Origin of the sequence: Microbispora sp. H13382 (genome assembly GCF_014161445.1) — a bacterium.
Classification (GTDB): domain Bacteria; phylum Actinomycetota; class Actinomycetes; order Streptosporangiales; family Streptosporangiaceae; genus Microbispora.
On record NZ_JABBXA010000005.1, the window covers coordinates 342,690 to 457,002 of the forward strand.

The 114,313-nt window shown below is 70.9% G+C and carries 101 protein-coding genes, 1 tRNA gene and 2 pseudogenes (1 of these 104 running past the window's edge); 61 read left to right on the forward strand and 43 right to left on the reverse strand.

All coding sequences use genetic code 11. The features are described from left to right. Positions 1-23, reverse strand: partial view of a type I methionyl aminopeptidase gene (gene map / locus HHX41_RS13435; RefSeq protein ID WP_182906210.1) — the 5' end (the start) only. 745 nt of this gene lie to the left of the window's left edge; 23 of the gene's 768 nt are visible here — the first part of the coding sequence; it begins with the start codon at positions 21-23; the stop codon falls past the left edge of the window. A 54-nt stretch (positions 24-77) separates the two neighbouring features. Between map and HHX41_RS13440 the strand changes: the two genes are divergently transcribed. Together HHX41_RS13440 and HHX41_RS13445 are read left to right on the forward strand one after the other, a co-directional pair. After that, the gene (locus HHX41_RS13440; RefSeq protein ID WP_182906211.1) at positions 78-353 is read left to right on the forward strand and encodes a helix-turn-helix domain-containing protein; all 276 of its coding nucleotides are present in this window, start codon (positions 78-80) and stop codon (positions 351-353) included. A 316-nt stretch (positions 354-669) separates the two neighbouring features. Further along, positions 670-1,494: a cellulose binding domain-containing protein gene (locus HHX41_RS13445; protein WP_182906212.1), complete on the forward strand. Its 825-nt coding sequence runs from the start codon at positions 670-672 to the stop codon at positions 1,492-1,494. Positions 1,495-1,576: 82 nt separating this feature from the next. Here the strand turns inward: HHX41_RS13445 and HHX41_RS13450 are convergent, their stop codons facing one another. After that, complete coding sequence (locus tag HHX41_RS13450; protein ID WP_182906213.1) at positions 1,577-2,683, reverse strand: ABC transporter substrate-binding protein; 1,107 nt, start codon at positions 2,681-2,683, stop codon at positions 1,577-1,579. A gap of 87 nt (positions 2,684-2,770) precedes the next feature. Beyond that, positions 2,771-3,649: a LysR family transcriptional regulator gene (locus HHX41_RS13455; protein WP_182906214.1), complete on the reverse strand. Its 879-nt coding sequence runs from the start codon at positions 3,647-3,649 to the stop codon at positions 2,771-2,773. 75 nt (positions 3,650-3,724) lie between these two features. Between HHX41_RS13455 and HHX41_RS13460 the strand changes: the two genes are divergently transcribed. From HHX41_RS13460 to HHX41_RS13475, 4 genes are read left to right on the forward strand one after another with little or no spacing between them, the layout of a single operon-like run. Continuing rightward, the gene (locus HHX41_RS13460; RefSeq protein ID WP_182906215.1) at positions 3,725-4,675 is read left to right on the forward strand and encodes a threonine/serine dehydratase; all 951 of its coding nucleotides are present in this window, start codon (positions 3,725-3,727) and stop codon (positions 4,673-4,675) included. Between the two features lie 33 nt (positions 4,676-4,708). Then, on the forward strand, positions 4,709-5,341 hold the full coding sequence (locus HHX41_RS13465) for a TetR/AcrR family transcriptional regulator (protein WP_169982947.1): 633 nt from the start codon (positions 4,709-4,711) through the stop codon (positions 5,339-5,341). Position 5,342: 1 nt separating this feature from the next. Further along, positions 5,343-5,885, forward strand: a complete 543-nt coding sequence (locus HHX41_RS13470; protein ID WP_182906216.1) for a thioesterase family protein — start codon at positions 5,343-5,345, stop codon at positions 5,883-5,885. Beyond that, complete coding sequence (locus HHX41_RS13475; protein WP_182906217.1) at positions 5,879-6,256, forward strand: hypothetical protein; 378 nt, start codon at positions 5,879-5,881, stop codon at positions 6,254-6,256. The genes HHX41_RS13470 and HHX41_RS13475 overlap by 7 nt, the downstream gene beginning before the upstream one ends. A 9-nt stretch (positions 6,257-6,265) precedes the next feature. Here HHX41_RS13475 and HHX41_RS13480 read toward each other — a convergent pair whose 3' ends face one another. After that, positions 6,266-7,018, reverse strand: coding sequence for a hypothetical protein (locus HHX41_RS13480; RefSeq protein ID WP_182906218.1), 753 nt, complete (start codon positions 7,016-7,018; stop codon positions 6,266-6,268). Positions 7,019-7,034: 16 nt separating this feature from the next. Then, on the reverse strand, positions 7,035-8,861 hold the full coding sequence (locus HHX41_RS13485; protein ID WP_310741970.1) for a substrate-binding and VWA domain-containing protein: 1,827 nt from the start codon (positions 8,859-8,861) through the stop codon (positions 7,035-7,037). 166 nt (positions 8,862-9,027) lie between these two features. On the opposite strand from HHX41_RS13485, the gene HHX41_RS13490 reads away from it, so the two are divergent. Then, positions 9,028-9,381: a hypothetical protein gene (locus HHX41_RS13490; protein WP_259400912.1), complete on the forward strand. Its 354-nt coding sequence runs from the start codon at positions 9,028-9,030 to the stop codon at positions 9,379-9,381. 125 nt (positions 9,382-9,506) lie between these two features. Here the strand turns inward: HHX41_RS13490 and HHX41_RS13495 are convergent, their stop codons facing one another. The 3 genes from HHX41_RS13495 to HHX41_RS13505 are packed head-to-tail and all read right to left on the reverse strand — an operon-like array spanning position 9,507 to position 13,278. Continuing rightward, the gene (locus HHX41_RS13495) at positions 9,507-10,121 is read right to left on the reverse strand and encodes a TetR/AcrR family transcriptional regulator (RefSeq protein WP_182906220.1); all 615 of its coding nucleotides are present in this window, start codon (positions 10,119-10,121) and stop codon (positions 9,507-9,509) included. Beyond that, entirely contained in the window at positions 10,118-12,466 is a 2,349-nt protein-coding gene (locus HHX41_RS13500) for a YhgE/Pip domain-containing protein (protein ID WP_182906221.1), read from the reverse strand. The genes HHX41_RS13495 and HHX41_RS13500 overlap by 4 nt, the downstream gene beginning before the upstream one ends. Then, the gene (locus HHX41_RS13505; protein ID WP_182906222.1) at positions 12,463-13,278 is read right to left on the reverse strand and encodes an ATP-binding cassette domain-containing protein; all 816 of its coding nucleotides are present in this window, start codon (positions 13,276-13,278) and stop codon (positions 12,463-12,465) included. The genes HHX41_RS13500 and HHX41_RS13505 overlap by 4 nt, the downstream gene beginning before the upstream one ends. A gap of 452 nt (positions 13,279-13,730) precedes the next feature. On the opposite strand from HHX41_RS13505, the gene HHX41_RS13510 reads away from it, so the two are divergent. Next, on the forward strand, positions 13,731-14,978 hold the full coding sequence (locus HHX41_RS13510; protein WP_310741971.1) for a pectate lyase: 1,248 nt from the start codon (positions 13,731-13,733) through the stop codon (positions 14,976-14,978). Between the two features lie 116 nt (positions 14,979-15,094). Here the strand turns inward: HHX41_RS13510 and HHX41_RS13515 are convergent, their stop codons facing one another. Beyond that, entirely contained in the window at positions 15,095-16,447 is a 1,353-nt protein-coding gene (locus HHX41_RS13515) for a M20/M25/M40 family metallo-hydrolase (protein WP_169982956.1), read from the reverse strand. 246 nt (positions 16,448-16,693) lie between these two features. Between HHX41_RS13515 and HHX41_RS13520 the strand changes: the two genes are divergently transcribed. Further along, positions 16,694-18,076 carry an aspartate aminotransferase family protein gene (locus HHX41_RS13520; protein ID WP_169982957.1) on the forward strand — a complete coding sequence of 461 codons (1,383 nt, stop codon included), beginning with the start codon at positions 16,694-16,696 and terminating at the stop codon, positions 18,074-18,076. 67 nt (positions 18,077-18,143) lie between these two features. Further along, positions 18,144-19,259, forward strand: coding sequence for an alanine dehydrogenase (gene ald / locus HHX41_RS13525; RefSeq protein WP_182906224.1), 1,116 nt, complete (start codon positions 18,144-18,146; stop codon positions 19,257-19,259). 67 nt (positions 19,260-19,326) lie between these two features. Here ald and HHX41_RS13530 read toward each other — a convergent pair whose 3' ends face one another. The 3 genes from HHX41_RS13530 to HHX41_RS41730 are packed head-to-tail and all read right to left on the reverse strand — an operon-like array spanning position 19,327 to position 22,198. Then, entirely contained in the window at positions 19,327-20,799 is a 1,473-nt protein-coding gene (locus HHX41_RS13530; RefSeq protein ID WP_182906225.1) for an SEL1-like repeat protein, read from the reverse strand. A 59-nt stretch (positions 20,800-20,858) separates the two neighbouring features. After that, positions 20,859-21,995 carry a sulfite exporter TauE/SafE family protein gene (locus HHX41_RS13535; protein ID WP_182906226.1) on the reverse strand — a complete coding sequence of 379 codons (1,137 nt, stop codon included), beginning with the start codon at positions 21,993-21,995 and terminating at the stop codon, positions 20,859-20,861. A 2-nt stretch (positions 21,996-21,997) separates the two neighbouring features. After that, entirely contained in the window at positions 21,998-22,198 is a 201-nt protein-coding gene (locus HHX41_RS41730) for a hypothetical protein (protein ID WP_143737724.1), read from the reverse strand. Between the two features lie 256 nt (positions 22,199-22,454). Here HHX41_RS41730 and HHX41_RS13545 point away from each other — a divergent pair, with 256 nt between their 5' ends. From HHX41_RS13545 to murQ, 6 genes are all read left to right on the forward strand, one after another. After that, positions 22,455-24,269 (forward strand): ABC transporter substrate-binding protein, encoded by a 1,815-nt coding sequence (locus HHX41_RS13545; protein ID WP_182906227.1) that lies wholly within the window; start codon positions 22,455-22,457, stop codon positions 24,267-24,269. Between the two features lie 3 nt (positions 24,270-24,272). Next, on the forward strand, positions 24,273-25,280 hold the full coding sequence (locus HHX41_RS13550; protein ID WP_310741972.1) for an ABC transporter permease: 1,008 nt from the start codon (positions 24,273-24,275) through the stop codon (positions 25,278-25,280). A gap of 103 nt (positions 25,281-25,383) precedes the next feature. Then, positions 25,384-26,286 carry an ABC transporter permease gene (locus HHX41_RS13555; protein WP_182906228.1) on the forward strand — a complete coding sequence of 301 codons (903 nt, stop codon included), beginning with the start codon at positions 25,384-25,386 and terminating at the stop codon, positions 26,284-26,286. A 2-nt stretch (positions 26,287-26,288) separates the two neighbouring features. Beyond that, positions 26,289-27,320, forward strand: a complete 1,032-nt coding sequence (locus HHX41_RS13560) for an ABC transporter ATP-binding protein (protein WP_310741973.1) — start codon at positions 26,289-26,291, stop codon at positions 27,318-27,320. Then, positions 27,317-28,369, forward strand: a complete 1,053-nt coding sequence (locus tag HHX41_RS13565) for an ABC transporter ATP-binding protein (RefSeq protein WP_182906230.1) — start codon at positions 27,317-27,319, stop codon at positions 28,367-28,369. Before HHX41_RS13560 ends, HHX41_RS13565 begins: the two co-directional genes overlap by 4 nt. A gap of 44 nt (positions 28,370-28,413) precedes the next feature. Further along, entirely contained in the window at positions 28,414-29,412 is a 999-nt protein-coding gene (murQ, locus tag HHX41_RS13570; protein WP_259400914.1) for an N-acetylmuramic acid 6-phosphate etherase, read from the forward strand. A 99-nt stretch (positions 29,413-29,511) separates the two neighbouring features. Here murQ and HHX41_RS13575 read toward each other — a convergent pair whose 3' ends face one another. Beyond that, positions 29,512-30,411, reverse strand: a complete 900-nt coding sequence (locus tag HHX41_RS13575) for a MurR/RpiR family transcriptional regulator (RefSeq protein WP_169982965.1) — start codon at positions 30,409-30,411, stop codon at positions 29,512-29,514. A gap of 244 nt (positions 30,412-30,655) precedes the next feature. On the opposite strand from HHX41_RS13575, the gene HHX41_RS13580 reads away from it, so the two are divergent. Further along, a complete protein-coding gene (locus tag HHX41_RS13580) occupies positions 30,656-32,212 on the forward strand; it encodes a glycoside hydrolase family 10 protein (RefSeq protein WP_220504012.1) in 1,557 nt (518 codons plus the stop codon). A gap of 174 nt (positions 32,213-32,386) precedes the next feature. On the opposite strand, the gene HHX41_RS13585 is transcribed toward HHX41_RS13580, so the two are convergent. Then, positions 32,387-32,830 (reverse strand): helix-turn-helix domain-containing protein, encoded by a 444-nt coding sequence (locus HHX41_RS13585; protein WP_169982966.1) that lies wholly within the window; start codon positions 32,828-32,830, stop codon positions 32,387-32,389. 132 nt (positions 32,831-32,962) lie between these two features. Between HHX41_RS13585 and HHX41_RS13590 the strand changes: the two genes are divergently transcribed. Continuing rightward, entirely contained in the window at positions 32,963-33,835 is an 873-nt protein-coding gene (locus tag HHX41_RS13590) for an aldo/keto reductase family oxidoreductase (protein WP_182906231.1), read from the forward strand. 72 nt (positions 33,836-33,907) lie between these two features. On the opposite strand, the gene HHX41_RS13595 is transcribed toward HHX41_RS13590, so the two are convergent. After that, entirely contained in the window at positions 33,908-34,621 is a 714-nt protein-coding gene (locus HHX41_RS13595; protein ID WP_310741974.1) for a carboxymuconolactone decarboxylase family protein, read from the reverse strand. A gap of 82 nt (positions 34,622-34,703) precedes the next feature. On the opposite strand from HHX41_RS13595, the gene HHX41_RS13600 reads away from it, so the two are divergent. The 3 genes from HHX41_RS13600 to HHX41_RS13610 are packed head-to-tail and all read left to right on the forward strand — an operon-like array spanning position 34,704 to position 37,497. Next, complete coding sequence (locus HHX41_RS13600) at positions 34,704-35,348, forward strand: TetR/AcrR family transcriptional regulator (RefSeq protein WP_182906233.1); 645 nt, start codon at positions 34,704-34,706, stop codon at positions 35,346-35,348. Between the two features lie 19 nt (positions 35,349-35,367). Further along, positions 35,368-36,657, forward strand: a complete 1,290-nt coding sequence (locus HHX41_RS13605; RefSeq protein WP_182906234.1) for an anhydro-N-acetylmuramic acid kinase — start codon at positions 35,368-35,370, stop codon at positions 36,655-36,657. Positions 36,658-36,678: 21 nt separating this feature from the next. Then, positions 36,679-37,497 (forward strand): MerR family transcriptional regulator, encoded by an 819-nt coding sequence (locus HHX41_RS13610; RefSeq protein ID WP_182906235.1) that lies wholly within the window; start codon positions 36,679-36,681, stop codon positions 37,495-37,497. A gap of 147 nt (positions 37,498-37,644) precedes the next feature. Here the strand turns inward: HHX41_RS13610 and HHX41_RS13615 are convergent, their stop codons facing one another. Then, a complete protein-coding gene (locus HHX41_RS13615) occupies positions 37,645-38,559 on the reverse strand; it encodes an alpha/beta hydrolase (protein ID WP_169982972.1) in 915 nt (304 codons plus the stop codon). A gap of 115 nt (positions 38,560-38,674) precedes the next feature. Here HHX41_RS13615 and HHX41_RS13620 point away from each other — a divergent pair, with 115 nt between their 5' ends. Further along, positions 38,675-39,121, forward strand: a complete 447-nt coding sequence (locus tag HHX41_RS13620; RefSeq protein ID WP_169982973.1) for a MarR family winged helix-turn-helix transcriptional regulator — start codon at positions 38,675-38,677, stop codon at positions 39,119-39,121. On the opposite strand, the gene HHX41_RS13625 is transcribed toward HHX41_RS13620, so the two are convergent. Both HHX41_RS13625 and HHX41_RS13630 read right to left on the reverse strand, forming a co-directional pair. After that, complete coding sequence (locus HHX41_RS13625) at positions 39,116-39,778, reverse strand: response regulator transcription factor (protein WP_169982974.1); 663 nt, start codon at positions 39,776-39,778, stop codon at positions 39,116-39,118. The genes HHX41_RS13620 and HHX41_RS13625 overlap by 6 nt on opposite strands. Next, positions 39,775-40,932, reverse strand: a complete 1,158-nt coding sequence (locus HHX41_RS13630) for a sensor histidine kinase (protein ID WP_310741975.1) — start codon at positions 40,930-40,932, stop codon at positions 39,775-39,777. Before HHX41_RS13630 ends, HHX41_RS13625 begins: the two co-directional genes overlap by 4 nt. A 308-nt stretch (positions 40,933-41,240) precedes the next feature. Between HHX41_RS13630 and ggt the strand changes: the two genes are divergently transcribed. Next, entirely contained in the window at positions 41,241-43,016 is a 1,776-nt protein-coding gene (gene ggt, locus HHX41_RS13635; protein ID WP_182906236.1) for a gamma-glutamyltransferase, read from the forward strand. A gap of 17 nt (positions 43,017-43,033) precedes the next feature. Here the strand turns inward: ggt and HHX41_RS13640 are convergent, their stop codons facing one another. Further along, complete coding sequence (locus HHX41_RS13640) at positions 43,034-44,497, reverse strand: NAD(P)/FAD-dependent oxidoreductase (RefSeq protein ID WP_182906237.1); 1,464 nt, start codon at positions 44,495-44,497, stop codon at positions 43,034-43,036. A gap of 332 nt (positions 44,498-44,829) precedes the next feature. Beyond that, the gene (locus HHX41_RS13645; protein ID WP_169982977.1) at positions 44,830-45,003 is read right to left on the reverse strand and encodes a hypothetical protein; all 174 of its coding nucleotides are present in this window, start codon (positions 45,001-45,003) and stop codon (positions 44,830-44,832) included. A gap of 150 nt (positions 45,004-45,153) precedes the next feature. On the opposite strand from HHX41_RS13645, the gene HHX41_RS13650 reads away from it, so the two are divergent. Beyond that, positions 45,154-45,957 carry an SURF1 family protein gene (locus HHX41_RS13650; protein WP_182906238.1) on the forward strand — a complete coding sequence of 268 codons (804 nt, stop codon included), beginning with the start codon at positions 45,154-45,156 and terminating at the stop codon, positions 45,955-45,957. Positions 45,958-46,041: 84 nt separating this feature from the next. Continuing rightward, positions 46,042-46,353 carry a DUF3817 domain-containing protein gene (locus HHX41_RS13655; RefSeq protein ID WP_169982979.1) on the forward strand — a complete coding sequence of 104 codons (312 nt, stop codon included), beginning with the start codon at positions 46,042-46,044 and terminating at the stop codon, positions 46,351-46,353. Positions 46,354-46,560: 207 nt separating this feature from the next. On the opposite strand, the gene HHX41_RS13660 is transcribed toward HHX41_RS13655, so the two are convergent. From HHX41_RS13660 to HHX41_RS13670, 3 genes are all read right to left on the reverse strand, one after another. Further along, positions 46,561-46,755 (reverse strand): hypothetical protein, encoded by a 195-nt coding sequence (locus tag HHX41_RS13660; RefSeq protein WP_169982980.1) that lies wholly within the window; start codon positions 46,753-46,755, stop codon positions 46,561-46,563. A gap of 396 nt (positions 46,756-47,151) precedes the next feature. Then, positions 47,152-47,745, reverse strand: a complete 594-nt coding sequence (locus HHX41_RS13665) for a hemerythrin domain-containing protein (RefSeq protein WP_249350140.1) — start codon at positions 47,743-47,745, stop codon at positions 47,152-47,154. A 151-nt stretch (positions 47,746-47,896) separates the two neighbouring features. Next, the gene (locus HHX41_RS13670) at positions 47,897-48,781 is read right to left on the reverse strand and encodes an arylamine N-acetyltransferase (RefSeq protein ID WP_310741976.1); all 885 of its coding nucleotides are present in this window, start codon (positions 48,779-48,781) and stop codon (positions 47,897-47,899) included. Positions 48,782-48,878: 97 nt separating this feature from the next. On the opposite strand from HHX41_RS13670, the gene HHX41_RS13675 reads away from it, so the two are divergent. The 3 genes from HHX41_RS13675 to HHX41_RS13690 are packed head-to-tail and all read left to right on the forward strand — an operon-like array spanning position 48,879 to position 55,042. Further along, on the forward strand, positions 48,879-49,568 hold the full coding sequence (locus HHX41_RS13675) for a response regulator transcription factor (RefSeq protein ID WP_169982981.1): 690 nt from the start codon (positions 48,879-48,881) through the stop codon (positions 49,566-49,568). Between the two features lie 28 nt (positions 49,569-49,596). Continuing rightward, on the forward strand, positions 49,597-53,487 hold the full coding sequence (locus tag HHX41_RS39675; protein WP_220504013.1) for a DUF4153 domain-containing protein: 3,891 nt from the start codon (positions 49,597-49,599) through the stop codon (positions 53,485-53,487). A 13-nt stretch (positions 53,488-53,500) separates the two neighbouring features. Next, on the forward strand, positions 53,501-55,042 hold the full coding sequence (locus HHX41_RS13690) for an amidohydrolase family protein (protein ID WP_182906239.1): 1,542 nt from the start codon (positions 53,501-53,503) through the stop codon (positions 55,040-55,042). Positions 55,043-55,142: 100 nt separating this feature from the next. Here the strand turns inward: HHX41_RS13690 and HHX41_RS13695 are convergent, their stop codons facing one another. Beyond that, on the reverse strand, positions 55,143-56,015 hold the full coding sequence (locus tag HHX41_RS13695; protein ID WP_182906240.1) for an alpha/beta fold hydrolase: 873 nt from the start codon (positions 56,013-56,015) through the stop codon (positions 55,143-55,145). Positions 56,016-56,252: 237 nt separating this feature from the next. After that, positions 56,253-56,894 (reverse strand): tetratricopeptide repeat protein, encoded by a 642-nt coding sequence (locus HHX41_RS13700; RefSeq protein WP_182906241.1) that lies wholly within the window; start codon positions 56,892-56,894, stop codon positions 56,253-56,255. Between the two features lie 419 nt (positions 56,895-57,313). Between HHX41_RS13700 and HHX41_RS13705 the strand changes: the two genes are divergently transcribed. Genes HHX41_RS13705 through HHX41_RS13715 form a run of 3 tightly spaced genes read left to right on the forward strand, consistent with a single transcriptional unit; the run spans position 57,314 to position 60,078 of the window. Continuing rightward, positions 57,314-58,474, forward strand: a complete 1,161-nt coding sequence (locus HHX41_RS13705; RefSeq protein WP_220504048.1) for an alanine racemase — start codon at positions 57,314-57,316, stop codon at positions 58,472-58,474. 18 nt (positions 58,475-58,492) lie between these two features. Beyond that, entirely contained in the window at positions 58,493-58,879 is a 387-nt protein-coding gene (locus tag HHX41_RS13710; protein ID WP_182906243.1) for a Rid family detoxifying hydrolase, read from the forward strand. Positions 58,880-58,881: 2 nt separating this feature from the next. Beyond that, on the forward strand, positions 58,882-60,078 hold the full coding sequence (locus tag HHX41_RS13715) for a hypothetical protein (protein WP_182906244.1): 1,197 nt from the start codon (positions 58,882-58,884) through the stop codon (positions 60,076-60,078). Positions 60,079-60,103: 25 nt separating this feature from the next. Here the strand turns inward: HHX41_RS13715 and HHX41_RS13720 are convergent, their stop codons facing one another. Further along, a complete protein-coding gene (locus HHX41_RS13720) occupies positions 60,104-60,736 on the reverse strand; it encodes a hypothetical protein (protein WP_182906245.1) in 633 nt (210 codons plus the stop codon). Between the two features lie 244 nt (positions 60,737-60,980). Beyond that, entirely contained in the window at positions 60,981-61,619 is a 639-nt protein-coding gene (locus HHX41_RS13725; RefSeq protein WP_310741977.1) for a helix-turn-helix domain-containing protein, read from the reverse strand. A 36-nt stretch (positions 61,620-61,655) separates the two neighbouring features. On the opposite strand from HHX41_RS13725, the gene HHX41_RS13730 reads away from it, so the two are divergent. Beyond that, on the forward strand, positions 61,656-61,994 hold the full coding sequence (locus tag HHX41_RS13730) for a rhodanese-like domain-containing protein (protein WP_169982991.1): 339 nt from the start codon (positions 61,656-61,658) through the stop codon (positions 61,992-61,994). Between the two features lie 27 nt (positions 61,995-62,021). On the opposite strand, the gene HHX41_RS13735 is transcribed toward HHX41_RS13730, so the two are convergent. Both HHX41_RS13735 and HHX41_RS13740 read right to left on the reverse strand, forming a co-directional pair. Then, the gene (locus HHX41_RS13735; RefSeq protein WP_182906247.1) at positions 62,022-63,017 is read right to left on the reverse strand and encodes a LacI family DNA-binding transcriptional regulator; all 996 of its coding nucleotides are present in this window, start codon (positions 63,015-63,017) and stop codon (positions 62,022-62,024) included. Positions 63,018-63,056: 39 nt separating this feature from the next. Then, the gene (locus HHX41_RS13740; protein ID WP_182906248.1) at positions 63,057-64,448 is read right to left on the reverse strand and encodes a GH1 family beta-glucosidase; all 1,392 of its coding nucleotides are present in this window, start codon (positions 64,446-64,448) and stop codon (positions 63,057-63,059) included. Between the two features lie 148 nt (positions 64,449-64,596). On the opposite strand from HHX41_RS13740, the pseudogene HHX41_RS13745 reads away from it, so the two are divergent. Then, positions 64,597-65,805, forward strand: a pseudogene (locus HHX41_RS13745) (RNA-guided endonuclease InsQ/TnpB family protein). 43 nt (positions 65,806-65,848) lie between these two features. Here HHX41_RS13745 and HHX41_RS13750 read toward each other — a convergent pair. The 3 genes from HHX41_RS13750 to HHX41_RS13760 all read right to left on the reverse strand — a co-directional run bounded on the left by HHX41_RS13750 (position 65,849) and on the right by HHX41_RS13760 (position 69,079). Further along, positions 65,849-66,673 (reverse strand): carbohydrate ABC transporter permease, encoded by an 825-nt coding sequence (locus HHX41_RS13750; protein WP_169982995.1) that lies wholly within the window; start codon positions 66,671-66,673, stop codon positions 65,849-65,851. Beyond that, positions 66,666-67,715 carry a carbohydrate ABC transporter permease gene (locus tag HHX41_RS13755; protein ID WP_169982996.1) on the reverse strand — a complete coding sequence of 350 codons (1,050 nt, stop codon included), beginning with the start codon at positions 67,713-67,715 and terminating at the stop codon, positions 66,666-66,668. The genes HHX41_RS13750 and HHX41_RS13755 overlap by 8 nt, the downstream gene beginning before the upstream one ends. A gap of 62 nt (positions 67,716-67,777) precedes the next feature. Then, positions 67,778-69,079: an ABC transporter substrate-binding protein gene (locus tag HHX41_RS13760; protein WP_169982997.1), complete on the reverse strand. Its 1,302-nt coding sequence runs from the start codon at positions 69,077-69,079 to the stop codon at positions 67,778-67,780. 1,380 nt (positions 69,080-70,459) lie between these two features. Between HHX41_RS13760 and HHX41_RS42290 the strand changes: the two are divergent. Then, positions 70,460-71,512: pseudogene (locus HHX41_RS42290) on the forward strand (glycosyl hydrolase); the annotation flags it as partial. Positions 71,513-71,550: 38 nt separating this feature from the next. On the opposite strand, the gene HHX41_RS42295 reads toward HHX41_RS42290, so the two are convergent. Further along, positions 71,551-71,871 (reverse strand): hypothetical protein, encoded by a 321-nt coding sequence (locus tag HHX41_RS42295; protein ID WP_396794510.1) that lies wholly within the window; start codon positions 71,869-71,871, stop codon positions 71,551-71,553. Here HHX41_RS42295 and HHX41_RS42300 point away from each other — a divergent pair. Further along, the gene (locus tag HHX41_RS42300) at positions 71,852-72,265 is read left to right on the forward strand and encodes a carbohydrate-binding protein (RefSeq protein ID WP_396704264.1); all 414 of its coding nucleotides are present in this window, start codon (positions 71,852-71,854) and stop codon (positions 72,263-72,265) included. The genes HHX41_RS42295 and HHX41_RS42300 overlap by 20 nt on opposite strands. An 83-nt stretch (positions 72,266-72,348) precedes the next feature. On the opposite strand, the gene HHX41_RS13770 is transcribed toward HHX41_RS42300, so the two are convergent. After that, positions 72,349-73,296 carry an AraC family transcriptional regulator gene (locus HHX41_RS13770; RefSeq protein ID WP_182906251.1) on the reverse strand — a complete coding sequence of 316 codons (948 nt, stop codon included), beginning with the start codon at positions 73,294-73,296 and terminating at the stop codon, positions 72,349-72,351. A gap of 82 nt (positions 73,297-73,378) precedes the next feature. Between HHX41_RS13770 and HHX41_RS13775 the strand changes: the two genes are divergently transcribed. From HHX41_RS13775 to HHX41_RS13785, 3 genes are all read left to right on the forward strand, one after another. Continuing rightward, a complete protein-coding gene (locus tag HHX41_RS13775; RefSeq protein WP_182906252.1) occupies positions 73,379-73,885 on the forward strand; it encodes a DUF1772 domain-containing protein in 507 nt (168 codons plus the stop codon). Positions 73,886-74,068: 183 nt separating this feature from the next. Next, positions 74,069-74,635, forward strand: a complete 567-nt coding sequence (locus tag HHX41_RS13780) for a hypothetical protein (protein WP_259400916.1) — start codon at positions 74,069-74,071, stop codon at positions 74,633-74,635. 359 nt (positions 74,636-74,994) lie between these two features. Continuing rightward, complete coding sequence (locus HHX41_RS13785; RefSeq protein ID WP_182906253.1) at positions 74,995-76,383, forward strand: glycoside hydrolase family 16 protein; 1,389 nt, start codon at positions 74,995-74,997, stop codon at positions 76,381-76,383. Between the two features lie 52 nt (positions 76,384-76,435). Here HHX41_RS13785 and HHX41_RS13790 read toward each other — a convergent pair whose 3' ends face one another. Next, on the reverse strand, positions 76,436-77,014 hold the full coding sequence (locus HHX41_RS13790) for a DUF5666 domain-containing protein (RefSeq protein ID WP_182906254.1): 579 nt from the start codon (positions 77,012-77,014) through the stop codon (positions 76,436-76,438). 250 nt (positions 77,015-77,264) lie between these two features. Beyond that, positions 77,265-77,858, reverse strand: coding sequence for a TetR/AcrR family transcriptional regulator (locus tag HHX41_RS13795; RefSeq protein ID WP_182906255.1), 594 nt, complete (start codon positions 77,856-77,858; stop codon positions 77,265-77,267). Positions 77,859-77,941: 83 nt separating this feature from the next. Here HHX41_RS13795 and HHX41_RS13800 point away from each other — a divergent pair, with 83 nt between their 5' ends. Further along, a complete protein-coding gene (locus HHX41_RS13800) occupies positions 77,942-78,649 on the forward strand; it encodes an alpha/beta fold hydrolase (RefSeq protein WP_182906256.1) in 708 nt (235 codons plus the stop codon). On the opposite strand, the gene HHX41_RS13805 is transcribed toward HHX41_RS13800, so the two are convergent. Beyond that, complete coding sequence (locus HHX41_RS13805) at positions 78,650-79,270, reverse strand: LysE family translocator (protein WP_182906257.1); 621 nt, start codon at positions 79,268-79,270, stop codon at positions 78,650-78,652. A gap of 73 nt (positions 79,271-79,343) precedes the next feature. Beyond that, positions 79,344-79,712 (reverse strand): response regulator, encoded by a 369-nt coding sequence (locus HHX41_RS13810; RefSeq protein WP_182906334.1) that lies wholly within the window; start codon positions 79,710-79,712, stop codon positions 79,344-79,346. 148 nt (positions 79,713-79,860) lie between these two features. On the opposite strand from HHX41_RS13810, the gene HHX41_RS13815 reads away from it, so the two are divergent. The 15 genes from HHX41_RS13815 (at position 79,861) to HHX41_RS13885 (ending at position 98,084) form a co-directional block, all read left to right on the forward strand. After that, positions 79,861-79,932, forward strand: a tRNA-Arg gene (locus HHX41_RS13815). Between the two features lie 423 nt (positions 79,933-80,355). Then, entirely contained in the window at positions 80,356-81,738 is a 1,383-nt protein-coding gene (locus HHX41_RS13820) for a nitronate monooxygenase (RefSeq protein ID WP_182906258.1), read from the forward strand. A gap of 415 nt (positions 81,739-82,153) precedes the next feature. Next, positions 82,154-82,312, forward strand: a complete 159-nt coding sequence (locus HHX41_RS13825; RefSeq protein WP_182906341.1) for a hypothetical protein — start codon at positions 82,154-82,156, stop codon at positions 82,310-82,312. Between the two features lie 372 nt (positions 82,313-82,684). Then, entirely contained in the window at positions 82,685-82,969 is a 285-nt protein-coding gene (locus HHX41_RS13830) for a hypothetical protein (protein ID WP_259400917.1), read from the forward strand. 808 nt (positions 82,970-83,777) lie between these two features. After that, entirely contained in the window at positions 83,778-85,721 is a 1,944-nt protein-coding gene (locus HHX41_RS13835; RefSeq protein ID WP_182906260.1) for an alpha-L-fucosidase, read from the forward strand. Between the two features lie 186 nt (positions 85,722-85,907). Further along, positions 85,908-87,983, forward strand: coding sequence for a lectin (locus HHX41_RS13840; protein WP_182906261.1), 2,076 nt, complete (start codon positions 85,908-85,910; stop codon positions 87,981-87,983). A gap of 129 nt (positions 87,984-88,112) precedes the next feature. Further along, the gene (locus tag HHX41_RS13845; protein WP_182906262.1) at positions 88,113-90,461 is read left to right on the forward strand and encodes a beta-L-arabinofuranosidase domain-containing protein; all 2,349 of its coding nucleotides are present in this window, start codon (positions 88,113-88,115) and stop codon (positions 90,459-90,461) included. 604 nt (positions 90,462-91,065) lie between these two features. Then, positions 91,066-92,229, forward strand: coding sequence for a sensor histidine kinase (locus tag HHX41_RS13850; protein WP_182906263.1), 1,164 nt, complete (start codon positions 91,066-91,068; stop codon positions 92,227-92,229). Then, positions 92,226-92,891 (forward strand): response regulator transcription factor, encoded by a 666-nt coding sequence (locus HHX41_RS13855; protein ID WP_169983014.1) that lies wholly within the window; start codon positions 92,226-92,228, stop codon positions 92,889-92,891. The genes HHX41_RS13850 and HHX41_RS13855 overlap by 4 nt, the downstream gene beginning before the upstream one ends. A 96-nt stretch (positions 92,892-92,987) precedes the next feature. Continuing rightward, positions 92,988-94,421, forward strand: coding sequence for an alpha/beta hydrolase (locus HHX41_RS13860; RefSeq protein WP_182906264.1), 1,434 nt, complete (start codon positions 92,988-92,990; stop codon positions 94,419-94,421). 52 nt (positions 94,422-94,473) lie between these two features. Next, entirely contained in the window at positions 94,474-95,298 is an 825-nt protein-coding gene (locus HHX41_RS13865; protein WP_182906265.1) for a DUF4386 family protein, read from the forward strand. A gap of 84 nt (positions 95,299-95,382) precedes the next feature. After that, complete coding sequence (locus HHX41_RS13870) at positions 95,383-96,288, forward strand: methyltransferase domain-containing protein (RefSeq protein ID WP_182906266.1); 906 nt, start codon at positions 95,383-95,385, stop codon at positions 96,286-96,288. 286 nt (positions 96,289-96,574) lie between these two features. Further along, positions 96,575-96,973: an RNA-binding S4 domain-containing protein gene (locus HHX41_RS13875; protein ID WP_310741979.1), complete on the forward strand. Its 399-nt coding sequence runs from the start codon at positions 96,575-96,577 to the stop codon at positions 96,971-96,973. Positions 96,974-97,476: 503 nt separating this feature from the next. Then, the gene (locus tag HHX41_RS13880) at positions 97,477-97,635 is read left to right on the forward strand and encodes a hypothetical protein (RefSeq protein WP_182906267.1); all 159 of its coding nucleotides are present in this window, start codon (positions 97,477-97,479) and stop codon (positions 97,633-97,635) included. Continuing rightward, on the forward strand, positions 97,632-98,084 hold the full coding sequence (locus HHX41_RS13885) for a hypothetical protein (protein ID WP_182906268.1): 453 nt from the start codon (positions 97,632-97,634) through the stop codon (positions 98,082-98,084). Before HHX41_RS13880 ends, HHX41_RS13885 begins: the two co-directional genes overlap by 4 nt. Before the next feature lie 391 nt (positions 98,085-98,475). Here HHX41_RS13885 and HHX41_RS41735 read toward each other — a convergent pair whose 3' ends face one another. The 3 genes from HHX41_RS41735 to HHX41_RS13900 all read right to left on the reverse strand — a co-directional run bounded on the left by HHX41_RS41735 (position 98,476) and on the right by HHX41_RS13900 (position 104,336). After that, positions 98,476-101,172 carry an RICIN domain-containing protein gene (locus HHX41_RS41735; RefSeq protein ID WP_182906269.1) on the reverse strand — a complete coding sequence of 899 codons (2,697 nt, stop codon included), beginning with the start codon at positions 101,170-101,172 and terminating at the stop codon, positions 98,476-98,478. 462 nt (positions 101,173-101,634) lie between these two features. Beyond that, positions 101,635-102,474 carry an IS5 family transposase gene (locus HHX41_RS13895; protein WP_182906270.1) on the reverse strand — a complete coding sequence of 280 codons (840 nt, stop codon included), beginning with the start codon at positions 102,472-102,474 and terminating at the stop codon, positions 101,635-101,637. 608 nt (positions 102,475-103,082) lie between these two features. After that, positions 103,083-104,336 (reverse strand): hypothetical protein, encoded by a 1,254-nt coding sequence (locus tag HHX41_RS13900; RefSeq protein ID WP_182906271.1) that lies wholly within the window; start codon positions 104,334-104,336, stop codon positions 103,083-103,085. 225 nt (positions 104,337-104,561) lie between these two features. Here HHX41_RS13900 and HHX41_RS13905 point away from each other — a divergent pair, with 225 nt between their 5' ends. From HHX41_RS13905 to HHX41_RS13935, 7 genes are all read left to right on the forward strand, one after another. Then, positions 104,562-105,125 (forward strand): dihydrofolate reductase family protein, encoded by a 564-nt coding sequence (locus HHX41_RS13905; protein ID WP_182906272.1) that lies wholly within the window; start codon positions 104,562-104,564, stop codon positions 105,123-105,125. A gap of 177 nt (positions 105,126-105,302) precedes the next feature. After that, positions 105,303-106,094: a metalloregulator ArsR/SmtB family transcription factor gene (locus tag HHX41_RS13910; RefSeq protein ID WP_182906273.1), complete on the forward strand. Its 792-nt coding sequence runs from the start codon at positions 105,303-105,305 to the stop codon at positions 106,092-106,094. Between the two features lie 184 nt (positions 106,095-106,278). Continuing rightward, positions 106,279-107,880 carry a serine/threonine-protein kinase gene (locus HHX41_RS13915; RefSeq protein ID WP_182906274.1) on the forward strand — a complete coding sequence of 534 codons (1,602 nt, stop codon included), beginning with the start codon at positions 106,279-106,281 and terminating at the stop codon, positions 107,878-107,880. A gap of 207 nt (positions 107,881-108,087) precedes the next feature. Next, entirely contained in the window at positions 108,088-109,269 is a 1,182-nt protein-coding gene (locus HHX41_RS13920) for a cytochrome P450 (protein WP_182906275.1), read from the forward strand. Further along, entirely contained in the window at positions 109,266-109,454 is a 189-nt protein-coding gene (locus HHX41_RS13925) for a ferredoxin (RefSeq protein ID WP_182906276.1), read from the forward strand. Before HHX41_RS13920 ends, HHX41_RS13925 begins: the two co-directional genes overlap by 4 nt. After that, positions 109,451-110,587 carry an NAD(P)/FAD-dependent oxidoreductase gene (locus tag HHX41_RS13930; RefSeq protein ID WP_182906277.1) on the forward strand — a complete coding sequence of 379 codons (1,137 nt, stop codon included), beginning with the start codon at positions 109,451-109,453 and terminating at the stop codon, positions 110,585-110,587. The genes HHX41_RS13925 and HHX41_RS13930 overlap by 4 nt, the downstream gene beginning before the upstream one ends. 47 nt (positions 110,588-110,634) lie before the next feature. Next, entirely contained in the window at positions 110,635-111,519 is an 885-nt protein-coding gene (locus HHX41_RS13935; protein WP_259400918.1) for a LysR family transcriptional regulator, read from the forward strand. Between the two features lie 42 nt (positions 111,520-111,561). On the opposite strand, the gene HHX41_RS13940 is transcribed toward HHX41_RS13935, so the two are convergent. Both HHX41_RS13940 and HHX41_RS13945 read right to left on the reverse strand, forming a co-directional pair. Then, positions 111,562-112,476 (reverse strand): alpha/beta fold hydrolase, encoded by a 915-nt coding sequence (locus HHX41_RS13940; protein WP_182906278.1) that lies wholly within the window; start codon positions 112,474-112,476, stop codon positions 111,562-111,564. A gap of 466 nt (positions 112,477-112,942) precedes the next feature. Next, positions 112,943-113,914, reverse strand: a complete 972-nt coding sequence (locus tag HHX41_RS13945) for a hypothetical protein (protein WP_182906279.1) — start codon at positions 113,912-113,914, stop codon at positions 112,943-112,945. Positions 113,915-114,313: the final 399 nt, after the last annotated feature.

A 114,313-nucleotide genomic window follows, 5' to 3' on the forward strand; every position in this document is an offset into this window, starting at 1 on the left:
GCGTCGGTTTTGATTTCCACCATGACACGGTCCTCCCGAGTGGCGCCAATAACTATACCGGTATTAGTATCACGGTCATGGTGAGAGTGCCCCTGACCCCCGAGGAACGCCTGCGGGGGGAGCGGTTCGGCGCCCTGCTCCGGCAGGCGCGCGGCGAGCGCAGCATGGTCGAGGTCGCGGCGGCGGCCGGGCTGTCGGCCGAGACGCTGCGCAAGATCGAGACCGGCCGGGCCCCGACCCCGGCCTTCTTCACCGTCGCCGCGCTCGCCGCCGCGCTTGGCCTGTCGCTGGACGAGCTGGCCGCCGCCTGCGTCGAGGGTCCTCAGGCCGCCGAGTTCCGCCAAGCCGGCTGACGCCCCGGCCCAGCGCGGCGAGTACCCCGGTACGCACCCGGAGATGACTGCATGAGGGCCGGGATCCGTCGTGGAAATCGTCTCCGCTGAATCTTTCACCGCTCGTCACGTGCGGCGGCCTCCCGGCCCCGGCCGCCGTCGCCGGTGTTCGCCGAGGTGAGCGGGGACGGGCCGCCACGCGTCCGGCCACCCAAGGAGAGGGCGGGCCGCCGGAATTCCTGTACAGCGGGCGAAGGAGACCTGACGCTGGGGGCATCGCCGGCGATCAGTCGCAGCCGGCCCGGGCGGTGTGGTCAGCTCACCATGGAGGTGCCGGATGCGATTCCCCCAGGGCCGGTTACGTCGCTCGGCCGTCCTCGTGGCCGTCATGGCCGCGGCGGCCGCCACGACCGGGCTCGTCCCGGGCACGGCCGACGCAGCGGTCTCCTGCGGGGTCACGTACGCGACCTCGCAGTGGGGAGAGGACGGGGGCGGTTTCACGGCCAGTGTGGACGTCGCCAACACCGGTGACCACATCGCGGGCTGGACGCTGACGTTCACCTTCCCCGGCTCGCAGCGGCTCACGTACGGCTGGTCCGCGCAGTGGGCCCAGACCGGCCGCCTGGTCGCCGCCTCGGTCCCGGCGGGCTCGATCTCGCCCGGCGCGTCGGCCGCCGTCGGGTTCGCCGGCACCTGGCGCGGGAGCAATCCGCCGCCGACGGACTTCGCCGTCAACGGCGTGCCGTGCGTGGTCGGCCCGCCCCCCTCCGCCGCTCCCACCCCCGTCCCGTCGCCGAGCCCGAGCGCCACGCCGAGCGTCGTCGTCTCGCCCGCGGACATCGTCGTGCCCGAAGGCGGCTCGGCGCTCATCCACGTGCGGCTCAGCCAGAAGCCGTCGTACGGCTGGGTGACCGTCGACAGCGAGCGGCTGCTCGGCGACCCGGACCTGTCCATCGGCCCCCGGCTGCTCTTCCCCGCCGACCAGTGGAACACCTGGCAGTCCCTCACCGTCTTCGCGGCGGAGGACGACGACACGACGGACGGCACCGCCACGTTCCTGTCCCGGATCAGTCAGTTGCCGGGCAGCGGCGTCGCCCTGTGGACCGCGAGGGAGCTGGACAACGACGTCGCCACGCCGTCGCCCGCACCGAGCCCGAGCTGAACCGTCGCGCAGCGCGGGAAGGGGCCGTCGGGTGGTCACCCTGCCGGCCTCCGCTCAGCGCCGGGAGCTGTCCGCGGGTTCCTCACTTCCTGATTCGCAAGCGAGCGGGCTCCGCCGGATCCCTGTCGACGACCTGGACCGGCGGCCATGCCCATTGCCATACGTCGACGCCCGGCGTACGGGAGAACCGGATCAGCCCGCGGGTGCCTTCGACCGCGACGTGTGGCCAGGACGCGGCGATGCCCGCCCGATCCGCGCCGCCGGAACGCAGCACGTCGGCGAGGACGGCGATCGTGTCGTAGCCCTCGAAGGCGACGAAGGAGGGCGCTTGGGCCAGCCGTTCGCGCAGGTCCGCCTCGACTCGCGCGCCGAGTGGGCTGAGACGTTCGGGCAGGTAGCGCAGGAACGGGACCCCGGCGCCGTCGCCGCCCAGCGACCTCGCCCATTCGGCGAACTCCGGCTGCCCGGCCGGGGCGCCGATCATGATCTCGGTCAGTCGCCGGTCGCGGCGGACCGACCTGACGATCGACACGGCCGGCTCCGGGTGGCCGGCCAGAAGAAGGAGGGCCGTCGCGCCACTGGCGGCGAGCTCGTCGCACACGGCCGCGGGGGTGAGCGCGCGCACGTCGAGTTCGATGACGGTGCCGCCCCGTGGAGCGAGGTGGTCCCGCAGGATGCGGGCCCCGGACGCCCAGTAGACACTCGAGTCGGCGGCTACGGCGATTCGGCCGTGGCCCGCGCCGAGGAGGAAGTCCGCGTACATCCGCCAGCCGTGGGACTGCGCCGGGGCCAGGCGCGCGACCCATCGCGTCGGCCGTTCGGTGAGCGCGTCGAGAACCGCCGACGAGCAGAGGAACGGCAGGCCGAGGGCGTCGGCCCTGGCGGCGGCGGCGCGGGCGACGACGCTGTGATACTCCCCCGCCAGGGCGGCCACGCCCAGGTGAGCCAGTTCGTCCACGGCCGCCGCGGCCCTGTGCGGATCGGCCGCCGTGTCCCGGACCACCAGATCGAGCGGTCTTCCGGCGATCCCACCGGCGTCGTTGACGTCGCCGGCGGCCAGCTCGAGCCCGGCGAGCAGGTGCCGCCCCGCCTCGACCCAGCCGGGCCGGGTCAGCGGGACGAGAACGCCGATCCGGACGGATGATCCGTCGGTCCGCTCCACCCTGGGCGGCGATGGGGGCGTATTCATGTGTCGGTGTCTCCTCTACGACGTGTCGGGACGATCGAAGTATCGCGGGCCACCGTCGGGTCAGGCGGTAGATCATCGGCGGGCATATCACGCGTCTCTGCGGGACAGGAGCGCGGTGACCAGGGCCGTGGTGGCGGGTGGGTCGGGCGGCTCACCGTACGTCGCGGCGTAGACCCGGCGGTCCGATCCCGGCAGCTCGGACACCCGCACGTCCGGGTGGCGGTGGGCCGCCAGCGCCAGCCGGGGGAGGAGTGCCACGCCCAGCCCTGCCGCGACCATGGCCTGCATGGCCACGTAGTCGTCCGTGGTGAACGAGACACGCGGCTCGAAGCCCGCCTCGGCGCACAGCGCGAGCAGGTGCGCGCGGCACCGCTCGCACCCCGCGATCCACGGCCCGTCCGCGTACGCCGCCAGGTCCCCGGCATCGTCGTACGCCGCGGGGGTGACGAGGAGGCTCGGGTCGTCGAGCAGGTGGATCAGGCGGACGCCGTCGTCCTCGGGAGCGGTCTCGCCGTAGCGGAAGACCACGGCGACGTCCACCCGGCCGGCCCGGAGCAGGCGCAGTGCCTCGGGCGGCTCGGCCTCCATCAGCCGCAGGTCCAGCCCCGGATGGTCCTGCGCGAGCCGCGCGGCGGCGGCCGGGACGAACGTGCCGAGGGCCGAGGGGAACGCGGCCAGCCGTACGCGCCCGGCCCGCAGCCCGACGTGCGCGGACAGTTCCGCGGACGCCGCGTCGAGCCGGCCGAGGATCTCCGCGCCGCGCTCGGCGAGCAGGCGGCCGGCCTCGGTGAGGCGGATCCCGCGGCCCACCCGCTGCACCAGCTTCGCGCCCGTCTCCGCCTCCAGCCGGGCGAGGTGGTGGCTCACGGAGGGCTGCGAGTAGTGCAGCTCCCGCGCCGCCGCGGTCACCGTGCCGGTCCGGGCCACGGCCACGAGAACCCGCAGTCGTACGACGTCGAGCGGCATTCATCGATCCCGTCTATGGATTCGCCCGAAAACTTCAGTTGGACCTATTGTCGGGCCCCGGGCCAGGCTGGGGCTATGACGAACATCCGCGACATCCTGGACGCCCGGCGGCTCATCGCCCCCCACCTGCCCGAAACTCCCATGTGGTCCTATCCCGTGCTCGACGCGGCCGTCGGCGCCGAGGTCCACGTCAAGCACGAGAACGTCCAGCCGACGGGGGCGTTCAAGGTCCGCGGCGGCATCGCGCTGCTGGCCCGCATGGCCGACCGCGCCCGCGGGGTCGTCGCGTACTCGACCGGCAACCACGCGCAGTCCATCGCGTACGCCTGCCGCCTGTACGGCGTGCCCTGCGCGGTCCTGATGCCGGAGAACCCGAACCCCGCCAAGGTCGCGGCGGTCGAGGCGCTCGGGGCGGCCGTCGAGGTCCGGGGCGCGACGATGGTGGAGACCGGGGAGCACGCGCGGGTCTTCGCCGCCGAAGCCGGGCGCAGGCTGATCAGCCCGGCCGACGAGCCGGACATCCTGGCGGGGGTGGGCACGCTCTACGTCGAGATGTTCACCGCCCGGCCGGACCTGGAGGCGGTGTTCGTGCCCGTGGGCAGCGGCAGCGGGGCCGCCGCCGCGTGCCTCGCCGCCGCCGCGCTCGCGCCGGGCTGCCGGGTGATCGCCGTCCAGTCGGCCCAGGCCCCGGCCGCGTACGACTCCTGGCGCTTGGGAGAGCTCGTGACCCGGCCCGTGAAGACCGTCGTGGAGGGGCTCGCGACCGGTTCGGCGTTCGCGACCCCGCAGGCCGTGATGCGGGACGGGCTGACCGACTTCGTCCTGGTGGACGACGACGACATCCTGCGGGCCCAGCGCCTGCTGCTCACCGAGGCCCACACCCTGGCCGAAGGCGCGGGGGCCGCCGCCCTCGCCGGGCTGCTGGCCCGGCGCGAGGAGTTCGCCGGGCGGAAGGTCGCCGTCGTCTGCACGGGCGGCAACGCGGGCCCGGCCGAACTCTCCCGTCTCCTCGCCCCGGCCGACTAGACGACCGATCGGTCGGTCTTATAGTTTGGGCGAGTGACACAAGACGGCCGACGGCTGCGCGGGTTGCGCAGCCGCGAGACGATCCTCCGGCAGGCGGTGGAGCTGGCCTCGGTCGAAGGGCTGGACGGGCTCTCCCTCGGGCGGCTGGCGACGGCGACCGGCGTCAGCAAGTCCGGGCTCTTCGCCCACTGGCGGGACAAGGAGCAACTGCAACTCGACGCCGTGGAGTGGGCCGCCCGGCAGTGGACCGAGCAGGTTGTGGGGCCCGCGCTGCGCGCTCCCGCGGGCGTGCGGCGCCTGTTCACGCTGCACGAGGCACGGCTGGCTTTCTACGGCGCCGGTGTGCTGCCCGGCGGGTGTTTCTTCTTCGCCGTGCAGGCCGAGTTCGACGATCGCCCCGGAGCCGTCCGCGACCGGCTCGCGCGGGCCATGCGCGAGTGGCAGGGGCTGATCCGCCGGCTGGTCGCGGAGGCCGTGACGCTGGGCGAAGTGGACGGCGCCGTCGATCCGGCCCAGCTGGCCTACGAGATCGACGCGCTCGGCGAGATGGTGATCATCCACTCCCGGTTGTACGACGGGGCGCAGGCCCTCGTTCACGCCCGCCGTGGCGTGCTGCAGCGCCTGCGTGCGCTCTGCTCCGACCCCGCGCTTCTCCCGGAGGACTGACATGACCGCAGGTGGCGTTTACGAGCCCGTCCAGGTGCACTTCGACGACCTCGACGCGATGGGGCTGCTGCACAACTCGCGCTACGCCGTGCTCGTCGAGCGGGCCATCGGCGCGTACTGGCACCGGCTCGGCTGGGCGCCCGACCCCGCCCGGTCGGCATTCCCCGACGTGCTCATGGCCGTACGCGAGTTCAAGGTGACCTACCACGCGCCCATCGCGGAGCCGGGCGAGCGGCTGGTGCACTTCTGGCTGGAGCGGATGGGGCGCACCAGCGGGGTGTACGGCTTCCGCGTGCTGTCCGCCGACCGCGCCCCGGACCAGGCCCCGGATCAGGCCCCGGATCAGGCCCCGGATCAGGCCCCGGATCAGGCCCCGGATCAAGCCCCGGATCAAGCCACCGTGCACGCCGAGGGCTACCGCGTCAACGTCAACCTGGATCCAGCCACTTTCCGACCGGCGCCGTTCAGTGACGAGATCCGCGTCGCCGCAGCGCCCCTGCTGAAGACGGCGCCCGCGGTGCTCGCGGAGGCGGCGCCGTGCTGAGGTCGCGCTGGATCGCCGGGCCCGACGCGGAGCAGCGGGGACCACTGGTGGCCGCGCTGACGGACTTCCGGATGGACCGGATGCTCGACCTGCCCGGCATCGCGCGGCGCGGCCTGTCGCTGGGCCGCCTGTGGCCGTCGCTGCCCGGCGCGGTCGGCATGTGGTTGTGGGCGGACCTCCCCGGCCGCCGGGTCGGTTCGCTGTCGGTGTGGCGCGGGGAGAGCGACCTCCGGGAGTTCGTACGGCTGCGTGCGCACGTCGAGATCATGCGCGACTACCGGCATCGGGGCACGCTGCGCTCCCGCACCTGGCAGGTCGGCGAACTGGACAGAGCCGGCCTGTGGCACGCCGCGACCGCATCCTCCGCCTGAGCGGGGCGATCAGGGGCCGAGGTCGTTGCGGGTGGCCTCCTCGACCTCGTGCAGGCTCTGCCGGGTGAGTTCGAGCTCCGAGGTCAGGTCGTCGAGCGCCCGGGCGCCGCCGCCCGCGCCGTCGGCGGTCGCGGTCATGGCGGAGATCTCGACGGCCCGGGCGACCAGGCCCTCCAGGCTGATGGCGCCCGACTGCAGCCGGGCCAGCACCCGCTCCCGCGCGCCCGACAACCGGTCGTACACCTCGCGCTGGGCGTCCAGGGCGGCGATCGACCGGTCGAGCTCGCCCGCGACCTCCTGCCGGGCCGTCCGCCGGGCCTGCGTGAGCCGTGCGCGCTCCTGCTCCAGGAACCGGGGGTCGAAGCGGGCCAGCGCCGACCCGGTGACGGTGGCGTGCCCGGCCAGCCGCCGCAGGGTCGCGACGGTGTCGTCCACCTGCGGGCGCATGGCGGCGATTCGGTCGAGCAGGATCTGCCCGCGCATCGAGGCGGCCAGGTCGGCGAAGGACGCGGCGGCCTGCTCCGCCCGCCGCAGCCACGCCTCCTCCACGCTGCCGCGCGCGACCGGCGGGGCCTCGGGTTCCGTACGGCTCTCGCCCCCCGCGGACTGCCAGGCGGAGGCGAACGCCTTGATGAGCCACACCCCCACCCCGGCGACGGCAACGCCCGCCGGGGGGAGGTTGACGGCCCAGGCCGCGCCGGCGGCCGTGGCGCCCAGGAGCAGCGCCCAGGGGTCGCGCAGTTCGTCGGTGAAGCGGGACACAGGCAGGGGCTCCCGGTCAGAAGTTGGAGATCACGGCGGTGAACACCTCGTCGATGCTCCCCGGCTTGCGCGAATCGTAGGCCGCCGCGTCGGTGGTCTGCGAGATCTGCCGCAGGACGCCGAGGTCGGCGTCGGCGCCGTACGCGATGGTGAACATCCGCACGGTCTCCTGCCCCGCCTCCTTGCGCAGTTCGGGCAGCAGGTTCTCGAGCGAGATGGAGTTGTTGTCCTCGTTCTTGCCGTCCGTCAGGAACACGACCGCGTTGATCGCCTCACCGCTCTGGTGCCGCATCACGTGCTTGTACGACGCGAGGGCCGTGTCGTACAGCCCCGTGCCGCCGCTGGGAATGAGGCCGTTGATGCGGTTCTTGAGCCGCGACTGGTTGTTCGTGCCCAGGGGGACGAGCTCGCGGTAGTCCTTGTCGCCGTCCTGCTTGAGGCTGAACAGCCACAGGCCGACGCGGTCGTTCGGGCCGAACTGCGGCAGCGCGTTGATCGCGGCCTGCTTGGCGAGGTCGAGCTTGGTCTTGCCGGTGCCCGCGACGTCGGCGCCCATCGAGCCGGAGACGTCCATCACCATCAGCACGTTGGCGGGCTTGCGCAGCTCGGCCCAGCTGGCGAGGATCCGGTCGAGCACCTGCGGAGTCGGCGTGCTGAGAGTGGTGGCCGGCTGCTTGGGGTCGAGGCCGTTGGCGGTCGTGACGAGGGCGCCCGGCTTGTTGTCGAAGGACCGGAAGGCGTACTTCTCGAACTCCCGCTGCCGCTCGGGCGCCTGGAGGTACTTCACGAAGTCCGCCGCCGCGGCCTTCTTCGTGGCGTCCGCCCAGGACAGCACGGCGTACGGATGGTCGGAGAAGAGCGTGCCCTCCTTGGGGTAGATCGCCACCAGCGGGACCTTCGGCTTGGCGTGGTCGCCGAGCGTCTTGGGGTCGCCCGTCGGGTTGCCCTGGTTGTAGTCCCACACCGACTTCTCCTCCACCGTCACGGCGGAGATGTACGACATGGCCGTCCCGGAGTCGTCGGCGTGCTGGAGGTTGGACAGGAAGGTCAGGGTGGTGTCGCCGTAGTGGACGATGGACCGCTCGACCCCCTTGACGAAGTCACGCGTCTTCGCCGCGGCGACGTCCCGTTCCGTCAGGTCGCCCGACAGGCCGGTGGCCGCGAAGTACGCCCCGACGGTCGCGTTCAGGCCCGAAGTGGAGAAGTTCGGGTTCGTCTTGCCGAGACGGAACTGCCCCCATTCCGGGTGGTCGTACTTCGCCCAGCCCTTCGGGTCGTTGGCCAGGTCCAGGATGTCGGACCAGCCGATCTTCTTCGACGGCCAGCCGAGCGCCTGGGCCATGGGCTTGGGCATCGCGATGACCAGTGGAGACATGGCGATCGTCGGGTTGTCCGCGGACACCGGGGACGCCTGGTCGCCGCCCTCGACGCGCTGCCGCAGGAGGGTGATCCAGCCGGTGCTCGCCGGCGTCCACACGTCCGGCTTCGGGCCGTCCTGCTGCTCGTCCCAGCCGCGCGCCAGGGCCTGCATCGCCCCGCCGGACGCCTTGGAGTTCACGACCACGTCCACGCACTGCCCGTCCACCTTGTGGCCGTTGTAGCCGTTGGCCATCGTGCGCAGCAGTTCGGCCTTCTCGCTGGAGGCGGCGACGGTCAGCGTGATCCCGTCGTCGTCGCAGGCGCGTTTGGTCGCGTTCCCGCCCTGGTCGTCACCGGCGTTCCCGCCGCCGGACACCCCGCCGAACAGCAGCTTCAACCCGACGATGAGCGCTCCCGCGAAGACGACCGCGACGATGAACGGAGCCACGCTGCGTCGGCGCTTCTGCTGCGGTGGGGGGTACACGATCTCCTCCATTGCTCCGGGATGTCTGTATTCATCCCGACGAACGGCGGTTCACGTTAGTTGCCGATCATCTCGTCTCGCTAACGCATCAGCCCCGTTCCCACGCCATCCACAGATTCCGATGATTCTCCGTAACGACTCGAACACAATAAGTAAAGTTCGCCCCGTGTCGAAGCTCATCCATCAGCAGACCGTCGACTTCTTCCACGAGTTCGGCCGGATACCCGCTGTAGCGGGCGAGCGACTGAAGGAGCTCTTGATGACAGCGTCAGCCGACTACGAGAAGGTCATCGGTGACCGTTATTTCTCCGAGTGGGTGAACAAGGGCCTGGAACAGGGTCGCCAAGAGGGCCGCGCGGAGGGCGAGATCGAGGCGATCCTCGCCGTGCTCGACGCCCGGGGCCTGGACATTCCTTCCGAAGCGCGTGAGCGGATCAGCCGATGCTCCGACCTGCATCTGCTGGAGAAGTGGATCCGCCGGGCGGCCACGGCGAAGTCCGTGGACGACCTTTTCTCCTGATGTCCCCGCCTCCGCGAATGCCGGGGGCCCTTGGGAGCGGCCGAGCGGGCTCAGCGCTGGCGCGACCGGCGTTCGGCCCACACCGACGGGGCGGATGATCCCGCGCCCTTCTCCCCGGCGCCCGTTCAGGGCGAGATGCGGCGGTGGACGAGCTCGGCGAGGGTGGCGTGGACGTCCTCGACCGGCTGGTCGGGACGCAGGGCACGGCGTTCGATGGCGACGGTGAGCACCATGCCGAAGACGGCTGTGGCGGCGGTGCCGGTGTCGAACCCCGGGCGCAGCTCGCCGGCCTCCACCGCGTCCGCGAGAACGCGCTCGTACATCGCGAGCACGCTCGTACGCAGCCGCAGGACGGCGTCCTGCCACGCCGCCCGCCACAACTCGGCCAGCAGCACCCGGGCGAAGGGCCCGTACTCGTCGAAGAAGCGGAGCTGGGCGAGCATGAGCGCGTCGAGCACGGCGACCGGCGAGGCGGCGGGACCGCGCGCGGCCTCGGCGAGGGCGTCGGCGAGCCGCTCGATCCCGTGGTCGAGCAGCCCGGCGAACAGCGCTTCCTTGCTGCCGAAGTTGTAGAAGACGGTGCCCTTGGCCACTCCGGCGCGTTCGGCGATCGCGTCGACGGTCGTGGCGGCGAAGCCCTGCTCGGCGATGAGGTCGGCCGCGGCCCGGTACAGCCGCTGCCGCGTCTCGGCACGCCTGCCGCCCTGGTCCTTCGCCGGGCCGTGCGCTGGGCGGCTCACAGCGCCAGCTCCGGCTTGAGGCGGCGCATCGACCAGGTGCGGCCGCGGTGGACGGCGAGCACGGTGAGCGCGAGACCGAGGGCGACGAACGCGGACAGCACGCCGCAAGCCTGCCACACCACGACGGTGTCGCCGCCGCTGATGAGCCGGCGCATCGCCGACACCACCCAGCTCATCGGCAGCCACGGCGAGATCACCTGGAAGAAGCCGGGGGAGGTCTCGATGGGATAGGTGCCCGCCGACGAGGTGAGCTGCAGCATGAGCAGCGCCAGCACCGCGACCCGTGCGGGCGGCCCGAGCAGCGCGTTGACCGCCTGCACGATCGCGAGGAACGCCGCGGTCACGAGCACGAGGAAGGCCGCCACGCCCGGCCAGCTGCCGGCCCGCAGCCCGAGCCCGAAGCGCAGCACGGCGAGCAGCACCGCCACCTGGAGCGTCCCCATCGCGAGGCCCGGCAGCCAGCCCGCGAGCGCCGTGCGCCAGGCCGGCGCCGACCCGGCGAGCAGCCGCGGGTTGACCGGCCGCAGCACCATGTACGTCACCATCGCGCCGACCCACAGCGCCAGCGGCACGAAGAACGGCGCGAACCCGGTCCCGTAGTTGGGCACCTCGTTGTCCACCTCGGTGGCGAGCCGGACGGGGTCGCTCATCATGTCCGTACGGCTGTCGCGTTCCCCGGCTCCGTAGTCGGGGATCTGGGACGCCCCGTCGCCGAGCTTGCCGGCCAGTTCGCCCGAGCCGTCGGTCAGCTTGACCAGTCCGGAGTCGAGCTTTCCGGCCCCACGCCGCAGCGTGCCGATGCCGTTGTCGAGCGTGCCCGCGCCGGAGGCGAGTGAGGCGAGGCCCGTGGTGAGGCTGCTCGCTCCGTTGTCGAGCCTGGCCAGGCCGGTGGACAGGCCGCGCGCGCCCGCCTTCAGCGTGCCGAGGCCGCGCGACAGTGTGGAGGCTCCGTTCAATGCCTTGCCCGCGCCGTCGCGGAGGCCGGACGCTCCGTCGGCCAGTCGCCTCAGACCCTTGTCCAGCTCGTTGAACTTGTCGCGGGCGTCGTCCAGGGCGGTGCCGAGGCCGGGTGCGGCGGCGGCCAGCTCACGGGCGTCGTCCGCCACCGTCCGCGCCGTACGGGCGAGGTCGTCGAGCTTGCCCTCCTGGGTGCCGAGGCGGTCCTGCAGCCGTCCGGCGGCCGACGCGAGGTCGTCGGCCGACCCCGCGGCCCGTTGCACCAGCGCGCGCAGCTCGGGGTCGGCGGCGGGATGGGCGTCCAGCCAGCGGTCGACGGCACGCAGGTCCTGCCGCGCCGTGCCGGCCGAGCTCCGCACCTCCCGGGGCAGGCCGTCGAGCGCGTCGGCGAAGCCGTCGGCGCCCTCCGCGAGGGTGAGCGCGGCACGCCGGATGCGGTCGCCGTTCTGCTCCAGCACGGGGACGTACGTGTCGGCCGCGCGGTTGACGGTCGGAGACAGGGCGTGCACCTGGCGGTAGGCCTCACGGTTGCCCTCTGCCAGCTTGGCCGCCCCCTTGTTTAGCGCGGACAGGCCCTCGCGCAGGTCGGCCGCGCCGGAGGCCGCCTTCGACAGGCCGGCGGACAAGGAGGCCGAGCCGGTCCTTGCCTGGTGCAGCCCGCTCGTCAGCTGCTTCGACCCGCCGTACAGGGCGTCGGCCCCGGAGGACAGCCGGCCCGTCGCGTCCTGCGCGGACCCCAGCCCCTTGGCCAGTGAGGCGGCGCCGTCGCTCGCGGCGGCGGCCCCGTCGTGGAGCCGGTCGGCGCCGTCGGCCGCCTGGGCGGTCTTGTCGTGCAGCTCGCCGAAGGACAGGAAGATCTGGTCGAGGTAGTCCTTGACCGCGCTGTGCCCGGCCGCCTCCTTGACCTCGCGGAACACGGCGTCCGAGATCGTCCCCATGATGTAGCTGCGCCCGGTGTCCACCCGTACGCCGAGCCGGGCCGGGTGCGGTGTGCCGTCACCGGAGGGCGAGGCGAGGTCGGCGCTGAAGTCGGCCGGGATCGTGAGCGACAGGTAGTAACGCCCCTCGCGGACGCCACTGTCGGCCTCGGCCGCGCCGACCCGGTGCCAGGCGAAGACCCTGCGCTCCTCCAGCTCGGCGGCGAGCTCGCGGCCGGCGTCCACCGTGCTCGGCGGGCCTCCCGTGGCGCCGGCGACGGTGGCCGGACGGTCCTCCACCACGAGGGCCACCGGTACGCGGCTCAGGTTCGCCTGCGGATCCCAGAACGACCACAGGTACAGCCCGGCGTACAGCAGGGGCAACATCACGACGGCCACCAGTGCGGCCCTGGTGAGCCGCGAGCGCATGAACCTGCGCAGTTCGAACCGGCCGGCGAGGGAGGCCCTCATCGACGGGTCCCTTCCTCGGCGTCGTGACGGGCGTCGTCGCGGCGCGCCGCCACCCGCTCGACGGGCAGCGGCAGCAGCGTGGTGGCCACGCCGGCCGCCTCCTCGGTGTCGGTGCACGCCGCGACGACCGTGAGGCCCTCGTCGGCCAGGCCGCGGAGCGTGTCCCACAACGCGTGGCGCCTGCCCGCGGGAATGCCGGTGCCGGCGTCGTCGACGAGGAGCAGGCCCGGCTGGTCGAGCAGCGCGAGCGCCACGCCCAGCCGGACCGCCTGGTCACGGGTCAGTTCTCTGGCCAGCGTCCGATCGCCGTGCGGCAGCGCGCCCGGATCGAGCCCGGCGTGGGCGAGGGCCGACCGCGCGGCGTCGGGGTGCCGCCTGCGCCACAGGAACCCGTGCGGGCGCAGCCGCTCCCGCAGGTGCTCCCGCACGGACAGGGCGTCGTCGAAGGGGTTCACCTGCGGGAAGAGCCCGAGGGTGGCCACCTGCCCGATCCTGCGGGGTGCCACCAGGCCGCCCACGGTGAGCGTCCCCTCGGTGGGCTTCATCCGCCCCGCGAGGGTGAGCAGCAGACTCGTACGGCCGCTGCCCGCCTCACCTGTGACGACGGTGAGCGTCCCGGGAGCCGCGTGCAGTGAGATGTGCCGGTAGACCCAGCCGTGACCACCCCGAACGCCCAGCTCCCGCGCCACCACTTCGACACCCGCGAAGACACCGCCGGAAGCACCGCCGGAAGCACCGCCGGAGATGCCGCCGGACGGTGTGGCGGGAGCTCCGGCAGCGGGTGTGGCATCCACGGTCCGCTGGGCATCCACGTCTGCTCCATTCTTTGCACTGACCAGTCGGTACAAAACAATAGCGCCGAGGGATCGCCGCCCTGTGCCCCGGCACGGTGTGATTTCACCTACACGAGGTGAGGCCCGGCCGGCCGTGACCGGCCCTCGCGGGTGCCGCCCACGCTCGCGAGACACTCGCCCGGCGCAGGTGTTTCATGAAAATTTCACCGAGGAGAACTCGGCGCTTCGGCTCTCACCTGGCCAAACCGGCGGGTGCCCGAATCGGGCCGTCAACTCTCCGACACGGAGCATTGACCCGAGTTCCCGTGGTCCGTAACTTAGGCCGCGTTCGGGTTCATGGATGTTGTTCACATTCATGAATTTCCCCCAGCGGGATCAGGAGTGGCCCACGCGCCACGGCCTCGGTCAGGGGTCCTGCACGATCTGCGAGGAGCTCGGTTTTGAGAAGGAATACCAGAACCGGAGTCGGGGTGATCGGCACCGTCGTCGGGGTCGCCGCCCTGGTCGGCGGCGTCTTCACCGGCGTCTCCAACGCGGCGCCCAGTGCGGGTGCCTACCGGATCGTGAACGGCGCCAGCGGCCTGTGCCTCACCGTTCCCGGCAGCAGCGGCTCCGACGGCGTGCAGCTCACCGTCTCCAGCTGCAACGGCGCGAGCAACCAGACCTGGAACCTGTCGGCCCAGGGCAGCGGCTTCCGCCTGGCCGCCGGCAACAGCGGCAAGTGCGCCGGGGTCGCCGGCGCCTCCACCTCCGCGGGCAAGGCCGTCCAGCAGGAGTCGTGCACCGGCTCCTCGTCGCAGACCTGGGAACTGGTCGCCTCGGGCTCCAACTACCGGGTCGTCAACGCCAACAGCGACAAGTGCCTGAACACCAAGGACAACTCCACGTCCTCGGGCGCGCTGGTGCAGCAGAACTCCTGCGACTCGGCGGCCACCAAGCAGTGGACCCTCCAGCCGACCGGGTCCCAGCCGTCGTCGACTCCCACCGCCACACCGACCAAGACCCCCACGACCAGCCCGACGCCGCCGTCGGGCTGGCCCAGCCCGCAGGGCTCGCAGGCGGTCACCAGCACGATCAGTGTCTCCGGCACCCTCGACGGCGGCCTGAAGCGCTACTACGCCAGCGGCAACATGGGTGACGGCGGGCAGAGCGAGAGCCAGAAGCCGATCTTCGAGCTGGCCAACGGCGCGACGCTCAGGAACGTGATCATCGGTTCGCCCGGCGCCGACGGCATCCACTGCCTGGGCAGCTGCACGCTGCAGAACGTCTGGTGGGAGGACGTCGGCGAGGACGCCGCCACCCTGCTGGGCAGTTCGTCGTCCCAGGTCATGACCATCGACGGCGGCGGGGCGAAGAGCGCATCCGACAAGGTGTTCCAGCACAACGGCCCCGGCACCATGATCATCAAGAACTTCCAGGTGCAGGACTTCGGCAAGCTCTACCGCGCCTGCGGCAACTGCACGAACTCCTACCAGCGTCACGTCCAGATGTCGAACATCGTGGCGACCACCCCCGGCAAGACGCTGGCCGGCATCAACACCAACTGGGGCGACACCGCGCGCTTCTCCAACATCACGATCGTGAACGACTCCAGCCACAAGATCGTGATCTGCGAGAAGTACAAGGGCGTGCCGAAGGGCAGCGAGCCCTCCAAGATCGGTGAGGGCCCCGACGGCACGAACTGCCTCTACAACTCCTCCGACATCACCTACAGGTAACCGCCCCGCGCACCGCGCGCAGGCGGGAACGAACGGAAGGCCCGGTGGTCCCCCCAGCCACCGGGCCTTCTGCGTTGAATTGCCGCGCCTCCGGCGCCCTGAGCCGCCGCTTCGGCTCAGGCCGCGCCGTGCCAGCCGCCGTAGTCGGCGAGGAAGAGGGCCTCGGTCGTGACGACGCGGCGCAGCTCCTCCAGCACGACCCGCTCGTTCGGGGCGTGGATCGAGGCGCCGTCGTCCTCGGCGCCGTACAGCAGGATCTCGGCCTTGGGGAACTGCCGGGCGAGGGCCGCCACCAGCGGGATCGAGCCGCCCTGGCCGACCTGGCGCGGCGCCCGGCCGAAGGCGCGCTCCAGCGCCCGCTCCGCGGCGTTCATGGCCGGGCCGCCCGGCTCGATCTGGAAGCCGGAGCCGCTGACGAAGTCGCCGAAGGAGACCTCGACCCCCCACGGCGCGACCTTCTCCAGGAAGGCCGTCACGTCGTTCAGCGCCTGCCTGGCGTTCCCGCTCGCGGGGATGCGGATCGTGACGCGGGCCCGGGCCACCGCCTGCACCGCGTTGATCGCGCCGGTCACGGTCGGCACGTCCAGCCCGGTCACCGTGATCGCGTACGACGCCCAGAGCCGGTCGGAGAGCGAGCCGTCCCCGACCAGCGAGACGCCGTCGAGCACCCCGGCGAGCGAGCGGAACTCCTCCTCGGACGGCGCCACGCCGGGGAAGGTCCCCGGTTCGAGGCCGGGCACCCGGACGTTCCCCTGGTCGTCGTGCAGGGCGGTCAGCATGCGCATGAGCGCGGCCAGCGCGTCGGGCGCGGCGCCGCCGAACGCGCCGCTGTGCACGGCCTCGGCGAGCGTGCGGACCTCCACGGTGAACGCGGCCATGCCGCGCAGCGACGTGGTGAGCGCGGGGTCGCCCACCTCGGGGTTGCCGACGTCGGCGATGACCATGGCGTCGGCGTGCAGCAGGTCGGGGTTGGCCTCGACGAACGCCTCCAGACGCTCGCCGGCGTACTCCTCCTGGCCCTCGATGATGACCTTCACGCCGACCGGGAACCGGCCGTTGAAGGCGCGCAGCGCGGCCACGTGGGTGATGACGCCGCTCTTGTCGTCGGCCGTGCCCCGGCCGTACATGATCCCGTCGACGATCGTGGGCTCGAACGGCGGGGTGCGCCACAGGGCGAGGTCGCCGGCGGGCTGGACGTCGTAGTGCGCGTAGAGCAGCACGGTCGGGGCCCCGTCCGGCGCGGGCGCCTCGGCGAACACGGCGGGGAAACTGCCCTCGATGGGAATCTGCCGGACGTGCGGGAGACCGGCGGCGCGCAGCAGTCGCTCGACGAGCGCGGCGGCCTCCAGGACCGGGGCCTCGGAGTGGCCGGGGAACGCGACGGACGGGATGGCGGCCAGGCGCTTGAGATCCTCGACCGTCTGCGGCATGCCCTCCTCGACGGCGCGCTCGATCTCCTCAGGTGTCACGGCGTTCTCCCCGGATGTGCGTGGATCTTCCCGGCGTTCGGTGGACCCCATTTGACCACACGGTCCGGCGGGCCCATCTTCCACGTCTGGTCGGCCTCAATCTACCTTGACGGATTTCGTTGCTGTTACATGTCGATGTAGCGGAATCCGAACTTCTTCCACAGTGCAGCCACGTAATCACTTGGCAAAACGCCGAAGTGGCATGCAAACTGTCCCCAGCGACGGATCACCTGAGGGAAGGTTGCGATGACGCGCCCCGACGTACTCAAGGCCGCACAAGACAATCTCTGGATGCACTTCACGCGCCACTCCTCCTACGAGGGAGGGGAGGTGCCCATGATCGTGCGCGGCGAGGGCGCCTACATCTACGACATCCACGGCAAGCGGTATCTCGACGGCCTCGCCGGACTGTTCGTGGTCCAGGTCGGCCACGGCCGCGCCGAGCTGGCCGAGGCCGCCGCCAAGCAGGCCCAGGAGCTCGCGTTCTTCCCGCTGTGGTCGTACGCGCACCCGAAGGCGGCCGAGCTGGCCGCGCGGCTCGCGGAGCTCACCCCCGGCGACCTCAACCGCGTCTTCTTCACCACCGGCGGCGGCGAGGCCGTCGAGTCGGCCTGGAAGCTGGCCAAGCAGTACTACAAGATCAAGGGCAAGCCGCTGAAGACCAAGGTCGTCAGCCGGTCCATCGCCTACCACGGCACCCCGCAGGGCGCACTGTCGATCACCGGCATCCCGGCGCTCAAGCAGGTCTTCGAGCCGCTGGTGCCCGGTGCGATCAAGGCCCCCAACACGAACCTCTACCGCGCCGACGAGATCTCCGGCTTCCCCGGCCTGGAGAAGGACCCCGAGGCGTTCGGCCGCTGGGCCGCCGACCAGGTCGGCAAGGCCATCGAGATGGAGGGCCCGGACACCGTGGCCGCCGTCTTCGTCGAGCCGGTGCAGAACGCCGGCGGCTGCTTCCCGCCGCCCCCCGGATACTTCCAGCGGCTGCGTGAGATCTGCGACGCCCACGACGTGCTGCTCGTGTCGGACGAGGTCATCTGCGCCTTCGGCCGCCTGGGCACGATGTTCGGCGGCCAGAAGTTCGACTACCTGCCGGACATCATCACCTGCGCCAAGGGTCTGACCAGCGGTTACTCGCCCATCGGTGCGATGATCGCCTCGGAGCGGCTGTTCGAGCCGTTCAAGAACGGCACCGAGACCTTCGCGCACGGCTACACCTTCGGCGGCCACCCGGTGTCGGCCGCCGTCGCCCTGGCCAACCTCGACATCTTCGAGAGGGAGGGCCTGATCGAGCACGTCACGGCCAACGAGCCGGTGTTCAAGGCCACTCTCGACCGGCTGCTGGACCTGCCGATCGTCGGCGACGTCCGCGGCTCGGGCTACTTCTACGGAATCGAGCTGGTCAAGGACAAGTCCACCAAGCAGACCTTCAACGAGGAGGAGTCGGAGCGCCTGCTGCGCGGCTTCCTCTCGAAGGCGCTGTACGACGCCGGCCTGTACTGCCGGGCGGACGACCGTGGGGACCCGGTCGTGCAGCTCGCCCCGCCGCTGATCTGCGGCCCCAAGGAGTTCGACGAGATCGAGTCGATTCTCCGTTCGGTGCTCACCGAGGCGTGGGCCCGCCTGTAGACCGTGGAGCTCGTTCGGCCGGGTAGGGGGCGACCGTGACGAGTGACCGCCTGAAAGGACACAACTCATGAAGATCGGCGTGCCCGCCGAGGTCAAGAATCACGAGTACCGCGTCGCCGCCACACCGGCCGGCGTCCACGAGCTCGTCCGTCACGGTCACGAGGTCGGCGTCCAGCGCGGCGCCGGCCTCGGCTCCTCCATCACCGACGAGGAGTACCTCGCGGCCGGTGCCAAGGTCGTCGAGGGCGCCGACGAGGTGTGGGCCGAGTCCGAGATGATCCTCAAGGTCAAGGAGCCGGTCGCGGAGGAGTACCACCGTCTCCGCGCGGACCAGATCCTGTTCACCTACCTCCACCTGGCCGCCTCCCGGCCCTGCACCGACGCGCTGCTCGCCGCCGGCACCACCGCCATCGCGTACGAGACCGTCCAGGTCGGCAACGGGCTGCCGCTGCTGGCCCCGATGTCGGAGGTCGCGGGCCGGCTCGCGCCCCAGGTCGGCGCGTACAACCTGATGCGGTTCAACGGCGGCCGCGGCGTGCTCCCCGGCGGCGTGCCCGGCGTCGCCCCCGCCAAGGTCGTCGTGATCGGCGGCGGCGTCTCCGGCCTCAACGCGGCGCAGGTCGCCGTCGGCATGGGCGCGGACGTGACGATCCTCGACGTCAACATCGACCGGCTGCGCTTCATCGACGCCATCTACCAGGGCCGGCTGAAGACGCTGGTCTCCACGTCGTACGCGATCGAGCGGGCCGTGCTGGAGGCCGACCTGGTCGTCGGCGCCGTGCTCATCCCGGGCGCCAAGGCCCCGACGCTGGTCTCCAACGACCTGGTCTCCCGCATGAAGCCGGGCTCGGTGCTCGTCGACATCGCCATCGACCAGGGCGGCTGCTTCGAGGACTCCCGCCCGACCACGCACGACGACCCGACGTTCCCGGTGCACGAGTCGGTGTTCTACTGCGTGGCCAACATGCCGGGCTCGGTGGCCAACACCTCCACCTTCGCGTTGACGAACGCCACCCTGCCCTACGCCGTCAAGATCGCCGACAGTGGCTGGAAGGACGCGCTGCGCGGCGACGAGGCGCTCGGCCTCGGCCTCAACACCCACGCCGGCGTGCTCACCAACGAGCCGGTCGCGGCGGCGCACGACCTGTCGTACACGCCGGTCGCGGAGATCCTCGCCGCCTGACCGACACGTGGGGGATCAGCGCGGGAGTGCTGGCAAGCGCTGCCCGTCGCGAACGTGGAGTGATTTGTCAGGTACGACCGAGATCGAGGCGTCTGCGCAGGTCCCTCGCGGTGCCGAGCACATGCTCGACCTCGGCCGGAGTGGGCCAGGGGGCCGTGCCCGGCCGCAGCAGCGTGGCGCGCACCAGGCCGAGATGCTCGATGGCGGCCCGGTGCAGTCCGCTCGCCCGGGCGAGCCGCCCAACGGTGTCCGCCGGACCGGTCTCGTCCGCGTCCGGCAGGCCGCCGGCGGCCGGATCGCCCATGAGCGGGTTCCCAGTGACCAGGTCTCCGGTGACCAGATCCCACGTGCCGAGGATCTCGACCAGGTCCGCGGGCTCCGCCGCCGAATCGCCGCGCCTGCGCGCCGCCGCCACGGCGAGTTCGGCGCGCGCGGCCTGCCCGGGCTCCGCGGGCCGGCTCCAGTGGGGCGGGGGCGGGTCGAGCAGGCAGTCCTCGGCGTCCGGGGACGCGCCGAGCAGGGGCAGCAGCGTCCGCAGTTCGACCATCGCGCCGTGGTGCCCGAATTCGGCCGCCCGCCTGAACCAGTGGCGCCCGCCCTTCAGGTCGTTGTGCTCCGCGACGAGCAGCAGCCCGAGGCGGAAGGCGGCCTCGGGGTCGTCGGCCGCGGCCCGCTCGTACCAGTGGGCGGCCGCCTGCCTGTCGTCCATCCGGGCGCAGACGAGGCCGGCCATCCGCCGCGCGTCGGGCCGCCCGGTCCGCGCCGCCCGCTCGAAGCAGGCACGCGCGGTGGATAAGTCACCCCGGCCCAGCGCCAGGTCGCCGAGGCGGAAGGCGGCCCCGGGGTGGTCGGCGCGGGCGGCCAGCCGGTAGAACGCCTCGGCGCCCTTCTCGTCGCGGGCCGTGTGGAGGAGCAGAGCCATGTGATAGGCGGCCTCCGCGTGGCCGCCGCGTGCCGCGTACTCCCACCAGTGCAGCGCCTCGGCCTCGTCGCCCGCGGCGTAGCCCAGGAAGCCCAGGTCGTGGGCCGAGCGCAGGTCGCCGTCCACGGCCGCCCTGAAGTGCCAGCGCCGGGCGCCCATGCCGTCGCCCTGGTCCTCGCACAGCAGGGCCAGTCGCCGGGCCGCGTGGCGGGAGCCGTCCTCGGCCGCCCGCTCGAACCACGTGCGCGCCGCGTCGGTGTCGCCGCGCCGCTCCAGCAGCAGCGAGGCCAGGTTCGTCGCCGCGTCCGCGTCGCCGGTGGCCGCGGCCAGCTCGAACCAGCCGATGGCCTCCTCGGTCGTCCCGTGCGTGCGGTGCCACAGCCCCAGGTTGTAGGCGCTGTCGACGTTGCCCGCCCGCGCCGCCCGTTCCCACCAGTGCCGGGCGCCCAGTCGGTCGTCGCGCTCCGCGCACAGCCGGCCCAGCCGGTGCGCCGCGTCACGGTCGCCGTCGCGGGCCCTGTCGAGCAGGTTCGCCTCGGCCGGGTCCAGGGGTTCAGGGGTACGCGGGACCGGTATCCCGGGCCACGCGGTCGCCTCCGTCGCTCCCACTAGTGTCATGGGAGACAGGGTGACACGTAACCGAGTCGTCACGGAGGGTTATTGGTAAGACGTTGGTGTCATGGGACGCGCTCGAACCTGACGAAGCCCACGTACATTCCCATCCCGCAGGCGTAGCGCAGCCGCCCCTCCGGACGGGCCGCGAGCCGCACCACGCGCTCGCCGGTCACGGGGAGCACGACGTCGCGGTCGTCGATCGCGAGCGTGCGCGTGCAGCCCCGGTTGTCCCTCGTCCTGAAGGCGATCTCGACGGGCCGCCCGGCGGCGGCGACGGCGATGCCGGGCCGGAAACCCTCGGCGGTCGCCCAGACCGTGAGCCGCTGGACGCCGTCGGTCCCGGTGAGGGCGCGTCCCGCGGCGGCGGCGGGGGAGCCGAACTGCGCCTGGGAGAAGTCCGGCAGCCAGCCGCCGAGCCGCAAGCCGGAGCCGACGGTGAAGAGCCCGGCGGCCAGGGCCGCGATCCCCGCCAGGGCGGCCAGCCGGGTCGAGGCAAGCGTGCGCACCAGCAGCCCGAGGGCGGCGAAGGCGGGAGCGGTGCCGAGGGCGAGCCCCGCGAGCACGGCCGCGCCCCCGGACGCGGAACCCGTGGAGACGGCCACGACCTCCATGCCGACCGTGACGCCGCAGGGAACGAAGATCGTGGCCGCGCCCAGCCCGGCCGCCCGCACGAGAGTGGGGGAGCGTGTGCCGCCTCGCGTGCTCTTCAGCGGGGCGGCCGTGCCGGGAGATGCGGTCCCGCACGCGGCGGAGGCCGTGCGGCCGGGTGCGGTGCGCGGCGCGCAGTCGTGCCCGATGCCGACGGACGCGTGGTCCGGCGGGGGCCGCCCGCCCGGGGCGCGTGCGGGCACTTCCCCGGGCGGTGCGCAGCCCGCCTCGTGACGCCGGCGGAGCATCCGTACGGCGAGGACGACCACCACGGTTCCGGCGGCGACGAGCAGCGCCGCCCGGGTGCCCGGGCCGACCTGGACCGCCGCGCCAGCCAGCCCGAGCAACGCTCCGAGGGCGGTGTGGGCGGCGAGTCTGCCGGTCAGGAACGCGGCCACCGGAGGGAGGGCACGGGACGGGCCGGCCGCGTTCCCGGAGGCGTTCCCGGAGACGAGGCCGATGAGAAGGCCGCCCTGGACGGCGGCGCACGACGCCGTGCCCGCGGCGAGGCCGGCGGCGAGGCCCCCGGCGAACAGGGCGGCCGGGTTCACGGTCAGCCGGTGAGCGCGAGGTCGTCCAGCGCGCCGGTCTTCGCCGCCTCCACGAGCGAGCCGAGCTGGTCGAGGCTCATCTCCACCTTCTGGCCGAAGTCGTCGGTGATGACGACCTGACGCTCGGCCGGGGCGGAGGCGTCCACGAACAGCTCGGGGCAGCCGCAGCTGCAGTTGCCACAAAATCGGGCGATGGACTTCACGCCAGTCCTCCTCGTACGGCGGGGCCTTTCCTCGCAACGTAATGTGATCGCATGGAGGCGACCAGTAACAGTTCGCTGACCGGCCGGAGAGAAGTCCGCCACTCCCGGCGGCCGGTCGCGGTGCTCGGTTTCGCCGTGACCCGAATGAAGGAAAGTTGCAGAACCCTCACGAGTTTTGCAGATTATTGACCCGCCTGTGGGTCCGTGCTTAAGGTCCGGACAAGATCCGCATCAGAACAACCCCCCGGAGCGGTCAATGAAACGTCTGACAGCGGTCGCGGCGTTGCTCAGCCTCGCGGCCGTCGCGGCATGCAGCGGCGGCGGCACGAACGGGAACTCCACAGGCGGCGGTGGCGGCGTCTACACCACGGTGGATATCAACAAGCCGTCGCTCGACGTCAACGCGCCGATCAACCCGTGGAACCCCAAGGGCAACGCGTTCTGGGGCTACAACGCGATGAGGATCGCCTGGGCGAAGAACACCCTCACCGACCCGAACCAGTTCTATCCGGGCATCGCGGCGAGCTGGGACATCGCGCCGGACAACTCCTCCATCACCCTGCACCTGCAGCCGGGCAACAAGTGGTCCGACGGGCAGCCCGTCACCGCCGATGACGTGAAGTTCTCCATCGCGCTGGCCTACACCCAGGGCAGCACCGCCTTCGCGGTCGATCCCGGCGCGGCCGGCGCCGCCTCGGACGTCGAAGTCGTCGACGACACGACCATCAAGATCACCCAGGACATGAAGAACCCCAGCGTCACGTTCGTGCGCGGGGTCATGGACGCCTTCGTGGTGCCCCAGCACGTGTGGCAGAGCGTCGTCCCCGCCGACTTCTGGGACATGCTCAAGGCCGCCCGCGGCGACGGCCCGGAGGCGGAGGCGGCGCGCGGGCAGATCAAGGCGCTGTCGGAGAAGGTGCTCGCGTTCGCTCCGCCCCAGGACGTGTCGGCCGGGCCGTTCGTCCTCAAGCGGATGAACCCCGGCGAGGCGCTGCTGGTGAAGAACACGAACTTCTACAACGCCGCCAACGTCGCACCCGACCAGCTCAAGCTGCTCAACACCACCGGGAACGAGCAGATCTGGAACTACCTGACCTCCGGCACGCTCGACAACGCCCCGTTCACCGCGGTGCCCGCCGACGTGATGACGCGCATCAAGGCGACGCCCGGCAACCAGGTCGTCAAGGGCTACTCCCCGGTGGCCGTCTCGCTCGCGTTCAACCAGGCGAAGAAGCCGTACGACAACGTGCACGTGCGGCGCGGGCTGGCCTCCCTGGTCAACCGTGAGGAGGTCACGCGGATCGCCTCGCCGGAGGGCGGCACGGCGGCCGTGATCACCTCGGGCATCCACCAGAAGGCCGCCAGGGAGTGGCTCGGCGCCGGACTCGACGCGCTGGACCCGTACGAACTGGACCCGGCCAAGGCCGACAAGGAGTTCACGGAGGCCGGCCTGCAGAAGAAGGACGGCAAGTGGGCGCTGCCCGACGGCAAGCCCTGGAAGGTGACGATCCACATCCCGGCGCCGTTCTCCGACTGGGTCTCCGCGGCCAAGGCCATCACCAGCCAGCTCACCGCGGCCGGCGTCGACGCCGAGGTGGTGACCACCGCCGACTATCCGCTCTACCTGTCCGAGCTCTCCGAGGGCAAGTACGACCTCGGCTTCTGGCTCATCGCGCTCGGCCCCGCGCCGTACAACATCTTCCAGCGCCTGTACGGCACCTCCAACGGCTGGAACATCCTCGGCGGCAAGGTCAAGCACTCGGCGCCCGGCAAGGACGGCAACTGGATGGGCGGCCCGGAGACGATCGACGTCGACGGCGTCGGCACGGTCAACCCCGGCGAGCTGACCGCCCAGCTCAACAGCGTCAGCGGCGACGAGCAGAAGGCGGTCATCGCCAAGCTCGCCAAGGCGGCCAACCAGGACCTCCCGGTCATCCAGCTGTGGGACTACGTGAACACCCAGTTCGTCAACACCAACCGCTTCACCGGCTTCCCCGAGGACGAGAGCGACCTGCTGCGCCAGCCCTCCGGCGTCTGGATCCAGCTCGGCCTGATCAAGAAGAAGCAGTAGTCCGTGACGGTTCTCCTCCGGCGGCTCGCGGGCCATGTGGCCCGCGGGCTCGTCATGATCCTGGTCGTCACGACGATCAGTTTTCTGATCATCAGGAGCGTCCCCGGCGATCCGCTCGCGGCGCGCTACCAGAAGCTCGTCGAGCAGGGCATGGCCCCCGACGCCGCCCAGCGCGCGGTCGAGGCGTTGTACGGCTTCACGCCGAAGGGCGGCCTGTGGGAGCAGTACCTCGGCTACATGGGCGGCCTGGCCCACCTCGACCTCGGGCAGTCGCTGTCCGTGCCCGGCGCCGGGGTGTCGACCGTGCTGTTCTCGGCGGCCAAGTGGACCGTGATCCCGGTGCTCGCCGGGACGCTGCTGAGCTTCCTCGCCGGCGTCGTCATGGGCGTCTACGCCGCGATCAAGCGGACCGGCGTGCTCGGCGACCTCCTCGCGATCTCCGGATCGCTGCTGCACGGCGTCCCGCAGTACGTGCTGGCGCTGCTGCTGGGAGCGATCTTCACCACGCTGATCCCGATCCTTCCGGCAGGGGGCACGGCCGACATCGTGATCGATCCCGGCTTCACCGCCGACTACATCGGCTCGCTGGTCGAGCACGCCACCCTGCCGGTCGTCACGTACGCGCTGGCCGGTTACGGCGGGTGGATCCTCGCGATGAAGTCGAGTGTGGTCACGGTGCTCGGCGACGACTTCATCCTGGCGGCCGAGCTGCGCGGCATGAAACGGTCGATCATCTTCCGCTACGTCGCGCGCAACGCGATCCTGCCGCTGTTCACGATCCTGGCGCTCTCGCTGGGCCTGCTCTTCGGCGGCGCGATCTTCATCGAGCGCATCTTCAACTATCCCGGCCTGGGGCTGATGCTGATCGACAGCGTCAACAACCGCGACTATTCCCTGATGGGCGGGGCGTTCCTGCTCATCACGACGGCGGTCGTCGTCGCGAACATCGCCGCCGACCTGCTCTACACGGTCATCGACCCCCGGGTGCGCAGTGGAGAGGGGACGGCATGAGCGAGCGAAGCGAGCGAATCAGTGAACACAGCGAGCTGCCCGGCAGGGTCACCTGCGCGCCTCCGGCACGACGCCACCCCGAGCCGCCAGGCGAGGGGGTCGCATGACGAGCACGATCGTGCCGGAGACGGGCGCCGCCGCGGCCGTGCGGCGCAACTTCTGGCGGGGTGTCTGGCGGGTCATGCGGCGCAAGCCGAGCCGGATGGCCGGGGCGGTCATCCTCGTGGTGTTCGCGGTCATGGGGATCTTCGGGCCGCTGCTCTACCCCGACCCGCTGCCCCGCGACACGAGCGCGCTCTACGCCCCGCCGAGCCTGCGGCATCCGTTCGGCACGGACTTCGAGGGCACGGACGTGCTCGCCCTCGTCGTGACCGGAACACGGTACGTCCTGCTGACCGCCGTCGTGACGGCCGTCATCACGGTCGTGGTCGGCGCGGGCATCGGGCTGTTCGCGGGGTTCCGGCGGGGCCGCTGGGACACCGTGCTCATGCGGTTCACCGACATGAAGCTCACGATCCCCGGCCTGCCGCTGCTGCTGGTGCTGTCGACGGTGTGGAAGTTCACCGGCGCCGTCGAGATGGGCCTGGTGCTCGGGCTGCTCGGCTGGGGCGGCGTGGCCCGGGCCGTGCGGGCGCAGACGCTGTCGCTGCGCGAGCGCGGGTTCATCGAGGCCGCCCGGGGGCTCGGCCTGTCCACCACGCACATCGTCGGCAGGGAGCTGCTGCCCGGCATGGCCCCGTACATCGCGATGAACGCGCTCATCGCGGTGACCGGCGCGGTCTACGCGCAGGTGGGCCTGTTCTTCCTGGGCGTGCTGCCGTTCGAGGCGAACAACTGGGGGGTCATGCTCAACCTCGCCGTCTTCGGCGGCGGCGCGCTGACCACGACGGCCGCGCTGCCGTACCTGCTGGCGCCGCTACTGGCGATCCTGCTGCTCACGCTCGGCATCGTGCTGATCGTGGACGCGATGGACGAGATCTTCAACCCCCGGCTGCGGGAGGAGTGAACGTGGCCTCCGAGCAGGGTCCTCCCGGTGTGCGGATCCGCGGGCTGACCGTGGTCTACCGCACCCCGGCGGGAGAGCTCCCGGCGGTGTCCGGCGTCGATCTCGATCTGGCGCCCGGAACGATCACCGGAGTGGTCGGCGAGTCGGGCTCGGGCAAGTCCACGCTCGCGCTGTCGCTGCTCAACGCCGTCCAGCCGCCCGGCAGGATCGCGGCGGGCAGCGTCGAGATCGACGGCCTCGGCGACGTCGTGGCGCTCGGCGGCGAGGGGTTGCGGCGGGCCCGAGGCCGGCACGTCGGGTACGTCTTCCAGGCGGCGCAGAACTCCCTCAACCCGCTGAAGACGGTCGGCAAGCAGGTGCTCGACCTGGGGCGCTCGCACGGCGTCGAGGACATGCGCGGCCTGCTGGCCGACGCCCGGGGCCTGCTCGGCCGGATGGGCCTGGACGGCGCCCGGGTGCTCGACTCCTACCAGCACGAACTGTCCGGCGGCATGCGCCAGCGGGTCGGCATCATGCTGGCCCTGGTGCTGAACGCCCGCCTCGTCGTGCTGGACGAGCCCACGACCGCCCTCGACATGATCACCCAGGCGACGATCCTGCGGATCGTCCGCGAGGTGCACGCCGAGCGCGGGCTCACCACGCTCGTCATCACCCACGACCTCGGGGTGGTCGCCGAGGTCGCCGACCGGCTCGCCGTCATGTACGGCGGACGCGTGGTCGAGCACGGCCCGACCCGCGACGTGCTCGCCGGGCCGCGCCACCCGTACACGCGGGGGCTGCTCGGGGCCATCCCGCGTCTGGTCGGCGACATCGGCGAGGCGCGGGCCCTGCCGGGCCGCCCGCCGACGCTGGCCGACGTCCCGGCCGACGGGTGCGTGTTCCGCGACCGCTGCCCGCTGCGCATGGACGTGTGCGAGACCGGCAGCCCGCCCGTCGTCACCCGGGGCTCCCGGTCGGCGGCCTGCCATGCCGTACGGGACGACGAGGGGGACAGGCGGGCCGTGGCCGCCACGACGGGGGAGGACCAGGCATGATCGGCGGGACCGGCATCACGAAGACGTTCCGGCAGCGCGGCGGCGTGCTCGGCGCGCGGGAGGTCCCGGCGCTGCGCGGCGTGGACTTCGCGATCCCGAAGGGCGGGGCCGTCTCGTTCATCGGCGAGTCGGGCTGCGGCAAGACCACGCTCGGCCGGATCATCGCCGGGCTGGAGACCTGCGACGCGGGCGAGATCGTCATCGACGGCGTGGCGATGTCGTCGCTGAGCCACCGGCGGCGGCAGCCGTACTTCCGCCGGGTCCAGCTCGTCCACCAGGACCCGTACTCCGCGCTGAACCCGACGCGCACCATCCACCAGGCGCTGGCCGCGCCGCTCGCGCTGCGGGCGCGGCAGACGGGCCGGCCGCGCGCGTGGGCGGACGAGCGGGCCGGGGAACTGCTCGGCATGGTCGGGCTCGACCCGGGCTACGTGCTGCCGCGCTATCCCCACCAGTTGTCCGGCGGCATGCGCCAGCGCGTTGTGATCGCCCGCGCGCTGACCGTCGATCCCGAGGTCCTGGTCGCCGACGAGGCCGTCTCGATGATCGACGTGTCGCTGCGCCTGGGCATCCTCGCGCTGCTGAAGGACCTGCGCGAGCGGCTCGGGGTGAGCGTGCTGTTCATCACCCACGACGTGGCGACCGCCCGCTACATCGGCACGGACGGCGAGCTGTACGTCATCTACCGCGGCCAGGTGGTCGAGCGCGGCCCGGTCGAGACCGTCATCTCGGCGCCGGTGCATCCCTACACCCAGGCGCTGCTGTCGGCCATTCCGGTGCTGCACGGGCTGGAGTCGCCGGGCGAGCAGCGGGTCGTGCCGGTGGAGGCGTCGGGAGACCACCCGAGCGACGACACGAGCGGCCACCCGGGCGGCCACCCGAGCGACCACGCGGGGGGCTGCCTGTTCGCGCCGCGCTGCCCGTTCCGTACGGAGCGGTGTGAGCGGGAGCGGCCCGTGCTCGGCCACGACGGCGACACGCCGCAGCGGCACGCCTGCTTCCATCCCGAACGCCGCAGTGTGGTCGCCGTGCCGGTGAGCCGCCGGTGAGCCAGGGCGGCACGAGGGAGACGGATTCCAACGACGGGGACGAGATGACTGACCCACTGGCGGGCCTGTCCACCGAGCAGCGCGAGATGTACACCGAGCAGCTCTTCACCGAGCAGCTCTTCACCGAGCAGCTCTTCACCGAGCAGAGCGAGCTGTTCACCGAGCAGAGTGATCCGCGTTATCGCGAGATCGACCGGCTGCCGACCGAGGAGATCGCCCGGCTGATGAACGCGGCCGACGCCACGGTGCCCGGCGCGGTGGCCAGGGCCATCCCGGCCGTCTCGGCCGCCGTCGACGCCATCGTCGCCCGGATGGGCGGGGGCGGACGCCTCTTCTACGTGGGCGCGGGGACGTCCGGCAGGCTCGGCGTCCTCGACGCGTCGGAGTGCCCGCCGACCTTCGGCACCGACCCCGAGCTCGTGCAGGGCGTCATCGCGGGCGGCGAGGCCGCGCTGACCCGGTCGATCGAGGGCGCCGAGGACGACCACGACGGAGGAATGGCGGCCGTCGCCGACCAGGCCCTGGGCCCGCTCGACTCGCTCGTGGGGATCTCCGCCAGCGGCCGGGCGCCGTTCGTGCTCGGCGCGCTGGGCGAGGCCGCCCGCCGCGGGGCGCTGACCGTGAGCCTGTCGTGCAATCCGGGGTCGCCGCTGTCGGAGCGGGCCGAACATCCGATCGAGGTGGTCGTCGGCCCCGAGGTGGTGGCCGGCTCGACCCGGCTCAAGGCGGGGACCGCCCAGAAGCTCGTGCTCAACATGATCTCCACGATCGCGATGATCCGGCTCGGCCGGACGTACGGGAACACCATGATCGAGGTCTCGGCCGTGAACGCGAAGCTCGCGCGCCGGGCGACGCGGATCGTCGGCGACCTCACCGGCGCCGGGCCCGCTGCCGCGCGGGCCGCGCTGGAGGCGGCGGACTGGAACATCAAGGCGGCGGTGCTGATGATCGAGCGCGACCTCGGCCCTGACGACGCCCGCACGCTTCTGCGGGCCAACGGCGACCGGCTGGAGGCCGCCCGCCATGCGGGCGGCGCCGCCTGACGAGCTCCGGCCTTCCGTCAGGAGGGCCTGCCGGCCGGGCGGGGGAGCGGACGGTCGGGGCTTGGCCGTGGGCGGGCCGGCCGGGCGCTCGCGGAGTGGTCAGGCGCTACGGACGCGGCGGTGGGCGTCGCCGAGGTAGTCGGCGAGCGCGTCGCGGGTCGCCCGTAAGGCGGCGTCGGAGGTGTCGAACGTGCGCTGCGCGACGCCGACGAACACGCAGTCGACGATGAGGAGCTGGCTGATCCGGCTGGCCAGCGCGCCCGGCCGGAACGCCGTCTCGCGACCGGCGGAGACCAGGACGTGGCCGGCGATCCCGGCCAGCGACGAGCGCGGGTTGTTGGTGATCGCCACGACCGTCGCACCGGCCTTGCGGGCGACCCGTGCCGGGCCGAGCACGTCGGGTGTCTCGCCGGTGCAGCTCACCCCGACGGCGACGTCCCCCTCGCGCAGCAGCGCGGCGCTGGTGAGCGCGAGATGCGCGTCGGTGAAGTAGTGGCCGGGCAGCCCGATTCGCATGAGCTTCTGCGCCATGTCGGCCGCGACGAGACCGGAGGCGCCCACGCCGTACACGTCCACGCGGCGGGCGCCGGCGACGGCGTCCACCACCGCGCCGAGCCCTTCGGGACTGAGCTGCGCCGCCGTGTCGGCGAGCGCCTGCGACTCGGCCCGGGTGACCTTGGCGATGACGTCGGTCAGCGGGTCGTCCGGGGCGAGGTCGCCCGGCACGAGCCGTTCGGGGGTGTCCCTGGCCACGGCCGCGGCCAGCGCGAACCGCAGCTGTGAGTAGCCGGCGAAGCCCAGCGCCCGTGCGGTCCGCACGATCGTCGCCTCGCTGATCCCCGAGACCGCGCTGATCTCCGTGATCGTGCTGCGGGCCACCATGGCGGGGTCGTCGAGGATGAGACGCGCGATGGTCTGGGCGGCGGGGGTGAGCGAGGGCAGCACCGCACGCACCGTCGCGATCGGGTTGACCGGTGCGGCGCCCTCGTTCTCGTTCATCACCTGCAGCCTCTCCATTGCGCGATCAGCTTAGATCCACCCGCCCGCCGGCGCGGGACAACGGGATCAGAAGTCCACATGTCGAGACATGTGCGACGTGACCCGGCACGTCTGGCGCGTCTCCAACGAGGACCTCCTGGGGCAGATTACACGTCTATGACACTTTCTTTTATCGGCATTGATCTGAAAGTAAGTTTCTGCCAGTGTCGTGATCGCCGCATCCCCCCGGCTTTCGGAGGTCCGATTGAGCTCCCCCTCCCGGCGTTCCATGCTGCGCGGCCTGGCCCTCGCCGCCGCGGCGGCGAGCGTCCCGCTGCCCGCCCTCGCCGCATCCCCCGCTTCCGCCTCGCCCGCCGGGTACGTCCCGCCGCTGCGTCAGATGCGCGGCATGTGGATCGCCTCGGTCGTCAACATCAACTGGCCGTCCAAGCCGGGGCTGACGCCCGAGCGGCAGCAGGCCGAGCTCGCGGCCTGGCTCGACCTGGCCGTGGCGCGCCGGCTCAACTCGGTGTTCGTGCAGATCAGGCCGACGGCCGACGCCTTCTGGCCGTCGCCGTACGAGCCGTGGTCGCAGTATCTGACCGGCGTCCAGGGGCAGGACCCGGGCTACGACCCGCTGGGCTTCGCCGTCGAGGCCGCCCACCGGCGAGGGCTCGCGTTCCACGCCTGGTTCAACCCGTACCGCGTGTCGATGCGGGCGGACCCGGCCGCGCTGCATCCCGATCACCCCGGCCGCCGCCACCCCGAGTGGATCGTCCCGTACGGCGGCAAGCTCTACTACAACCCCGGCATCCCCGAGGTCCGCGCGTTCGTGCAGGACGCGATGATGGACGCCGTCACCCGTTACGACATCGACGGTGTGCACTTCGACGACTACTTCTACCCGGTCAACACCACGGCGTTCGACGACAGCGCGGCCTACGCGGCGTACGGCGCGGGCTTCCCCGACCTGGCCGCCTGGCGGCGGAACAACGTCGACCTGCTCGTCCGGGAGATGCAGCGGCGTGTGCGGCGGGCCAAGCCCGAGGTGATCTGGGGCATCGGCCCTTCGGGCATCTGGCGCAACAAGGCCACCGACCCCCTCGGCTCCGACACCAGCGGCGGCCAGTCGTACGACAACCTGCACGCCGACACCCGGGGCTGGGTGAAGAAGGGCTGGCTCGACTACGTCGCGCCGCAGCTCTACTGGTACATCGGCCAGTCGAACGCCGACTACGCCAAGCTCGTCCCCTGGTGGTCCGACGTGGCCGCCGGCACCGGGGTGCAGCTGTGGATCGGCCAGGCGGCGTACAAGGCGGGGACGGCGGGGCAGCCCGCCGAGTGGTTCCAGCCGGACGAGCTCGCCCGGCACCTCACGCTCAACCGGGACCATCCGGAGGTCGGGGGAGACATCTGGTACAACGCGGCCGACGTCCGCGACGACCGGCTCGGCTCGATCAGCGCGGTCGTGAGCGGGCACTACACGCGGCCCGCGCTCGCGCCGCTGCTGCCCAGGCTCGCGGGCGGCGAGCCGCCGCGCCGTCCCGTGCTCGCCTCGGCCCGGCGCGTGAGCGGGGGCGTGGAGTTGCACGTCGAGGCGACGGGACCCCGCGCCCCGTTCCAGTTCGCCGTCTTCCGGTTCGACCGGCCCGCCCGCCGGCAGGACTTCGCCGACGCGGCGCACCTGGTCGCCGTCGTGCCCGCGGGCAGGCACGTCCGCTGGGTGGACCCCGACGGCGTGCCCGGCCACCGTTACCACGTCACGGCGGTGGACCGGGCGTCCCGGCAGAGCGAGCCGAGCCGCGAACGCAGGGTGAATTGAGCAGGGTGAATTGAGCAGGGTGCATCGAGCAGGGTGAATTGAGGAGGGCGCCCTGAGCGGGGCCCACGGGTCGGGGCGCCCTGGCGGGGCGTGCGGCACGGCGCGCCACGGCTCCCGGCAGACGGTGTCCGGGCTGTCAGGCGGTGTCCGGACTGCCGGGCGGTGTCCGGGCTGTCAGGCCGTGCGGGTGTCGTACGTCGCGCGGTTGGCGAGCACGTCGTCCATGTGCGCCTCGGCCCAGGTCTTGAGGCCGCGCATCATCTGGTGCAGAGACAGACCGAGGTCGGTCAGCTCGTAGGTGACCGTGACGGGCACGGTCGGCGTCGCGGTGCGCGTGATCAGACCGTCACGCTCAAGGGAGCGCAGCGTCTGGGTGAGCATCTTCTGGCTGACGCCGGCGAGCAGGCGGGACAGTTCGGAGTAGCGCATCGGCCGGGGCTCACCGCCGCAGTCGGCGCCTCGCTGACGCGCGCTGTCGCCGCCCAGCGCGGCCAGGACCAGCGTGACCCATTTGTCGGAGATCCGGTCGAGCAGCTTGCGGCTTGGACATGCCGCCAGGAAAGCGTCATATTCCGCCTTGGCCTGCTCCCTCTTCTGGGCCGCCGTCATCGTCGCCATCGACCGCTCCTCTAACCCGGGGGTGCCCTACGCACTCCGAAGTGCGTACTTCCCGTCAGGAAGTTACCTATCCATACTGCAGCAGGGGGGCCGTGAGGCACCACCATTCAGCTCACCACGAAAGACAGAGGCATGAGCACGCTCTCCATTTCGCTTCCCGGCGGCACCTGGACTCTGGGCGACCTGACCGTCACCCGGTTCGGCTACGGCGCCATGCAGCTCGCCGGCCCCGGGGTCATGGGCCCGCCCGCCGATCGTGACGGCGCGCTGGCCGTCCTGTGCGAGGCCGTCGACCTCGGCATCACCCATATCGACACCGCCGACGCCTACGGGCCGCGCGTCACCAACCAGCTGATCCGGGAAGCGCTGCACCCGTACTCCGACTCGCTGCACATCGTGACCAAGGTCGGCGCGATCCGCGACGAGCAGGGAGGCTGGCCCCCGGCCCGCCGGCCCGAAGACCTGCGCCGCGCCGTCCACGAGAACCTCGAAGCTCTCGGCCTCCAGACGCTGGACGTGGTCAACCTCCGGCTCGGCGACGCCCAGGGCCCCCGGCCCGGCTCGCTCGCCGAGGCGTTCGAGACGCTCGTCGACCTCCAGCGGCAGGGCCTGATCCGCCACCTCGGCGTCAGCAACGCGACGGCGGAGCAGGTCGCCGAGGCACGCTCGATCGCGCCGATCGTGTGCGTGCAGAACATGTACAACCTCGCCCACCGTCAGGACGACGAGCTGATCGACGAGCTCGCCGAGCAGGGCATCGCCTACGTGCCCTTCTTCCCGCTCGGCGGCTTCAGCCCGCTGCAGTCCTCGGCGCTGTCGGCCGTGGCGGCCCGGCTGGACGCGACGCCGATGTCCGTCGCCCTGGCCTGGCTGCTGCGGCGGTCGCCGAACATCCTGCTGATCCCCGGCACCTCGTCGGTGGCGCACCTGCGCGAGAACGTCACCGGCGCCGGGCTCTCGCTTTCCGACGAGGACCTCGCCGAGCTGGACAAGATCGGCCGCTGAGAGCCCGCCCTATCGGTCCCGCCCGTTCTGCCGGCCCGTACGGTCAGGCGGTGCGGGCCGGGGCGTACGGGATCAGCGGGCGGGAGCGGGCTCGGCGAGGCAGGCGTTGAGCGCCTTCCACGCCTGCCATGCCCGTGTCGCCCCGAACTGCGCGTTGAAGCGCAGCACGGCCCGCACGTCCTCGTGTGACGCGCCGGCCCCGAGGGCGCGGCCCACGTGGATGCGGAACGTCTCGTCCAGTGTCTGGTAGTGCACGTCGACGCTCATCGTCATGAACGCCCGCTCGCGGACGCTCAACGTGCCCGGCCCCTGGACACCCCGCATGCGCGACTGCAGGTCGAAGTACTCCAGGAAGTACGGGTCGAGCCCGCTCAGCTCGGCACGCACCGGCTGGGGCAGCGGGGTCGGCGCGGCGCCGGGGCCGGTCTCCACCAGTTCCCGGGGCAGTGACTCGGCGTCCGGGCGGGGCAGCCCGGCCGCGGCCTCGATCTCGGCGAGCCGCTCCAGTGCGGCCAGCGCGGCGGCGTACCCGCTGTCGTAGGAGATCAGGCGCAGCAGCGCCCGCATGTCCGCGGTGGACAGGCCGCGCCGCAGGCCCTCGCGGACGTGCATCTCGAACGGCAGGCCGAGGGCCGGTTGGCAGACGTCCGCCACCAGGGCCAGGAAGACCTTCTCGCGGTCGGACAGCTCGGGCACCGCCCAGCAGTGCCCGACGCTGGCGGCGGCCATCTGGGCGAACACCGGGTCCAGCCCGGTGATCACGTCGAAGTCGGTCGGAGTTTCCACGGACACAGGATTCGCTCCCTTTGTGAACGGCTGTAGCGCTACGACTGTAGCGTGATGTCTCTCCTCATACAATGGGCCGGTCATGGAAGCCACCCCGACTCCGACACCTGGGCCCCCGACTCCCGCCGCCCGCCGCCGTCCGAACGCGCGCGGGCAGGGCGAGCGGCTGCGCGAGGAGATCGTCGCGGCGGCCATGCGGATGCTCGACGACCTCGCCGACGACGAGGCGCTGTCGCTGCGGGCCGTGGCGCGCGAGGTGTCGATCGCGGCCACCTCGGTCTACCTGCACTTTCCCGACCGTGACGCGCTCGTGCTCGCGGTGTTGCGGCGCTGCCACGAGGAACTGGTGCGGGCCGGCGACGAGGCCGACGCGGCGCAGGAGGACCCCGCAGGGCGGCTGCGGGCGCGCATCCTCGCGCAGGCCGCCTGGGCACACGAACATCCGGGCCTGTACAAGGTGCTGCACGAGAGCGCGGTCCACCGCCGGCTCGGCATGCCGTTCAAGGAGGTGCTGGTGGCCAGGACCACGGAGGCGGTCCAGCGCTGCATGGACGCCGGGATCGTCCCGCGCGACGACGCCGCCACGGTCGCCATCGACCTGCGCACCGCCGTGAACGGCATGTTGTCGCAGCGGATCAACGAGCCCGACCTGCCCTGGCCGCCCGCGGAGGAGCAGATCGACCGATTCCTCACCAAGCTCGTCGGCCTTCCGCCGAGAGCCGGCTAGCAGTTCTCGCGAGGTGGGCATGCGCGTGCTCGGGCTGATCTCGGGGACCTCCCACGACGGGATCGACTGCGCACTCGTCCGCTGGTCGGCGGACGGCGACCTGCTCACCGGCGTCGTGGAGCACACCGGCACGGTGCCGTACCCGCCCGGCCTGCGGGCCGCGATCGTCGCCGCGCTGCCGCCGAACCGTACGGACATGGGTGAGGTCTGCCGTCTCGACACGCTCGTCGGACAGGCGTTCGCCGAGGCGGCGGCGGGCTGCCCGGCCGCCGACCTCGTCTGCTCGCACGGGCAGACGCTGTATCACTGGGTCGAGGAGGGGCGTGTGCGCGGGACGCTCCAGCTCGGCCAGCCCGCCTGGATAGCCGAACGTCTCGGCGTCCCGGTCGTGTCGGACCTGCGGGGGCGCGACGTGGCGGCCGGAGGACAGGGCGCGCCGCTCGTGTCCGCCTTCGACCTGCCGCTGCTCGCCGGATTGCGCGAGCCCTCCGGGCCGCACGGCTCGCCCGAGCCGCCGGAACCCCCTGATCTGCACCAGCCCACCGAACCCCCTGAGCCGCAGGGGCCGCGGGGGCTGCCCGGATCGCGCGGGCCGGCTGCTTCGCCCGGTCGCGCGGGCGCCCTCAACCTCGGCGGCATCGCCAACCTCACTGTGGCTCCCACGGCCGGCGAGCCGCCGCTCGCCTACGACACCGGCCCGGCCTCGGCGCTGCTGGACGCGGCGGTGCTCGACGCCACCGGCAGGCCGTACGACGAGGACGGCAGGCTGGCGGCGGCGGGGAGGGTGCACGAGGGGCTGCTGGCCGAGTTGCTCGCCGAGCCCTACTACCACCGGGCGCCGCCCAAGACGACGGGCAAGGAGCTGTTCCACGCGGGCTACCTGGAACGGGTGGCCGGGCCGTACGCGCTGGGGCTGCCGGATCTGCTGGCGACGCTCGCGGCGCTCACCGCCGAGACGGTCGCGGCCGAGATGCGGCGGCACCGGCTCGGAACGGTGGTCGTGTCCGGCGGCGGGGTGCGCAACCCGGCCCTGATGCGCGCCCTGCGCGAGCGGGCCGCAGGTGCGCGGCTGCTGCCGAGCGACGACCTCGGCGTGCCCTCGGACGCGAAGGAGGCGATCGCGTTCTCCTACCTCGGCTGGCTGACCGCGCACGGCCTGCCCGGCACGGTGCCCGCCTGCACCGGCGCGGCCGGATCGCGGGTGCTCGGCACGATCACCCCCGGGCGCGGCCCGCTGCGGCTGCCCGGACCGCTGGACGCGCCGCCTCGGAGCATCCGCATGGGCACTGTTGACCCTGACACGGTGTGAGGCGCTGGAATCGGCCACACCATGTTCACCATCGGAGACTTCGCCAGGCATGGCCGCGTGTCGGTCCGCATGCTGCGCCACTACGACGCGATCGGGCTGCTCCGCCCGGCCCACGTCGATCCCGCGAGCGGCTACCGGTTCTACGAGGCGGGTCAGCTCGCCCGGCTCAACCGGATCACCGCGCTCAAGGACCTGGGCTTCACGCTCCGCCAGGTGCGGGAAGTCCTGGACGAGCGGGTGAGCGCCGAGGAACTGCGGGGGATGCTGCGGTTGCGGCAGGCGGAGCTGGAGGCGGCGATGGCCGCCGCGACGGCACGGCTGGCCCAGGTCGAGGCGAGACTCCGGACGATCGAGAGTGAGGGACACATGAACACCGACGACGTGGTGGTCAAGCGCATCCCGGCCGTCCGGGTGGCCGAGCTGAGCGCCGTGGCGCGCAGCTACGAGCCGGAGGACATCAGCCCGGTCGTGGGCCCGCTGTTCGACGAGTTGTGCCGCAGACTGGCCGAGGCCGGGGTGACCCCGGTGGGGCCGGGGATCGCCTACTACGAGGACGTCCCCGGCGGCGACGGCATCCTCGCGCACGCCGCGATGCCGGTCGCGGTGGCGACGGAGGACGGGCACGACTTCGCGGTCGTGGACCTGCCCGCGATCGAACGGGCGGCCACGATCGTGCACCGGGGGCCGATGGACGACGTCCTCCCGACCGCGCAGACGCTGGCGCAGTGGATCGCCGACGGCGGTGACCGCTCCGCCGGGTACGCCAGGGAGCTCTACCTGGAGGCCGGGGAGGACCCCGCCCGGTGGGTCACCGAGCTCCAGGAGCCGCTCGCCGGCTAGAAGGGCCACGTGAAGGCCGCCTTCCACGCACGCCGGTGCGGATCGAGGCCCACCCCCTCGGTTCCGCCGGCCCGGGCCGCCGCGGGCCGGTGGAACCGCCGGTCCGCGCGCCCCGGCGGCCCGCTGCGGCGCCGTCGGGCCCGGACGTCAGCCCACTCCAGGTGTCTCGTGCCCGGCCTCCACCCGTACGGACAGGAAGCGGGCGGCCTCGTCGAGCGCCTCGTCGGCCTCGTCGAGGTGGCCGAAGTGGTTCTGGAACACGTGCGGCACCTGCGCCCAGACCCGCAGCGTGACGTCCACGTCGTCCGCGGCGGCGCGTGCGGCGAGCCGGACGGCGTCGTCCAGCAGGAGTTCGTTCGAGCCGGCCTGTACCAGCAACGGGGACAGGCCCCGCAGGTCGGCGAACACGGGACTCGCCAGTGGGTGGGCGGGGTCCTGGCCGGCCAGGTAGTGGGTGGCGAACGCCTGGATCGCCTCCGGGGTGAAGATCGGGTCGGCCTCCTTCTTCGTGCTCATGCTCTGCCCGCCGAGTGTCAGGTCGACCCACGGGGAGAAGACGACCGCGCCCGCCGGCTGAGGCAGGCCGGCGTCGCGGGCCGCGACCAGGGTGGCGACGGCGAGCCCGCCACCGGCGGAGTCTCCGGCGAGCACCAGTTCCTCCGGTCGTACGCCCTCGTCGAGCAGTGCCCGGTAGGCGGCGAGACCGTCGTCCACCGCTGCGGGGAAGGGGTGTTCGGGGGCCAGCCGGTAGTCCAGCGACGTCGTGCGCAGCCGGGCACGAGACGCCAACTGGGCGGTGATCCCCGTGTGCGTGCCGGGCGACCCCACGACGTAGCCGCCTCCGTGGAGATAGAGCAGCCGCCCGCGACCGGTGGCGGTGGCCGGGGTCAGGTCGAGCGCGGGACGGCCGCCGAGCACCGTCTCGCGCACCGCGACGTCGTCGGGCCGGGGCCGGGACAGGGCGCCGGCGAATCCGGCGCGCTGCTCCGCCAGCGTCGGGTTCGGGTGGACGGGAGCGTTGCGGTGCAGGGCGTCGACGGCCTCGCGCTGCTTGCGGGTCATCCGGACCTCCATGGGGATCGAGGGTGAGAGAATGCATTACTTGTAATGCACTTGTGTGACCCCTCAACCTGATTCCAGAGAAGATGATTCCTTGGAATCCATGAAAGCGGTATCTGTGACGGATGTCACTCGCCTGTTCGTCGACCTCGTCCGCGTGGAGACCCGGCTGTACAACGCGGTGAGCGACCGGCTGCGCGCCGAGCACGGCGTCAGCCTGGGTCAGTTCGAGTTCCTGGAGATCATCGACCGCCGCCCCGGGTGCCGGGTGCTCGACATCGTGCGCGAGGTGGGCATCACCGTCGGCGCCGTGAGCAAGGCGGTCGACCGGCTCGAGAGCGCGGGCTGGTGCGTGCGCGCGGCACATCCGGAGGACCGGCGGTCCTCCGTGCTCAGCCTCACGCCGGAAGGCGCACGGATCCTGGCCGCCGCACGCCCCACCGTCGCGGACGAGCTGGCCGCCCGCACGGCCACCGTCCCCGCCGCCGACCTCGCCCGGACCGCCGTGACACTCGCCGCCCTGCGCGCGGTGCTGGAGGAGCGCCCTCAGGACGGGTCCTCATAGCCAGCCGGGCTTGACCAGGCCCGACTCGTACGCGATGACCACGAGCTGGGCCCGGTCGCGGGCGTGGAGCTTGGTCATCGTCCGGCTCACGTGGGTCTTGGCCGTCGCCGGGGACATGTAGAGCCGGGTGGCGATCTCGTCGTTCGTCATGCCGGTGCCCACGAGCGCGAGCACCTCCCGCTCCCGATCGGTCAGCGCGTCGAGGCTGGTCGCGATGCCCGGCTCCTTGGCGCGGGCGACGTACTCGGCGATGAGCCTGCGCGTCACGCCGGGGGACAGCAGCGCGTCGCCGGAGGCCACAACCCGGACGGCCTGGATCAGCTCGGCCGGCTCGGTGTCCTTGACCAGGAAGCCGCTCGCGCCGCCGCGCAGGGCCTCGAAGACGTACTCGTCCAGCTCGAACGTGGTGAGCATGACGATCTTCACGTCGGTGAGGGCGGGGTCGTCCCCGATGCGGCGGGTGGCCGTGAGTCCGTCGGTGCCGGGCATGCGGATGTCCATCAGCACGACGTCGGGGCGCAGGTCCCGGGTGAGCTGGACGGCCTGCTCGCCGTCCCCGGCCTCGCCCACGACGGTCATGCCCTCCTGCGCGTCGAGCAGGGCCCGGAACCCGGCCCGTACCAGCGCCTGGTCGTCGGCGAGCAGGACGCGTATCAATTCGGCTCCTTCAGTCCGGCGGATGGGGGGAGGGGGAGGCGGGCCTGCACCTGGAAGCCACCGCCCGGCCGGGGGCCGGCCGTCAGCGACCCACCGAGCGCGGCGGCCCGCTCCCGCATGCCGGGGATGCCGTTGCCGCCGCCCAGGCTTGTCTCGGCCCGTGCCGCGCCCGCGCCGTCGTCCTCGACCGCCACGACCAGCTCCTCCGGCGCGTACGCGACGCGGACGGTCACCCGCGAACCGGGCGCGTGGCGCGAGACGTTCGTCAGCGACTCCTGGACGATCCGGTAGCCGGCCCGGTCGACGCTCGCGGGCAGCGGGCGTTCCCGCCCGGCGACCTCCAGCCTGACCTGCAGGCCGCTGCGCCCGGTCAGGTCGGCCAGGTGGGCCATCCCGGCGGTGGGGGAGCGCGGGGCGCCGTCCCTGAGCAGGTCGAGCACGCCGCGCATCTCGGTCAGCACGTCCTTGGACGCCTGCTTGATCGTGCTCAGCGCGGTGCGGGCCTGCTCGGGGTGGTCGTCCAGCAGGTGCAGTGCGGTGGACGCCTGGACGTGGATCAGCGAGATGTTGTGGGCGAGCACGTCGTGCAGCTCCTGGGCCATGGTCAGTCGTTCCTCGCTCGCCTGCCGCCTGGCCTCCTCCCGCTCGACCCGCTCGCGTTCGGCGAGGCGCTCGCGGCGCACGCGGTAGAACTCCGCGACGGTCAGCGTGAGCAGCAGGTACGCCGCGACGGCGGTGTGGTGGAAGAGACTCGCCTGATGGGGGATGAGCCAGGTGGCGTAGGCGACCACGAACAGGAAGAACGCCGTCGACGACAGCCACGCCGCGCGGCGGTGCCCGGACAGCACCGCGTTGAAAATCACGATGATCGGGCTGAGGAACACGGGCCCGTACGCGTAGTCGAACAGCATGTAGACCGAGGTCGCCGTCAGCGTGACGGTCAGCGCGGCGACCGGGTACCGGCGGCGCAGCGCGATCGCGAACGCCCCCACCAGCAGCAGCGCGTAACCCCACCATGTCAGCGGCACCCGCCCGAGGTCGGGGTTGCGCAGCTGCCAGTATTGGGCGCCCATCGACAGGAACACCTGGGCGATCCCGACGATGACCGGCAGGACGGGATCGATGCGGTGATACAACGCGGAACCGGGGCGCACACCCGCACGCTAGGCCATCGTCGCAGGCGGCCGCATCCGCCGGCCGCCGCAGTCGGTCGTACGACGGACGGAGTATGTTCCGCTCGCCTGGTCTCCCCGCGTCGCCCGTCGCCCTGCCTCATCGTGGTCGGCACTGCGAGACGAACATCATTCACGCGAACGGCGGCTCGTTTCCCCGCTAACTCCTCAGTCCCGTTCCTCAGGCCGGCCGCGCAGTGGCCGGACGTCCAAATGCGGACAATCTCGCAGCGATTCTGACCTCCGTGAGTCATGCTGGAGTGATCGCGCGTGTGGTGGAGGTGCCAGGCATGAGGAGCGTCGTCGTCACTTCGCTGGGACTGGTCACGCTGGCGGGCCTCCTCGCCCCGCCCGCCCGGGCCGGCGTGCATCCTCCACCTCCGCAGGAGGTCAAGCGGCCGGTCGCGGAGGGGTACGGCGGGGCCGTGGCGACCGTGGACCTCGACGCGAGCAAGGCCGCGCTCTCGGTGCTGCGCCAGGGCGGCAACGCGATGGACGCGGCGGTGGCGGGGGCGGCGGCGCTGGGCGTGACCGAGCCCTACTCGGCCGGGCTGGCCGGGGGCGGCTTCATCGTCTACTACGACGCCCGCAGGCGGAAGGTGACCACGATCGACGGGCGGGAGACCGCCCCGCGGGCGATGACCTCGACGGCGTTCGAGGGCATCCCGTTCGACGAGGCCGTCACCAGCGGGCTGTCGGTCGGCGTCCCCGGCAGCGTGGCGCAGTGGGACATGGCGCTGCGCCGGTACGGCACGATGCCGCTGCGGCAGGCGCTGCGCCCCGCGATCGAGATCGCCGAGAAGGGCTTCGTCGTCGACCAGACGTTCCACGACCAGACGCAGCAGAACGCCGGCCGCTTCGCCGACTTCACCTCGACCGCCTCGCTCTACCTGCCGGGCGGGCAGCCGCCGCCGGTCGGCTCGGTCTTCCGCAACCCCGACCTCGCGCGCACCTACCGTGAGCTGGGCATCCGCGGCCCGGCCTGGTTGTACGGCGGCGCGCTCGGGCGGGAGATCGTCGCCACCGTGAAGAAGCCGCCGGTGCGCCAGGGGGCCGCCAGGAACGTCAGGACCGGCCTGATGGAGGTCTCCGACCTTACGGCTTACCGGGCGCTCGAACGGCCGCCCACCAAGGTCACGTACAAGGGCCTCGACGTGTACGGCATGGCGCCGCCGTCGTCCGGCGGATCGACCGTGGGGGAGGCGCTGAAGATCCTGGAGGCCCTCCCGAAGGTCGGCCTGCACGAATACCTGGAGGCGTCCCGGCTCGCCTTCGCCGACCGCAACGCCTACGTCGGCGACCCGGCGTACGTGGACGTGCCGCTGGATCAGCTGCTCTCCGACGGGTTCGCCAAGGAGCGCGCCTGCCTGATCGGCCCGCGGGCGATGGCGCACCCCGCCGCGCCCGGGTCGCCCGACGGGTCCTACTCCTCGTGCGCCTCCGCGGCTCCGGCGGCCTCGGCGCCCGAGGAGAAGAAGGAGGGGCCGGAGACCACCCACCTCGTGGTGACCGACCGCTGGGGCGACGTGGCGGCCTACAACATCACGATCGAGCAGACCGGCGGCAGCGGCATCGTGGTGCCCGGCCGCGGCATCCTGCTCAACAACGAGCTGACCGACTTCACCTTCGGCCCGGCGCCGGGCGACCCGAACCTGCCCGCGCCCGGCAAGCGCCCGAGGTCGTCCATGGCCCCCACCATCGTGCTCAAGGACGGCGGGCCGCTGCTCGCCGTCGGCTCACCCGGCGGCGCGACGATCATCACGACCGTGCTGCAGATCCTGGTGAACCGGCTCGACTTCGGCATGTCGCTCCCGGAGGCCGTGGCCGCGCCCCGCGCCTCGCAGCGCAACACCGCCGCCACCCAGGCCGAGCCCGCGTTCACCGAGCGGTACGGCGCGGAGCTGACCGCGCTCGGTCACACGCTGACGGACGTCCCCGGGCCGCCGGCGGGGGAGATCGGCGCGGCGACCGGCCTGGAGTTCCTGCGGAACGGCCGTGTCCAGGCGGTCGCCGAGCCCGCGCGGCGCGGCGGAGGCAGCGCCCTCGTGGTCAGCACACGTCGCTGATCAGGTCAGCCCTCTAGTCAGCCTCGGGCGCCGATGAGCTCGTAGGCCTCCGGCTTCACCTTCCGGGTGCGTGCCCAGTACTCGAAGGTGAAGCCAGGCCAGAGCGTGCGGTTCTTGCCGTGCTCGTCCAGATACCAGCTGGTGCAGCCGCCCTCGCTCCAGACCAGCCGGTCGAGCCGCCGCTGCAGGCGGTCGTTGTAGGCCCGCTGCGCCGACGGCCGTACGTCCAGGGCCTTCGCCTTGGTCTTCGACAGCAGCCGCAGGCAGTCCATGACGTACCGGACCTGCGCTTCGATCATGAAGACGACCGAGGTGTGCGCGAGGCCGGTGTTGGGGCCGAGCAGGAAGAACAGGTTGGGGAAGCCGGCGGTGGTGACGCCGTGGTAGGCCTCGATGCCGTCGCGCCACGCGTCCTGGATCTTGACGCCGCTCCTGCCGACGATCCGCTGCTCGTTGAGGGAGTCGACCACCCGGAAGCCCGTGCCGTACACGATCACGTCGACCTCGTGCTCGCGCCCCGCGGCGTCCACGACCGACCGCTCCCTGATCTCGGTGATCCGGTCGGTGACCAGCTCGACGTTGTCCCTGGTCAGAGCGGGATAGTAGTCGCTGGACTGCAGGATGCGCTTGCAGCCGATGGTGTAGTCGGGCGTCAGCTTCGCGTGCAGCGCGGGGTCGGGCACCTGCCGGGCCAGGTGCCGCTCGGCCAACGCCTGGTGGGCCTTCATCAGCCGGGGGCTGATCGTGAAGCCCACGGCCCGGGCCTCCAGCAGCCAGTAGACGGCGTCGCGCAGCAGGCGGGCGCCGACCGGCGTCTCCATGGCCCGCTTCAGCCGCCCGTCGATCGGCAGGTCCGGTCTGGGCTGGATCCACGGCGGGGTGCGCTGGAAGACGGTGAGCCGGCTCGCCTGCTCGGCGACGACCGGGACGAACTGGACCGCCGACGCGCCGGTGCCGACGACCGCGACGCGCCTGCCGTTCAGGTCCGCGGAGTGGTCCCACCGGGCGGAGTGGAACGCGGTGCCGGTGAAGCGCTCACGGCCGGGGATCTCGGGGAGCGACGGCACGTGCAGGGCGCCGATGCCGGACACGACGGCGTGGGTTTCGAAGGTCTCCCCGTCGCCGGTCGACACTCGCCACAGGGCCCGCTCGTCGTCGTACTCCAGCCCGCAGACCTCGGTGCCGAACCGCAGGTGGGGCTCCAGGCCGTACTTGCGGGCGCAGGCCCGCATGTAGTCCCAGATCTCCTCCTGAGGGGAGAACAGCCGCGACCAGCCGTGGTTGAGCTCGAACGAGAAGGAGTACAGCGGCGAGGGGACGTCGCAGGCGCAGCCGGGATAGGTGTTGTCCCGCCAGGTGCCGCCGAGCTCGCCGGCCTTCTCCAGGATCACGAAGTCGTGGTAGCCGGCCTCCTTCAGCTTGATGGCCATGCAGAGCCCGGCGAACCCGGAACCGATGATCGTGACGCCCGGACTGGGCATGCGTCCTCCCCGTCCTATTGGAACTTCGTCCAATATATTCGCGTCCGTACGCCGGGGTCTAGCAGCACAGCCCAGCAACACGGTCCAGCAGCACAGTCCAGCAAGACAGTCCAGCAGCACAGCCCGGCAGCACAGTGCGGCTTAAGCCCGCGGTGGTGGCGCCTATCCGGTGACGGCCAGAGAAGGCACTTGGCCGTTGTGGGGACGTTTGTGGCTCTCCGTCACCTTACGTCGCATCGGGCGGTTTTCGGGCCGGCCGTTCGCCTGGATGGGGCGCGCGGGCATGACAAAGCCGCCGACGGGCGCGGTCGTCGGCGGCTGGTACAGGTATGTCAGCGAACCAGGAGGTAGGCCACCACAGCGAGGATCACGACGACCGCCGCGCCGACGGCGATCCAAATCGGCAGGCGGGACGGCTGCTCGCTGGAAGCCGCCGTGTCCTGCTGCTGCGCGAAGGCACGGAAAGCCTGGGTGTTTCCGGCCGGGTCGATCTGAGGGTCGGACATGACCAAGACTCTAGCGACACACGATGTGCCCCGGCTGTGATTTGTCGGATTTTGCCCTCTGGTAGCGCTGACTTGCGGCTCCTCCTCGCCGTCGCCCGTGACACCGGCGCGAATACCGGACCGGTGCGACCGGCGGATAGCGTTGTATCCATGCTCCGCACCCTCCTGGCTCCCCGGCTGGTGGCCCTGCACCTGCTGGTCATCGGGGTGCTCGTGTCCTTCACCTTCCTCGGCCGCTGGCAACTCGGCGTCTTCGAGGCGTCGGGCGCCCCACGGCGGGCCCCCGACCCGGCGCCCGTCGCCGTCACCGAACTGACCCAGGTGGGCCGGCACGTCAGCGGTGCCGCGATCAGCCGCAAAGTGACCGCCACGGGGACCTTCGACGCCGCGAACCAGTTGCTGGTGGCCGATCGGGTCGCCGACGTCGGCGCCCCCGGCGGCAGGGCGGCCCGGGGGGGCGGATTCTGGCTGCTCACCCCGCTGCGGCTCGCCGACGGCACGGTCGTCCCCGTCGTACGCGGCTGGGTCGCGACGGCGGCCGACCCCGCCGCGGCCGTGCCCGAGGGCGCCGTCACGGTGACCGGACGGCTGCGGCCGGCCGAGCAGACCGACGACGTGATGCGCAGCGGCAACCTGCCGCGCGGCCAGGTGGCGACCGTGTCGACGGCGGAGCTGATCAACGTGTGGCCGGACGCGCGGGTGCGGGACGGGTTCGTCGTCGTGACCGCCCAGGAGCCGCCGTCCCGCGCGACGCCGGTGGCCGTGTCCGCGCCGACCCAGGGCGGCGGCTTCACCTGGCGGAACCTGGCTTACGCCCTCCAGTGGTGGATCTTCGCGCTGTTCGCCGTGTACATGTGGTTCCACTTCGTCCGCGACGCCCTGCGCGGGCGGCGGAACCGGGAGGAGCGGCGGGAGGCGGAGCCGGCCGGGCCCGCCGCGCACGCCGAGGCCTGACGGGCCCTGGAGCCCGGACCGCCGCCTCGCACGGATATCGTGTGGTGACCGTTTCCCCAGCACCCAGCAGAGGTATTGATCGACGTGGAATCCGCGCTCAACTTCTACCGCGTCATGGCCTACATCGTCGGCGTGATGCTGCTCGTGCTGTGTGCCGGCATGGTCGTCAAGTACGGTTTCGACAACAACACGATGGTCGCGGTCGTCGGGCCGATCCACGGCTTCCTGTACATGGTCTATCTGGTTGCCGCGATCAACCTGGGCCTGATCAAGGCTCGCTGGTCGGTCGGCTACCTGCTGCTCGTGCTCGTCGCGGGCACGATCCCGTTCCTGTCGTTCGTCCTGGAGCGGAACGTCACCGACCGGGTCCGCAGGAGGATCGCGACCGCCTCGTGAGCGCCGCCTCATAGGACACCGGCTCGTTGAACACCGGCTCCTGAACGCGACCGGCCGGGCGCCGTGACGGCGCCCGGCCGGGGGTGTGCGCGAGGTCTGGAGCAGGCCGCTCAGTAGAGCAGCCGCCCAGTAGAACAGCTGCCCAGTAGAACAGTTGCCCAGTAGAACAGTTGCCCAGTAGAACAGTTGCTCAGTGGGACAGGCCGCTCAGCCGCCGATCTGGCGCCGGCGGATGCGCCGCAGCCGTGCCCGCTGCGACTCGTCCAGCATGAAGTAGGCGACGATCGGCGCTCCCAGCGCGCCGATCGCGATCAGCCAGGCCAGGAGCGCCGGCACCGGAAGGATGAAGACCAGCACGGCCACCACCGCCGCGCCCACGTAGTACTTGCCCAGTGGCGACATCGTCAGGCCTTTCGTGTCGGGTCCCGCGCGGGGCGTCGTCCCGCGTCGCTGGGAGAACGTCCGAAGTCCGGGCCGAGTTCCGCGAACGGCCGCCGGGAGGAAACGCACGGCCTCGTCGTCCGTCGAACGACGCCGTCGCCGAGGCGTGCACGCGTGTGGTGGTCCCGGGCCGTGGCGACCGGAGCATCGGCCCTGGCCCCCCGCTGAGGCGACCGCGCCGCGGCGCTTGGGAAGGACTGATCGTCTCCCATCCGGCGCCGCGGCGCGGCGCGGTGCAGAGGGCGCGCCCCGGACGGCCCCGGCCCGCGCACTCACGTGGGCCGGGATTCCGGTCCGGAGGCACGGACCCCGGCCTCGGCGGTTCCGCCGCGCCCCCTGCGGCGGAACGCCCGAAAATCAGCCTTCGCCGGACTCCTGCTTGCCCATCGCCTTGCGGATCAGGTCGCGGGCACGATCCATGATCGCGATTGGCGTCCCGATCAGGATGTTCGCGGTCGCCGACTCGACCCCGGGGTGCGGGTGCGTGGGTGCCATCGCCTCGACGGCCTTGACGCCCACGCCCATGGCCTTGCGCTCGGCCTCGGACGTGCTCGCCTTGAGCTCGGAGAACTCGTAGCGCTCCTCGGCGGCGGCGTGGGCGAACACGGCGGCCCGCAGTCTCTCCAGTTCCCGGGAGAACTCCGCCGTCGTCACGTCCATGTCGTCGAGGCGGCTGAGCAGTTCCTTCGCCTCTTCCTCCTCCTGCAGACGGTTGTCCACGATCGTGTCGCCGCCGACCAGCTTGCGCCGCGCGTAGGGGTGGACGATCTCCTCCTCCGCCGTCTCGTGAACGGCGAGCAGGCGGACGAGCCGGCTGAAGGCCTCCTTGCGCTCCTCCCCTTGGCACCTGTCGACCTCGTCGAACAGCTCCCGGATGAGAGCGTGCTGGTGGATCAGGAGATCGATCACGTCGTTCTCCCGCATGGTCTCCGGCCTTGACTGGCGGTCCATTAGCGCCTCCTTCCTGGTCATATCGGGGCTACCCGTAACCCGGGAGCGAAACCCATGACCTGCGGATTCGGTGCGCGAGGGCGCTTGACGCGGCCTTGTGGGACGGGCGCGCGCCCGGCGTGGATCGTGCGGACGGGGCGCCGTCCCCGGCTCAGGCGGACTGCCGGGCGGCCAGCCACTCCTCGTGGGCGGCGAGTAGCCGGGACCACAGCGCGTCCTTCTCCGCGGCGGAGACGTCGTCCAGCGTCATGCCGTAGACGTCCGAGAGCGCGGCGAAGTAGTCCTCCCGGCGCTCCAGCGTCACCGAGGCGCCCGGCCCGCCTCCGGTGGGCGGGAGACCGACGCGCGTGAGCACGAGCCCCCTGAGCAGGTCGACCCCGGCCGCGTCGCGCCGCTGCACGGACGCGACCCGGACGAATCCCGACTCGGGGGATGTGGACAGCCATTCGTGTGTGGTCTGGAAGGCGCCCATCTCCGTCGGTCCCGGACGGAAGTCCATGCCGCTGAAGCTGCCGCGCGGATCGTGGTCGAACCGCCAGCCGCCCGGCTCGGCCTCCGACCGGCGCAGGGCGTACCGGAACGGGCCCTGCCGGTAGACGCCCTCGACCAGCGGGATCGGCTCGTGGATCGCGTCGCCCAGCCCGGCGTCGACCAGCCACCGCCCGCCGGGATTGGCGTCCGTCGGCAGGCCGCTCACCGTCAGGGCCAGGTGGTTGCCCGTGGCCCCGGCGGGCTCCTCGGGCGTGCCCTGGACGCCGCCGAAGTGCGGCGTGACCGCGTAGCCCAGCAGCCGCAGGAGCACCGAGAACGCGCCGTTCAGGTGGCAGCAGTATCCGCCGCGCCCGCGCATGATCCGCTGCCACGACTCGGCCGGGTCGATCGTGGTCGGCCGGCCCAGCCAGATCTCCAGGTTCTCGTACGGAACCCGCTCGACGTGCGCCGCCTGGAGCCGGAACAGCTCCTCCGCACTCGGCGGGCCGCTCGACCGCAGGCCGAGCCGTCGCAGGTAGTCCTCCGCATGCAGCGTCCGATCCACATGGCCACGCTAGCGCGGGCGGCCGACGTTTCCGGTGCACGGGATCTGCACATTTCCGGACGGCAGCTCTGCACAGGGGGGATCTACGCTTCCGTGCATGGCAACCCCGCAGCAACGCCGTGTCCTCGTCGTCGAGGACGACGACACCATCGCCAACGCCGTACGGCTCCGGCTCGTGGCGGAGGGCTTCGACGTCCGCGTCGTGAGCGACGGCGAGGCGGCGCTCGCGGCCTACGCGAAGGCGGAGCCCGACGTCGTCGTCCTCGACCGGCTGCTGCCGGGCCTGGACGGGCTCGAGGTGTGCCGCAGGATGCAGGCGGCCCGGCCGGTTCCGGTGCTCATGCTCACCGCGCTCGGCGAGGAGACCGATGTGCTGGTCGGGCTGGGCGTGGGCGCCGACGACTACATCACGAAGCCGTTCAGCATGCGGGAGCTCGTCGCGAGGATCCACGCGCTGCTGCGGCGGGTGGAGCGGGCGAGCCTGCTGGCCCACGAGGACACGGTGATCAGGATCGGCGACGTCGAGATCAACACGGCCGAGCGCCGCGTGTTCGTCCGGGGGACCGAGGCCCAGCTCACCCGGACCGAGTTCGACCTGCTGCGGCGTCTCGCCGAGCGGCCCGGCCACGTATTCGAGCGCGAGCGGCTGCTGTCGGACATCTGGGGCTTCTCCGAGGCCGCCGCGACCCGGACCGTGGACAGTCACGTCCGCGCGCTGCGCCGCAAGCTCGGCCCGGAGGTCGTCCGTACCGTCCATGGCGTTGGATACGCGCTCGTCCGTCCGTGACGCGCACCGCAACGGAGAAAGCCAGGCGATGAGGCCGCTCGACTTCCTCGGCCGGATCAAGGTCAAGCTCGGCATCGTGATCGTGCTCGCCGTGGTCGCGGCGTTCGTCGTCAACGAGGTCGGCATCAACTCCGGCCTGTCCAGGGATCTCAGGATCGCGATCGCCGTCGTGCTCGCGCTGATCATGGTGCAGCTCCTCGCCCGCGGCATGATCCGGCCGCTGCGCGAGATGGCCGCCGCCGCGCAGACGATCGCCAAGGGCCGGTACGGCCTGCGCGTGACGGCGACGTCCCGCGACGAGGTGGGGGAGCTGGCACGGGCGTTCAACGCCATGGCGGCCGACCTCGCCGAGGTCGACCGGCAACGGCGCGAGCTGGTGGCCAACGTCAGCCACGAGCTGCGCACGCCCATCACCGGCCTGCAGGCCGTGCTGGAGAACGTCGTGGACGGCGTCACGCCGCCCGACCTCGACACCCTGGGCACGGCCCTCGCCCAGACGCAGCGGCTCGGCCGCCTGGTGGCCCAGCTCCTCGACCTGTCGCGGCTCGACTCGGGGGCGCGGCTGATCGAGCCGGAGGAGCTGGACCTGGCGTCACTGTGCCGCCAGGCCGTCTCGGAGGCGGCTCTCGCGCGCGACGACGTGACGGTGGTGAGCGCCGTCCCGCCGGGGACGGCGCTGTCGGCCGACGCGGCCCTGCTCGCCCAGGTGCTGGCCAACCTGCTCGACAACGCCGTACGGCACAGCCCGTCCGGCGGCACGGTCCGGGTGGAGGCGCGGGCCGCCGGGCCGAATCTGGAGATCGGCGTCACCGACGAGGGCCCCGGCATCCCGCCGGCGGAGCGGGCCCGGGTGTTCGAGCGCTTCTCGCGCCTCGACGCCGGGCGGGCCGCCGACGCAGGCGGGGCCGGGCTCGGGCTGGCCATCGCCAAGGAGATCGTCGAGCTGCACGGCGGGTCGATCTCGGTGGCGGACCCGCTCCCGGTCGCGAGACGGCCCGCGGGGAGAGGCCGGGGGACGGCCCCGGGGTGCCGGATGGTCGTGGCGCTGCCGCGTCAGGGGGAGCCGGCGGCGGGGGAGAGCGTGGACGGACCCGTCCACGTCGGCGAACGAAGGGGGAACATGGAAATCGAGGCGGGCGGAGGTCACACCGTCGGACGACACGACGGGGACGTCGTCGGTTCACCCGCAGCCGCCGGGATCGGCCCGGCCCGGGCCGGCGCCACCGCGGCCGGAGGGTCATCCGGAAGCGAAGACGCGGACGGTCACCCCCACGAAGCAACCCGTGGTGGCCGGGCGCGAGCCGAGGAGGACGAGCGCCCCGAGGCCGGCCACACGGAGAGCCCGGAGCCTCTCCGGGCCGCCGGCGTCTCTTCGCCGCCCGGACGCGCCGAAGCCGGTCACCTCGGCGCAGGGGAGCACCGCCCCTCCGGCGACGGCACGGGTGACGGGGACGCCCTCGGCACGCGGGGCGAGGACGCGTGGCCGTCCTCGCCCGTGACCGCCGACGGTGATGGGCGATCCGGGGAGCGGCAGGTGGAGAGCTTCGAGCCCTCCCGCGAGGCCCCGGCTCCGCCTCGGCGGACCGGGACCGCGGAGACCGGTCACGATCGGGCGGGGGACCTCGGCATCTCACCGGACGGCATCGCCGGCAGCGACGGCGGCGAGGACCGGGAGGATCCCCGGCGGCAGGGACTCGTCCGCGCCCGGGCGGACCAGCCGTACCCGGTTCCACCGGCCGGAGGCGCCGGCGTGCCGGGACAGGTGTTCGCACCGCGGGCCGGGGTGCCCTACGACCCTGCCGGGCACGTGGCGCGGGCGGCTCTCGGGGCGGGCGTCGGCATGTTCGCGGGATTCCTCGCCGGGCTGATCGCCCCGGTCTTCCTCGGCGTGGGGAGCCTGGGCATCGTCTCTTTGGCGCTGTTCACCGCCGTCGGGGCGATCGTGGGAGCGGCGCGCGGCTCGTCGACGGCCCGGCGGGCCGCGGCGACGGCCGCGAGCGCGCCCCCGCCGCCGTGGTACACCACCCGGCCCACGCCCGCGACAGGCACCGTGTCCGGTTCCGCCGTGCCGGCGTCCGGTTCCCCCGAGGGGGCATCCGTGCCGGTGGCGGTCACCATGAGCACCGAACCCGGTTCGCGTCCGGGGCCACCGGGATCGTCCGTTCCCACCATGGCCGCGGCCGTCCACAGCGTGAGCGTCTCGCCGCCTCCGGTTCCCGCCACGCCGGGGGGCACTCCTCCGGAGAACCCGGCGGGCCCGCGTGTCCAGGGGCACGCGCAGCCGCGGCAGGTCTCCCCGGAGGCGTCCATGCCGTCCATGCCGTCCATGCCGTCCATGCCGTTCACGCCGTCCACGCCGTCCATGCCGCCGGTGCCCCCCGTGCCCGGCGCGCACGCGCCGGGGCGGTATCCCCCGCCGCCCGCCTACGTGCCGCCGCCGCTGTTCCCGAGGCCGGACCTGCCGGAGGCCCCCCGCTGGCTGCTGCCGGCCGCCGCCGCGGCGGGCCTGGTCGCCGCCGTGACCCTGCCGTACACGTCGGCGGGGCTGGGCCTCGTGCTGACGGCGGTCGCGTTGGGGGCGGCGGCGTTCCCCGCGGTGCTGCCGCTCCGCCGCGGCCGGGTCACCCCGTGGACCCTGGCCTTCGGCCTCCTGGCGTACGCGCTGGTCTCCGTGGCGCTCTTCCGCGACGCCGAATGGCTGGTCGGGCCGGTGCTGCTGGCCGCGTTCGGAGTGGGATCCCTCGCGCTGTCGGGCGGTGGCCGGGGCTGGCTCGCCGTGATCAGGGGAGGGATCTCGGTGGCGCTCGCGGCGCTGCCGACGCCGTGGTTCCTGGCCGGGCCGATCCGTACCCTGGCGCGGCGGCGGCGGATGCTGCCCACGCTGGTCAGCGCCGCCGTGACCGTCGTGCTGCTGGCCGTCTTCGGCCTGCTGTTCTCCTCCGCCGACGCCGTCTTCTCGGCCTTCCTCAGCGACCTGCTGCGGACGCCGGAATGGGCACAGAGCCTGCCGTACCGGGTCTTCGTGTTCTGCGTGTTCGCGGTGCTGGCCGCGGCGGCGGTGCTGGTGGGCCTGCGCCCGGTGGCCGAGCCCGCCGCGCCCGACCTGCGGATGTCCCTCGGGCGCCAGGTGTGGGTGATCCCGCTGGCCGGGCTGAACCTGCTGTTCGCGGCGTTCGTGACCGTGCAGATCACGGTGCTGTTCGGCGGAAGCCGCAGGGTGCTGTCGACGGCGGGGCTCACCTACGCGGAGTACGCGAGGTCGGGCTTCTTCGAACTCGTCACGGTCAGTCTCTTCGTGCTCGGCGTCGTGGCCGCCGCGGTCGCCCTGCTGCGCCTGCGCGGCCGGGCCGACCGCTGGGTGCTCGCCGTGCTGCTCGGCCTGCTGTGCGCGTTCACGCTGGTCATCCTCGCCTCGGCGCTGCATCGCATCGGCCTCTACACCGACGCGTACGGCCTGTCGCGGCTGCGGGCCTCGGTGGTGGCGACGATCTGGTGGCTCGGCGCGGTGTTCGTGCTGGTGCTCGCGGCTGGGGCGGTGCGGCTGTTCGGCGGCGGCACGTCCTGGTTCTTCCGGGGGCTCGTGCTGCTCACCGGGGTGTCGCTGCTGGCGTTCGCGGTCTGGGACCCCGACGCGCGGGTGGCCGAGACCCAGCTCACGATCCGGGGTGTCGAGCGGCTCGACCACGGCTACCTGGGCGATCTGGGGGCGGAGGCCGTGCCGATCCTGGACCGCCTGCCCGAACCGGACCGCAGCTGCGTGCTGAGCGACGTGGTCGCGGTCAACGGCCTCCGCGAGCCGGACCCCTGGAACGGCTGGAACCTCGCCCGCGCCCGCGCCCGTGAGGTGCTGGAGCGCAGGCCCGTCGTGCGGCCCGACGACTGCCCCGCTTCGTCGCGTGTGCCCGGACCGTACGACTGATCTAATCGGGAACGTGACCTTCGATGTGCTGATCAGCGGCGGCCGTGTCGTGGACGGGACCGGAGCCCCCGCGTTCCGCGCCGACGTCGGCGTGCGCGGGGGCCGGGTCGAGGCGGTGGGCCGCCTCGACCCGGCCGAGGCCCACGTCCGGATCGACGCGGCGGGCAGGCACGTGCTGCCGGGGCTCGTCGACTGCCACGCGCACGGCGACGCCGTCGTGTTCGACCCTCTCGTGCAGCACGCCGCGCTGCGGCAGGGGGTCACGACCTTCGTGCTCGGGCAGGACGGCCTGTCGTTCGCACCGGCCACCACCCCGGCCGCCTTCGCGTACGCGAGCCGCTACTTCGCGGCGGTCAACGGCGCGCACCCGCACGTGGACGGGCCGGTGAGCGTCGCCGACCTGCTCGCCGGATACGACGGCAGTACCGCGCTCAACACCGTCTACCTGCTCCCGCACGCGACGATCCGGTTCGACGTGATGGGTCCCGCGGAGCGGGCCGCGGACGAGGATGAGACGCGGTCCATGCTCCGCAGGGTCGAGACCGGCCTGTCCGAAGGGGCGGCCGGCCTGTCGTCGGGCCTGGAGTACGCCCCCGGCCGGTACGCCGACGCCGCCGAGCTGGCCGCGTTGTGCGCGCCGCTGGGCGGCCTGCCGTACGTGACCCACATGCGCGCCTACGGGGCGTCGGCTCCGGTGGGGGTGGCGGAGGTCGTGGAGATCGCCCGGCGGTCCGGTGCGGCCGTGCACGTCTCGCATCTCCACGGCCCGGCGTCCACCCTGCTGCCGCTGGTCGAGGACGCCCGGCGGCAGGACGTCGACCTGACCTTCGACACCTATCCCTACCTGCGCGCCAGCACGATCCTGGCGATGGTGACGCTGCCGCCGTGGGTGCCCGCCGCCGATCCCGGCCGGGCCGTGGCGATGCTGTCCTCGGAACGCGAACGTCTCGCCGCGGAGTGGGCGGATCGCGACGACCTGTGGCCGCGTATCACGCTCTCGCACGCCCCCGGCTTCGAGTGGGCCGAGGGGATGACCCTGCCCGCCGCCGCGGCGGAGTACGGCGCGACGGCGGCGGAGTTCTGCCGGGTGCTGCTGGCCGAGACCCGGCTCGAGGCGGGCTGCGTGCGGGCGCGCCCCGACGAGGGACCGGCGGGGGAGGAGTCGGTGCGGGCGGTCATGCGCCACCCCGCCCACACCGGCGGCTCCGACGGCATCTACGTGGGCGGCCATCCGCACCCGCGCGGCTTCGGCGCGTTCGCCCGCTACCTCGGCCGACACGTGCGCGAGCTCGGCGACCTCACCTGGGAACAGGCCGCCGTGCACCTGGCCTCCCACCCGGCGCGCCGCTTCCGGCTGCCCGACCGCGGCCTCGTACGTGCCGGCCAGGTCGCGGACCTGATCGTCGTCGACCCGGCCACGGTGGCGGACACGGCGACCTACGACGAGCCCCGGTCGCTCGCCGTGGGCGTGGACGACGTGCTCGTCGGCGGCGTGCCGGTGCTTCGCGGCGGCGCACTCACCGGGGCCACCCCCGGCCGCGCCCTGCGCCCCTGAGCCGTCTACGCCTGCTCGACGAGAACCCGGCGCAGCGTGGCCGCCTGCGCTCCTGGGTCGCCTGCGCCTGCTCGGTGAGGACCTGGCGCAGCGTGGCCGCCTACGCCTGCTCGGTCAGGACCTGACGCAGCGTGACGGCGAAGTTGTCCGGGTCGCCCGGCACGCCGTACGTGTCGTCGAGGAACCCGCCGTGGTTGCTCGGGAAGATCACGGGCTTGCCGCCGAGCCGCTCGGCGATCGCCGTGCCCGCGCGGCTGGCCAGCTGTCCCTCCGACTCGACGCCCACGCCGAGGACGACGCGGGTCGGGGCCGCGCGCAGCGCCTCGAAGTCGGGCTCGTAGTGCGTGCAGGTGATCAGGTTCTGCGCGAACATCACGTCGTCCCGCGAACCGTCGTCCTCCGCCGGCAGCCCGAACTCGGCCGGGTTCGGCCGGGGCTGGTCGGCGAAGTCCGCCGGGATCTCGCCCTGGTGACCCACGATCGCGAAGAACTTCACCATCGCCGGGCCGAAACCCTCCCGGTCGTACGTCCGCCGGATGTCGGCCACGGCGGCCAGCGCCTGCTCCCGGTCCGGCAGCACCTGGGCGGTCGGGGGCTCGTGCGCCACGAGCGTGCGCACCTGCTCCGGATGCCGGCTCACCAGCGCGAGGCTGTTGACCGCGCCTCCGCTGCTGGCGAAGATGTCCACCGGCCCGCCTCCGACCGCGTCGATCAGCCGGTGCAGGTCGTCGGCGTGCAGTTCGGGCGTCGACTCCCCGGCGTCGCCGGTCCGCGTGCTCCGCCCGCTCCCGCGCGGGTCGTAGGTCACCACCGTACGGTCCGGGAAGTGCCGCGCCAGGGCGGCGAATCCGGCGGCGTCCATCGGTGATCCGATCAGCAGCAGAACCGGCTCCGTCGTTTCCTCGGCCTCGCGCACGTCGTAGTGCAGAACGCAGCCGGGCACCTCAAGGGTGTAGGTCTTGGGCTCGGTCATGGGTGGTTCCTCCTCGACACGGGTGATCTGCCTGCTCGATCCGCCTGCGGAACGTGAAGCCCGCCGGCGCAGGGGATGGGCCCGGTCGGACTCCCCTGTGACGGCCATCACACCTTATCTCGAACATGTCATCGAACGATGGTCATTCGGCGGGATCGCCCGGCGCGGCGCGACCCGCCGGCCGCCGGGCCGTGGTCATAGGTCCGTGGTCACAGGCCCGTGGTCACAGGGCGGTGGTCACAGGGCGGTGCGCGCCTGTTCCACGTGCCGGGCGATGCCCCGGGCCCCGCTCGCCTTCGCGAGGTCGGCCGCCTCGTCGAGCAGCCGCATGGCGTGGTCCCGGCGGTTCTCCGCGGCGGCGATGTGGGCCAGCCCGACCAGGTTGGCGGCGACACCCGGCAGGAAACCGATCTCCCGGCGCAGCCGCACCGACTCCTCCAGCCGTTCCCGCGCCGCCTCCAGCCGCCCGGCCACGTGCTCGGCGATGCCCAGATGCCTGAGCGCGTAGGACATCGTCAGCGTGTCGCCGGCCGCCGCCGCGAGCTCGTGCGACCGCCGCAACGGAGCCCCGGCCGCCTCGTCGTCGTGCCGCACGACCTGGTGGAAACAGCCGACCCAGAAGAGCGCCTCGCCCTCGCCGCGTACGTCGCCGAGCCGCCGGTAGAGATCGGCGGCCCGCTCGAAGAGCTCGAGCTCGCGGGGGTCCTCCTCGCGGTCCTCCAGGAACCGCGCATGGGCGACCCGGCCGCGGGCCAGGGCGAGGTCGGCCTCCACCGCGTCCAACCCCCGTTCGGCCTCGGGAAGACCCGAGGCGTCGCCGCCGAAGACCGCCTGCTCATAGAGAGCGCCGGCCCGTGCGAGTCGTGGATCCTCGCTCATTTCGGTCCCATCCGTGATCGCCGCGGAACTCGTGCGCACTGCCGGACGGCACTGTAGCGATCCCCTACGACGATTCGGCGCGTTCCAGTTCGTGCGCCGCTGCTCCGGACGGCCCGGAGACGGCCCGGAGACGGCCCGGTGACGGCCCGGTGACGGCCCGGTGACGGCCCGGTGACGGCGCGGAGACGGCGCGGAGACGGCGCGGAGTCCGCCACCGCAGGCGTGGTCCAGTACGATCCACGAGGTGGTCTGAACCGGGACAGCGAGGGGGCGGCGTGGGTTTCGCGGACGGCCCCCCGGAGCGCGCCCCGCAGCACTCCTCGGAGCACTCCTTCGAGCAGTCCGAGCAGTCCGAGCAGGACACGGCGCGGCCGCGGGAGCTCCCGGAGATCGTCGTCGACGCGCGTACGCGTGGTTTCCTGTGGCCGGGCGAGCCGGTCAGCGGACGGGAGTTCGCCGCGGCGGGGCACTCCCTGTTCGACGGCTCGTTCACCTGGCCGGTCATGGTGGCGAGGCGCTCGGCCCTCGACCACAACATCGCGACGCTCGCCGACTTCGCCGGCCGGCACGGGCTCGCCCTCGCGCCGCACGCCAAGACCACGATGTCGCCCCAGCTCGTCCGGGCCCAGCTCGACGCCGGAGCCTGGGGGGTCACCGCCGCCACGGCGAGCCAGGTGCTCGTCCACCGCTCCTTCGGCGTCCCCCGGGTGCTGCTGGCCAACGAGATCCTCGACCGGGGCGCCCTGCGCCTGCTGGCCGGCGAGATCGGCCGCTTCGAGTTCCTCTGCTACGCCGACTCAATCGAGGGCGTGCGCGTGCTCGACGAGACGGCCGGCGAGCTGCCATTCCGGGTGCTGGTCGAGCTGGGCCACCCGGGCGGCAGGACCGGCTGCCGCGGCCAGGGCGAGCTGCTCGAGGTGGCCGGGGCGTTGTGCGAGGCGCCGGGGACCGAACTGGCCGGGGTCGCCGGATACGAGGGCACCCTGCGGACTGCCGACGAGGTCCGCGCGTACCTGCGCGACCTGGCGCGCGCGGCGCGGGCACTGGCGCCGCGGGTGGCCGGTCCCCTGGTGGTCTCCGCCGGGGGAAGCTCGTGGTTCGACCTGGTGGCCGAGGAGCTCGCGCCGCTGACCGCGGAGCTCGGCGCGACCGTGGTGCTGCGCAGCGGCGCCTACATCGCCCACGACGACGGCTTCTACCGCGAGACCACGCCGTACAACCGGCTGACGGGCGAACTGCGGCCGGCGCTGGAGGTCTGGGCCCAGGTCCTGTCCGTGCCGGAGCCCGGCCTCGTGCTGGTCGGCATGGGCAAGCGGGACGTGCCGTACGACCTGCACCTGCCTTCGCCGAAGGCCGTGCGGCGCGGTGGGGGCGAGGAACCGGCCGAGCCGCTGACCGGGGTGACGGTCGTCAAGCTGTGGGACCAGCACGCCTATCTCAGCGGCGAAGCCGGACTGCGCCCGGGAGACCTGGTGTCGTTCGGGCTCTCCCATCCGTGCACGGCTTTCGACAAGTGGCGCGTCATCCCCGTGGTGGACGACGACGACGTCGTGATTGATTTGATCAATACGTATTTCTGATCTTCCGGAGCGGTGACTATGGCTGGCAAGCAGGAGATCCGTACGGCCGAGGGCGCCCCGCCGATCGGGCCGTACTCGCAGGGCGTGGTGGCGGGCGACTTCCTCTACACCTCCGGGATGGGCCCGCTGGACCCGCGGACCGGCGAGGTCGTGGGCGACGACGTGGCGGCCCAGACGCACCGGACCATGCGCAACCTGGGGGCCGTGCTTGAGGCTCACGGCCTGACGTTCGACGACGTGGTGAAGGCGACGGTCCACCTGCAGCATGTGAAGGAGGACTTCGCCGCGTTCAACGAGGCCTACCAGACCTACTTCACCCGGCCCTACCCGGTGCGCACCACCGTGGGCTCCGATCTCCTGGACATCCTCGTCGAGATCGACTTCGTGGCGTACACGGGCCGTTGACGATGGACAGCGCCCTGTACGTCTTCGTCGAGGACCTGCGCGCGGAGGGCGTGCGCGGGCTGCTCGACCGGGCCTCGGCGTACGGCGTGCGAGGCGTCGCGGTGGCCGCGGCCTACCACCAGGCCAGGGATGTGACCCCGCACGGCGCCTCGCGGCTGACGCTGCGCCGCGACGGCGTCCACTTCCCCCCGCCGGACGACCTGTTCGGCGGGCTGCGCCTGACCCCGCCCGTGCAACCGGGAGCGGAGGACCGGCCCCTCGACGAACTGCGCCGGGCCTGCGCGGACCGGGGGATGCGGCTGCACGGCTGGACGGTGTTCCTGCGCAACGCCACGCTCGGCCTGGCCTGCCCGGACGTGACCGTGGAGAACTGCTTCAGCGACCACGGCTCCCCGGCCGACCTGTGCCCCTCGCACCCCGACGTGCGGGCGTACGCGGTGGCGCTGGCGCGGGCCGTCGCGCGGCAGGGGGTGGACACGGTCGTCGCGGAGTCGCTGCACTTCGGGCCCTTCTCAAGCGATCGGTGCTTCGTGGCGCTCGGCCCGATGGACGCCTTCCTGTTCGGCCTGTGCTTCTGCGCCCACTGCATGCGCCGGGCCGCCGACCTCGGGGTGAACGCCGAGGTGGCCAGGCAGGAGTGCGCCAGGATCGTCGCAGGCGTGCTCGACGGCGATCCTCCCGCGGAGGGCGAGGTCACGCGGGCGGCGCTGACGGCCTACGCGGGCCCGGAAGCGGTGGCGTACGCGCGGGCTCGCTCCGAGAGCGTCACGTCGCTGGTCGGCGAGGTGGCGGCGGCCGTGAGGGCCGAAGGCGCACGGCTGACGTTCACGGACGCGACGGGCGCGGTCAAGGGCCAGGCCCACGGACTGCCCTCGGCCGGTCTGGCCGCGCACGACTCCTGGCAGCTCGGGATCGACCTGGTGGCGCTCGGCGACCTGGTCCCGTCGTTCGCGGTCCTCGGGTACGCCAGGGACTCCGCCCGGGTGGCCGACGACGTCGCGGCCTACCGCCGGTCGGTGGGCAAGAACCCCGAGCTGAGGGTCGTGCTGCGCCCCGGCGCCCCGGACACCGACTCCGCCGACCGGCTGGCCGCCAAGGTCCGCGCCGCCCGTACGGCGGGGGCCGGGGCCGTCGACTTCTCCGCGTACGGCCTGGCGCCCTTCGACGCGCTCGGCCGCATCACCGAGGCGCTCGCCTGAAGCCGGGCCGACATACGTACCGAGGTTACGGTCGGCAGGCGAGAACGCCGGGTACGCGGCTGTAGCGGTCGACCCAGCCGGCGAGGCCGGCGTCGATGTAGCCGAGGCACTGCAGGATGGTGTGGTGATCGGCTTGCAGATGGCGGTGGTAGATCAGGCAGTGGTGAGCGATTTTGTTGCGCAGCACGCGTAGGTGGTCGAGGCTGCGGTGCAGTTCCCTGCGCCCGCCTTGGTAGCCGGGGAAGGCCCGGTGCAGGGCCGTACGCCACAGGCGTTGGTCGTAGTTGTTGCCGGGGCCGAGCAGGGAGGCCCAGAAGCCGAAGGGCAGTTCGTTCTCAAGCTGGTCGGCGGTGGCCGTACGGCCTTGCCTGCGCAGTTGATCACGGGCCTCACTGATCTTGCGCTGGGCGCCGAAGTGCAGGTCGGCATCCTCCCACCAGTCGGCCCGCTGGAACAGCCTCATCAACTCGCGGCTGAGGACGCTGCGCAGCGCGACCTCCAGGTACTGCAGTGGGCCGTAGAAGGCCGCGCAGATCTCCGTGTTCCAGCAGTGCAGGCGCAGCGCGGCCATGGTCTGTCCGTCGCACCGTGCCTCGTATTCGGCGATACGAGCGATCGACAGCACCTCCCGCAGCTGTATGGCCTCGGCCTCTTCCATTTCGCGCTCGTGCCCCCTGTGCTACTGTGAGTGACATAAGCCCCGGTGTTGCCTCTGCTACGGTACGCAGCCGGGGCACAGCTTTGTGTGAGCAAGGGTGCCACGGGCGCCTTGTTGCAGGGGTCGTCTCCGAGCAGGCCCTCGCGATCACACGCTCGCTCTGCCGGCACCATGGATCGCTCGGGTCTGGCCCGGTCCGGCTCCCGGCGAGGACCGGGCCGGTCGGCGGCCAGTGCCCCGGGTGTTACGGCCGGTCGGCGACCAGGGCGTCCGCGAGGACGGCGAGGCCGGCCGCGACCCGCGCGGCGTCGCACTCCCGCAGCACGGCGGTGACGTGCTCGGCCGCGAGCGGGGCGAGCAGCGCGTGGGCGAGGTAGCCGGCGTCCGCCTCCGGTCGCGCCTCGGCCAGCAGGATCGCCAGGTGGCGGTGCCAGAAACGGTAGGCGCCGATCCGATAGCGGGCGCCCGGGCTCGCGGTCTCCGACACGCGCAGCAGGTCGAGGTGCCCGAAGAGATAGCCGGCGTAGGCCGCCACGAACGCGCGCACCCGGTCGGCGGGTGAGGCGCCGGGCCCCAGCGGCGGCGGCCCGGACAGGATGCGCTCCTGCAGTTCCCGTTCCTTGTCGTCGAGCAGGGCCGCCACGAGTCCCGACTTGTCCCCGAACCGACGGAACAGCGTGCCCTTGCCCACCCCGGCCTCCGCCGCCACCGCGTCCATCGAGACCGCTTCGACTCCGTGCTCGCGGAACAGCCTCGCCGCCGCCTCCAGCACCCGTCGCCGGTTGCGGGCCGCGTCCGCGCGCTCGCGGGGCGGGTCCGCCATCAGGGAGGTGAGGTCTCTTGACGAACCGGACTGCGGTCCGGTAATTTCCGGGGTGTTCACGCAAACGGACTGTAGTCCAGTTAATTGGAGGACGCAATGACCGCTCTCATCGGCAGGGACGAGCTCAAGGCCGCCATCGACGCGGGCGCCGTCACCGTCGTCGACGCGCTCGGCGGCGACTACTACGCCCGGCAGCACCTTCCGGGCGCGATCCCGCTGACCGAGTCCGAGGTCGCCGAGCGGGCCGCGGAACTGCTGCCGGACAAGAACGCGCCGATCGTCACCTACTGCTCGAACCCGTCCTGCGCCAACAGTCAGGCCGTGGCCAACCGGCTGACCGCGCTCGGGTACACCGACGTGCGCAAGTACCGGGAGGGCATCCAGGACTGGGTCGAGGCCGGTCTGCCGGTCGAGTCGCTGACCACGGCGTCCTGACCACGGCGTCCTGACCACCGGGATCGCTCAGGCGGAGCCCCGGACGACGAGTTCGGTCGGGAGGATCACGGGGTCCGTCGGGCCGCCCTGGAACAGCCCCAGCAGCAGCCGGACCATCGCGGCGGCCTGCTCGATGATCGGGTGCCTGATCGTGGTCAGCGGGGGCTCGGTGTAGCGGGCCGCCTCGATGTCGTCGAACCCGACGACCGCCACGTCGTCCGGCACCCGGCGGCCCGCCTGACGCAGGGTCTGCAGCGCCCCGATGGCCATGAGGTCGTTGGCGACGAAGACGGCGTCCAGGTTCGGGTCGTCCTGCAGCAGATGACGCATCGCGACGGCGCCGGACTCCCGGGTGAAGTCGCCGACGGCGACGATCGACCGCCGGTCGGACTCGCGCAGGGCGTCACGGTAGCCCGTGAGCCGGTCCTGGCCGCCGATCATGTCCTGCGGCCCGGCGATCGTGGCGATGCGCCGCCGTCCGCTGTCCAGCAGGTGGCGCACCGCCTTCACCGCGCCGCCCACGTTGTCGTTGTCCACGTACGGCAGGGGCACCGGCACCGCCGGCCTGCCGTACGAGACTGCGGGGACGCCCATCCGCGCGATGGCGGCGGGCAGCGGGTCGGCGCCGTGCATCGAGATCAGCATGACCCCGTCGACGTGGCCGCTGGCGATGTAGCGCTCGATCCTCGCGTGACTCTGGGCCGAGCCGCCGAGCATGAGCACGACCTGCCGGTCGGCGGCCTCGAGTTCCAGACTGGCCGAGCGGATGACGGTGGAGAACATCGGGTCCTCGGAGAAGACCCTGGTCGGCGGCTCCGACACGACCAGCGCGATCGAGTCGGTCCGCTGGGTGACGAGGCTGCGCGCCGCCGAGTTGGGCACGTATCCCAGCTCGTCCACGGCGCGCATCACGGCATCCCTGATCTGCGGCGTCACCGTCATCTGCCCGTTGACGACCCGGGAGACGGTGGCGCGGGAAACCCCTGCCCGCGCCGCCACCGCCTCCAGAGTGGGTCGTTTCATTCATTCCCCCCTTGCGGTGCCTGACAAATCAAGCGTTCGTCAGGCACTCCCCAGCCCATTGCGTGCGATGACGTCTCGATACCACAGCGCGCTGTCCTTGGGAACGCGTCGCTGGGTCTCGAAGTCGATGTACACGATGCCGAACCTCTTGTGGTAGCCGTAGGCCCACTCGAAGTTGTCCAGGAGAGACCATACGAGATAACCCCTCAGGTCCGCTCCCGCGGCGATCGCGGCGTGCGCCGCCCGCAGGTGTCCGTCGAGGTAGCCGATCCGGTCGTCGTCGTGCACCCGATCGCCGTCGGGCCGGTCGTCGAAGGCCGCGCCGTTCTCCGTGACGAGCAGCCCGACCTCGGGGTAGTCGCGCGACAGCCGTACGAGCAGGGTCTCCAGGCCGGACGGCTCGATGGGCCAGTCCATCGCGGTCGTCGGGCCGGTCGGCGGCTCGAACCGGACGCCCTCGGTGCCGGGGAAGGCGGGGTTGGCCGGCTCGCCCGGCCGGGCCGACACGAAGGACGGGTTGTAGTAGTTGATGCCGAGCAGGTCGATCGGCTGGTGGATGACGGCCAGGTCGCCGTCGCCGATGTGGTCGAGGCCGCCGTGGCGCGCGGCGATCTCCAGCACCTCCTCCGGGTAGCGGCCCCGCAGCGCCGGGTCGAGGAACTGCCGGTTCATCAGCGCGTCCACGCGGGCGGCCTCCTCCTGGCCGTCGTCCGTCTGGATGATCGGCGCGAGGTTGAGGGTGAGCGCGATCTCGGCGGCCCCGGCCGCGCGCAGGGACTGCGCCGCCAGCCCGTGGCCGAGCAGCAGGTGGTGGGCCGCGCGGAACGCGGCCGCCGGGTCGCGTCTGCCCGGGGCGTGGACGCCGGAGCAGTAGCCGAGGAAGGCGGCCACCCACGGCTCGTTCAGCGTGGTCCACGTGCGGACGCGGTCGCCGAGCCGCTCGTGCACGACGGCGGCGTAGTCGGCGAAGCGCTGAGCCGTGTCCCGTACGGCCCAGCCGCCGGCGTCCTCCAGCGCCTGCGGCAGATCCCAGTGGTACAGCGTCGGGTAGGGCGTGATGCCGTGGGCGAGCAGCTCGTCCACCAGGCGGTCGTAGAAATCGAGGCCGGCGGCGTTGACCCGCCCCGCCCCGGTGGGCAGGATCCGCGGCCAGGCCACCGAGAACCGGTACGCCGCCAGGCCCAGACCGGCCATGAGCCGGACGTCGTCGGCGTACCGGTGGTAGTGGTCGCAGGCGACGTCGCCGGTGTGGCCGTCGGCCACGTTGCCCGGGACCTTCGAGAACGTGTCCCAGATCGAGGGGCCCCTGCCGTCCTCGGCGGCGGCGCCCTCGATCTGGTAGGCCGCCGTGGCGGCGCCCCAGACGAAGCCGTCAGGGAAAACCAACTTGGACGATCCGGTCCCCCGAGCAGCCATGGTCGTCGCGGTCATCACTAACCTCCGAGGAAACCCCGCCTTCAGGCGGGGGAGGAATCGGAGCCCTGCGGAGCAGGGCAGGGGTAGGCGTTTCGCCGCCAGGCGAATCGCCATACGAACAAACATGCGATCCGCAACCTGATCGAGTGGCATGATGTGCGGCATGGCGCGGATCGTGAAGCGGGCCTACAAGTACCGCTTCTACCCGACCCCGGAGCAGGCCGGCGAGCTTGCCCGGACCTTCGGGTGTGTGCGCCTGGTCTACAACAAGGCCCTGGAGGAACGGACCCGCGCCTACACGCTGCAGGGCCGCCGTGTGTCCTACGCGGAGTCCTCGGCCGCGCTCACCCTGTGGAAGAAGACACCCGAGTTGGCGTTCCTGGGCGAGGTGTCCTGCGTGCCGTTGCAGCAAGCCCTGCGGCACCTGCACGCGGGGTTCGCGAACTTCTTCGCGCGCCGGGCCAGGTACCCCACGTTCAAGTCGCGCAAGAAGTCGCGGGCCTCGGCGGAGTACACCCGCAGCGCGTTCCGCTGGCGGAACGGCCGGCTGTGGCTGGCGAAGATGGACGACCCGCTGGACATCGTGTGGTCGCGTCCGCTGCCGGAAGGCGCGGACCCGTCCACGGTGACCGTCTCCCGGGATGCGGCCGGGCGGTGGTTCGTGTCCATCCTCGTGGAGGAGAAGATCCCGCCTCTGGCCACCACCGAGCACGTGGTCGGGGTGGACGCGGGGATCAGCGCGCTGGTCACCCTGTCCCGGCCGATCGACGGCCTGACCGACGAGGACGGCAAGGTCGCCAACCCTCGGCATGAGTGGGCCGACCGCAAGCGCCTGGCCAAGGCGCAGCGGTCGCTGGCCCGCAAAGCCAAGGGCAGCGCGAACCGGGCCAAGGCCCGGCTCAGGGTCGCCCGCGTGTACGCGCGGATCAGCGACCGCCGCCGGGACTTCCTGCACAAGCTTTCGACTCGGCTCGTCCGCGAGAACCAAGCGGTCGTGATCGAGGACCTGACCGTCCGCACCATGGTCCGCAACCACTGCCTCGCCCGGGCGATCTCCGACGCCTCCTGGCGACACCTGCGGTCGATGCTGGAGTACAAAACGGCCTGGTATGGGCGGGAGTTGCTGGTCGTGGACCGGTGGTTCCCCTCCTCCAAGCTGTGTTCCGCCTGCGGGGTGCTGGCCGGGTCGATGCCGCTGAACGTCCGGACCTGGCAGTGCGCCTGTGGCGCAACCCATGACCGGGACGTCAACGCCGCCACGAACATCCTCGCCGCCGGGCTGGCGGAGAGGTGAAACGCCTGTGGAGCTGGTGTAAGACCTCAACGAGAGTCCTCTCGGACGGGGCAACCGGCAGCGAAGCAGGAAGTCTGACCGGCAACGGTTGGAATCCGGGCCCTGCAGGGCCGGGAGGATGTCAACCCTTCACAGCTCCCTGCATGATTCCTCCGATGATCTGTTTGCCGAGCAGGACGAAGATGAGCACCAGCGGCAGGGTCGCGACCGCCGTGCCCGTGAGGCCGAGCGTGAAGTCCCGCACGTAGCCGCTGGCGAGCTGCGACAGCGCGACCTGCACGGTTGGATTGTCGGGGGTGAGGACGACCAATGGCCAGAAGTAATCATTCCAGGCCGTCATGAACGTGAGCATTCCGAGCACCGCCGCCGCCGGCCGGGCGGCGGGGAGCACGACGTGCCAGAACAGCCGGGCCGTGCTGCACCCGTCGATCCGGCCGGCCTCCAGCAGCTCGGTGGGCAGCGCGCGGCTCAGGTACTGCGTCATGAAGAACACGCCGAACGCGTTGACCAGCGCCGGGACGATCACGGCGTACATCGTGCCGGTCCACTCCAGCTTGATCATCAGCATGTAGAGCGGGATGATGCCGAGCTGCGTGGGGACCATCATCGTCACGACGGTCATCAGCAGGAGCGCGTTGCGCCCGCGGAAGCGCAGCTTGGCGAACGCGAAGCCGGCCAGCGTGGAGAAGAACATCACCGACACGGTGATCGTCCCCGCGACCACGAACGAGTTGAGCAGCGCCAGCGCGAACGGCGCGGTGTCGAAGACCCGCTGCACGTTGGCGAAGAAGTTGCCGCCGGGCAGCAGTGGCGGCGGCACCTCGGCCAGCGCCGCGTTGTCGTGCGAGGCGACGATCACACTCCAGTAGACCGGGAACGCCGAGAAGAACGCCACCGCCACGAGGGTGAGATAGGTGAGCGGATGCCCGCGTAGCGCCTTAAACATCCAGACCTCCACGCATGCGCCGGACGACGAGGTAGTTGAAGCCCACGACCACCACCACGAGGAGGAACATCATCCACGCCGCCGCCGAGGCGTAGCCGAACTCGAAGCTGCGGAAACCCTTCTCGTACAGGTAGAGGGCGAGGGTCTGGAACTGGCGGTCGGTGCCGCCGGTGGCCGCCGCGCCGTTGCTGACCTGCGCGCCGAACAGCAGCGGCTCGGCGATGATCTGCATCGACCCGATCGTGGTGACGATGACCGTGAAGATGACGGTCGGCCGGATCATCGGGAGCGTGATGCCCCACAGCTGCCTGAGGCTGGACGCGCCGTCGAGGGTCGCCGCCTCGTAGATCTCCTTGGGCACGGCCTGCATGGCGGCGAGGTAGATGAGCGCGTTGTAGCCGGCCCACCGCCACATGATCATGACCGCGATGGCGACGTGCGAGCTGGCCACGCCCGCCTGCCAGTTGATCCGGCCGAACCCGAGCCAGTCGAGGACCATGTTGATCAGGCCGAAGTCGCGCCCGAAGAGCTGGCTGAAGATGACCACCACGGCCACCACGCTGGTCACGTTGGGCAGCAGGAGCGTGATGCGGAACAGCGTCTGCGCCCGCAGCGGCCGGTTCAGCAGGTGTGCGAGCACGAGCGCGAGCAGCAGCTGCGGCACCGCCGACAGGACGCCGATCGACAGCGTGTTGAACGCCGCGTTCCAGAAGTAGCCGTCGGCGAACAGCGCGGTGTAGTTGTCCAGGCCGATGAACGGGTTGTCGCTGCTCAGCAGGTTCCAGTCGTGCAGCGACACCCAGGCCGTGTAGATGAGCGGGAAGATGCCGAAGGCCGCGAAGAGCAGGAAGAACGGCGCGACGTACGCGTACGGCGAGGCCTGCCGGTCCAGCCGGTGCAGGCGGGAGCGCCAGCCCGACGCCGTCGTCGCCGGGGCGGGACCACCCGTGCCCGAAGGGCCGCTGGGGGACGACTGTGCGGCCGGAGGGCCGCCGGGGGAGGGCGCCACGGTCCGCACGGACCCGCCCGGGGGTGTTGCCATGGGAGATCCTCCTTCGGGAGGGCCCCCGAGCGTGGTCGCCCGGGGGCCCTGCCGGCGACGGGCTACTTGATCGCTTCCAGGTCCTTGAGGACCTGGGCCCACGCCTCGTCGGGCGACTGCTTGCCCTGCTCGACCCGGCCGATACCGTTGCCGATGGCCGTACGCACGTCGCCCTCGCGGGGGCCGAGGTGCTGCGGCTTGAGGTTCTTCGCGGCGTCGGAGTAGATCTTGCCGACGGGGGCGTCGTTGAAGAAGTCCTTCGTGAAGTTCTGGATGTCGGGCTGGTCGTACAGCGAGGGGATCGACGGGAAGTTGCCGATCGCCTTGAACACCGCGGCCTGGTTCTGCGCCGAGGTCAGGAACTCGATCAGCTCGGCGGCCTCCTTGGGGTGCTTGCTCTGCTTGGGCACCGTGAGGTGGGAGCCGCCGGAGTTGCCCGCGCCGCCGGGGACGGTGGCGATGTCCCACTTGCCGGCCGAGTCCTTGGCCTGGTCCTGGATGTAGGCGGTCATCCACGCGGGGCAGATCACGGTCGCGAACGAGCCCTTGGCGAAGCCGGTGTTCCACTCGGGCGTGAAGGCCCCGATCTTGGCGGACAGGTCGGCGTCGATCATCTGGATCGACAGGTCCCATGCCTTCTTCACGTCGGGGTTGGTGGCGACGACGATGTTGTCCTGCGCGTCGTACACGCCGACGGGGGCCTGGGCGATGATGGCACGGAAGATCTCGCCGGGGCTGTCGAAGAACTTGGCGTCCTTGGGCGCCTTGGCGGCGAACTTCCTGCCGGTCTCGATGTACTGCTCCCAGGTGGGCCACAGGGCCGACACCTCGTCGCGCTTGCTCGGCAGGCCGGCCTGCTCGAACAGGTCGGTCCGGTAGCACATGGCCAGGCCGCCGACGTCGGTGCCGAGGCCGAGGAGAGCGCCACTGGGGGCCAGGCCCTGCTGCCACTTCCAGTCGAGGTACTCGCCCTGGCGCTTGTCGAGGCCGTACTGCTTGAGGTCGGTGAACTTGTCGGGCTGCGAGGTGAACTGGCTGATGTAGCCCACCTCGATCGCCTCGACGTCCGCGGCGCCCGCCCCGGTGGCCAGGTGCGCGGCGAGGTTCGTGTGGTGGTCGGCGAACGCCGCCTGGCGCTCCTCGATCTCGACGTTCGGGTGCGTCTTCTTGAACTCCTCGTACAGCGGCTTGAAGCCGAAGTCGCCGAAGAGGCCGACGCTGAGTTTGACCTTCTCGGTGGACTGGCCGCCGCCGGCCCCGGTGTCGGATCCGCCTCCGCCGCACGCCGTGAGCGTGAGCAGGGAGGCGGCGAGCATGGGGGCGACGAACCGGACGGCCCGGCGGCCCGGGTGGGGAGTGCCCATGAACCCTCCTTGGGTTCCGCATATGTAATCGATCTTGAAGAGAGCGCTCTCGCACAAGAGTGGGAGTCGGCCGTGAGGTCGTCAAGGGCTGGATCAGTAACGATTGCCGTTATCTCCAGACGGTGAAACCGCTGGTGAGAGCGCTCCCACGGCTATCGGCGCAGCGTGCGGGGGTCCCGTCACGGCCCGGCGGGATGGGTCGCCGGAGTGCGGATCGGTCGCCGGGCCGCGGGCCGAACCCGAAGAGAGAGCGTTTTCTCGATCTTCGTGAAACTTTCTCTCCCCGTTGACAAGGGGTTGCATCCCGCTTAACGTCAGCGACGCTGAGAGCGCTTCCAGCGTTGCTGCCGGATTACGGGCCGGCAGGAGTTCCGCCTCCCGCAGTCGTTAACCCCCCAGCGGAGGTCGCACATGCCACTCCGTCCTGTCAGGACCCTCGGCCTCGCCGTCCTGACCGCCCTCACCCTGTCCCTGCCCGCCCTGCCCGCCGGTGCCGCCACGGTCCCGGTCGGCGCGGGCGGCTACACCACCGACCTGCCCGCCGGAGCAAGCGGTCCCGCCAACTCCGCCGGCGCTCCGGTCACGCCCAAGGTCACCTCGAGCGTCACCCGCAAGGTGCCCACCAACGACTGGTGGTCGTCGCTCGCCTTCCAGCGGTACGCCGCGAACCCGTACTCGGAGAACATGTACGGCCACCCGCTGACCTTCCGTGCGGTGGCCGGCGGGCTCGAGGTCAGCTACCCCACCACGCCGTTGATCAGCTCCGACGGCCGGCAGTACGAGTTCCCGCACGCCCGCGACCTCACGCTGGGCGTGACCGGCCTGAACTCGCCCGACACCAAGGTGGACGACTGGTCCGACTGGACCGTCACGCCGTACTGGTCGGACGGCGCGCGCTCGCTGAAGGCGACGATCGGCCACGGCCTGCCGTACGTCTACGCGACGCCGAGCGGCGGCGACGCCCGGGTCGCGTTCGTGGCCACGCCCACGGTCTGGGCCGATCGGGGCAACGTCCTCGGCGTCACCGTCAACGGCCACCACTACGGGATCTTCGGGCCGTCCGGCACCGACTGGAGCCTCAGCGGCACCGTGGCGACCGACGCGCTCGGCGGGAAGAACTACTTCTCGGTCGCCGTGCTGCCCGACGCGTCCGCCTCGACGCTCGACCTGTTCGCGAAGTACGCCTTCAGCTTCGTCACCGGCACGAGGGTGACCTGGTCGTACGACGAGACGTCGGCGCGGCTCACCACCACCTACACGGCGACCACCTCGGCTAAAGAGGGCACGCAGACCGGCACGCTGCTGGCGCTCTACCGCCACCAGTGGCTGGCCACGAGCAGCCCGCTGACGTCGTACACGTACGTCTCGCCGCGCGGCACGATGAAGCTGCGCGAGGGCACGTCGTTCACCACCGCCCAGACGTTCCACGGCGTGCTGCCGTCACTCCCCGACCTCGGCGCGTACGACAGGACGCGGCTCGGGACCTACGTCAGGCAGGAGGCGAACGCCGCCGACCCGTGGAAGGGCGCGACCGACACCTACTGGACCGGCAAGGCGCTCGGCCGCCTCGCCCAGCTCGTGCCGATCGCCGACCAGCTCGGCGACACGACCTCCCGCGACAAGCTGCTCGGCCTGCTCAAGGGGGAGCTGGAGAGCTGGTTCACGGCCGGGGGAGCCGAGCAGTTCCGCTACGACGCCACGTGGGGCGTGCTCACCGGCTACCCGGCCTCGTACGGCAGCGACACCGAGGTCAACGACCACCACTTCCACTACGGCTACTACCTGATGGCCGCCGCGACCGTGGCGAGGTACGACTCGTCCTGGGCGGCGAGCTGGGCGCCGATGGCCAAGCTCCTGGCCGCCGACGCCAACAACGGGGACAGGTCGGAGACCCGGTTCCCGTTCCTGCGCAACTTCGACCCGTACGCCGGCAACGGCTGGGCGTCGGGGCACCAGGGGTTCGCGGCGGGCAACAACGAGGAGTCGTCGTCGGAGGCGATGAACTTCGCGACCGGGGCGATACTCCTCGGCGCGGCGACGGGTGACACCGCCCTGCGTGACCTCGGCGTCTACCTCTACACGACCCAGTCGTCGGCCATCGCGCAGTACTGGTTCGACAAGGACGACGCGGTCTTCCCCGCCGGGTTCGGGCACGACACGGCCGGCATGATCTGGGGCTCCGGCGCGGCGTACTCGACCTGGTGGACGGCCAACCCCGAGGAGATCCACGGGATCAACATGCTGCCGGTCACCGGCGGGTCGCTCTACCACGGGCTCTACCAGGCCGACGTGAAGCAGAACCTGTCCGAGATGGAGGCGAACAACGGCGGCCCGGCCGTCGAGTGGAAGGACGTCGTGTGGCAGTTCCAGGCGCTCGCCGACCCGGCCGCGGCCAAGAGCGCGTGGGACGCCGGATACACGACGCTGGCGCCCGAGTCGGGCGAGTCGCTCGCGCACACCTACCACTGGATCTACAACCTGGCCAGGATGGGCACGGTCGACTCCGGCGTGACCGCCGACAGCACCACCGCCGCCGTCTTCGCGGGCGGCTCCACCCGGACGTACGTCGCGCACAACTTCGGCACGTCGGCCAGGGTGGTGAGGTTCTCGGACGGCAGGACCCTGACCGTGCCGGCCCGGTCCACCGCGACCAGCGCGGGCGGGTCCACCTCGCCGTCCCCGTCGCCCTCGCCGTCTCCGTCACCCTCCCCGTCACCCTCGCCGTCCCCGTCTCCTTCCCCTTCGGGATCCCCGTCGCCCGCTCCGGGCGGGGTGGACGCCCGCTCGACCATCCAGGCCGAGGCGTACCAGGCGCAGAGCGGCACGCAGACGGAGACGACCCAGGACGCCGGCGGCGGCCAGAACGTCGCCTACATCGGCAACGGCGACTGGCTGCGCTACGACAACGTCGACTTCGGGTCGACCGCGGCACGGCAGTTCAAAGCCAGGGTCGCCTCCGGCGCGGCGGGCGGCGTGAGCGGCCTCGTACAGGTGCGGCTCGACAGCCCGACGGCGGCCCCGATCGGCGACTTCGCCCTCGGCAACACCGGCGGCTGGCAGAGCTGGACGACGATCCCCGCGAACATCACGGGCGTCACCGGCAGGCACACCGTCTACATCACCTTCAGCAGCGGCCAGCCGGCCGACTTCGTCAACCTCAACTGGTTCACGTTCGCCACATCCTGATGAAAGGGCCTGACGAACGGCCCTGACGAACGGCCCGCGGTGGGCGGCACGCCGGGAACGGCGTGCCGCCCCAGCGGCGGCTTTCAGCCGGTCGCGCGTCTCAGGCTCTCGCGGTACCGCTGAGGGCTCACGCCGTGTTCCCGCTTGAAGGCCGCGCTCAGCGCGAAGGCGGTGCCGTACCCCACCCGGCGGGCCACCGCCTCGAGCGTCGCGTCCGTCTCACGCAGCAGGTCGGCCGCCTGCGCCAGCCGCAGCCCGGTCAGGTAGGCCATCGGCGGCTCGCCGACGAGCCGCCCGAAGCGCTGCGCCAGCGCGGCGCGGGAGACCCCTGCCCGGCCGGCCAGCTCGGCGACCGTCCAGGGGTGGGCCGGGTCGGCGTGCAACATCCGCAGCGCCGGCCCCACCACCGGGTCGCCGTGCGCCCGGTACCAGCCCGGGGCCCGCGCGCCGGGGCGGGAGAACCAGGTCCGAAGCACGGCGATCAGCAGCAGGTCGAGCAGGCGGTCGAGCACCACCTCCTGACCCGGCTCGTCCTTGACGATCTCGCGGCCGAGCAGCGTGACCAGGGAGCCGTCCCAGGAGTCGCCGCTCAGCACCAGCAGCGTCGGCAGCGCCGCCAGCAGCCGATGGGTGACCGCGCCGCGCATCTGGTAGGTGCCGATGAGCATCACGGCTGAACCGTCGGGGTCGTTGCCCCAGTTGCGCGTGCCAAGGGCCATCTCCGCCGACATGCCGTGGCCGTCCGGCGTGGTGCAGACCTGCCCGGGGTGGATCACGACCTGCGGCGCGGTCGCGGGATCGTCGGCGACCGTGTAGTGGCCGGGCCCGCGCACGACGGCCACGTCGCCGGGCCCCACCCGTACGGCCCGCTCCCCGTCCGGGGTGATCCACGCCTGGTCGCGCACCATCGCGACCAGGCACAGCGGCGCCTCGTCCTGGATGCGCACCGACCAGGGCGGGCTCAGCGTCGCCCGCAGCAGGAACGCCCCGCGCGCCCGGGGCCCGTCCAGGAGATCGGCCAGCGCGTCCATGCCGGGAATCGTAGACGCCCGGATATGCGGCCGAGATCCTCGACGATGTCGCCCGGAGCGGTACGCCGGTTGGCTGATCACCATGATGTACCTCCTCGCCGCCGCCTCCGCCGCCCTGTCCCTGCTCATGACCGCCGGGATGGCGGGCACGTTCTTCGGGTTCTCGGTGGGCGTCATGCCGGGACTGAACGCGGTGCCGGCCTCCTCGGCGATCGACGCGATGAACGCGATCAACGTCAAGATCCAGAACCCGGTGTTCCTGGCGGCGTTCGTCCTCGCCCCGGTCGCCGCCGCCGGGGCGGGCGCCTTCCTGCTGGCCACCCCGCACTCCGGCGCGGCCTGGCCGTTCTTCGCCGCGGCCGCGGTCTACGCCGTCGGCGTGGTCCTGACGACGGCCGCGGTGAACGTGCCGATGAACGACGCCCTGGCCGCCGCGGTGGCCCACGGCGACCTGGCCGAGAGCGCCGCCCGGCTCTGGTCGGACTACTCGTCCCGGTGGACCACGTGGAACACCTGGCGGGCCGTGGCCGGCGGGGTGAGCCTGCTGCTGATGGGTTACGGCGCCTACCGCTGGGGCCGGGGCTCCTGACCTGGCCGCCGCTGTGGGCGCGATGCCCGCGGTTTGCTCGCACCTGGACCGAAAGTCCCACGATCACGGGACTTCGGGATGACCGTGGCGTGTCGTACGGCTCCTGCGGCAGGGCCGGTGATCGCGGTTTGCTTGAGGTGTCAAAGACAGAGCAAAGACGCGAAACGTTGAAAGGGGCCGGTCATGGCCACCATCGAGAGGCGTAACCAGAGGACCCACCTCGACGCCGCCACCACCGCGCCCCAGACAACCACCGCCCCCGCCACCGGCCCCGCCCGGTACGCCTGGGCCGCCGCCCGCATCGCCATCGGCTGGGTGTTCCTGTGGGCCTTCCTGGACAAGATGTTCGGCTTCGGCTTCGCCACCCCCGCCGCCAAGGCCTGGATCAACGGCGGCAGCCCCACCACCGGCTTCCTCAAGGGCACCGCCGACAACACCTTCGGCGGCCTGTTCAACACCCTCGCCGGACAACCCTGGGTCGACTGGCTGTTCATGACCGGCCTGGCCGGCATCGGCACCGCCCTCATCCTCGGCATCGGCATGCGCATCGCCGCCACCACCGGCACCCTGCTCCTGCTCCTGATGTGGGCCGCCGAACTCCCCCTGACCACCAACCCCTTCATGGACGAGCACATCGTCTACGCCATCGTCCTGATCGGCCTGACCCTGGCCGGCGCCGGCACCACCCTCGGACTCGGCAGGGTCTGGGCCGCCACCCCGCTGGTCCGCCGCCTCCCGATCCTCAAGTAACCCCCATCGACTCCGGCGCCCACCCCCAGCCCCCTGGGGGTGGGCACCGGCATGTCCGCTGTCCGCGACGGGAAACGGCGATCGGTCTCCGTAGGGGAGAGCGCTCTCGCTTGAAGTGGCTCACAAGTGATTTGGTTGAGAGAACGCTCTCTTGAATTTCACAGACCCTCTTGACGCCAGTGAGACCCAGAGGGGACAGTGGCGCTCAAGTGGTCCGCGGTCGCGGTGCGCGGGCTCTCACGACCCTCTCCGGACGCCGCCGTCCGGCCTTCCGGCAGACCTCTGCCGTCTCCGCTCCGTGAGGCCGCCCGCACCCCCCATCCCCCGCCGCGACGACCGGACCGAGGAGAGAGGTACTCATGCGTGTGCTCCACTCCCCATGGCGGCGCTCGATGCTGGCGTTGCTCGCCGCGGCCGCCGCGGTCATGGCCCTCGCCGTACGGCCCGCCGACGCGTCCGTCCCGGGGACGCCGTCCGGCTGGTCGCTCGTCTGGTCGGACGACTTCACCGGCGCGGCCGGCTCGCTCCCGTCGTCCACCAACTGGATCATCGACACTGGCCACTCGTACCCCGGAGGTCCCTCGAACTGGGGCACCGGCGAGATCCAGAACTACACGGCCAACCCGGCCAACGTCAGCCTGGACGGCTCCGGCAACCTGCGCATCACCCCGATCGGCAGCGGTCAGAACTGGACATCGGCCCGCATCGAGACCCGTCGTACGGACTTCAAGCCCGAGGCCGGGCGCATCCTGCGCATCGAGGGGCGCATCCAGATGCCGAACGTCACCGGCGACGCCGCCCTCGGCTACTGGCCTGCCTTCTGGGCGCTGGGCTCGCCGTACCGCGGCAACTACCAGAACTGGCCCGCCATCGGCGAGTTCGACATCATGGAGAACGTCAACGGCATCAACTCGGTCTGGGGCGTGCTGCACTGCGGCGTGAACCCCGGCGGGGCGTGCGGCGAGACCAACGGCATCGGCGCCAGCCGGGCCTGCCCGGGCTCGACCTGCCAGTCGGCCTTCCACACCTACCGGTTCGAGTGGGACCGCAGCGTCACCCCCAACCAGCTCCGCTGGTACGTGGACGGCCAGCAGTTCCACAGCATCAGCCAGAGCCAGCTCGACGCCACGACCTGGTCGAACATGACCTCCCACGCCGGATACTTCATCCTGCTCAACGTCGCCATGGGCGGCGGCTTCCCCAACGGCGTCGCCGGGTTCTCCACGCCGACCTCCGCCACCGTGTCCGGACGGCCGATGGTGGTCGACTACGTGGCCGTGTGGCAGAGCGGCGCCACCAGCAGCCCGCCGCCGAGCTCGCCCCCGCCGGGTGGCGTGGACGCCCGCTCGACCATCCAGGCGGAGGCGTACCAGGCGCAGAGCGGCACGCAGACGGAGACGACCCAGGACGCCGGCGGCGGCCAGAACGTCGGCTACATCTCCAACGGCGACTGGCTGCGCTATGACGGCGTCAACTTCGGCTCGACGGCGGCGCGGCAGTTCAAGGCCAGGGTCGCCTCCGGCGCGGCGGCCGGCGTGAGCGGCCTCGTACAGGTGCGGCTCGACAGCCCGACGGCCACTCCCATCGGCGACTTCGCCGTCGGCAACACCGGTGGCTGGCAGACCTGGACGACCATCCCGGCCAACATCGCGCCGACCACCGGCACCCACACCGTCTACCTCACCTTCAGCAGCGGCCAGCCGGCCGACTTCGTCAACCTCAACTGGTTCACCTTCGCCACATCGTGAGACCACGCGGGCGGGGGCCGCGGTGGTCCCCGCCCGTGGGCCACGAGTGACGTCATTCGGTGGGCGTAACGGTCTCCGGTGACGCCGTCTCGCTGGGTGTCGCGGGCGCGGTCGGGGTCTGCGGGGCCCCTGACGGGGGTGCCCCGCCTCCGCCGTGACCCGGCAGCGCCGGCCGGCTCGCGTCCGCGACGATGATCGCCCTCGGGTTGTTCCCCGTCGTGCCCACGACCCAGACCTGGTCGCCCTGCCGGATCCCCTGCAGGCCCTTGTAGTCGGCGACGATCCTGGTCGACTCGTCGACCGTGTAGGTGCGGCCGTTCACCGTGAGGCTGCTGCCCTGCAGCGAGTCCACCGCGCCCGTCTGGCTCGTGAAGGTCTGGTAGTCGCCGGACGGGCTGGGCTGCGCCTGGGCCCCGGCCGGTCCGAGCTGGAGCAGGGCGAGCTCGGTCATGCCGAACTGCTCCGGACCCGGCCGCATCTGGCCCGCCTGGGCGTACCGCAGCTGGTCCTGACCGGGAGCGCCGGCCGCGGCGAGGCCGGCGCCGGTGGCGAGGGTGAGCGCCGCGGCGACTCCGAGGAGGAGCCGGGGCCGCTTGCCGTGAGGTTTCGGCGGCTTGCTGGAAGTGGTCATCGGTGTGCTCCCTCCACTCCCGCGCTGGGGCACGGCATGACGCGGTGCGGCCTGACGTGGCCGGCGCGGCTGGGATGTGCGCGAACGACGTGAGCGGACGTGACCGCGGCGGGTCATGGAACGTCCGCGGCAAAAGGATGGGCCGGGCGTACGCGGCCGCGCGTGGAGCGCGCGGCGCCGGCGAACCCGTCGTGGGGCCGTCACGGGCGCTCCCGCCCGGGCCGCCCGATCGATTCGCCCGATCCGCCGGTCAGCCGCCGGTCCGCGCCGGTCGGCCTGCCTTCGGATCCCCTGGCCGCCCTACCCCATCGAGTACGGCGCTCACCGCCCGCGCGGTAAAGCCATCGTCCAGAGGCAATTGCCGGAATACCACCCGCAGCCAGACCGCGCCGGCGAGCAAATCCATGATCGTCATCGGGTCGGCGTGGTCGTCGATCTCGCCGCGTTCCCGGGCCCGTTCGAAGATCGGGCGCTCCCGGGCGAACCGGTCGGCGAAGAAGCCCTTGGCCGCCGCAGCCAGTTCGGGGTTGTTGGCGGCGGCCCCGAGCGCCGCGACGGCGACGTCCGCCGCGGGGGGAGTGGTGACTAGCCGCGCAAGGTCGTCCAGTAGCGCGTGGAGGTCGCCACGGAGGCTGCCGGTGTCGGGCACGTGGAAGTCGAGCGCCCGCGCCTCCACCAGCGCCGTGCCGAGCAGGGCGGCCTTGGACGGCCACCACCGGTAGATCGTCGTCTTGTTGACCCCCGACCGTTCGGCCACGCCCTCGATGGTCAGCCCTTCGTACCCCTTCTCCGCCAGCAGCAGCAGCGTGGCGTTCAGGATGTCGTCCTTCTTGCGCGGGGCCATGCCGGGAGCCTACTGCAACGGGCCGTTGTGTTTTAATGGCCAAGTGCAACGCAACGGTGCGTTGTTTCAGGAAGGTGTGTGTCATGAGCCTGCCGGTGGTCTTCGTCCACGGCACCCGCGTGAGCGGCACGATGTGGACCCCGGTCCGGGCGCTGCTGCGGGCCCCGTCCGCGGCGCCCGACCTGCCCGGCCACGGCCGCCGACGCGGCCGGCCGTACGACACGGAGGCGGCCTGCGACGTCGTGGCGGAGGCGATCGCCGACCTGGGCGGCCGGGCGCTCGTCGTGGGGCTGTCCCTCGGCGGCTACGTGGGCATCGCCGCCGCCGCACGGCATCCCGGCCTCGTCGCGGGCCTGGTGGCGATGGGGTGCACGGTGCGTCCTGACCGGCCCATCGCACGCGCTTACCGGTTCGTGGGGTGCCTGGCCTCCCGCAACCCGGAGCGGGCCGACCGGGTGAGCCGGGTCGCGCTGCGCCGGATGCTGCCGGGCGCCGTCGGCGAGGCCATGATCGAGGGCGGACTGAGCAGTGAGGTCGTGGCGCCCGTCCTCGCGGCGGTCACGGCGGGGGACCCCCTCGCCTCCCTGGCGGCCTACACCGGGCGGGTCTGGCTGGTGAACGGCGCCCGCGACCCGTTCCGGGCCGACGAGCAGGCGTTCCTGCGGGCCTGCGCCAACGGCAGTCTCACGCACGTGCCGGGCCGGGGTCATCTGACCGTGCTCGCCGATCCCGCCTGGCTCGCCCGCTTCGTCGACGCCGCCGCCGAGGCGGTCTCCGGCTGCCCGGCCTGATCACCCCCGCGCCGTACGCCCGGCTCCGCCGAGTGCGGCGACGAGGGCGAGCGCCAGGTAGACCAGCCCCGAGGCGTACCTGAGCGTGCTCGCGCGCAGCCGCCTGCCGAGTGACCCGGCGGTGAGCGCGTACGCGAGGTCGGAGGCCAGCCCGATGACGGCGATCACCAGTCCGAGAAGGAGGACCTGCCCCGGCACGTCGCCCGAGGGATCCACGAACTGGGGCAGGAACGCCAGGAAGAACAGCACGGTCTTGGGATTCAGCACGTTGACCATGACGCCTTCGAGGAAGACCCGGCGCAGCGGCTGCGGCCTCGGCTCGTCGCCGTCCGAGCCCCGGCGGGTCAGGGCGCGGACGCCGAGATAGACCAGGTAGGCGACGCCGGCCCACTTCACCGCGGTGAACAGCGCCGCGGAGCGCGCGAGCAGATAGGACAGCCCGGCCGCCGCGGCGGCGATGTGGACCAGCGTGCCCGTCTCCACACCCAGGGCCGAGGCGACCCCGGCGCGGCGGCCCTGGGTGACACCCCGGGCGGCGATGTAGAGATGGTTGGGCCCCGGCACGGCCACCAGAGCCGCCGAGGTCGCCGCGAAAACCAGGAACGTCGAGGTATCGATCACGATTGCCGAGGCTAGAAGCGTTCCGTCCCGCGTTCCCGGGCCAATCGGCTGCCGTGTGCGTGGACCAATCCGCTCAGAGCGAGCCGGGTCCCTTGGCGAGGTCCCGTACGATCTGGATCAGCTCGGCCGGGTCGAACGGCTTGGTGAGATAGGCGTCGACACCGATGTCGTATCCCCGCCTGCGGTCGTCCTCCTGGGCCCGGGCCGTGATGAGCATGACCTTGACGTGCCGGGTACTCGGGTCCTCCCGCAACCGCCTGGCCGTCTCCCAGCCGTCCAGACGCGGCATCATCACGTCGAGCGTGATCACATCGGGATCCACGTCGTGGACGCGGTCCAAGCAGTCCTGACCGTCGTAGGCGGTCTCGACCTCGAACCCCTCCAGGGTCAGGTTGACCGCTATGAGCTGCCGGATGACCTCGTCGTCATCCACGACCAGCACGCGTCCCAGAAGCTCGCTCACGGCGGCAAAGCTAGCAATGAGACGGGGTGGGCGCGCGGTTTTCGCTGATCTACGGGCGCACACTCCCGGGCGGCCGTATTGATGTGACGAACGGCCTTCAAGTGCTGGTAGCCTTATCAGCGGTTGAGCCCCCTTAGCTCAGGGGATAGAGCACCGGCCTCCGGAGCCGGGTGCGCAGGTTCGAATCCTGCAGGGGGCACACATAGTGCGTTAAAGCGGGACAAGCCATGCTTGTCCCGCTTTTCGCTGTTCGGGCGGTCACATGCTGCGTGCCTCACTGCTGAACGCCCATCAGGCATGGGAGCTCGTGTCACTGGTCATCGGCCTCGGTGCGCTGCCGACACAGGCACCACGCTGGTCGTCACCTGTGCCGCGCTGGCCTCGGAAAGGTAGACAGGAGGACCACCGTCTCCCCGGCGGGGACCTTTGTCACTACAGCCCCCTCTCGGGGCGTGGTGGACTCCTGATCGGCCCTGCCTGTCCTGAATGCCGGCGGGCCGCAGAAGAGGACCTGTGATTCGGGGGGTGCGGGTTGTTCGACGCCGATCGCTGTACGGAAGGCTTCCCGGTAGCGCGGACCGGGCCCTCAGGGGTAGCGCCGCCCGTCCTGATACAGGGCGGGATGGGAGTGGGGGTGTCCGGCTGGCGGCTGGCACGCGCGGTGGCGAGCACCGGTCAGCTCGGTGTGGTGTCGGGCACGGCGCTCGACGTCACGCTGGCCCGTCGGCTGCAGCAGGGGGATCCGGGAGGGCATCTGCGTCGGGCGCTGGCCCGTTTCCCGGTGCCCGAGATCGCCGAGCGGGTCCTGACCCGCTACTTCGTTCCCGGCGAGGCCGGCAGCGGCAGGCCGTACCGGCCGGTGCCGCGTCTGGGGCTGCGGCACAACCAGGCCGCGGACGAGTTGGCCGTGGTCGCCAACTTCGCCGAGGTCCTGCTCGCAAAGGAGGGGCACCACGGCCTGATCGGGGTCAACTACCTGGAGAAGATCCAGATGGCCACACCGGCCGCGGTCTACGGGGCGATGCTCGCCGGGGTCGACTACGTGCTTATGGGCGCGGGTATACCGGCTGAGATCCCGCGGCTGCTCGACGATCTCGCGGCGCACCGGGCGGCGGCAATCTCGGTGACCGTGGCCGGCGGCGAGACGCCGTACACGGTCGGCCTCGACCCGGCGGCGCTGCTCGGCCGGTTGCTTGCGCCTCTGGCACGGCCCCGGCTGCTGGCGATCGTCTCCTCGCACGTCCTGGCCGCCTACCTTGCGCGCTCGGTCGGCACCAGGCCGGACGGGTTCGTGATCGAGTCGCCGTCGGCGGGCGGGCACAGCGCGCCGCCGCGCGGCCGGTTGCGGCTGGACGGGGCGGGTGAACCTGTGTACGGCCCGCGCGACGAGGTGGACACCGGCAAGGTGGCGGCGCTCGGCCTGCCGTTCTGGCTCGCAGGCGGGTACGGCACGCCCGACGGGCTCGCCAGAGCGCTGGAGATGGGGGCCGCCGGGATCCAGGTGGGGTCGGCATTCGCGCTCTGCCGGGAGTCCGGCCTGGACGACGAGCTCAGGCGGCGACTGCTGCGCGGCGCCGCTGACGGCACACTTGAGGTCCGCAACGATCCGCACGCCTCCCCTGCGGGGTTCCCCTTCAAGGTCGCCCAGGTCCCCGGCACGCTGTCCGACGCCGGCGTCTACGCGCAGCGGACCCGGTTGTGCGACCTGGGCTACCTGCGCACGCCCTATCAGAAGCCGGACGGCGGGGTCGGCTACCGCTGCCCGGCTGAACCGGTGGAGGCCTACGTCCGCAAGGGCGGTCGCGTGGATGAGGCCACCGAGCGCCGGTGCCTGTGCAACGGGCTGCTCGCCGCGATCGGGCTCGGGCAGCGCCGCCCCGACGGGTATTTGGAGCCCCCGCTGCTCACCCTCGGCCAGGACACCGGCTTCCTCGACGGACTGCCGGCCGACTACTCAGCAGCCGAGGTGGTGGACGGCATCCTGCAGGGGACGAGTGCACGGTGACCGGGGCACGGGCTGCGTCGGCGCCGCCCTCGTGTCACCCGACGGCGATCGCCACGAGCGGCCCGACGTCTCGACGCGGCCACGGTGCTTCGACTCGGCAGCCGTGGTCTCGGCGGTCTACCACCTCGTGGCGCTCGGACATCGCCGCATCGCCCGTGTCGCAGGGCTGTCCAACCCTGGAGCACACCCGTGCGCGCATCGCGGCCTACCGCCAGGCCGTGCTCGGTCACGGACTTGGTGAACCACAGGTCATCGAGACCGACTACACCTGTCGAGCACCGCCTGACCGCCGCTTGACCAACCGGGCCTTGAACCCGTCCGCTCCGCTGTTCCGCATCGGAGGGGCGGTCACGACTACGTCGCGGGCAGGGCGGCGGCAAGGAGCACGACGCCGAGTGAGCCGACGAGTGCGGCGGTGGCGAGTGCCCGCGCGGCGGCCGGCCGCCCGATCCGCGTCCGGTTCATCTGGTCGGGGATCACGCCCGACTCGTGCCACTGGGAGCAGGCATTCTCCTACGACGGCGGCCAGACCTGGGAGACCAACTGGACCATGGACTCCACCCGTGTCGGGTGATGCCGTAAGGAAACCTCAGGCCCGAGCGCTCGACGTATGCGTCCGGACCGGCGAGACCATGGCCGGAACGGAAACGCCTGGGGATCGCGGTCGTCGCCGCCGTGCCGCACACGACGGGGGTGATGGATGCCGTCAGCTGCGGAAACTGACACGGGCTTCGACGGTCAGGCTTCGTCCGGATATAACCGCTGGCGGAGTCGGCGCAGATCTGGTTGGTGCCACGCAGGGGGCACATATAGTGCGTCAAAGCGGGACAAGCCATGCTTATCCCGCTTTGAATGTTTTGACCTCGATCGGGTTGTTCAGCCTAACGGTTGGCGCACGTGATCACCCTGCTGGCGCCGGTGGTTGCGCTTGGCGCGTGAGGCGCGGTTGGACGCGCTGGTCGAGCAGGCCACCGTGGACGCTTATGACGACGAGCGGCTCTCCGGGTTCCACGCCGTGATCGAGGAAAATCTGGCGGTGCCGTTCCGGACGACTGTCCTGGGTGTGGAGGTCACCGTCGAGGAGGTCGAGTTGCGCGCGGGGAGCGGGATCGTCGCGATCTGCGTGCGAGGACGGCACCGGCGGGCGATCGGCATCCTCGATCTTCCGCTGCCGGATCCGCCGCCCGAGGGTTCCGAGTGGTTCGAGGCTTACCGGTACGGGTGCCCCTGACGGTGAGCGAGTACCAGTACTACGAGTTCCTCGCGGTCTGGGACGCCCACCGGCTGATCACGAATACGTGAGGGGGATGGTCGGGCCTGGGCCACACGGAGGGACAGGGCGGAGGTCGAGCCGCTCCGGACAAGCCTCCTCGGACGCTGAGCGCGGGATGTGCGGGTGGCAGGTGAAGGGGCGCCCACCATGAGGCCTGGACGATGTCGCCGGGAGCGGGTCATCGGCCAGGGAAGTGCCACGTACGCGCGAGCCGGCCGGCGAGCCTCGCGGAGCGCGCAGGAACGCAAAGGGCTTCGGCAGGAGGGTGTCAGGGCGGGTTCGCCGGCGGCCCGAAGTCGAACCAATAGGACTCCCGCCGGCGGACGGTGCGTCACGTTCTCGACCGGCCCGACTCAGGCGATCAGCGAACCGATTCGCTATAACGGCGGGTCGCTCTGACATGCCGTAGCAAGTCGTGGTCACCCCATAGACATAGGATGTGTATCGAGTAGACGTACAGGCTGCCCGTCGTCTCCTGCGGGCCATCGGAACTCTGACAGGCCCGAGTCCTGGATTGGGCACATATCACTGACGCAGCTGAGGGTGCGCTGGGGAAGCCTGATGGCCGCCGTCCGTACAAGCTACGCTCGAAACTTTCATACCCAACCAACGAGACACACTCACTGCAGAGGCAGGATGTAGTGCACGTTCATCCTATGTATATCGGACAACGGCGACACGCACCTTGACAGGAAGAAGCGCGACCGTAGCATCAAGTGCCCCGGTGGTCGAATCGATACGACCACCTCCATGACCAGGAGACAGCATGCCCCCCGTGAAGCTGTCCGGGCTACGCCGGCGAACCGCTCTCGCCGGTACCGCTCTGCTCGCCGGAGCCCTGCTCACCGCTCCGTCTCTGAGCGGCACGGCCACGGCCGCCCCCTCCACGTACGAGCCGACCTGGGCCTCGGTGGACCAGCACCCGGCCGCCCCGGAGTGGTTCCAGGACGCCAAGTTCGGCATCTACTGGCACTGGGGGGCCTTCGCCACGCCTGAGTACGGCACCGAGTGGTACCCGCGCACCATGTACATCAACGGCTCGAACGAGAACAACCACCACAAGAGCGTCTATGGCGACCCCTCGGTGTGGCCGTACCACAACTTCATCGACGGCGCGCGGGACAAGGCGGGCAACTGGGTGCAGTTCGCGCCCAAGCTCAAGTCCGCCGGCGGCAACTTCGACCCGAACGAGTTCGCGCAACTGGTCTCCGACTCCGGCGCGAAGTTCGCCGGTCCCGTGGCCGAGCACCACGACGGCTTCTCCATGTGGAACAGCCAGGTGAACGAGTGGAACTCGGTCGCCCGCGGGCCCAAGCTCGACCTGGTCGGCCTGTTCGCCGACGCGATCCGCGCCAAGAACCTGAAGTTCATGGTCTCGCTGCACCACCTGTACAACTTCACCGGCTACTACGACCACGTGCCCGCCCAGCCGACCACCACGCTGAAGAAGCTGTACGGGCAGCTCCCCAACGCCCAGGAGCAGCAGCTCTGGTACGACAAGCTGAAGGAGGTCGTCGACAAGTACCGGCCGGACATGATCTGGCAGGACGGCGGCCTCTACCTCGTCGACGAGGCCAAGCGGCTCAACTTCCTGTCGTACTACTACAACCAGGCCAACTCATGGGGTAAGGAGGTCGTCGCGGCGTACAAGGACGGCTTCAACACCAACGGCGAGGTGTACGACTACGAGCGCGGCGGCCCCGCCGACATCCGCTCCCCCTACTGGCTGACCGACGACTCCGTCAGCAACCCCTCGTGGTCCTACACCCCGACACTCACGTACTACAGCTCGGCCGCGCTGGTCCACGCGCTGATCGACCGGGTGAGCAAGAACGGCAACATGCTGCTCAACATCTCGCCCAGGGCCGACGGTTCGATCCCACAGGTCCAGAAGGACCTGTTGAACGCCATCGGCGGCTACGTGAAGCGCAACGGCGAGTCGATCTACTCCACCCGTGCCTGGACCACCTACGGCGAGGGCCCGACCAAGATGGGCGGGGGCAGCTTCGTCGAGCCGCGGGCCGGCACGGCGCAGGACATCCGCTACACCCGCAGCAAGGACAACACCGTCCTGTACGCGACCGTGCTCGGCTGGCCGGGCTCGACCCTCAACCTCGCCTCCCTGGCCACCGGGAAGATGGACCTGTCCAACCTGAGCAAGGCCGAGCTGATCGGCAGCACCGCAGGCACCTACATCGATCTGCCCACCCGCACCCAGGACTCCTCCGGCCTGCACATCACCCTGCCCAACCAGCCGTACTCCGCACTGGCCTACGTGGTGAAGCTCACCTTCAACGGTCCGATGAAGAACTCTCCCAGCACGACGACCGGCGCCTTGCGCGACGTCAACTCCGGCAGGTGCCTGGACGTCGCCAACGTCTCCCAGACCAACGGCGCCCAGACGCAGATCTGGGACTGCAACGGTGGCGTCAACCAGCAGTGGGCGACCACCGGCGCGAGCGAGCTGCGGGTGTACGGCAACAAGTGCCTGGACGTCAACGGCGGCGGCACGGCCGACGGCACCAGCGTGATCATCTGGGACTGCAACGGCCAGAACAACCAGAAGTGGCGCCTCAACTCCAACGGCACCATCACCGCCGTCGGTGCCAACAAGTGCCTGGACGTCTCGGCCTTTGGCACCGCCAACGGCACCAAGGTCCAGATCTGGTCCTGCACCGGCGCGAACAACCAGAAGTGGACCCGAAGCTGACTCTCCGCCGGGCGAGCGCCAAGGGTCACCCATGTCGATGAGCGTCCGGGGAGATCGAACCTTCGCGGCAGCGACGAGAGTGACGGCCCGGGAGTGGCGCTCCTGCCGGACCTGATCGATCTCACGCGGCCCACCTCGCGACCTCTTCGACCAGTCGGCACCCCTACAACCCAGGAAGGACTGCCGATGCACCCTCCCAACGAGCTCGGATCCGCGCCGAGGATGCGCGCCCTCGCCAAGAGAACGGTGACCACGCTGTCCGTGCTGGGCTTGGTCGTGCCCACCCTGGCCACGACCGACGCCGCCTTCGCGGCGACCGCGGTCCAGGTCGCTCCGGTGGCGCTGTCGGACTCGCCCGCCACGATCATCACCAAGGCCGCGGACGTCGTGCCGGCGCCGCGGCAGCTGGCCTGGCAGCGGCTGGAGCAGTACAACTTCATCCACTTCGGCATCAACACCTTCACCGGCAGGGAGTGGGGCACCGGCACCGAGGACCCGAACGCGTTCCAGCCCACCGGCCTCAACACCGACCAGTGGGCGGCCGCGATAAAGGCCGCCGGGTTCAAGGGGGCGATCCTCACCGCCAAGCACCACGACGGGTTCCTGCTGTTCCCGTCCAAGTACAGCAACTTCGGCGTCGCGTCCTCCTCCTGGTCCGGCGGGCGAGGCGACGTCGTGAAGAGCTTCACCGACTCCATGCACAAGTACGGGTTGAAGGCCGGCCTGTACGTCTCGCCGGCCGACCTGCACGAGAACCAGCCCGGCGGGAAGTTCGCCAACGGCAGCCCGTCCAGGCAGGTGACGATCCCGACCGATTCCTCCGAGATCGTCAACGGGGTGACGTTCACCTTCAACTCCGACGACTACAACACCTACTTCGAGAACACGCTCTACGAGCTGTTCACCCGCTACGGCGCCATCGACGAGTTGTGGTTGGACGGCGCCAACCCGACCGGCCGCAACCAGCCCTACAACTTCAAGGACTGGACCACCATGGCCCGCAGGCTGCAGCCCAACGCGGTCATGGAGGGCGACGGCGGGCCGGACGTGCGCTGGGTCGGCAACGAGAACGGCTACGCGCGCCAGTCGGAGTGGTCGGTCGTGCCGACCAACGGCGATCCCGCCACCGCCGCCGACACCGCGCTGCCGGTGCCGGGGTTCAACACCGCCGCCGATGTGGGCAGCGACGCGGTGCTGTCCCAGCGCAAGTCGGACGGGACCAGCTCGTGGAACGTGCTGCGGTGGTCTCCCGCGGAGTGCAACGGGACGCTGTCGGCGCGCCACAACTGGTTCTGGCAGACCGGCGAGACCTGGCGGAGCCCGACCGAACTCCTGGAGATTTACTACGGGTCGGTGGGACGCAACTGCAACTTCCTGCTGAACATCTCTCCCAACCGGCAGGGCCTGCTGGACCAATCGGCGATCGACACCCTGTCGCAGTTCGGCACTACGCTGTCGCAGACGTTCGCTACCAACCTGGCGAACGGCGCCACCGCCGCCAACGACAGCGGGACCTCCACCAGCACGGGTCACGCCCCGAGCCTCGCGCAGGACGGCAACCTGGACAGCTCCTGGCAGCCGACCGGCACGATCGGCGGGCTCGTGCTGACCCTGCCGTCGGCGCAGACCTTCGACGTCATCTCGGTGCAGGAGGACCTGAACATCGGTCAGCGCACCAGGTCGTTCGCGCTCGACTCATGGAACGGCAGCTCCTGGACCCAGATCGCGACCGACACCACGATCGGGCACAAGAAGCTGATCCGCCTGTCCTCTCCCGTCACCACCAGCCAGGTGAGGCTGCGGATCACCGGCGCCCGGGCCAATCCCGCCATCGCCGAGGTCGGCCTGTATCGCCGCCCCGGTGGCAGTACGTCGCCGGCGAGCCCGCTCAAGGGTGTGGGCTCGGGCCGGTGCCTGGACGTCAACGGCGCTTCCCAGACGAACGGGACCCAGGTGCAGATCTGGGACTGCAACGGCGGCTCCAACCAGCAGTGGACCTCCACCAGCGCCGGTGAGCTGCGCGTCTACGGCAACAAGTGCCTGGACGTCTACGGCGCCGGCACCGCCGACGGCACCAGCGTGATCATCTGGGACTGCAACGGCCAGAACAACCAGAAGTGGCGCGTCAACGCCGACGGGACCATCACCGCGGTCGGCGCGAACAAGTGCCTGGACGTCTCGGGCGCCGGCACCGCCAATGGCACCAAGGTCCAGATCTGGACCTGCAATGGCCAGAACAACCAGAAGTGGACCCGGACCTGAGTCCACTCGAGGCCGGCCTGCTGTTGCGGCGTCTGGAAAAAGACTCGAGATCGCGCTGACCGGCTTCTTCGACGCCGTCGACCCCGGCGCCACGTCAGAGACGTTAACGCTAATCATTCAGGAGGTCCTGTGTCGCCCTCGTCACTCAGCCGTCGTCAGCTGCTTCAGGCCGTCGGCGTCGTCGGCGTCGCCTCTGCCACGGGACAAGCGCGCGACGTCACCGCGGCCTCGGCCGCCGAGGCCGCCGACGTCACCGCGGCCCCGGCGGCCGGGGCCGCGGTCGCTCCGGCCAGGGCCGACATCGGCGTGTCCGCGTATCCGTTCGGTCTCGGGCAGGTACGGCTGACCGGCGGTCGCTGGCTTGACAATCAGAACCGGACGCTCGCGTACCTGCGCTTCATCGACGCGGACCGGATGCTGCACACCTTCCGCCTCAACGCCGGGCTTTCCAGCTCGGCTCAGCCTGCCGGGGGCTGGGAGGCCCCGGGCGTCGAGCTACGCGGGCACTCGACCGGCCATCTGCTGTCCGCGCTGGCACAGGCGTACGCGGTCACCGGCGACTCGGCGTTCAAGACCAAGGGCGACTACCTGGTCAGCGCGCTGGCGGCCTGCCAGGCGGCTGCCCCGAGCCGCGGTTACCGCACCGGCTACCTGTCTGCGTTCCCCGAGAACTTCTTCGACCGGCTGGAGAGTGGCCAGCAAGTCTGGGCTCCGTGGTACACCCTTCACAAGATCATGGCCGGCCTGCTCGACCAGTACGTGCTCGCGGGCAACGCCCAGGCCCTCAGCGTGGTCACGAACATGGCCGGCTGGGTCGACTGGCGCACCGGCCGGCTGAGCTACGCACAGATGCAGTCCGTGCTGAACACGGAGTTCGGGGGCATGAACGCCGTGCTCACCGACCTGTACCAGCAGACCGGAGACGCGCGGTGGCTGACGGCGGCACAACGTTTCGACCACGCCGCGGTCGTCGACCCGCTGGCGGCCGGCCAGGACCGGCTCGACGGTCTGCACGCCAACACCCAGATCCCCAAGTGGATCGGCGCCGCACGGGAGTTCAAGGCCACCGGCACCACCCGCTACCGCGACATCGCCGTCAACGCCTGGAACTCCACGGTCAGCGCGCACACCTACGTCATCGGCGGCAACAGCCAGGCCGAGCACTTCCGGGCGCCCGGCGCGATCGCGGGCTACCTGACCAACGACACCTGCGAAAGCTGCAACACCTACAACATGCTCAAGCTCACCCGGGAGCTGTTCACGCTCTATCCGGACCGGGCCGACCTGTTCGACTACTACGAGCGGGCCCTGCTCAACCAGATGATCGGCCAGCAGAACCCGTCCGACCCGCATGGCCACATCTGCTACTTCACCCCGCTCAACCCGGGAGGCCGCCGCGGCGTCTCCTCCAACAACGGCGGTTACAGCACCGACTACGGCACGTTCTGGTGCTGTCAGGGCACGGGCCTGGAGACGCAGACGAAGCTCATGGACTCCGTCTACTTCTACAACGGCACCACCCTGATCGTGAACCTGTTCACGCCGTCGGTCCTCGACTGGACCCAGCGCGGCATCACGGTCACCCAGACGACGTCCTACCCTGCGGGCGACACCACCACGTTGCAGGTCACCGGCAACGTCAGCGGGTCGTGGTCGATTCGGATCCGCATCCCCGGCTGGACCACCGCTGCCACGATCAGCGTCAACGGCGCCCAGCAGAGCGTGGACACCACCCCCGGCACGTACGCCACCCTGACCCGATCCTGGACCAGCGGCGACACGGTCACGGTCCGCCTGCCCATGCGGGTCGTCATGAAAGCCGCCAACGACAACCCGAACATACAGGCGATCACGTATGGACCGGTCGTCATGGCCGGCGACTACGGCACCACAACGCTCAGTGCACCACCGGCCCTGACCACCGCCTCGATCACCCGCACCAGCGGTGGCGCTCTCACCTTCACCGCCACCGCCAACGGGTCCGCAGTCAACCTGATCCCGTTCTCGGACGCCCACGGCATCAACTACAACGTCTATTGGAACACCGCCGGTGGCACCGTCCCAACCGGCTGGGTGCGGATCGCCAACGTCACGACCGGCCTGGTGCTGGACAGCGGCGGGAACGTCGCCTCGGGGTCGAATCTGAAGCAGTGGAACTGGGACGGCAGCACGAACCTGCAGTGGCAACTCCTTGACCTGGGCGGCGGGTGGTACCGCATCGTCAACCGCACCAACGGCATGGTCGCCGACAGCTGGGGAAACACCGCCAACGGCGCCAACGTCAGGCAGGCGGCGTGGAACGGCGGCAACAACCAGCAGTGGCGGCTGAACAGCCTCGGCAACGGCCGCTACCAGATCATCAACCGCGGCACCGGCACCGCCCTCGACGGCATGGGCAACGGCACCGCCGGTTCCACCGTGGCCATGTGGACGCCGAACAACAGCACCAACAACCAATGGACCATCACAGGCATGTGACGGTCTCGAGCCCGCGAAAGCCCATTTCGCACTCGCGCCTCGCCGCGGCTGGCCATCGGTCGCGGCGAGACCCGGTCGTCGTCGCCGTGCCGCTCACGACGGGTGATGCATGCAATCAGCTACGGAAACTGACGCGAGCTTCGACGGTCAGTCCCCGTCCGGATACGACCGCTGGTGGAGCTGGCGCAGATCTGGTTGGTGCCACGCAGGGGGCACCAGACCTTGACCAGCGGATCAAGCCGCTGACCAGGGCGAACGACAGATCATCGGGCGGGTCTCCAGTTTCACGGAGTCCCGCCCGTTCTCGTTGGCGCTCGCTGGTTGTGGACCAGTTGTGGACCGGCTTTCACGGGGTCAACGCGGCCTCGATGCGGAGGTTGTTCTGCTCCTGGCGGCCGTCGAGGCACTTGGCGTAGCGCTTCAGGAGCATGCGACAGCCGTTCTCGATCTCGGCTTCGTCCGCGCATGACTACCTGCACGGACGGGGAGCAAGGCTTCCGCAGCCGGCGCCTCATCGTTTGCCTGTGATTCGGCAGGGGCGCAGCTCGGCGAGACGTTGTCCGGGAGGTAGAGAGCTACGGTGTCCTGTGCGTACGGTTGGCGCATGTTTGAGCTGCGGCCCGCTGTACGGCGCTGGATGGTCGACGCTGCCGTGGCGGTCGTGGTGCTGGCAGCGGCGGAGATCGCCATCGCTACCGGTAGAGAGGCGCACTCCGTTTCCCGTGACTGGTTGGCGTACGTGCTCGGGGTCGTGATGGCCGCGCCGTTGCTGCTGCGGCGGCGGAGTCCCGCGGCCGCGCTGTACATCGTCTCGGCGGTGCTGTTGCTGTTCTACGCGCTGGGTTATCCGGGCTTCCCACCATCAGTGGTGCTGGCTGTGCCGCTGTACGATGCGGTGCTGGCGGGTTACCTGTGGCGGGCGCTGCCGGTGCCGGTCGCGTTTCTGTCCATGGGCTACGTTGTGGCGGTGCGGGACGGCATGCCGCCGCTCGACGCGGTCGCGGTGTTCCTGCCATCGATGGCCTTGGTCGTGGTCGCGATGCTGCTGGGCGCGCTCGTGCGCAGCCGGCGTGCGTACGCCGGGGAGGTGCGCCAACGGCTTCGTCTGGCCGAGGAGCAGCGCCGGCGTGAGGCCGAGCGCCAGGTGGCCGAGGAGCGGCTGCGCATCGCCAGGGAGTTGCACGACACGGTGGCGCATGCGATAGCCACCATCACAGTGCAGTCCGGCGCCGCGCTGCACCTGATCGACCAGGATCCGGCGCGGGCGCGGGATGCGCTCAAGGCCATCCGGCAGACCGGCAAGGCGGCGCTGGGCGAGATGCGCACGACGCTGGGCGTGCTGCGGGCCGACGGCGAGTCCGTCCTGGTGACCGATCGCGACGTCGGCCTCGACCGGTTGCCGGATCTTCTGGCCGCAGTGCGGGCGGCGGGTCTGGAAGTGGGGTTCGACGGCGACATGTCCAGCCGGCGGTTGCCCGAACCGGTCGATCGCGCGGCGTACCGGATCTTGCAGGAGTCGCTGACCAACGTGCTGCGCCACGCCGGATCAGCGGCGCGTGCGCAGGTCCGTCTGGCTTGGGAGCCGGAGTGGATCGCGATCGAGGTGACCGACGACGGTGTGAGCGCCGAAGCGGAAGCGTCGGGGGGCGGGCATGGTCTGGCGGGGATGCGAGAGCGAGCTGAAGGGCTGGGCGGGTGGTTCGAGGCGGGGCCGCTGCGCGGGCGCGGTTTCCGGGTGCGGGTACGGCTACCGCTGGAGGCGGAGTGATCCGGGTGCTGCTGGCCGACGACCAGGCCCTGGTACGGGCCGGCTTTCGATCGTTGCTCGACAGTGCGGCCGATATAGAGGTGGTGGGCGAGGCCGCCAACGGTGGGCAGGCGATCGCCTTGGTACGCGAACTGCGGCCTGACGTCGTGCTGATGGACATCCAGATGCCGGAAGTGGACGGGGTGACGGCGACCCGGAGGATCACCGATGACCCCGGGCTCTGTGGGGTACGCGTGGTCGTGCTCACCACGTTCGCGGAGGAGGCGAATGTCTTCGCCGCGCTTCGTTCCGGCGCGAGCGGATTCCTGGTGAAAGACATCGAGCCTGATGAACTGCTGCATGCGGTGCGGATCGTGGCGCGCGGCGACGCGCTGTTGTCGCCCAGTGTCACGCGGACGGTGATCGCCCGGTCCCTCGGCGTCGCCCCGGAGGCCAGGCCACGGCTGGAGCCACCGGAACTGGTCCTGCTGACCGGTCGGGAGCGCGAGGTGGTAAGGCTGGTGGCGGCCGGGCTGTCCAACGATGAGATTGCGGCGCAGTTGGTGGTCAGCCCGTTGACCGCGAAGACGCATGTGTCACGAGCCATGATCAAGGTGGGCGCGAGGGACCGGGCCCAGCTCGTGGTGTTCGCTTACCAGACGGGGCTGGTCACGCCCGGTTGATACTCCCGCTGGAGTACGCCGACGCAGTACCCGGGGCTGGAAGGTGTCTGCCTACGGCGGACGCGCCACCCCCTCGCGGTGGCGATCATTGCGGGCATGTCTGATGCCGCACTGGGCACCGGGGCGTTCTCCGGCCCGATAGGGAACGCGGAACCCGCCACGGCGAAGAGAGGGCCGCTGTTGATCACCGCCTTGTCGGCGGCGTCGGGTGGCACCGCGATCTATCTGGCTCCGCTCGCCGCGGTGTGGCGTATGTCCTGGCCGTACGGGCTACTGTTCCTCGCCCTCGGAGCGGCGCAACTGGGCACCGGTGCCGGTGTGCTGGCGCGGCCGGTGCCGCGGCGGTTGCTGTTCGCCGCTACGGCCGCGCTGGTCGTGGTCACCTTGTGGGCGCTGACCCGGCTTGCCGGGATCCTTCCCGGACCGGATCCGTGGATGCCGGGGAACTCCGTGATCGGGTTCACCGACTACGTCTGCGCCGGGCTGGAGGGCATCGCGGTGGCCGGTCTGGCCGGGGCGGCGGTGCTCGGGCTGCGCCCGCAGCGGCGCCTGCGGAGGGCGACGGCCACGGCGGCGGTCGCGCCGCTGACGCTGGTCGTGCTGCTGGGCAGCTTCGTGGGAGTCGCCGCGGCCAGCGACGGACTGGCCGGCGCAGGGTCTCCCGCCGACGCGGTGGAGCCATCGAACCTGCCCGCCGGACAGCGCAGCACAGTGGAGTACTGCCGCCCTGACGGCATGCCCCTGGCCATGGATCTCTACATGCCCTCCACCGCCGCGCGGACCGGTGGGCCGATGCCTGCGGTGGTGTACATCCACGGTGGCGGCACCATCCTCGGTGACCGCAAGACCACTGGGCTCGGCGCGAAACTGGCCAACCATGAGGGCGCCCTGTTCACCCCGCTGCGACGCCAACTGAACGCCCGCGGATTCGTGGTGGCCTCGATCGACTATCGAATGCCCCCGGGCGCGCCCTGGCCGGCGTCGATTCAGGACGCCAAATGTGCCGTGCGTTTCCTGCGCGCCCATACCGCCGCCCTGGGCATCGACGCCGACCGGATCGGAGCCTGGGGCGGTAGCGGGGGAGGACAACTCGCGTCGCTGCTCGGCCTCGCGGGGCCGGGAGCAGGATTCGACGACGGTCAGTACCTCGACCAGTCCAGCACCGTGCAGGCCGTGGTGGACATGTTCGGCCCCGCCGACCTCAACGACTTCGACGACGCCCCGCCGTTCATCCGCTTGTGCCTGGCGATCGGCGTCGGGGACTCTGCCGAGACCCGCCGCGCCATGAGCCCCAACACCTACGTCACCGCCAACAGCCCGCCGTTCCTTGTGCTCCACGGCGACCGCGACGAGGACGTCTTTCCCCGCCACTCCTTCGGCTTCGCCAAGCGCCTGCGCGCCGCCGGCGTGCCCACCACCCTGATCGAGGTCCACGGCACCGGGCACACCCTGGACACCCCCGGCCAACGACCGTCCCCTCAGCAACTCACCGACACGGTGACCGCCTTCTTGGTCAACACCCTGGGCTGAGCGGCCCGATTTCACCTACATCGACCACGCACACTCACACGGGAGACCCATCATGACGCTGCCCAACGCGACCGGCATCGCAGCCGGTCAGCAATGGGATTCCGCCCATAACATGAAGATCGGCGGTCTATGCACCGTCCTCGGCGCCGTCGTCTTCGCCACGGCCCGCCTCTTGCACGGCGACACTCCCGCGGCCGACGCCGAAGCCGCACTGGATTTCGTCGCGTCACGACCCACCTACGCCGCAGTGCACCTGGTCGCCGTCTTCGCCTCGATGATCGCGATGGCGGGACTGATCTCGCTGATCAAGTCGCTCACCCACCCTACGGCCCGGATGCTGGGCCGAGTGGGGCTGGCGAGTTCCGCCGTCGGACTCGCGGTGTTCAGCGTCGAAAGCACCAGCGAGGGCCTGGCCCTACCCGAGCTGGCCGAGGCGGCCGCGAAGGCCGCTCCCGGCGGGCGGGCCGAACTGGTGCGTGCCGCGCACGCGGTGGCGATGACGACCCACGGTCCCTCCCTGGTCGCGATGGCGCTGCTGTACGGCGTGCCACTGATGCTGTTCGGAGTCGCGATGACTCTGGACAACTACCCTTCCTGGCTCGGCTGGGCCGGGACAGTCGTCGGCACCGTGACACTGCTCGCCGCGACGGGCCTGTTCCTGTCGCCTCCCCTGTTCCCCGGCGCGTTGTTGTACGGCGTCCTCGGCTCCATGATCGTGCAGCTGTGGTTGCTTGCTGTGGGGGTGACAATGCTGCGCCGTGCGGCGGCCTATGCCCGCCTCGGCGAAGAGCCCTCCGCCCGCATCACCGCCGAAGCCGACCCCATCCAGCGCGATATGTACCCTTCCGGCGCGTCGCGGTGCAGAACCGTGCCGTAGGACGTGCGGGGTTCGCCGGCTGTGTGAGATATCCCTCTCCCCGTCGTCGTGGCACTGGTGGTCCGGGAAGGTGACCATGTAGTGATGACCTCCTCGCCCCGCCCGCCGCACGTCGGTGGCCGACCGGATCCGATAGACGGGACCACCCCGCTCGGCGGAGAGCCCGCCCGTGGGTACCTGCTGGACAACGCGCGCGCCGAGGCGGGCGAGCGATTCGTGTGGCTGGCCGAGCTGTTCGACGGTGTGACGCGGGGGCACTTCGATCGGCTGGGGGTCAGGGCCGGCTCGCGCTGCTGGGAGGTGGGGGCCGGTGGCCGCAGTATCCCGGAGGCGCTCGCGGCGGCCGTCGGTCCGACCGGGTATGTGCTGGCCACGGACATCGACCCGTCGTGGCTGGAGGCAGGCGGCGGGTACGAGGTGCGCCGGCACGACGTCGCCGCTGATCCGCCCCCGGAGCCGGGGACGTTCGATCTGGTGCACGCCCGGCTCGTGCTGGTCCATGTACCCGACCGGGCTCGGGCGCTGGCCACGATGGCGGCGGCGCTGCGGCCCGGCGGCTGGCTGCTGGTCGAGGACGCCGATACCGCTCTGCAGCCACTGGCATGCCTGGACGACAGCGGCCCGGCGCAGCGGCGGGCCAACCGGCTGCGCGACGCGGTCCGGGAGCTGCTGAGGCGCCGTGGCGCGGACCTGCGCTACGGCCGGACACTGCCGCGGGCATTGCGTGAGGCCGGCTTGGTAGATGTCGCCGCAGCGGGCTCTTTCCCGGTCGGCGGCCTGGCCTGCGACCGGCTGGAGGCGGCGACCATCCGGCACGTGCGCGGCGAGCTGCTCGCGGCCGGCCTGGCCGACGACGCCGAGGTCGACGCGCACTTGGCCGCCATCCACGCGGGCGAACTCGACCTGACACTCGCGCCGCTGATCTCGGCCTGGGGACGCCGTCCAGCCGAGCACCCGCCGGCACTCGGTCAACAGACGCACACCGCATAAGCACACCGCATAAGGCAGGTGCCAGGCGGCCCTTCGCCCGAGCGGCCCGGCTGGCCGTCTTCGCCTGGATCTCCCGCTACAACACCCGAAGGAGGCACTCGAGTCCGGGCTACCCCAGCCTCATCGACTACGGGCAGCAGCCCGATAAGGTGCTTATCGCCGCATAACAGCCGGTGTCGACACATCGGGGGAAACTCCGTCGGCACGCCGCTCGCCCTTGGCCAGGTGGGCTTCCATTCCGGCAGCGCGCCGCTCTCAGCACAGTGTCGGAGGGTCGGGTGAGCAGGTGAGTGCACGGGTGGACGTCTGGATCTGGTCAGTACGGCTGACCAGGACTCGTTCGATCGCGTCCGACGCCTGCCGGGGCGGTCACGTCCGGGTCAACGGGGTGCGGGTCAAGCCCGCGCACGTCGTCCGGGTCGGTGACGAGGTCCGTCTGCGGCACGAGGGGCGCGAACGCATTGTGGTCGTCTCCCGCGTCATCACCAAGCGGGTCGGCGCCCCCGTGGCCGCCGAGTGCTACGTCGACAAGAGCCCTCCCCCTCCTCCGCGCGAGGAGGCCGTGACGGTGGCCGTTCGGGCTCGTGGCGCGGGACGTCCCACCAAACGCGAGCGCCGCAGCATCGACAAGCTGCTCGGGCGCACAGCGGTGGAGGGGCGGGACCGCCGGGCACGCCCGGAGTGAATCGGCATGCCGCATCGAACCGGATGCGGGATTCTTGCGTGATCGGCGACAACTTCACCGCCGACACAGGCGGTGGACAGCGCTCCGCGCCTCCGTCTGATCTGGATCGACCGAGGTGCGAGGTGCCCAGCAAGAAGGCATGCCGGGGCTGGCCGATCGGTCGCGGCGGCCCCGTACCGGCCCGACCCGCCTGCCAGCTGAGATCTCACCGGCATCGACGACCACTCCCGGTTCGTGGTGATCGCCGCTGTGGTGGCCGTCGCCTCCGGCCGGGCGGTCTGCACAGCGTTCACCGCAGCGTGTGGGTGTCGCCGTCGCGGTTGCCGGTCGGTTGGGCCATTTCTTCATCGTCTGCTGGAACAGACACTCACCTCCAGCTCTTTGGCGAGCCGGCGGGCCGTCAGGCGCCCCTGCGACTGGAACAGCACAAGGATGGACAGCAGCCGGGACGCGCGCACTCCACTGACGATAGGTGTCAGTGGATGGGCCGTACTGTCCCGGGCATGGCGTTCATCCAGAAGATCACGCAGCCGTTCGCCCCGATCGCGGTCGACGACTGGTATCTCGACTACCCGCCCGGGCGGGTAGTCGAGCCGAGGGGCGAATCCCCGGACCGGGGCGACTATCTGGCCGGCATCCGGTCGGAAGGGGCGGGGCTGTGAACGACTTCGACTTCCTCGTCGGCAGGTGGGACGTGGCCAACCGGAGGCTGCTGAAGCGGGGCGTCGGCAGCGAGGAGTGGGAGGAGTTTCCTGGCCGCTGTGTCGCGTACGGCTTCTTCGACGGCGCGGGCAGCTTCGACACGCTCACGCTGCCCACGAAGGACTTCGACGGCGCGACGGTCCGGACGTACGACGCCGAGCGGGACGAGTGGTCCATCTACTGGGTCAACAGCAGGCGCGGCCTGGATCCGGTCCCGGTCGTCGGCCGCTTCGTCGACGGGGTCGGCACCTTCTATGCCGACGACACCGACGACGGCCGCCCGATCCGCGTCCGGTTCATCTGGTCGGGCATCACGTCCGACTCGTGCCACTGGGAGCAGGCATTCTCCTACGATGGCGGTCAGACCTGGGAGACCAACTGGACCATGGACTCCACCCGCGTCGGGTGATGCCGTAAGGAATCTTGGGCCCGGACCGGCGCGACCAGGCCCGGGGTCTCCGCCGTGGGCGGCCTGACACTCGGACGATAAGGAGACCGCGGGCGCAAGGGATAAGGCATGCACCAGGTACAGCCACGCCGGTCGGCTGTCAGCACGACAGATATCGGGGGCACCAGATCAAGACCAGCTCATACGTCGTGTGAGCTGGTCTTTTCATGTCGTACGACTGTCGTGATCTTGCCGTTTTGCGACGGTGTTCGACGTGCGGCGACGAGGGCTGCGGGCAGCACGCGGGGCAGAGATCGCGCCATAGAGAGCGCAAGGCCCGCGTTGAGGAACAGGTGGGGTGGGCCGCGGGCGGTGCGCGTATGACCGTCCGCGGCCCGGTAAGACCCTCACATCAGCTGCGCAGGCTCCACTGCTGGTTCGCGCCGCCGTTGCACGACCACAGAATGAGCTTCGTACCGTTGGCGGTGCCGGCCGCGTTGGCGTCCAGGCACAACCCGGACTGCACACCGGTGATGGTGCCGTTGGAGTTGAGGTTCCACTGCTGGTTGTTCTGTCCGTTGCAGTCCCAGATGATCACCTGGGTGCCGTTCGAGGTGCCCTGGCCGTAGGCGTCCAGGCACTTGTTGCCGAACACCTGCAGCTGCTTGCCCGACGTGTACGTCCACCGCTGGTTGGTCTGTCCGTTGCAGTCCCACAGCTGCGCCTGAGCGCCGTTGGTCGCCGTGCCGCCGCTGACGTCCACACACCGGCCCGACTGGGCGCCCACGATCGTGCCGCTCTGCTGGCCGTTTCCGCCGCCGTTTCCTTGCCTGACGAGCGATTTCGACTCAGCCGATCGGTTCCCCTGGGCGTCCACGACGTAGAGCCGATAGTCACCGTTCGACGTCGGAACGGCGATGGAGGTCGCGGTTCCGCTTGCCCGAGTCATCGTGTTGCCGACGGCGAAGGACGTCGTACCCGGGGGAGCCAGCCAGACGGTCTTGCTCGAATCGCCGGCGCTCCGGATGGGAATCGATGTCACCCCGGCGGCGACGAACGTGCTGGCGGGCAGGACGTAGTCCGGCAGAGAAAGATTGCTCTGCGGGACGATGTTCCTGTACGCGTCCTCGAGTCCGGAGTTCACGGCGATGCCGTAGGCCTGTGACGGCCAGACATAGTCGGAATACACGAGGATGTCTTGGACCGTGCTGTTCGGCAGGTTCTTGTTGGAAACCTTATTGATGGGGCCGTATGTCTGCGTGATGCTCAGGTCGTGCTTACGCCCGAAGTCGTCGGAGTTGATGAGCCACGTGACGTTCTTGTCCACGCTCAGGACGTTGTCGCGGAAAGTCATGTTCCCCGAGCCCTCGTCCGGGTGGAGTCCGTACTTGTGACCGGACGGGACGCCCTGCAGATAGTTGTTGGTGATCGTGGTTCCCGGCTGGTTGCCCAGCGTGTAGATGGGTGCCGTGTCGCTCAGCCGCTGCACCGTGTCGATGATGTGGTTGTAGCTGATGGTGTTGTTCTTCGCCGTGGTGGTCGGCCGGTTGGGCGCGATCGAGCCTGACGATCCGTCGAAGTTCCACCACCCCCAGCCGAGCGTTATACCGGACCACGGGGTCTTCTCGATGCGATTGTGCTGGATAGACAGGCCGTCGGCGAAGTACGCCGAGATGGGGCTGTGCCCGTTGAACAACACGGCACTGTCGTAGATGTAGTTGTTCTTTATCTCGATGTTCTTGGGCGCGCCTTCGACCTGGGCGGGATACTTCTCGCGATTCGACGAGGTGTAGTCCCCGATGTAGACATGCTGGGGATGACCCACGGAGATGGCGGATCCGGCGATGTCGTTGGTGTAGTTCCCGATCAACTGCGTGTTCACCACGTCGTTGGCCATGGTGATTCCGTCGACGCCGGTGTGCTGTATCCGGTTGTTCTGCAGGACGAGCCCGTCGGCGTTCTCGATCTGGATCATGCCCGGTGCCAGGTCGACATTGCGGTAGTAGTAGGCGTGGAAGTTCTGCTTGGCGTAGGCGAGCGCGCCGAGATTGCCCTGCTGGGCCTGCTTGAGCACCGAGCCCGCCACGTTGAACAGGTTCCAGTCGGAGTGCTGGACCGTGAGGCCGGAGAACGTGATGTTCCGGGCGCGGCTGCTCGTGGAGGTGCCGGCGACCCTGATAAGGGTGGACACATTGTTCGGTGCCCAGACCGCCGCGGTCGTCATGTCTTCCGAGTTCGCCTTGTAGTAGTACAACGTCCGGCTCGTCTTGTCGAAGAAGAACTCGCCCGGCGTGTCCAGGAACTCGTAGGCGTTCATGACCTTGTGGGTGCCGCCGATCTGGGCGTTCCCGTTGAAGGCGCCTTGGGCGATGGCGGCTCCCGGCTGCTGGAACAGAGCTATACGGTTCGAGCCCTCAGTGGTGACCTGCCGGACTCCCACGATGGCCGTGGTCCAGGTCGTCGACGTCTCTATTTCGATGTCGTCCTGATTGGCGGCGATGGCGGGAAAATCGCTCAGGCCGTACTTCGCGCCCGCGCACTGAGAACCCGATTCCCACGCCCAGGACGCCTGTCCTGCCGTGATGGTGTAGGTGCCGTAGCACCCCTGCGAGCCTATTGTTTTCGAAGCCATGTACGCTCGCTTGTCGTTGACATAGAGCGCACGGAGCTTGTTGCCGCGATTCAGCGGGGCTTTCCAGATGTTACCGCTGTGCTGCGTCCATCCGGTCACCTGGACGCCTCCAGTGAGGACCGGCGTCTCGTTCTGGTACGCGGCGTATATGACCCGGAATCCATTCGTGCCGGAGTCGGCCGGCGTGAAGTCGATCGTGCTGCCGACCGGATAGTTGCCCCCGCGGAGGTACACGTAGATGTCGCCTGTCATGGCGGCGTTCACCGTGCGAACGACGTCCCTCGCGCGCTGCAGGGTTCTGAACGGTGACGTGATCGTTCCAGGGTTGGCGTCGTTGCCGTCGGGGGCGACGTAGTAGGTTGCCTGGGTCGCCGCAGAGGCCGGGGTACTACCTGTGAAGGTCGGCAGCAACACAGCGGCGACGAACACCGCAAGCGCTGCTAACGCCTTTCCAGTGGTGGACAGGGCTGACTTCACGCTCTGTTCCTTTCGCTGGTTCCGAGCAGATTTTCGCCGCGAAATCACCCCGCCTCAGCAGAACTCATCGGGGTGTGCCATTGCGCGGGCGTGGCGCCTTGTCTTGCATTTGCCGACATCGATCGGAGGGTCGTGCACCTTTGCGGGCCGGGGGGTCGGCCGCCCTCACGCCATGCACGGCAATCGCCGTAGAGCGTGGGCCTCGGCAGGCTCGTCGTCGGGAAGGCCGAATGTCCTCATCGCGGGATGAGCGGTGCCGGCCCGATTTTTCGCGCACCGAGCATCCGTCATAAGCGGCTCACGGGCCCTCCAGTAGGCGAAGGACGAGCCTGCCGGTGCTGTAGGAGTCCTGGCCGTCCACCCCGGCCCCGCGCTGACGAGGGTCACGCCGCCGGGGCGCGAGGTCGCCTCATATCACGCCCTAAGAGGGTGTTTGATCCCATAAGTTCCGTTTGTTTCGGATTATGCGCCGCGCCAGGTGGGGGTGGATTCGCCGGTGAGTCGGCGGGTCATGAGGTCGATCATGGCGAGGTGGATCATGGCTTCGGAGCGGGCGGGCAGGGCTTCGTAGTCGCGGACCAGGCGGCGGTGGAGCATCAGCCAGCCGAAGGTGCGCTCCACCGTCCAGCGGCGTGGCAGAGGAGTGAATCCCTTGGTGGCGGGGTCTTTGCGGACGACTTCCAGGTCGATGCCGAGCGTGGCGCTGTGTTCGATGACGCTGGTGCGGTAGGCGCTGTCGGCCCAGGTCTTGGTGATCGTGGGGTGGGTGGCGGCGACCTGGGTGAGCAGGTGGCGGCCGGCGGTGGGATCGGACACGCTGGCGGCGGTGACCAGCACCGCGAGCAGCAGTCCGAGGGTGTCGGTGACGATGCTGCGCTTGCGGCCGACGATCTTCTTGCCCGCGTCGATGCCCTGGGTGGCGGCGGGGACGTTGGTCGAGGTCTTGACGCTCTGGGCGTCGATCACGCAGGCGGTCGGTTCGGGGTCACGGCCTTCCGCCGTGCGGACTAATCGCCGTAGCATGCCGCTGAGCTGGGTGAATACGCCGTCTTTCTGCCAGTGGGCGAAGTAGCCGTAGACGGTGGCCCAGGGCGGGTAGTCGTGGGGCAGGTAGCGCCAGGGGATGCCGGTGCGGTCGACGTAGAGGATGGCGTTGAAGATGGCACGCAGGTCGTGCTGGGGAGGGCGGCCGATGTCCAGGCCTCTGCCCCGGCGTTCGGCGCGCCAGGCGGTCAGTACGGGTTCGACGAGCTTCCAGCGGGCGTCGGACAGGTCGCTGGGGTACGGTCGCTGCTCGGTCATGACCGTGGCGTAGCGCTGCGCGAGGGCTTCGCCCAGATGCGTGGAGGACAGGCCAGGCAATTGGGGCCGTGGCGGTCAGGTGCCGTCATGCGTACATGGCGGGCGTCTCAGGATCAAACAGAAGAACATGCCCATAAAGGCACTTGAGGATGTCTCATCCGAACCGCGGGGCGCACAGCCGCTCTGACGCCTCGACGGCGGCCGTGGTAGCACTCACAAGAAGTGGTACTTTTCGCCACCTTTCGGGCTGAAACACCCTCTAAGAATGTGTGGCAGAGGTGGCGCTACCATTTCGAGGGGAAACGTATGACGTATGCCGACTGATGTCTAGCGGTAAGATCGCATCGACAGGGGTGCCTCGCGACAGCCGACGGAGCGCGGGAAGGCGCACCTTCGTCCACCCTCAAGCGCCGCGACGCCGGGTGATCTTCCGCGACATGGTGGACCTCCCGCGGGCCGCGGTGGGACGCCGCCGGTCATGCGTACGATCTGCCAGGTCAGGAGCCGGTGTCGCCGTCTCCGCGCCGGTTGCCGGCGGCAACTTTCATCCGACCGCCTCCACTCGGCCTGAGGAGCGACAGGAACCGAGCTGGTCGACTCGCTGGAGGTCAGGTCGCGGGTACGGCGGCGTAGGCCGGAATCGTGCCGAGGAAGGATCCGTCGGCGACCGGTAGGCCATACCAGAGGTAGTACGGCGGCAACTCGCGCACCGTGAATCGCTGTGGGCAGCCGTCGGGGTTGGTGCACCGCAACATGGTTCGGCCCGACGCGCAGGTGGCGAGCACGTCGGGATCGACCGGGTACAGGCGTGGATTCGCGTTCGTCAGGAAACCGGACACGTCGATGGCCGCCGGGCGTGGCTGCGGTGTGCTGCAGTGCGGGCACTGCAGCAGCGGTACGGTCCAGAATTCGTCCGCGAACACTTCGTCACGCGCCAGGGCCAGCCGGGTCGGGCGCAATGCGCGCAGGACCGTCGTGCTCTCCGGTGCCATGAGGTTGGGGTGACTGTTGGTGAAGTATCTGGCCAGGCGCCGTTCCGCGGCATCGTCGAGTTCGGCCACGTACTTCTCGGGCCCGGGTGTGACGCGCCCGGTAGACGGATCGAACGCCACCAGCCTGTCCGACTTGCCGAAGTAGGGTAAGCAGATCAGTTCCCCCTGGGTGAACCACGATCCGAGGTACTGCGGAGTGTCGACGATCCACGTCTCGCGTGCGGCGGCGACCACATCGCTGATGATCGCGAGGACGTTCCACCGGATCAGCGCGGGCAGCACCGCGTCCGGATGCGCCAACTGCCCGGCATCGAACATCCGCACGACCTGGCGGCGGCCGTCGTGGTGCTCGCCGTTCTCCAGCGCGGTTCGTAGCGCCTGCGCGGCGCGGACATCCGTGCCGCGGTAGCTGATGAAGATGTCCGGCCGCTGTGAACTCCCGCCCTTCGGCATGCCGACGGCACCCCGGGCCCGCTGGAGGAGCGAGGGCTTCCCCTGTGCGGCCAACTCCCGCACCTGGGTCGCCACCCAGGCGGCGATGTCGTCGGCCCCGAGGCGGTCCGGGTACAGCGCGGCACCGCCGGTGCGTGCCGGCGAGACATTGAGCGGAAAGTACGACCGGGACACGGCAAGGACACGGTCATGCCGCCACGGATACGCCATCGCGGTGTACCGATGCGCCGGCGAATGTGGAGTGAGGTCAAGCACCACGGCATCTGCCGTGAGCACAGACTTGGCCAGCGCGAACGGTTGCGTACTCGGGACGACCCGCACCGTGACGTCGAACGGAAGCGACTGAAGGCGCTGCCGGATCAGCTCGGCCATGGCGGCCCCCTCGTTGTCGAGGGTGGGGAACAAGTCGACCTTCATCGCATCCGAGCCTTCCACTCCGGACAGCCGTCGGCGCAGTTCCCCGTGGCATGCGACCGCGGTTGACGCTACCCCCGGCAAGGCCCGCGGCCAAGTGTCACGGTCGGCACGCATGGATCTGCTCGGCGGCTTCGATCAGAGCCGTCTGATGCGTGGGTGACCGTCAGGAGGCGCCGGCCGGACCCGCGGTCGTACTGTTGGACCCGTTGACGAGGAGGGCTTGCGATGCGCAGCGTGACCTATTCGATGGGCGTCTCACTTGACGGCTACATCGTCGGGCCGGATGGCGACTTCGACTGGTCGGCGCCCGACGCGGAGGTCTTCCGATTCGTCACGGACGAGATACGCAAGGTCGGCGTCCATCTGATGGGGCGACGGCTGTACGAGACGATGCTGTACTGGGAGACCGCCGACCAGGATCCGTCGCTCGACGACTCGATGATCGAGTGGACCGCGCTCTGGAAGCCGCTGCCAAAGGTGGTGTTCTCCACCACGCTGGCGGAGGTGCAGGGAAATGCCCGCCTGGCATTCGGCGGGCCGGCGGAGGAGATCGAGCGGTTGCGAGCCGAGCCGGGGGAGGGCGACATCGCGATCGGCGGCGCGACTCTCGCCGCACAGGCGGCCGGGTTGGGTCTGATCGACGAGTACCGGGCCCGGGTCTACCCGGTGCTGGTCGGCGGTGGCATCCCGTTCTTCCCCCAGTGCGAGCGCCAGGTGGATCTCGAACTCGTCGAGGCCCGCACCTTCAGCTCGAGAGTCGTCTACCTCCGCTACCGCGTGGCGCGCTGACCCTGTCGCCGTCCCTGCGCGTGCGCCCCGGCACCCGCGGACCGTGCCGAGCATGATCAGGATTCCGCAGGCGCCCGGCGTAACCGCGTGCCTTGACAGGCAACCATTTGGCTGCCTAAGTTAAAGGCAACCGAATGGCTGCATATCGCAGGTGGCAACCCGGATACGAGGGCGGGCATGGACGAGGTGTTCAAGGCGCTGGCCGATCCGAGCCGGCGCGCGCTGCTCGACTCGCTCAACGCCCGCAACGGGCAGACGCTGCGCGAGCTGTGCGCCGGCCTCGACATGACCAGGCAGTCCGTCAGCAAGCACCTCGCGGTGCTGGAGGAGGCCGGGCTCGTCGCCACCGTACGGCGGGGCCGGGAGAAGCTGCACTATCTCAACGCCGCGCCCGTGCACGAGATCGCCCATCGGTGGATCAGCCGCTACGACCGGGCCAGGGTCCAAGCCCTGGCGGACCTGAAACTCGCCCTGGAGGAGAACCCGATGGACGCGCCGACCTTCGTCTACACCACCTACATCCGCACCACTCCGCAGAAGCTCTGGCAGGCGCTGACCGAGCCCGCCTTCACCCGCCGCTACTGGGCCACGGAGTTCACCACGGACTGGTCCGTCGGCTCACCGATGACCTGGGACAACCACGGTGTGCTGATCAGTGACCCGGAGCAGGTCGTGCTGGAGGCCGAACCCTACAGTCGGCTCTCCTACACCTGGCACGCCATCACCCCGGAGCTCGCCAAGCGCTTCGACTGGGACGAGGAGTTGCTCGCCCGGCTGTCCGGCGAGGCCCGCTCGAAGGTCACCTTCACGCTTGAGGAGACCGGGCAGGTCGTGAAGCTCACCGTCGTGCACGACGGCTTCGAGCCCGGATCGAGCATGGCCGAGATGGTCAGCCACGGCTGGCCGGGCGTGGTGGCGAGCCTGAAGTCGCTGCTGGAGACCGGCGAACCGCTGCCGGACGACGCGTGACCTCCCCGTCAGGGCTCGACGACGTCGCGAGGTGCCGCGCGGTGGTGGTCGCAGGCGTCGGCGAAGCGACTCGATGAGGGCCTGTCCGAGCGACATGGAGCGGCGTGGGCTCGCCTTCGTCGTCGGCGTTCGGCTGTGGTGAGGCGTACCGCACCGCGGCCCCGCGTCGCTAGGGTTCGGTGCCATGGTCACTCCTCTGGAGCCCGACGACCCGCGCGTCCTGGGTGAGTTCACGCTGACGGGACGGCTCGGCGAGGGCGGGCAGGGGGTGGTGTTCCTCGGCCGGTCGCCCCGCGGGGAACCGGTCGCGGTGAAGGTGCTCAAGTCGGGGCTCGACTCGTCGGTGAAGGAGCGGCTAATCCGCGAGCTCGACGCGATGCGGGGAGTCGCGCCCTTCTGCACCGCCCGGGTGCTGACCGCGGTGGTCGACGGACGGATGCCGTACGTGGTGAGCGAGTTCATCGACGGGCCGTCTCTGCAACAGCGGGTCGATTCCGGCGGGCCGCTGGGGGGCGGCGAATTGGAGCGCCTCGCGGTCGGTACGGCCACGGCGCTGGCGGCCATTCACGCGGCCGGGATCGTGCACCGGGACTTCAAGCCCGCCAACGTGCTGCTGGGGCCGGACGGCCCACGGGTGGTGGACTTCGGCATCGCCCGGCAGGGCGCGAGTGACACGATCACGGCGGGCCCGGTCGGCACCCCGGCCTACCTGGCTCCCGAGCAGATCGCCGGAGACCCGGCCACGCCCGCCTGCGACGTGTTCGCCTGGGGAGCCACGATCGTCTTCGCCGCCACGGGCCGAGCGGCCTTCGGCGCCGCCAGCGTCCCGGCCGTCATGCACCGGATCCTGACCGCCGAGCCCGACGCCTCGGCACTGCCCGGGTCGCTGCGCGGGGTGGTCGAACGATGCCTCGCCAAGGATCCCGCGCGCCGACCGGCCTCCCGTGACCTGCTGCTGGAACTCGTCGGGTCCGCCCCCGACCCGCTTCGGGCGGGCGCGGCCGCGGCGACCACCAGGCCGGAAGACGTACGGCAGGGCGGGACGACCGCGATCCTCCCGGCCTTCCCGGGCGCCGGCCCGGCCGGGACATCTCCGTCGGGTTCGGAGACCACCGGGGTGGGCGGCCGCCGGCAGGCTTCCCGTGCCGGGATCGTCGCCGGGGCGGTGGCCGCCGTGGCCGCGGTGTCGGTCACCGCCGCTCTTCTGGGGCCGCGCCTGCTGTCCAGCGGCACGGCCGCCACCTCGCCGCACACAGCCACGACGACCGTCTCGCACACCGCCGGATCACCGGCACCGCCCGCCGACGCCACGCCGGGGGAAACCGTCACAGACTACGACGGCGCACCCCAGGACGACGTCGGCGCGGGGCAGGACGAGACCGCGACGACGGACGAGACCGCGACGACGGACGACACCGCGGGAGACGCCACAGCGACTCCGAAGACCGCTCCCGTGCCGTCGACCACGCCGGGCGGGACCGTTCCGGCCGCGTTCGCCGGCACCTGGGGAGGTCATCTCGAGCCCGACCAACTCGTGGGAACCAGCGAGACCGACGTCCAGATCGTGCTGGAGCCGGGCGGGCGCACCGGAAGCTGGAAGGACACCAACAGCTCATGCCGGGGAAGTCTGACGCTGACGCGCAGCTCCGGCACGGCACTCGTCTTCCGGCTGGGCACGTGCGCCGCGGGCAGGGTCACCCTGATCCAGACCGGCGAAGGGCTCGCCTACCGATGGGACGGCGACGAAGGCGACGTCACCTTCCAGGGCCTCCTGATCAGGGACTGACCAGTCCGTACGGAGACCTCGGGGTCAAGGAACCCGCGGTGCCGGCCGGACCTTCCTGCCCGTCACCACCAGTCGAGCCGGAGGTGCGCGGACACGCTCGGGTCATGCATGTGATTCATGGCAGCTCATGTAGAACATGTGTTTGCGTGATGTGGTGTGCGGTCATTTCACTGGGTTCACCGATTACCGACCCGAGGTGTGAACCCGATGACCGACTCAGCCCCTCCCGTCTCCGACCTCGACCTGTTCGACGACGAGGTGCTCGTCGATCCCTATCCGTCCTACGCGGCGCTGCGCGCTCTCGGAGGTGTCGTCCGTCTGCCGGCGAACGACGTCTACGCGCTCACGAGGTACGACGTGATCCGCGACGCCCTGGGGGACTGGGAGATCTTCTCCTCGGCCGGGGCCATCGGCTTCAACCCGGCGGTCAACGAGGCGCTGAGCGGCACGTCCCTCGCCTCGGACCCGCCGGTGCACACCCGGCTGCGGGCGACCCTGACCGCGAACCTGTCGCCGCGGGCGCTCCGCGGACTCAAGAAGAGCATCGACGCCAAGGCCGACGCGCTCGTCGGGGAGCTGGTCGCCAAGGGTTCCTTCGATGCCATCGACGCGCTGGCCCGCGCCTTCCCGCTCGAGGTCGTCGCGGATCTCATCGGGTTCACCGGCCACGTCCGCGCCAACATGCTGCGCTGGGGCCAGGCGGCGATGCAGGTCATCGGCCCGATGAACCAGCGCACGGCGGAGTGCTTCCCGATCGCGGGCGAGCTGTACGACTGGTGCTCCAACGTCACCGCCGACGACCTGGCGCCCGGCTCGGTGGGACGCGGCATCTTCGAGGCCGAGGCGCGCGGCGACATCCCGCCCGGCACGGCCGGCCACATCATCCACCAGTACCTCGGCGCCGGTGTCGACACCACGATCGCCTCCATCGGGAACATCGTCGCCCTTTTCGCGGCGCACCCCGATCAGCTCGCGCTGGTGCGGGAGAACCCGTCGCTGGTGCCGGCCGCGTTCAACGAGGTGCTCCGCTACTGGGCCCCGGTCCATGCCTGGGGGCGTCGTACGACCCGGAATGTGGAGATCGACGGTGTCCTGGTCCCGGAGGGGGCGAAGGTCGCGATCCTCTTCGGCGCCGGCAACCGGGACCCGCGCCACTACGAGAACCCCGACGAGTTCCTGGTCGAGCGCAACCCGATCGACCACCTGTCGTTCGGTTACGGCCCGCACGGCTGCGCCGGTCAGGGCCTGGCCCGCCTGGAGGCGCACGCGGTCGTCGAAGCCTTGTCGCGCCGCGTCGCGCGGCTCGTCGTCGGCACCGAGGTGCGGGTGCCGAGCAACATCACCCGGAGCATCGAAGAGCTCCCCGTCCTGGAGGTGGTCCCCGCATGAAGATCGTCGTCAACCGTCCCCGCTGTGAAGGGCACGGCCTGTGTGAGGAGGCCGCGCCGCAGCTGATGCACCTGGACGACGACGGCGAGCTCGTCCTCGACCGCGAGGAGATCGGCGAGGCCGATATCCCACTGGCCAACGCCGCCGTCCGGGTCTGCCCGGTCGCGGCGCTGCGCGTCGAATGAGTACGCCGATCAAGCGGGTCGTCGTCGTCGGCAACGGCATCGCCGGCCTCACTGCGGCGGACTCGCTGCGGGAAAGCGGGTTCGACGGTGAGCTGACCATCGTCGGCGACGAGCCGCACGCGGCGTACAGCCGTCCGGCACTGTCGAAGGCGCTCCTGCTCGACGGCGACGACGTGTCGTCCCACGAGCTGCCGCCGGCCACGCACGGGGCGGACGAGATCCTCGGCGTCCGGGCTTCCGGACTCGACGTGGAGCGCCGGCTCGTCAGGCTCGACGACGGCGCCGCGCTGCCGTACGACCGGCTCGTGATCGCCTCAGGCTCCCGCGCACGGCGGCTGTCCGACCTGCCCGAAGAGCTCACCTTGCGGGGACTCGACGACGCCCTGTCCTTGCGCGGCCGGCTCGCCGCGCGTCCGTCGGTCGTCGTGGTCGGCGGTGGACCGCTCGGCATGGAGATCGCCTCGGGATGCCTGGCGGCGGGCTGCGAGGTCACGCTCGTCTCCGAGGGACTCCCGATGACCGCGCGACTGGGGCCCTATCTGGCCGGCGTCTTCGTCAGGGCCGCGCTGGACCGGGGGCTCACCATCGTCGAGTCCGGCGCCGCACGACTCGAGCGGCACGGGGGAGGCGCCCGGGTCGTCCTGAACGACGGCGCCGTTGTCGAGGCCGATCTCCTGGTGTCCGCGGCCGGCGACGTGCCCAACACGGAGTGGCTCGCGGACACGGACCTGGCGACGGAGGGCGGCCTGCGGGTCGACGCGCGCGGACTCGTGCGTCCCGAAATCGCGGCGGCCGGCGACGTGGCGGCGTTCCCCTCGCCTGGCGGCGCGCGGCGCGTTCCGCTCTGGAGCAGTGCGATCGAGCAGGCGAAGGTGGCCGCGGCCGCCCTCGTACGAGGGGACGAGACACCGCCGCTCCGGTTCCAGCCGTACTTCTGGACCGAGCAGTTCGGGCTCAACCTCAAGGCCGTGGGCGATCTTCCGGTCCACGGAGCGCCGGCGTACGTCGAGGGAGGGCCCGGCGGACCGGCCCTGATGCGCTGGTCGCACGCCGACGGCTCCGGCGTGGCCGTGGCGCTGGACTATCGGATCCCGATACCCCGGCTGCGCCGCCTGAGCAGGGCCGGCGCGTAGAGTTCCTCGCGATGAACGGCGAGGGTGCGGGCACCACAGGATCCGGGTTGGATCGGTTGACGACGGTCAACCTCAACCTGCTGGTGCCCCTCCTCGCGATGCTGGAGGAGCGCTCGGTCACCAGGGCCGCCGAGCGCGTCGGTATCTCCCAGTCGGCGATGAGCCACGCCCTGGCGCGCATGCGACGCCTCTTCGGCGACGACCTCCTCGTCCGGCAGGGGAACAACGTCGCGCTGACCCCGCGTGCGATGGAGCTGATCGCGCCGTTGCGGGCGACGCTCCAACAGGCCGCGGATGTGGTCAACTTCCCCGGCTTCGATCCCGCGACGGATCGCCGTGTCATCACCGTCGCGATGACGACCAGCACGGCCTTCGTCCTCGGGGCGCGGCTGGGGCGGCTCGTGGCCGAGCGGGCGCCGAACGCGACGCTCCGCCTGCGCACGTTCACCGTGCCGACCGAGTCCACCTTCACGGAGCGGGGTGTCGACGTCGTCCTGATCTCCGAGGCGATCGCGGCGCCGTACCCGCGCGAGCGCCTGTACGACGACCGCTGCGTGGTGGTGGCCTCGCCGGACACGCCACCGGAGGCGAGCGCGCTCGACCTGCTGACCACGCAGCCGCACATCGTCGTGGACACCGAGCGGAGGGTCTTCCCGTATCCGGTGCTCCATGAGAAGGGCGTCACCTACCGCGTCGGCCAGTTGATCTCCGACTTCCTGCTCGTCCCGTACCTGGTCGGACGCGCCGGCGGGGTTGCCCTCCTGCGCTACCGGGTCGCCTCCGAGATGCGGACGCTCGTCGAGCTGCGGATCGAGGAGTTCCCCTTCCCCCTCCCCGGGCTGGGCATCGACATGGTCTGGAACCCGCATCTGAGCGACCACTACTTCATCGCCTGGCTGCGCCAGCTCCTGTTCGACGCGGCGAGGGCGTGACGGGCACGAACCGGCCGCTGATCCCGGACCCGACCGGGCCGGTCACTCACCATGTGCTTGACGCGCGGCCTGCGCGGTGACGCGTTCGATGGCCTTGACGGCGACATCGGGCTGGTCGACGTAGATGTAGTGGCCGCTGTTCGTGGCCGTGGTCAGTTCGCTGCCGCTGGACAACGCGAGCCACTTGCGCTGGCCCGCGGCCCACGCCTGCTCCAGACGCGGCCCGTACTTGGGGACGGCCGCGAGGTACCGTGTCCCGTGCTGGATCACCTCCACCGGGATGCTCCCGGCGGAACGGACCTTGCCGTCGGGGACGACGAGCTTCTCCGGGTTCTCGCCCTGGAATACCGCGAGGTTCTGTGCGCGCAACTCGGCCGCCGGGCCCGTGGCGGATTCGGGGATCGCCTTCGCGATGTCGTTCGCCATGGTGGGTGGGGTGGCGTCCATCAGGACCAGCCCCTTGACCCTGTCCTGGTGGTCGGGGGCGTACCTGGCGGCGATCAGCCCGCCCAGCGAGTGTCCGGCCAGGACGACCGGGCCCTCACCGGCGACGCGGTCGAGCACCCCGGTCAGGATCTTGCCCGTGCTGGAGAAGCTCTGAGTGCCGTCCGGCTGGTCGCTCGCACCCGCGCCGAGCCGGTCGTAGGAACAGACCCGGTTCTGTTTGCTCAGCGTCTTCTGGATGTCAGCCAGTTTGTCCAGCCCATCGCCTGCCCCGTGCATCAGGATGATGACCGGCCTGCCCTTCTCCGGGTCGCCAGAACAGGACACGTTCACCGACCGCCCCGCGACATCGATCTTCTCGGTCCCGGAGATCGGGGTGGCATCGGGTGTCCGCGTGGCCGAGGCGAGGGGGTCCCAGTTCTCCAACGCGTCGCCGTCGCAGCCGGCGACCCCTACGCCGAGCACGGTGCAGCACAGCGCCGCCACAACGGATGTCCTGATTCTGCGGAGCATGAGGTCCTCCAGTGAGGGAGTCGACGACGAAGTGATGCGCACGGCGGTGCAGCGGGAAAGCGACGGAGCGCCGTGGCCGCGTCGTAACGCTACGGATCGGACGGTCCGGAATCGTCACCGCAGAGTGGACATTCGCCGGTAGCTCGTACGGGGGACACATGCCATCTGCCGAAGCACTCGCTGGAACAGGTCTCCGCGGGATGTTCGCTATGAGCGGGTCGAGACGAGGTTGAGCAGCCTGATCGAGCTGATCGAGCTGATCGAGCTGTTCCGGGTCGAGACGGCCGGTCATGGGTGCCAGGGCGCGCCGGATGTCGTCCTCCACCCGCTTGGCCCGTTCGAGCCCGGCCGGGTTATGTGCACATCGACGACCCGGCCGTCATCGGGGTTCTTGCCGCGAGTCAGGAGCCCCCGCACGCAGCGCATCGCCGACGGGATCCGCCTGATGGGGGTGGGGGACGCGGTCTCAGCCCGCAATGAGCTTCTTCAGCAGGTCGTAGGCTGTATTGACTGCCACTCCCTCCACGAGTTTCGATCCGGCTGCGAGCAGATACGGTGTCAGAGACAGCGTCGGCTCGGCGAAGGCATACACCTCTCCCGGGGCCAGGGCGCGTAATGCGGCCGGGTCCGTATCGTCCCGCCAATCGCTCAGCGTCTCGACCACTTCGCCCAGGCTGTGACTGATATACCGGCTGTTGGAATCCAGCAGTCGAACGCCCTTGAGGGAGAGCCAGTCGTACTTAGTCCTGGTGCCGCCGGGATACGCCATCACGCTTACCAGGTCGGCGGTGCCCGAGAAATGCCAGGGTGGTCGCTTCGCGGGTGCGTGCGGCGATATCAGAGCCGCCTTGTGCTCGCTTTCCACATGCTCGCGTAGTTCATTGAAGCCCCGGGCGTCGAACCTCCACCTGTTCAGGATCGGCACTGCCTCGTATCCTGCGATGTACAGGTCCCAGCGCAATCCAGAACGGATGTCTATATATGCGTGATTGCGTCGGAGGTCTTTGTAGACGATGGATTTGGGCTGTGTGAACAGGATGCTGACGAGGGCGGAGTCCGCTGCTGATTTTTTGAAGCGCGCGGTCACGAGCTCGTCGAGTTCGGCCCATCCGTCCACATCGAACGGGCTGTACATGACAGGTTCGTAGGAAGCCAGAATCCGCCGGTTCAAGTCGATCAATGCGGCGGCTGTCCCCGGGGCGACTTTGGACGGGTTTTTCCGCACGAGCTGCGCGAACGATTCGTCCTGCAAGGCCTGTCCGAGCGCTTTTCGGTAGTCGGGCTCGCGAAGCGGCGGGACGGGTAATAGTTCGACCTCGTCGAACTGCCGTTCCAGATGCTCTTCCACTAACCGTCGACCCTCGGGAGAGGCAACGAACTCCTCGAATGCGGCGACGTGATCCGGATAGTTCTCGGGGCTGTACGGTCGAGTGAACATGCTCATAGATTAAAAGGTTCACCGGGTGTGGCGAGCGGGATGCCGTGTACGTATGACTGGTGTGCGGTGCGCGTGAGTGTTGCGACCCGAACGGTGCGCCTGGGATGGTCCCTACTCCGCGCAGGTCGGACTTCTACCGCATGAGGTGCCCGGCGCACACCTTCCAGGCTCCGGCGCGCTCGCCCTCCTCGCCGCGCTCACCTGGTCGCTGCCGGGTGATGCGCCGCGTCGCTACATTCCGTCGTTGAGGTGCCCAGGGATGACCGGCAAATGGATCGTTCCATATATCGCCAGATGCGAACGCGCCGATTGGCGCGAATGGCAGTGGACTTCTGCGGATCGTCTGCGAGGGCACGGCATGTTCGGCTGATGGGTTAGAAATCCCCTGGTCAGACGCCA

Excerpts from the sequence above, each read along its gene's own strand:
- HHX41_RS13735 (WP_182906247.1), bottom strand. The coding sequence starts at position 63,017 with ATGAAACGACCCACTCTGGAGGCGGTGGCGGCGCGGGCAGGGGTTTCC.
- HHX41_RS13760 (WP_169982997.1), bottom strand. The coding sequence starts at position 69,079 with ATGGGCACTCCCCACCCGGGCCGCCGGGCCGTCCGGTTCGTCGCCCCC.
- HHX41_RS13650 (WP_182906238.1), top strand. The coding sequence starts at position 45,154 with ATGCTCCGCACCCTCCTGGCTCCCCGGCTGGTGGCCCTGCACCTGCTG.
- HHX41_RS13520 (WP_169982957.1), top strand. The coding sequence starts at position 16,694 with ATGACGCGCCCCGACGTACTCAAGGCCGCACAAGACAATCTCTGGATG.
- HHX41_RS13840 (WP_182906261.1), top strand. The coding sequence starts at position 85,908 with ATGCACCCTCCCAACGAGCTCGGATCCGCGCCGAGGATGCGCGCCCTC.
- HHX41_RS13730 (WP_169982991.1), top strand. The coding sequence starts at position 61,656 with ATGACCGCTCTCATCGGCAGGGACGAGCTCAAGGCCGCCATCGACGCG.
- HHX41_RS13880 (WP_182906267.1), top strand. The coding sequence starts at position 97,477 with ATGGCGTTCATCCAGAAGATCACGCAGCCGTTCGCCCCGATCGCGGTC.
- HHX41_RS13860 (WP_182906264.1), top strand. The coding sequence starts at position 92,988 with ATGTCTGATGCCGCACTGGGCACCGGGGCGTTCTCCGGCCCGATAGGG.
- HHX41_RS13605 (WP_182906234.1), top strand. The coding sequence starts at position 35,368 with ATGCGCGTGCTCGGGCTGATCTCGGGGACCTCCCACGACGGGATCGAC.
- HHX41_RS13870 (WP_182906266.1), top strand. The coding sequence starts at position 95,383 with ATGACCTCCTCGCCCCGCCCGCCGCACGTCGGTGGCCGACCGGATCCG.
- HHX41_RS13720 (WP_182906245.1), bottom strand. The coding sequence starts at position 60,736 with ATGGAAGAGGCCGAGGCCATACAGCTGCGGGAGGTGCTGTCGATCGCT.
- HHX41_RS13675 (WP_169982981.1), top strand. The coding sequence starts at position 48,879 with ATGGCAACCCCGCAGCAACGCCGTGTCCTCGTCGTCGAGGACGACGAC.
- HHX41_RS13785 (WP_182906253.1), top strand. The coding sequence starts at position 74,995 with ATGCGTGTGCTCCACTCCCCATGGCGGCGCTCGATGCTGGCGTTGCTC.
- HHX41_RS13850 (WP_182906263.1), top strand. The coding sequence starts at position 91,066 with ATGTTTGAGCTGCGGCCCGCTGTACGGCGCTGGATGGTCGACGCTGCC.
- HHX41_RS13545 (WP_182906227.1), top strand. The coding sequence starts at position 22,455 with ATGAAACGTCTGACAGCGGTCGCGGCGTTGCTCAGCCTCGCGGCCGTC.
- HHX41_RS13755 (WP_169982996.1), bottom strand. The coding sequence starts at position 67,715 with ATGGCAACACCCCCGGGCGGGTCCGTGCGGACCGTGGCGCCCTCCCCC.
- HHX41_RS13565 (WP_182906230.1), top strand. The coding sequence starts at position 27,317 with ATGATCGGCGGGACCGGCATCACGAAGACGTTCCGGCAGCGCGGCGGC.
- HHX41_RS13585 (WP_169982966.1), bottom strand. The coding sequence starts at position 32,830 with ATGGCGACGATGACGGCGGCCCAGAAGAGGGAGCAGGCCAAGGCGGAA.
- HHX41_RS13930 (WP_182906277.1), top strand. The coding sequence starts at position 109,451 with ATGAGTACGCCGATCAAGCGGGTCGTCGTCGTCGGCAACGGCATCGCC.
- HHX41_RS13895 (WP_182906270.1), bottom strand. The coding sequence starts at position 102,474 with ATGACCGAGCAGCGACCGTACCCCAGCGACCTGTCCGACGCCCGCTGG.
- HHX41_RS13600 (WP_182906233.1), top strand. The coding sequence starts at position 34,704 with ATGGAAGCCACCCCGACTCCGACACCTGGGCCCCCGACTCCCGCCGCC.
- HHX41_RS13455 (WP_182906214.1), bottom strand. The coding sequence starts at position 3,649 with ATGCCGCTCGACGTCGTACGACTGCGGGTTCTCGTGGCCGTGGCCCGG.
- HHX41_RS13900 (WP_182906271.1), bottom strand. The coding sequence starts at position 104,336 with ATGAAGGTCGACTTGTTCCCCACCCTCGACAACGAGGGGGCCGCCATG.
- HHX41_RS13615 (WP_169982972.1), bottom strand. The coding sequence starts at position 38,559 with ATGACCCGCAAGCAGCGCGAGGCCGTCGACGCCCTGCACCGCAACGCT.
- HHX41_RS13940 (WP_182906278.1), bottom strand. The coding sequence starts at position 112,476 with ATGCTCCGCAGAATCAGGACATCCGTTGTGGCGGCGCTGTGCTGCACC.
- HHX41_RS13445 (WP_182906212.1), top strand. The coding sequence starts at position 670 with ATGCGATTCCCCCAGGGCCGGTTACGTCGCTCGGCCGTCCTCGTGGCC.
- HHX41_RS13695 (WP_182906240.1), bottom strand. The coding sequence starts at position 56,015 with ATGACCGAGCCCAAGACCTACACCCTTGAGGTGCCCGGCTGCGTTCTG.
- HHX41_RS13945 (WP_182906279.1), bottom strand. The coding sequence starts at position 113,914 with ATGTTCACTCGACCGTACAGCCCCGAGAACTATCCGGATCACGTCGCC.
- HHX41_RS13795 (WP_182906255.1), bottom strand. The coding sequence starts at position 77,858 with ATGGCCCCGCGCAAGAAGGACGACATCCTGAACGCCACGCTGCTGCTG.
- HHX41_RS13470 (WP_182906216.1), top strand. The coding sequence starts at position 5,343 with ATGACCGCAGGTGGCGTTTACGAGCCCGTCCAGGTGCACTTCGACGAC.
- HHX41_RS13460 (WP_182906215.1), top strand. The coding sequence starts at position 3,725 with ATGACGAACATCCGCGACATCCTGGACGCCCGGCGGCTCATCGCCCCC.
- HHX41_RS13660 (WP_169982980.1), bottom strand. The coding sequence starts at position 46,755 with ATGTCGCCACTGGGCAAGTACTACGTGGGCGCGGCGGTGGTGGCCGTG.
- murQ (WP_259400914.1), top strand. The coding sequence starts at position 28,414 with ATGACTGACCCACTGGCGGGCCTGTCCACCGAGCAGCGCGAGATGTAC.
- HHX41_RS42295 (WP_396794510.1), bottom strand. The coding sequence starts at position 71,871 with ATGGTCGAGCGGGCGTCCACCCCGCCCGGAGCGGGCGACGGGGATCCC.
- HHX41_RS13610 (WP_182906235.1), top strand. The coding sequence starts at position 36,679 with ATGTTCACCATCGGAGACTTCGCCAGGCATGGCCGCGTGTCGGTCCGC.
- HHX41_RS13920 (WP_182906275.1), top strand. The coding sequence starts at position 108,088 with ATGACCGACTCAGCCCCTCCCGTCTCCGACCTCGACCTGTTCGACGAC.
- HHX41_RS13530 (WP_182906225.1), bottom strand. The coding sequence starts at position 20,799 with ATGACACTAGTGGGAGCGACGGAGGCGACCGCGTGGCCCGGGATACCG.
- HHX41_RS13790 (WP_182906254.1), bottom strand. The coding sequence starts at position 77,014 with ATGACCACTTCCAGCAAGCCGCCGAAACCTCACGGCAAGCGGCCCCGG.
- HHX41_RS13710 (WP_182906243.1), top strand. The coding sequence starts at position 58,493 with ATGGCTGGCAAGCAGGAGATCCGTACGGCCGAGGGCGCCCCGCCGATC.
- HHX41_RS13800 (WP_182906256.1), top strand. The coding sequence starts at position 77,942 with ATGAGCCTGCCGGTGGTCTTCGTCCACGGCACCCGCGTGAGCGGCACG.
- HHX41_RS13715 (WP_182906244.1), top strand. The coding sequence starts at position 58,882 with ATGGACAGCGCCCTGTACGTCTTCGTCGAGGACCTGCGCGCGGAGGGC.
- HHX41_RS13775 (WP_182906252.1), top strand. The coding sequence starts at position 73,379 with ATGATGTACCTCCTCGCCGCCGCCTCCGCCGCCCTGTCCCTGCTCATG.
- HHX41_RS13575 (WP_169982965.1), bottom strand. The coding sequence starts at position 30,411 with ATGAACGAGAACGAGGGCGCCGCACCGGTCAACCCGATCGCGACGGTG.
- HHX41_RS13905 (WP_182906272.1), top strand. The coding sequence starts at position 104,562 with ATGCGCAGCGTGACCTATTCGATGGGCGTCTCACTTGACGGCTACATC.
- ggt (WP_182906236.1), top strand. The coding sequence starts at position 41,241 with ATGAGGAGCGTCGTCGTCACTTCGCTGGGACTGGTCACGCTGGCGGGC.
- HHX41_RS13780 (WP_259400916.1), top strand. The coding sequence starts at position 74,069 with ATGGCCACCATCGAGAGGCGTAACCAGAGGACCCACCTCGACGCCGCC.
- HHX41_RS13440 (WP_182906211.1), top strand. The coding sequence starts at position 78 with ATGGTGAGAGTGCCCCTGACCCCCGAGGAACGCCTGCGGGGGGAGCGG.
- HHX41_RS13865 (WP_182906265.1), top strand. The coding sequence starts at position 94,474 with ATGACGCTGCCCAACGCGACCGGCATCGCAGCCGGTCAGCAATGGGAT.
- HHX41_RS13820 (WP_182906258.1), top strand. The coding sequence starts at position 80,356 with ATGGGAGTGGGGGTGTCCGGCTGGCGGCTGGCACGCGCGGTGGCGAGC.
- HHX41_RS13915 (WP_182906274.1), top strand. The coding sequence starts at position 106,279 with ATGGTCACTCCTCTGGAGCCCGACGACCCGCGCGTCCTGGGTGAGTTC.
- HHX41_RS13645 (WP_169982977.1), bottom strand. The coding sequence starts at position 45,003 with ATGTCCGACCCTCAGATCGACCCGGCCGGAAACACCCAGGCTTTCCGT.
- HHX41_RS13500 (WP_182906221.1), bottom strand. The coding sequence starts at position 12,466 with ATGAGGGCCTCCCTCGCCGGCCGGTTCGAACTGCGCAGGTTCATGCGC.
- HHX41_RS13555 (WP_182906228.1), top strand. The coding sequence starts at position 25,384 with ATGACGAGCACGATCGTGCCGGAGACGGGCGCCGCCGCGGCCGTGCGG.
- HHX41_RS13740 (WP_182906248.1), bottom strand. The coding sequence starts at position 64,448 with ATGACCGCGACGACCATGGCTGCTCGGGGGACCGGATCGTCCAAGTTG.
- HHX41_RS13910 (WP_182906273.1), top strand. The coding sequence starts at position 105,303 with ATGGACGAGGTGTTCAAGGCGCTGGCCGATCCGAGCCGGCGCGCGCTG.
- HHX41_RS13640 (WP_182906237.1), bottom strand. The coding sequence starts at position 44,497 with ATGCCCAGTCCGGGCGTCACGATCATCGGTTCCGGGTTCGCCGGGCTC.
- HHX41_RS13700 (WP_182906241.1), bottom strand. The coding sequence starts at position 56,894 with ATGAGCGAGGATCCACGACTCGCACGGGCCGGCGCTCTCTATGAGCAG.
- HHX41_RS13770 (WP_182906251.1), bottom strand. The coding sequence starts at position 73,296 with ATGGACGCGCTGGCCGATCTCCTGGACGGGCCCCGGGCGCGCGGGGCG.
- ald (WP_182906224.1), top strand. The coding sequence starts at position 18,144 with ATGAAGATCGGCGTGCCCGCCGAGGTCAAGAATCACGAGTACCGCGTC.
- HHX41_RS39675 (WP_220504013.1), top strand. The coding sequence starts at position 49,597 with ATGAGGCCGCTCGACTTCCTCGGCCGGATCAAGGTCAAGCTCGGCATC.
- HHX41_RS13750 (WP_169982995.1), bottom strand. The coding sequence starts at position 66,673 with ATGTTTAAGGCGCTACGCGGGCATCCGCTCACCTATCTCACCCTCGTG.
- HHX41_RS13450 (WP_182906213.1), bottom strand. The coding sequence starts at position 2,683 with ATGAATACGCCCCCATCGCCGCCCAGGGTGGAGCGGACCGACGGATCA.
- HHX41_RS13925 (WP_182906276.1), top strand. The coding sequence starts at position 109,266 with ATGAAGATCGTCGTCAACCGTCCCCGCTGTGAAGGGCACGGCCTGTGT.
- HHX41_RS13590 (WP_182906231.1), top strand. The coding sequence starts at position 32,963 with ATGAGCACGCTCTCCATTTCGCTTCCCGGCGGCACCTGGACTCTGGGC.
- HHX41_RS13665 (WP_249350140.1), bottom strand. The coding sequence starts at position 47,745 with ATGGACCGCCAGTCAAGGCCGGAGACCATGCGGGAGAACGACGTGATC.
- HHX41_RS13835 (WP_182906260.1), top strand. The coding sequence starts at position 83,778 with ATGCCCCCCGTGAAGCTGTCCGGGCTACGCCGGCGAACCGCTCTCGCC.